This window comes from Streptomyces sp. NBC_01320 (assembly GCF_035974375.1).
GTDB classification, from domain to species: Bacteria; Actinomycetota; Actinomycetes; order Streptomycetales; family Streptomycetaceae; genus Streptomyces; species Streptomyces yanii.
This window is the reverse complement of record NZ_CP108390.1, coordinates 9,852,475-9,967,220: the sequence shown is the minus strand read 5'-3', so window position 1 is coordinate 9,967,220 and position 114,746 is coordinate 9,852,475. Positions and strand designations below refer to the sequence as shown.

100 protein-coding genes, 7 pseudogenes and 1 riboswitch (2 of these 108 only partly in view) are annotated in these 114,746 nt (G+C 70.5%); of the genes and pseudogenes, 49 read left to right on the top strand and 58 right to left on the bottom strand.

Going from position 1 to position 114,746, the window contains the following annotated elements:
* The 4 genes from OG395_RS45260 to OG395_RS45245 all read left to right on the top strand — a co-directional run.
* On the top strand, positions 1-2,787 hold the 3' portion of the coding sequence (locus OG395_RS45260) for a S8 family serine peptidase (RefSeq protein ID WP_327248113.1). The gene continues 915 nt to the left of window position 1, outside the view; 2,787 of the gene's 3,702 nt are visible here — the last part of the coding sequence; its start codon lies off the left edge, out of view; it ends in the stop codon at positions 2,785-2,787.
* 548 nt (positions 2,788-3,335) lie between these two features.
* Positions 3,336-7,004, top strand: a complete 3,669-nt coding sequence (locus OG395_RS45255) for a S8 family peptidase (protein WP_327248112.1) — start codon at positions 3,336-3,338, stop codon at positions 7,002-7,004.
* Positions 7,004-7,642: a hypothetical protein gene (locus OG395_RS45250; RefSeq protein ID WP_327248111.1), complete on the top strand. Its 639-nt coding sequence runs from the start codon at positions 7,004-7,006 to the stop codon at positions 7,640-7,642. Before OG395_RS45255 ends, OG395_RS45250 begins: the two co-directional genes overlap by 1 nt.
* A gap of 101 nt (positions 7,643-7,743) precedes the next feature.
* Positions 7,744-8,742: a helix-turn-helix domain-containing protein gene (locus tag OG395_RS45245; RefSeq protein ID WP_327248110.1), complete on the top strand. Its 999-nt coding sequence runs from the start codon at positions 7,744-7,746 to the stop codon at positions 8,740-8,742.
* Positions 8,743-8,940: 198 nt separating this feature from the next.
* Here OG395_RS45245 and OG395_RS45240 read toward each other — a convergent pair.
* The 3 genes and pseudogenes from OG395_RS45240 to OG395_RS45230 all read right to left on the bottom strand — a co-directional run bounded on the left by OG395_RS45240 (position 8,941) and on the right by OG395_RS45230 (position 10,633).
* A pseudogene (locus OG395_RS45240) lies at positions 8,941-9,737 on the bottom strand (inositol monophosphatase family protein).
* 90 nt (positions 9,738-9,827) lie between these two features.
* Positions 9,828-10,463: a DUF1345 domain-containing protein gene (locus tag OG395_RS45235; protein ID WP_327248109.1), complete on the bottom strand. Its 636-nt coding sequence runs from the start codon at positions 10,461-10,463 to the stop codon at positions 9,828-9,830.
* Between the two features lie 41 nt (positions 10,464-10,504).
* Complete coding sequence (locus OG395_RS45230; RefSeq protein WP_327249665.1) at positions 10,505-10,633, bottom strand: hypothetical protein; 129 nt, start codon at positions 10,631-10,633, stop codon at positions 10,505-10,507.
* Positions 10,634-11,295: 662 nt separating this feature from the next.
* Here OG395_RS45230 and OG395_RS45225 point away from each other — a divergent pair.
* On the top strand, positions 11,296-13,629 hold the full coding sequence (locus OG395_RS45225) for an FdhF/YdeP family oxidoreductase (RefSeq protein ID WP_327248108.1): 2,334 nt from the start codon (positions 11,296-11,298) through the stop codon (positions 13,627-13,629).
* Between the two features lie 36 nt (positions 13,630-13,665).
* On the opposite strand, the gene OG395_RS45220 is transcribed toward OG395_RS45225, so the two are convergent.
* Positions 13,666-15,444 (bottom strand): FUSC family protein, encoded by a 1,779-nt coding sequence (locus tag OG395_RS45220; protein WP_327248107.1) that lies wholly within the window; start codon positions 15,442-15,444, stop codon positions 13,666-13,668.
* Between the two features lie 462 nt (positions 15,445-15,906).
* Between OG395_RS45220 and dhaK the strand changes: the two genes are divergently transcribed.
* The 3 genes from dhaK to OG395_RS45205 are packed head-to-tail and all read left to right on the top strand — an operon-like array spanning position 15,907 to position 17,969.
* Entirely contained in the window at positions 15,907-16,899 is a 993-nt protein-coding gene (dhaK, locus tag OG395_RS45215) for a dihydroxyacetone kinase subunit DhaK (protein ID WP_327248106.1), read from the top strand.
* Between the two features lie 48 nt (positions 16,900-16,947).
* Positions 16,948-17,562, top strand: coding sequence for a dihydroxyacetone kinase subunit DhaL (gene dhaL, locus OG395_RS45210; protein ID WP_327248105.1), 615 nt, complete (start codon positions 16,948-16,950; stop codon positions 17,560-17,562).
* Positions 17,559-17,969 (top strand): PTS-dependent dihydroxyacetone kinase phosphotransferase subunit DhaM, encoded by a 411-nt coding sequence (locus OG395_RS45205; protein ID WP_327248104.1) that lies wholly within the window; start codon positions 17,559-17,561, stop codon positions 17,967-17,969. Before dhaL ends, OG395_RS45205 begins: the two co-directional genes overlap by 4 nt.
* 74 nt (positions 17,970-18,043) lie before the next feature.
* Here the strand turns inward: OG395_RS45205 and OG395_RS45200 are convergent, their stop codons facing one another.
* Complete coding sequence (locus OG395_RS45200; protein ID WP_327248103.1) at positions 18,044-21,472, bottom strand: phosphodiester glycosidase family protein; 3,429 nt, start codon at positions 21,470-21,472, stop codon at positions 18,044-18,046.
* Positions 21,473-21,693: 221 nt separating this feature from the next.
* Here OG395_RS45200 and OG395_RS45195 point away from each other — a divergent pair, with 221 nt between their 5' ends.
* The 3 genes from OG395_RS45195 (at position 21,694) to OG395_RS45185 (ending at position 24,083) form a co-directional block, all read left to right on the top strand.
* Positions 21,694-22,191, top strand: a complete 498-nt coding sequence (locus OG395_RS45195) for an NUDIX domain-containing protein (protein ID WP_327248102.1) — start codon at positions 21,694-21,696, stop codon at positions 22,189-22,191.
* A 316-nt stretch (positions 22,192-22,507) separates the two neighbouring features.
* Entirely contained in the window at positions 22,508-23,791 is a 1,284-nt protein-coding gene (locus OG395_RS45190) for an MFS transporter (protein ID WP_327248101.1), read from the top strand.
* 133 nt (positions 23,792-23,924) lie between these two features.
* Positions 23,925-24,083: a hypothetical protein gene (locus OG395_RS45185; protein WP_327248100.1), complete on the top strand. Its 159-nt coding sequence runs from the start codon at positions 23,925-23,927 to the stop codon at positions 24,081-24,083.
* Positions 24,084-24,194: 111 nt separating this feature from the next.
* Here the strand turns inward: OG395_RS45185 and OG395_RS45180 are convergent, their stop codons facing one another.
* Together OG395_RS45180 and OG395_RS45175 are read right to left on the bottom strand one after the other, a co-directional pair.
* Positions 24,195-25,136, bottom strand: a complete 942-nt coding sequence (locus tag OG395_RS45180; protein ID WP_327248099.1) for a M48 family metalloprotease — start codon at positions 25,134-25,136, stop codon at positions 24,195-24,197.
* Entirely contained in the window at positions 25,133-25,522 is a 390-nt protein-coding gene (locus tag OG395_RS45175) for a BlaI/MecI/CopY family transcriptional regulator (RefSeq protein WP_327249664.1), read from the bottom strand. The genes OG395_RS45180 and OG395_RS45175 overlap by 4 nt, the downstream gene beginning before the upstream one ends.
* Before the next feature lie 239 nt (positions 25,523-25,761).
* On the opposite strand from OG395_RS45175, the gene OG395_RS45170 reads away from it, so the two are divergent.
* The 4 genes from OG395_RS45170 to OG395_RS45155 are packed head-to-tail and all read left to right on the top strand — an operon-like array spanning position 25,762 to position 28,861.
* Positions 25,762-26,406, top strand: coding sequence for a DedA family protein (locus OG395_RS45170; RefSeq protein WP_327248098.1), 645 nt, complete (start codon positions 25,762-25,764; stop codon positions 26,404-26,406).
* The gene (locus tag OG395_RS45165; protein ID WP_327248097.1) at positions 26,406-27,008 is read left to right on the top strand and encodes a phosphatase PAP2 family protein; all 603 of its coding nucleotides are present in this window, start codon (positions 26,406-26,408) and stop codon (positions 27,006-27,008) included. Before OG395_RS45170 ends, OG395_RS45165 begins: the two co-directional genes overlap by 1 nt.
* Positions 27,005-27,700, top strand: a complete 696-nt coding sequence (locus tag OG395_RS45160) for a phosphatase PAP2 family protein (protein WP_327248096.1) — start codon at positions 27,005-27,007, stop codon at positions 27,698-27,700. Before OG395_RS45165 ends, OG395_RS45160 begins: the two co-directional genes overlap by 4 nt.
* 39 nt (positions 27,701-27,739) lie before the next feature.
* On the top strand, positions 27,740-28,861 hold the full coding sequence (locus OG395_RS45155) for a bile acid:sodium symporter family protein (RefSeq protein ID WP_327248095.1): 1,122 nt from the start codon (positions 27,740-27,742) through the stop codon (positions 28,859-28,861).
* A gap of 78 nt (positions 28,862-28,939) precedes the next feature.
* On the opposite strand, the gene OG395_RS45150 is transcribed toward OG395_RS45155, so the two are convergent.
* The 13 genes and pseudogenes from OG395_RS45150 to OG395_RS45090 form a co-directional block, all read right to left on the bottom strand.
* Positions 28,940-29,446, bottom strand: coding sequence for a mycothiol transferase (locus tag OG395_RS45150; protein ID WP_327248094.1), 507 nt, complete (start codon positions 29,444-29,446; stop codon positions 28,940-28,942).
* The gene (locus OG395_RS45145) at positions 29,443-29,643 is read right to left on the bottom strand and encodes a VOC family protein (protein WP_327248093.1); all 201 of its coding nucleotides are present in this window, start codon (positions 29,641-29,643) and stop codon (positions 29,443-29,445) included. The genes OG395_RS45150 and OG395_RS45145 overlap by 4 nt, the downstream gene beginning before the upstream one ends.
* A 136-nt stretch (positions 29,644-29,779) precedes the next feature.
* Complete coding sequence (locus tag OG395_RS45140; RefSeq protein WP_327248092.1) at positions 29,780-30,523, bottom strand: class I SAM-dependent DNA methyltransferase; 744 nt, start codon at positions 30,521-30,523, stop codon at positions 29,780-29,782.
* A 114-nt stretch (positions 30,524-30,637) separates the two neighbouring features.
* Positions 30,638-32,104, bottom strand: a complete 1,467-nt coding sequence (locus OG395_RS45135) for an FG-GAP-like repeat-containing protein (RefSeq protein WP_327248091.1) — start codon at positions 32,102-32,104, stop codon at positions 30,638-30,640.
* A 57-nt stretch (positions 32,105-32,161) separates the two neighbouring features.
* Positions 32,162-32,290 carry a hypothetical protein gene (locus OG395_RS45130; RefSeq protein ID WP_327248090.1) on the bottom strand — a complete coding sequence of 43 codons (129 nt, stop codon included), beginning with the start codon at positions 32,288-32,290 and terminating at the stop codon, positions 32,162-32,164.
* A gap of 284 nt (positions 32,291-32,574) precedes the next feature.
* A pseudogene (locus OG395_RS45125) lies at positions 32,575-32,724 on the bottom strand (IS5/IS1182 family transposase); the annotation flags it as partial.
* Positions 32,725-32,815: 91 nt separating this feature from the next.
* A complete protein-coding gene (locus OG395_RS45120) occupies positions 32,816-33,157 on the bottom strand; it encodes a DUF6191 domain-containing protein (protein WP_327248089.1) in 342 nt (113 codons plus the stop codon).
* A 109-nt stretch (positions 33,158-33,266) separates the two neighbouring features.
* A complete protein-coding gene (locus OG395_RS45115) occupies positions 33,267-34,307 on the bottom strand; it encodes an NAD(P)-dependent alcohol dehydrogenase (RefSeq protein WP_327248088.1) in 1,041 nt (346 codons plus the stop codon).
* Positions 34,308-34,364: 57 nt separating this feature from the next.
* On the bottom strand, positions 34,365-35,138 hold the full coding sequence (locus tag OG395_RS45110) for an SDR family NAD(P)-dependent oxidoreductase (protein ID WP_327248087.1): 774 nt from the start codon (positions 35,136-35,138) through the stop codon (positions 34,365-34,367).
* Complete coding sequence (locus OG395_RS45105; RefSeq protein ID WP_327248086.1) at positions 35,135-35,806, bottom strand: TetR family transcriptional regulator; 672 nt, start codon at positions 35,804-35,806, stop codon at positions 35,135-35,137. Before OG395_RS45105 ends, OG395_RS45110 begins: the two co-directional genes overlap by 4 nt.
* An 80-nt stretch (positions 35,807-35,886) precedes the next feature.
* On the bottom strand, positions 35,887-37,089 hold the full coding sequence (locus tag OG395_RS45100) for a PP2C family protein-serine/threonine phosphatase (protein ID WP_442818674.1): 1,203 nt from the start codon (positions 37,087-37,089) through the stop codon (positions 35,887-35,889).
* 223 nt (positions 37,090-37,312) lie between these two features.
* Entirely contained in the window at positions 37,313-38,077 is a 765-nt protein-coding gene (locus tag OG395_RS45095) for a GNAT family N-acetyltransferase (RefSeq protein ID WP_327248085.1), read from the bottom strand.
* The gene (locus OG395_RS45090) at positions 38,074-38,997 is read right to left on the bottom strand and encodes an NADP-dependent oxidoreductase (protein WP_327248084.1); all 924 of its coding nucleotides are present in this window, start codon (positions 38,995-38,997) and stop codon (positions 38,074-38,076) included. Before OG395_RS45090 ends, OG395_RS45095 begins: the two co-directional genes overlap by 4 nt.
* A gap of 308 nt (positions 38,998-39,305) precedes the next feature.
* On the opposite strand from OG395_RS45090, the gene OG395_RS45085 reads away from it, so the two are divergent.
* The 8 genes from OG395_RS45085 (at position 39,306) to OG395_RS45055 (ending at position 46,853) form a co-directional block, all read left to right on the top strand.
* Positions 39,306-39,845, top strand: coding sequence for a cupin domain-containing protein (locus OG395_RS45085; protein ID WP_327248083.1), 540 nt, complete (start codon positions 39,306-39,308; stop codon positions 39,843-39,845).
* 207 nt (positions 39,846-40,052) lie between these two features.
* Positions 40,053-40,934, top strand: a complete 882-nt coding sequence (locus OG395_RS45080; RefSeq protein ID WP_327248082.1) for an RNA polymerase sigma factor SigF — start codon at positions 40,053-40,055, stop codon at positions 40,932-40,934.
* A gap of 82 nt (positions 40,935-41,016) precedes the next feature.
* Positions 41,017-41,328: a putative leader peptide gene (locus tag OG395_RS58610; protein WP_442818673.1), complete on the top strand. Its 312-nt coding sequence runs from the start codon at positions 41,017-41,019 to the stop codon at positions 41,326-41,328.
* A gap of 97 nt (positions 41,329-41,425) precedes the next feature.
* Complete coding sequence (locus OG395_RS45075) at positions 41,426-42,385, top strand: TauD/TfdA dioxygenase family protein (protein WP_327248081.1); 960 nt, start codon at positions 41,426-41,428, stop codon at positions 42,383-42,385.
* A 33-nt stretch (positions 42,386-42,418) separates the two neighbouring features.
* The gene (locus OG395_RS45070; protein WP_327248080.1) at positions 42,419-43,786 is read left to right on the top strand and encodes a bifunctional o-acetylhomoserine/o-acetylserine sulfhydrylase; all 1,368 of its coding nucleotides are present in this window, start codon (positions 42,419-42,421) and stop codon (positions 43,784-43,786) included.
* Entirely contained in the window at positions 43,783-44,970 is a 1,188-nt protein-coding gene (gene metX / locus OG395_RS45065) for a homoserine O-acetyltransferase MetX (protein WP_327249662.1), read from the top strand. The genes OG395_RS45070 and metX overlap by 4 nt, the downstream gene beginning before the upstream one ends.
* Before the next feature lie 36 nt (positions 44,971-45,006).
* The gene (locus tag OG395_RS45060) at positions 45,007-46,260 is read left to right on the top strand and encodes a sulfite oxidase (RefSeq protein WP_327248079.1); all 1,254 of its coding nucleotides are present in this window, start codon (positions 45,007-45,009) and stop codon (positions 46,258-46,260) included.
* Positions 46,261-46,325: 65 nt separating this feature from the next.
* Entirely contained in the window at positions 46,326-46,853 is a 528-nt protein-coding gene (locus OG395_RS45055) for a nuclear transport factor 2 family protein (protein ID WP_327248078.1), read from the top strand.
* On the opposite strand, the gene OG395_RS45050 is transcribed toward OG395_RS45055, so the two are convergent.
* The 3 genes from OG395_RS45050 to OG395_RS45040 all read right to left on the bottom strand — a co-directional run bounded on the left by OG395_RS45050 (position 46,817) and on the right by OG395_RS45040 (position 50,142).
* Positions 46,817-47,725 carry an NAD(P)-dependent oxidoreductase gene (locus OG395_RS45050; protein ID WP_327248077.1) on the bottom strand — a complete coding sequence of 303 codons (909 nt, stop codon included), beginning with the start codon at positions 47,723-47,725 and terminating at the stop codon, positions 46,817-46,819. The genes OG395_RS45055 and OG395_RS45050 overlap by 37 nt on opposite strands.
* A gap of 41 nt (positions 47,726-47,766) precedes the next feature.
* Positions 47,767-48,492 carry an adenosylcobinamide amidohydrolase gene (locus OG395_RS45045; protein WP_327248076.1) on the bottom strand — a complete coding sequence of 242 codons (726 nt, stop codon included), beginning with the start codon at positions 48,490-48,492 and terminating at the stop codon, positions 47,767-47,769.
* Between the two features lie 414 nt (positions 48,493-48,906).
* Positions 48,907-50,142: a cytochrome P450 family protein gene (locus OG395_RS45040; RefSeq protein ID WP_327249661.1), complete on the bottom strand. Its 1,236-nt coding sequence runs from the start codon at positions 50,140-50,142 to the stop codon at positions 48,907-48,909.
* 276 nt (positions 50,143-50,418) lie between these two features.
* Here OG395_RS45040 and OG395_RS45035 point away from each other — a divergent pair, with 276 nt between their 5' ends.
* Positions 50,419-50,712 carry a hypothetical protein gene (locus OG395_RS45035; RefSeq protein WP_327248075.1) on the top strand — a complete coding sequence of 98 codons (294 nt, stop codon included), beginning with the start codon at positions 50,419-50,421 and terminating at the stop codon, positions 50,710-50,712.
* On the opposite strand, the gene OG395_RS45030 is transcribed toward OG395_RS45035, so the two are convergent.
* From OG395_RS45030 to OG395_RS45020, 3 genes and pseudogenes are all read right to left on the bottom strand, one after another.
* Positions 50,693-51,484 (bottom strand): ABC transporter permease, encoded by a 792-nt coding sequence (locus OG395_RS45030; protein WP_327248074.1) that lies wholly within the window; start codon positions 51,482-51,484, stop codon positions 50,693-50,695. The genes OG395_RS45035 and OG395_RS45030 overlap by 20 nt on opposite strands.
* Positions 51,481-52,461 (bottom strand): annotated as a pseudogene (locus tag OG395_RS45025) (ATP-binding cassette domain-containing protein). Before OG395_RS45025 ends, OG395_RS45030 begins: the two are co-directional and overlap by 4 nt.
* A 13-nt stretch (positions 52,462-52,474) precedes the next feature.
* Positions 52,475-53,140, bottom strand: a complete 666-nt coding sequence (locus OG395_RS45020) for a DUF4097 family beta strand repeat-containing protein (protein WP_327248073.1) — start codon at positions 53,138-53,140, stop codon at positions 52,475-52,477.
* A 197-nt stretch (positions 53,141-53,337) separates the two neighbouring features.
* On the opposite strand from OG395_RS45020, the pseudogene OG395_RS45015 reads away from it, so the two are divergent.
* Positions 53,338-53,622: pseudogene (locus tag OG395_RS45015) on the top strand (helix-turn-helix domain-containing protein); the annotation flags it as partial.
* A 288-nt stretch (positions 53,623-53,910) separates the two neighbouring features.
* Positions 53,911-54,231 (top strand): annotated as a pseudogene (locus OG395_RS45010) (PRC-barrel domain-containing protein); the annotation flags it as partial.
* Between the two features lie 111 nt (positions 54,232-54,342).
* Here OG395_RS45010 and OG395_RS45005 read toward each other — a convergent pair.
* From OG395_RS45005 to OG395_RS44975, 7 genes and pseudogenes are all read right to left on the bottom strand, one after another.
* Positions 54,343-55,137, bottom strand: a complete 795-nt coding sequence (locus OG395_RS45005) for an ABC transporter ATP-binding protein (RefSeq protein ID WP_327248072.1) — start codon at positions 55,135-55,137, stop codon at positions 54,343-54,345.
* The gene (locus OG395_RS45000) at positions 55,134-56,228 is read right to left on the bottom strand and encodes a FecCD family ABC transporter permease (protein ID WP_442818672.1); all 1,095 of its coding nucleotides are present in this window, start codon (positions 56,226-56,228) and stop codon (positions 55,134-55,136) included. The genes OG395_RS45005 and OG395_RS45000 overlap by 4 nt, the downstream gene beginning before the upstream one ends.
* Positions 56,225-57,292, bottom strand: a complete 1,068-nt coding sequence (locus tag OG395_RS44995; RefSeq protein WP_327248071.1) for an ABC transporter substrate-binding protein — start codon at positions 57,290-57,292, stop codon at positions 56,225-56,227. The genes OG395_RS45000 and OG395_RS44995 overlap by 4 nt, the downstream gene beginning before the upstream one ends.
* Positions 57,293-57,328: 36 nt before the next feature.
* Positions 57,329-57,516, bottom strand: a riboswitch (cobalamin riboswitch).
* An 81-nt stretch (positions 57,517-57,597) separates the two neighbouring features.
* On the bottom strand, positions 57,598-58,821 hold the full coding sequence (locus OG395_RS44990; protein ID WP_327248070.1) for a beta-ketoacyl-[acyl-carrier-protein] synthase family protein: 1,224 nt from the start codon (positions 58,819-58,821) through the stop codon (positions 57,598-57,600).
* Entirely contained in the window at positions 58,818-59,078 is a 261-nt protein-coding gene (locus tag OG395_RS44985; RefSeq protein ID WP_266989202.1) for an acyl carrier protein, read from the bottom strand. Before OG395_RS44985 ends, OG395_RS44990 begins: the two co-directional genes overlap by 4 nt.
* Before the next feature lie 115 nt (positions 59,079-59,193).
* Positions 59,194-61,226: pseudogene (locus OG395_RS44980) on the bottom strand (acyl-CoA dehydrogenase family protein).
* Between the two features lie 89 nt (positions 61,227-61,315).
* Positions 61,316-62,545, bottom strand: a complete 1,230-nt coding sequence (locus tag OG395_RS44975) for a beta-ketoacyl-[acyl-carrier-protein] synthase family protein (protein ID WP_327248068.1) — start codon at positions 62,543-62,545, stop codon at positions 61,316-61,318.
* Positions 62,546-62,912: 367 nt separating this feature from the next.
* On the opposite strand from OG395_RS44975, the gene OG395_RS44970 reads away from it, so the two are divergent.
* Complete coding sequence (locus OG395_RS44970) at positions 62,913-64,214, top strand: hypothetical protein (RefSeq protein ID WP_327248067.1); 1,302 nt, start codon at positions 62,913-62,915, stop codon at positions 64,212-64,214.
* A gap of 66 nt (positions 64,215-64,280) precedes the next feature.
* On the opposite strand, the gene OG395_RS44965 is transcribed toward OG395_RS44970, so the two are convergent.
* From OG395_RS44965 to OG395_RS44950, 4 genes are all read right to left on the bottom strand, one after another.
* Positions 64,281-65,243, bottom strand: a complete 963-nt coding sequence (locus OG395_RS44965) for a carbohydrate kinase family protein (protein WP_327248066.1) — start codon at positions 65,241-65,243, stop codon at positions 64,281-64,283.
* Between the two features lie 14 nt (positions 65,244-65,257).
* On the bottom strand, positions 65,258-65,611 hold the full coding sequence (locus OG395_RS44960) for a family 16 glycoside hydrolase (protein ID WP_327249659.1): 354 nt from the start codon (positions 65,609-65,611) through the stop codon (positions 65,258-65,260).
* Between the two features lie 5 nt (positions 65,612-65,616).
* Positions 65,617-66,156: a hypothetical protein gene (locus OG395_RS44955; RefSeq protein WP_327248065.1), complete on the bottom strand. Its 540-nt coding sequence runs from the start codon at positions 66,154-66,156 to the stop codon at positions 65,617-65,619.
* Between the two features lie 348 nt (positions 66,157-66,504).
* Positions 66,505-66,768 carry a type B 50S ribosomal protein L31 gene (locus OG395_RS44950; protein ID WP_327248064.1) on the bottom strand — a complete coding sequence of 88 codons (264 nt, stop codon included), beginning with the start codon at positions 66,766-66,768 and terminating at the stop codon, positions 66,505-66,507.
* A gap of 223 nt (positions 66,769-66,991) precedes the next feature.
* Between OG395_RS44950 and OG395_RS44945 the strand changes: the two genes are divergently transcribed.
* The 3 genes from OG395_RS44945 to OG395_RS44935 all read left to right on the top strand — a co-directional run bounded on the left by OG395_RS44945 (position 66,992) and on the right by OG395_RS44935 (position 69,373).
* Complete coding sequence (locus tag OG395_RS44945; protein ID WP_327248063.1) at positions 66,992-67,570, top strand: IS607 family transposase; 579 nt, start codon at positions 66,992-66,994, stop codon at positions 67,568-67,570.
* Positions 67,567-69,027 (top strand): IS607 family element RNA-guided endonuclease TnpB, encoded by a 1,461-nt coding sequence (gene tnpB, locus OG395_RS44940; protein WP_327248062.1) that lies wholly within the window; start codon positions 67,567-67,569, stop codon positions 69,025-69,027. Before OG395_RS44945 ends, tnpB begins: the two co-directional genes overlap by 4 nt.
* 157 nt (positions 69,028-69,184) lie before the next feature.
* Entirely contained in the window at positions 69,185-69,373 is a 189-nt protein-coding gene (locus OG395_RS44935; RefSeq protein ID WP_327248061.1) for a hypothetical protein, read from the top strand.
* A 142-nt stretch (positions 69,374-69,515) separates the two neighbouring features.
* Here the strand turns inward: OG395_RS44935 and OG395_RS44930 are convergent, their stop codons facing one another.
* From OG395_RS44930 to OG395_RS44915, 4 genes are all read right to left on the bottom strand, one after another.
* Positions 69,516-70,433, bottom strand: coding sequence for a hypothetical protein (locus OG395_RS44930; RefSeq protein WP_327248060.1), 918 nt, complete (start codon positions 70,431-70,433; stop codon positions 69,516-69,518).
* Positions 70,434-70,512: 79 nt separating this feature from the next.
* Positions 70,513-71,397, bottom strand: coding sequence for an ABC transporter substrate-binding protein (locus OG395_RS44925; protein WP_327248059.1), 885 nt, complete (start codon positions 71,395-71,397; stop codon positions 70,513-70,515).
* A gap of 319 nt (positions 71,398-71,716) precedes the next feature.
* Positions 71,717-71,953, bottom strand: a complete 237-nt coding sequence (locus OG395_RS44920; RefSeq protein WP_442818671.1) for a GNAT family N-acetyltransferase — start codon at positions 71,951-71,953, stop codon at positions 71,717-71,719.
* A 95-nt stretch (positions 71,954-72,048) separates the two neighbouring features.
* Complete coding sequence (locus OG395_RS44915) at positions 72,049-72,702, bottom strand: hypothetical protein (protein WP_327248058.1); 654 nt, start codon at positions 72,700-72,702, stop codon at positions 72,049-72,051.
* Between the two features lie 207 nt (positions 72,703-72,909).
* On the opposite strand from OG395_RS44915, the gene OG395_RS44910 reads away from it, so the two are divergent.
* A complete protein-coding gene (locus OG395_RS44910) occupies positions 72,910-73,266 on the top strand; it encodes a YciI family protein (RefSeq protein ID WP_327248057.1) in 357 nt (118 codons plus the stop codon).
* Positions 73,266-74,534, top strand: coding sequence for an RNA polymerase sigma factor (locus OG395_RS44905; protein ID WP_327248056.1), 1,269 nt, complete (start codon positions 73,266-73,268; stop codon positions 74,532-74,534). The genes OG395_RS44910 and OG395_RS44905 overlap by 1 nt, the downstream gene beginning before the upstream one ends.
* A gap of 108 nt (positions 74,535-74,642) precedes the next feature.
* On the opposite strand, the gene OG395_RS44900 is transcribed toward OG395_RS44905, so the two are convergent.
* Positions 74,643-75,539, bottom strand: coding sequence for a LysR family transcriptional regulator (locus OG395_RS44900; RefSeq protein ID WP_327248055.1), 897 nt, complete (start codon positions 75,537-75,539; stop codon positions 74,643-74,645).
* An 80-nt stretch (positions 75,540-75,619) separates the two neighbouring features.
* Here OG395_RS44900 and OG395_RS44895 point away from each other — a divergent pair, with 80 nt between their 5' ends.
* Entirely contained in the window at positions 75,620-76,858 is a 1,239-nt protein-coding gene (locus OG395_RS44895; RefSeq protein WP_327248054.1) for an MFS transporter, read from the top strand.
* 2 nt (positions 76,859-76,860) lie between these two features.
* Here OG395_RS44895 and OG395_RS44890 read toward each other — a convergent pair whose 3' ends face one another.
* From OG395_RS44890 to OG395_RS44860, 7 genes are all read right to left on the bottom strand, one after another.
* Positions 76,861-77,178 (bottom strand): cupin, encoded by a 318-nt coding sequence (locus OG395_RS44890; protein WP_327248053.1) that lies wholly within the window; start codon positions 77,176-77,178, stop codon positions 76,861-76,863.
* Positions 77,179-77,229: 51 nt separating this feature from the next.
* Positions 77,230-78,852 carry a glycoside hydrolase family 13 protein gene (locus OG395_RS44885; protein WP_327248052.1) on the bottom strand — a complete coding sequence of 541 codons (1,623 nt, stop codon included), beginning with the start codon at positions 78,850-78,852 and terminating at the stop codon, positions 77,230-77,232.
* 116 nt (positions 78,853-78,968) lie between these two features.
* A complete protein-coding gene (locus OG395_RS44880; RefSeq protein ID WP_327248051.1) occupies positions 78,969-79,919 on the bottom strand; it encodes a carbohydrate ABC transporter permease in 951 nt (316 codons plus the stop codon).
* Between the two features lie 14 nt (positions 79,920-79,933).
* Positions 79,934-80,893 (bottom strand): carbohydrate ABC transporter permease, encoded by a 960-nt coding sequence (locus tag OG395_RS44875; RefSeq protein WP_327248050.1) that lies wholly within the window; start codon positions 80,891-80,893, stop codon positions 79,934-79,936.
* Positions 80,894-80,982: 89 nt separating this feature from the next.
* Positions 80,983-82,407 carry an extracellular solute-binding protein gene (locus tag OG395_RS44870; RefSeq protein WP_327248049.1) on the bottom strand — a complete coding sequence of 475 codons (1,425 nt, stop codon included), beginning with the start codon at positions 82,405-82,407 and terminating at the stop codon, positions 80,983-80,985.
* A gap of 406 nt (positions 82,408-82,813) precedes the next feature.
* Entirely contained in the window at positions 82,814-84,010 is a 1,197-nt protein-coding gene (locus OG395_RS44865; RefSeq protein ID WP_327248048.1) for a S8 family peptidase, read from the bottom strand.
* Between the two features lie 163 nt (positions 84,011-84,173).
* Positions 84,174-84,656, bottom strand: coding sequence for a GNAT family N-acetyltransferase (locus OG395_RS44860; protein ID WP_327248047.1), 483 nt, complete (start codon positions 84,654-84,656; stop codon positions 84,174-84,176).
* A 174-nt stretch (positions 84,657-84,830) separates the two neighbouring features.
* Between OG395_RS44860 and OG395_RS44855 the strand changes: the two genes are divergently transcribed.
* On the top strand, positions 84,831-85,565 hold the full coding sequence (locus OG395_RS44855) for a 4'-phosphopantetheinyl transferase family protein (RefSeq protein ID WP_327248046.1): 735 nt from the start codon (positions 84,831-84,833) through the stop codon (positions 85,563-85,565).
* A 47-nt stretch (positions 85,566-85,612) separates the two neighbouring features.
* Positions 85,613-87,253 (top strand): phosphoglucomutase (alpha-D-glucose-1,6-bisphosphate-dependent), encoded by a 1,641-nt coding sequence (gene pgm, locus OG395_RS44850; RefSeq protein WP_327248045.1) that lies wholly within the window; start codon positions 85,613-85,615, stop codon positions 87,251-87,253.
* Between the two features lie 60 nt (positions 87,254-87,313).
* On the opposite strand, the gene OG395_RS44845 is transcribed toward pgm, so the two are convergent.
* Positions 87,314-88,975: a PHP domain-containing protein gene (locus OG395_RS44845; protein WP_327248044.1), complete on the bottom strand. Its 1,662-nt coding sequence runs from the start codon at positions 88,973-88,975 to the stop codon at positions 87,314-87,316.
* 342 nt (positions 88,976-89,317) lie between these two features.
* Between OG395_RS44845 and OG395_RS44840 the strand changes: the two genes are divergently transcribed.
* The 6 genes from OG395_RS44840 to OG395_RS44815 all read left to right on the top strand — a co-directional run bounded on the left by OG395_RS44840 (position 89,318) and on the right by OG395_RS44815 (position 96,166).
* Positions 89,318-90,160 carry a class I SAM-dependent methyltransferase gene (locus tag OG395_RS44840; protein ID WP_327248043.1) on the top strand — a complete coding sequence of 281 codons (843 nt, stop codon included), beginning with the start codon at positions 89,318-89,320 and terminating at the stop codon, positions 90,158-90,160.
* Between the two features lie 121 nt (positions 90,161-90,281).
* Positions 90,282-90,635: an ArsR/SmtB family transcription factor gene (locus tag OG395_RS44835; RefSeq protein ID WP_327248042.1), complete on the top strand. Its 354-nt coding sequence runs from the start codon at positions 90,282-90,284 to the stop codon at positions 90,633-90,635.
* Positions 90,628-91,260, top strand: coding sequence for an SRPBCC family protein (locus tag OG395_RS44830; protein ID WP_327248041.1), 633 nt, complete (start codon positions 90,628-90,630; stop codon positions 91,258-91,260). The genes OG395_RS44835 and OG395_RS44830 overlap by 8 nt, the downstream gene beginning before the upstream one ends.
* Before the next feature lie 785 nt (positions 91,261-92,045).
* The gene (locus OG395_RS44825) at positions 92,046-94,400 is read left to right on the top strand and encodes an FHA domain-containing protein (protein WP_327248040.1); all 2,355 of its coding nucleotides are present in this window, start codon (positions 92,046-92,048) and stop codon (positions 94,398-94,400) included.
* Between the two features lie 15 nt (positions 94,401-94,415).
* A complete protein-coding gene (locus OG395_RS44820) occupies positions 94,416-95,105 on the top strand; it encodes a hypothetical protein (protein WP_327248039.1) in 690 nt (229 codons plus the stop codon).
* Positions 95,102-96,166, top strand: a complete 1,065-nt coding sequence (locus OG395_RS44815; RefSeq protein WP_327248038.1) for a serine/threonine-protein kinase — start codon at positions 95,102-95,104, stop codon at positions 96,164-96,166. The genes OG395_RS44820 and OG395_RS44815 overlap by 4 nt, the downstream gene beginning before the upstream one ends.
* Positions 96,167-96,171: 5 nt before the next feature.
* On the opposite strand, the gene OG395_RS44810 is transcribed toward OG395_RS44815, so the two are convergent.
* On the bottom strand, positions 96,172-97,452 hold the full coding sequence (locus OG395_RS44810) for a streptophobe family protein (RefSeq protein WP_327248037.1): 1,281 nt from the start codon (positions 97,450-97,452) through the stop codon (positions 96,172-96,174).
* Positions 97,453-97,596: 144 nt separating this feature from the next.
* On the opposite strand from OG395_RS44810, the gene OG395_RS44805 reads away from it, so the two are divergent.
* Positions 97,597-98,841, top strand: a complete 1,245-nt coding sequence (locus tag OG395_RS44805) for a DUF6777 domain-containing protein (protein ID WP_327248036.1) — start codon at positions 97,597-97,599, stop codon at positions 98,839-98,841.
* Between the two features lie 470 nt (positions 98,842-99,311).
* Here OG395_RS44805 and OG395_RS44800 read toward each other — a convergent pair whose 3' ends face one another.
* Complete coding sequence (locus OG395_RS44800; protein ID WP_327248035.1) at positions 99,312-100,664, bottom strand: tetratricopeptide repeat protein; 1,353 nt, start codon at positions 100,662-100,664, stop codon at positions 99,312-99,314.
* Between the two features lie 313 nt (positions 100,665-100,977).
* On the opposite strand from OG395_RS44800, the gene OG395_RS44795 reads away from it, so the two are divergent.
* The 3 genes from OG395_RS44795 (at position 100,978) to OG395_RS44785 (ending at position 105,450) form a co-directional block, all read left to right on the top strand.
* On the top strand, positions 100,978-103,077 hold the full coding sequence (locus tag OG395_RS44795; protein ID WP_327248034.1) for a DUF4139 domain-containing protein: 2,100 nt from the start codon (positions 100,978-100,980) through the stop codon (positions 103,075-103,077).
* A gap of 8 nt (positions 103,078-103,085) precedes the next feature.
* A complete protein-coding gene (locus OG395_RS44790; protein WP_327248033.1) occupies positions 103,086-104,648 on the top strand; it encodes a mucoidy inhibitor MuiA family protein in 1,563 nt (520 codons plus the stop codon).
* Between the two features lie 148 nt (positions 104,649-104,796).
* The gene (locus OG395_RS44785; protein WP_327248032.1) at positions 104,797-105,450 is read left to right on the top strand and encodes a hypothetical protein; all 654 of its coding nucleotides are present in this window, start codon (positions 104,797-104,799) and stop codon (positions 105,448-105,450) included.
* A gap of 62 nt (positions 105,451-105,512) precedes the next feature.
* Here OG395_RS44785 and OG395_RS44780 read toward each other — a convergent pair whose 3' ends face one another.
* Both OG395_RS44780 and OG395_RS44775 read right to left on the bottom strand, forming a co-directional pair.
* Complete coding sequence (locus tag OG395_RS44780) at positions 105,513-105,929, bottom strand: hypothetical protein (protein ID WP_327248031.1); 417 nt, start codon at positions 105,927-105,929, stop codon at positions 105,513-105,515.
* 4 nt (positions 105,930-105,933) lie between these two features.
* Positions 105,934-106,404, bottom strand: a complete 471-nt coding sequence (locus tag OG395_RS44775) for a transposase (RefSeq protein WP_442818670.1) — start codon at positions 106,402-106,404, stop codon at positions 105,934-105,936.
* A gap of 86 nt (positions 106,405-106,490) precedes the next feature.
* Here OG395_RS44775 and OG395_RS44770 point away from each other — a divergent pair, with 86 nt between their 5' ends.
* Positions 106,491-108,569: a SpoIIE family protein phosphatase gene (locus OG395_RS44770; protein ID WP_442818669.1), complete on the top strand. Its 2,079-nt coding sequence runs from the start codon at positions 106,491-106,493 to the stop codon at positions 108,567-108,569.
* Positions 108,570-108,969: 400 nt separating this feature from the next.
* Here the strand turns inward: OG395_RS44770 and OG395_RS44765 are convergent, their stop codons facing one another.
* Positions 108,970-109,491 carry a lamin tail domain-containing protein gene (locus tag OG395_RS44765; protein ID WP_327248030.1) on the bottom strand — a complete coding sequence of 174 codons (522 nt, stop codon included), beginning with the start codon at positions 109,489-109,491 and terminating at the stop codon, positions 108,970-108,972.
* Between the two features lie 460 nt (positions 109,492-109,951).
* Here OG395_RS44765 and OG395_RS44760 point away from each other — a divergent pair, with 460 nt between their 5' ends.
* From OG395_RS44760 to OG395_RS44750, 3 genes and pseudogenes are all read left to right on the top strand, one after another.
* Positions 109,952-110,563, top strand: coding sequence for a TetR/AcrR family transcriptional regulator (locus OG395_RS44760; RefSeq protein WP_327248029.1), 612 nt, complete (start codon positions 109,952-109,954; stop codon positions 110,561-110,563).
* An 81-nt stretch (positions 110,564-110,644) separates the two neighbouring features.
* Positions 110,645-112,345: an acyl-CoA dehydrogenase family protein gene (locus OG395_RS44755; protein WP_327248028.1), complete on the top strand. Its 1,701-nt coding sequence runs from the start codon at positions 110,645-110,647 to the stop codon at positions 112,343-112,345.
* A gap of 53 nt (positions 112,346-112,398) precedes the next feature.
* Positions 112,399-112,548, top strand: a pseudogene (locus OG395_RS44750) (pectate lyase); the annotation flags it as partial.
* 141 nt (positions 112,549-112,689) lie between these two features.
* Here OG395_RS44750 and OG395_RS44745 read toward each other — a convergent pair.
* The 3 genes in view from OG395_RS44745 to OG395_RS44735 are tightly spaced (at most 10 nt apart) and all read right to left on the bottom strand, a layout consistent with a single transcriptional unit that may run on beyond the window.
* Complete coding sequence (locus tag OG395_RS44745) at positions 112,690-113,316, bottom strand: SRPBCC family protein (protein WP_327248027.1); 627 nt, start codon at positions 113,314-113,316, stop codon at positions 112,690-112,692.
* A gap of 10 nt (positions 113,317-113,326) precedes the next feature.
* Entirely contained in the window at positions 113,327-114,439 is a 1,113-nt protein-coding gene (locus OG395_RS44740; RefSeq protein WP_327248026.1) for an XdhC/CoxI family protein, read from the bottom strand.
* Positions 114,432-114,746, bottom strand: the 3' portion of a protein-coding gene (locus OG395_RS44735; protein ID WP_327248025.1) for a VWA domain-containing protein. 90 nt of this gene lie beyond the right edge of the window; the window shows 315 of its 405 coding nt (coding positions 91-405); its start codon lies beyond the right edge, outside the window — the gene reads right to left on this strand; it ends in the stop codon at positions 114,432-114,434. Before OG395_RS44735 ends, OG395_RS44740 begins: the two co-directional genes overlap by 8 nt.

Genomic DNA, 114,746 nt, shown 5'->3' with positions numbered 1-114,746 from the left:
GTCATCGCCGGCATGGAGTGGGCGGTGGCCGAAGGTGCGGACGTCGTCAGCATGAGCCTGGGTTCGCCGGTCGCCAGTGACGGCACCGACCCGCTGAGCCAGGCCGTCAACGAGCTCACCGCGTCCTCCGGCGCGCTGTTCGTCATTGCGTCCGGCAACGAGGGCTCGGACAAGTCGACCGTGGGTTCGCCGGGTGCCGCCGACGCCGCACTGACCGTCGGCGCGGTGTCCAAGTCGGAGCTGCTCGCGGGCTTCTCCAGCCGCGGCCCGCGCAAGGGCGACTTCGCGGTCAAGCCGGAGATCACCGCACCGGGCGTGGGCATCGTCGCCGCGCGTGCCGCCGGCACCTCGATGGGTCGCCCGGTCGACGCCAACTACACCTCGGCCAACGGCACCTCGATGGCCACCCCGCACGTGGCCGGCGCCGCGGCGATCCTCGCCCAGCGCCACCCGGACTGGACCGCCGAGCGGCTCAAGCAGGTGCTGGTCAGCACCGCCAAGCAGGGCTCGTACACCGCCTACCAGCAGGGCGGCGGCCGGGTCGACGTGCCCAAGGCGATCGACGCCACCGTCTACTCCAGCCCCGCTGTCGTCAGCATGGGTAAGTCGACGGCCGAGAGCGCGCCGGTCACCAAGACGGTCAGTTACGTCAACACGTCCAGCGCGGACAAGACGCTGTCGCTCCGCCTGGCCGCCTCCGGGGAGACCGGGCCCGCACCGGACGGCACGTTCACGCTTAGCGCCACCAGCGTGACGGTCCCGGCGAACTCCACCGCGAGCGTGACGGTGACCTACCACCCCGAACTCTGCGTCCTGGGTGACTACACGGGTGTCGTCACCGCCACCGCGCCCGACGGCTCCGCGATCCACACCACCGTCGGCGCGACGAAGGGGGTGCCCACCGTCGACCTCACCGTCAACGCGATCGACCGGAACGGAAACCCGGCGCAGGGCACCGACGTGACCGTGTTCGACCTGGACGAGGACGAGGTCATCCAGCCCTACCTCCGGGACGGAACGGCGACTGTCGCAGTGCCGCTGGGACGCTACTCGGTCATGGGTGTCGTCTACACGCGGGACAAGGCCGGAGTCGAGATCCTGGACGGTACCCTCGCCGGCGACCCCATGGTGGAACTGAAGGCGGACAAGACGATCACGCTGGATGCCCGGCTGGGCAAGGAGGTCAAGGTCGCAACGCCCAGGAAGTCCGAGCCGAACGGCTACAGAATCGGGTACCGCCAGCAACTCCCCGGCAAGTACGGGATTGACTTCATGAAGATCATGTCGAGCGCGATCTGGGATCATGCCTACGCGGTGCCCACCGCGCCGGTGACGAACGGCACCTTCGAGTTCAACTTCCAGCAGCGCAGGTACGCCCCAGTGATCCGGGCGTCCATTGCCGGGCAGGCCGGCGCGCTCCCGCTTGAGCCAGTGTTCAATGCGGCCCGGCTGGACGGCCCCAGCACGCTCCGGGCAGTCAACGTCGGCAAGGGAGGGCCCGAGGACCTGGCCGGCAAGAACCTCGGTGGCAAGCTCGCGGTCGTCACCAGCGATGCCACCCGGCAGACTGCCGACCAGATCGCCGCCGTGGCCGATGCCGGGGCGAAGGCAGTGATCATCGTCGGCGACCAGCCGGGCTCCTTCTACGCCAGCGTGCCGCTCGTCGCCCGCACCGCCATCCCGGCCTGGACCCTCACCCGGGACGAAGGCGCGGTGCTCTTTGCCCGGATGGCCGACGGTCCCACATTGATCAACCTGCACGGCATCGCCAAGAGCCCGTATGTGTACAACATCGCTCTCATGGTTCCCGGTGGAATCCCCGCCGACCCCGTCGACGCGGTCACCGCGGAGAACTCGGCCGTGGTGAAGTCCCACTACCGCGGCTCCAAGGGCACCAAACTTGGCGAGACCGACTCGGTGGTCCGCCCGGGAGAGCGCCTCATCGTCCAGGTGGTGGAGTTCATCGATGGGCCGCTGGACCGGGAGGAGTGGTCCTCCACCGGCAGCAGGTGGCCGACCCTGAAGGACATGCGATGGTCCCACGCGGTCTTCCCGGACCCCACCAACATCGCCCGCCGCATGAATGACGTGCTCCGCACCTATCGCCCGGGCGAACAGCGCGAGGAGACCTGGCTGGGCGCGGCGAACGGCCCGGCCGGACCGGCGAACACCCGCGCGGTCCGCGAGGGCGACGACATGACCCTCATCGTGCCGGAGATGGGTGACAGCGAACCGGAGCATTTCGGCTGGTTCGGCGCGGCGTCCGACAAGGCGATGGTGCGGGTGTACCAGGACGAGAAGCTCCTCACCGAGACGACGCGCGCGATGATGATGCTGCCGGTCAGCCCTGACCCGGCGGCCTACCGGATCACCATGGACACGTCGCACCCGGCGTGGTTCCCGCTGTCCACCGAGACCAGCACCGCGTGGACGTTCAAGTCCGCCCGGCCGGTGAGCGGGGAGGAGAACCTGGCGCTGCTCTGGCCGAAGTACGGCTTCGGCCTGGATGCGGAGAACACCGCCAAGGGTGGCAACATCTACGACTTCGACCTGGCGTTCGCGCTCCAGACCGGCGCCACCCCGGACATCGACGGGGTCGAGGTGGAGACGTCCACCGACGACGGTGCCACCTGGAGCCCCGCGACGGTGAAGACCAAGAGCGACGGCCACTACAAGGTGTCCGTCCACAACCCGGCAAAGGGCTATGTGTCGCTGCGCGTCAAGGCGCAGGACACCAACGGCAGCAAGATCGAGCAGACCCTGATCAAGGCCTACGCCGTGCGCTGACGCTCACGGCAGACCTTTTCCGACCGCACCCCTGGCGCAAGGCACGCCCTCGCGCCAGGGGCGCACCCCATTGTACTGGCAATCAAATACCTTGCCGGGACTCCGTATTGCCGAAAAAAATCAGCAAAGTCCTTGAAAGTGCCGGACATGTTCGAGAGTTCTCGACGTCCGTAGCCGCTTGCTTGACACACCGCATCATCGGCGCAGCTCCACATTTTTGAACGCGGCGCCGGCGGCATTTTCCTGTCCATGAATTCTTCGGGTTGGATCACCGGGCGTATGTCTCGACGTGGTACTCCGGCGCGCCCGACCAGCATCAGCAAGGCGGCGTGGCGTTCCTCGCCGATTTCTCGGCCAATTGCTGTGGCGGGTTTGTGACATGGAAGATATCCGCCACGCTCAATCAGTTGCCTCGGTCGGTGCTGAGCTCGAAAGTATCTGCTGGTACGGCAAGGACTTCTTTGCCGCGATGAGCAGGAGGCACTCATGCATCCACCTCGCCATATTCACGGCGAAACCGATAAATTGGTATCTCAGGAGGCCTGGCGATGAGGCGTTTTGGGCGCCGACTGGCCGCCTCGGTCGTCGGCATCACCGCCATCGGGATGGTCATATCGACCCCTTCGGCGATTGCCGTCAGCCCAACCCCCGCCCCTTCTACCCCTGCAGCCCTCAACCAGATCCAGCCCGCTTCGGTCGACGGCGACCTTCTCCGCGCTGCCGCCGGAACTCGGGCAAAGCTGTCACTGACGCTGGTGACCGGCGACAAGGTGCAGATCGGTGTCACCGCGGACGGGAAGCCGGTCGTCCACGAGATCGAGCCGGCGACGCGGCCCGGCAACGAGTCGGTACTCTTCCAGACCATCACCAGGAACGGCCAGCTCTACGTCGTCCCGGACGACGTGTTGCCGCTGCTCCGTGCCGACCTGCTGGACTGGGAGCTCTTCAACCTCGCCAAGCTGGCCGCTTGGGCGGCCAAGGGTACGACCGGTGAGGTCCCGGTGATCGCCGCGTACTCCGAAAAGTTCGGCGCTCGGACGGCGCCGACCGCCGCCGGTACCAAGGCCAAGAGCGTCCTGAAGAGCATCAACGCCCGCTCGATAACCATCAAGGGCAACGGCCAGTGGTGGCGAGAGGTACGGGAGAAGAACGCCGGCAAGTCCGCCTCCGCCGCTCGGGCCGCCGGCCCGCTGGCCGGAGTGAAAAAGGTGTGGCTGAACGAGCTGACGAAGATTCAGCTCGACAAGTCCGTACCGCAGATCGGCGCGCCCGCCGCCTGGAGCCGCGGCTATGACGGTTCGAACGTGAAGGTTGCGGTGCTGGACAGTGGCATCGATGCCACCCACCCCGATCTTGCCGACCGGATCGCCGAGGCGGTTGACTTCACCAACAGCCCGAAGGGTCCGGTGGACGAACACGGACACGGTACCCATGTGGCGTCCACGATCGCCGGCACCGGAAAGGCCTCCGACGGGCTGCGTCGCGGTGTGGCGCCCGGTGCGAAGCTGCTCATCGGCAGAGTCTGCGGTCCGGACGGCTCGTGCGCCGGCGACGCGGTCATCGCCGGCATGGAGTGGGCCGCCAAGTCCGGTGCCGATGTGGTGAACATGAGCCTCGGTGGCCCGCCCTCCGACGGAACGGACGCGCTGAGCCAGTCGGTCAACAAGCTCAGCAAGGACTACGGCACCCTGTTCGTCATCGCCGCGGGCAACAACGGCCCCGGCGCCAAGACGGTCGGGTCGCCAGGTTCTGCCGACGAGGCGCTGACGGTCGCGGCCGTGGACAAGAGCGACCAGATGGCCCCCTTCTCCAGCCGCGGGCCTCGGATCGGGGACGGCGGGGCCAAGCCGGACATCGCGGCTCCGGGCGTCGCCATCACCGCAGCCCGGGCCAAGGGCACCGCGATGGGCAAGCCCGTGGACGACTACTACACGACCGCCAGTGGCACTTCCATGGCCACCCCCCATATGGCCGGTGCCGCGGCGATCATCGCCCAGCAGCACCCGGACTTCACCGGGCGGCAGATCAAGGCGCTGCTGATGGCCACCGCCAAGGACCTCGGGCACGACGTGTACGCGCAGGGCGCCGGCCGGGTGGACGTGGCCCGTGCGATCGATCCGAAGATCATCCCGGACGGGAACCTGAGCTTCGGCCGACTCGAATACCCGCACTCGTCGGCGTCCAGGACGGTCACCTACACCAACTGGACCGACGAGCCGATCACGCTCACGCTTTCCGCCTCGGCCTCCTCCTCGGGCAAGCCCGCGCCGGCGGGGCTGCTCACGCTCAGCGCCAACCAGGTGACCGTGCCCGCCAAGGGGTCGGCCGACGTGACGGTGACCCTGGACGGCAAGGGGGTGGACGATGCCGGGCAGTACGGCGGATACACAGGCGCCCTGACCGCCAAGGACAGCACGGGGACGACGCTGGGAACGTCGCGGCTCTCGGCGTTCCTGGAGCCGATCCGTCACGACCTGACCATCAAGGTCATTCCTCCGGCCGGCGCCACCGACATCCGGTACGGCAACGCGCTGATCGTCCCGATGAACGAGGACAAGCTGGGCCTTTACGAGGACCCGCTGGTGGCACCGGGTGGTGAGACGGCCAAGGCCAGGGTCTTCGCCGGCACTGTCGCGGCGGCCCTCACGATGTCGTGGCGGGACGCGGCCGGTGAGCTGCACCGGGCCGCACCGATGGCACCGCAGGTGCAGGTCGCCGGGGCGACCACGGTGGAGCTGGACTTGCGGAAGGCCAAGCCGGTCAGGGTGAACGCCCCGGAGCCGACGGAGACATACCGTGCGGCCTTCAAATTCCAGCGGACCTCTGTGGACAGCAATTGGGGGCTTACCGGATCGCTGGGCACCGAATACGGTCCCGGCGAACCGAACTGGTGGGTACTGCCGACCAGCGAGGTGAGCGTCGGCACGCTCGCCTTCAGGAGCGCACATGTCCTGGTACCGCCGTCAGTAACGATGAAGGTCACGGGAAACGGTGACTCCTTTGACCTGGACGCCCGCTACGCGACGCCGGACAACTCCATTTCCGGCGGGACTCAGAATTGGAGGGAAAACGGGAGGAACCAGGTCCGCGTCGTGCGGTTGACGATCCCCCGACTGCCCACCAACGGGCAGAAGCCCATCGTCTACGCGGGCACCGGTACGGCCGAGGAGCTCGCCAAGGTCGACGCGAAGGGTGCGCTGGTGCTGGTGCGGCCGACCGACATCTGCACGACGACCTGCAACTTCACCGCACTCCGTGAGCGAGTGGCGGCGGCTGCCGCGGCGGGTGCGGTCGGGGTGCTGGTGGCCGGCGGGACCGAGCGGGTCACCCTGGAGTCATACGGGCGCCGGAACTACAACTGCGAGAACGGTCCGGACAGCTGCCCGCCGGTCGAGCCGTACGCAGCGTTGCCGATCGTGACCGTACCCCCGGCCGAGGCCGCCACGCTGATCCGGCGGATCGGGGGCGGGGCGATGCCCGGCGTCCAGGTCGAACTCGGCGGTAACAGCGAGGTGTCGAAGAGCTACGCGCTGACGTTCAGCACCAGCGGTCGGATCCCCGCCAGCCTGCCGCACCAGGTCCTGCCCGAGGAGCTCGACCGTGTCGACCACCGTATCCACGCTGACCGGCCCGGGGTGACTACCTACTTCGGCTGGAGCCGGACCACCGACGCCGGCCCGGTTGTAGCGGAGATGGACCTGCCCAAGCCGGCCAGCCAACGGCAGCTCACCACGTGGGTCACGCGGGACGACAACGCGGTCGACACATTTGAGCTGGCCACCAGGCATTACATCGCGCCGTCCGTGCTGAGTGGAACGGGCGCAGGCGAAACTCAGGACCTGGCGCTCGACAGGAAGAACACGATCGGCTGGAGCACGGGTCCGTCCCTGCCCGGTGCGGTGCCCCAGGTCCGCACCAAGTCGGGCTTCACCAGCAGCGCCGGCCTGCCGTGCGCCGGCTGCCGGGAGGCCGACCGGTTCTGGCCGACCATGTACCTGACCGGCAGCGGAGGCGCTCGCCAGGCCGTGATCGGCATGGCCAACGAAACGCCATTGTTCCCGCTCCTCTATGGGATGCAAACCTGTACCACCTGCGACGTCAGCCTCTCCAACCAGGCCGGCGACGAACTCGAGCAACGGCTCGTCCCGCTCGAGTTCGCCTTCCAGCTCGGCGAGCCCGGCAACGCGCCGGACCTGGTGTCGGGGAGCAAGCGGTGATGACCGAAGCGAGAAAGGAGACCGGTCCGATGAACGCGACCGCGCCATCGAGGTGGCGCCGGACAGTGAACCTGGCGGCGCTGACAGCCGTAGCGGTGCTTGCGGTGGCGGGTTGCGGTAGTGCTGACGTCATCACGTATGACCTGCCTGCGCAATCAGCCCGATACTCGTTCGAGGCGGAAACCAACGGGGTCAAGACCGTGTGGGAGTACATGTCCGACCGGCCGACCAAGCCTGACGCGCCGACGTCGCAGCCGTGCATCGCGGACGCCATCGTCAAGGATCCAGGTATGTGCCGTCCGGAGCCGTTGATCTTCCTGCGGTACAACCTGGGCCTGGATCTGGACAACACCGCCAAGGCCGACGGCACCCACCGCGTCACCGTCACCGGCTACTACCAGGATCGGCTCAGCAAGCCACCGACCGTGACCGAGCTGCGGGTCGAGGCCAGCGTCGACGGTGGCAAGACCTGGCAGCCGGCAATGACCAAGGCCGACGGGCAGAACACGTTCACCGCGCAAATCAAGCACCCGAAGCGTGACGAGGCTCCCGGAGGAGTCGGACTGCGGATCACCGCGACCGACAGTGCGGGGGACACCGTCAAGCAGACGATTCCCAAGGCGTACCAACTGCGCTGAGGTGAACCGCTGAAGCGGTGAACCAACCCGGAGAAGGTCACGGCCGGGGCGAGACGTGAGTTTCGCCCCGGCCGTCTCTCGCGATTTCGTGGAGGAGCATCATGCTGTCAGACGTGCTGGGGCTGACCCCCGAAGAGGCAGAGAACTACCACACCCTGATCTCGGTAGCCTCCGCCACTCCCGCCGAACTCGCCGAACTCGTCGGCTGCGACGCCCGCCAGGTGGTGCGCGTCCTCGGCATCCTCGAAGACCGTGGGCTCGCCGCGCGCAGCCTCGGGGACACCACCCGGTTCGTGGCCTCCCCGCCGGCGGCGGCACTACGGGCCGTCCTGGTCCAGCGACAGAACGAGCTCAAGCTGGCGGAACTCGAACTCGACTCCCTCGACGAGATCTATCGCGCGGCCACCCTCGGGCGCGGCGTCGCGGACGTCGTCGACGTGATCCACGGCAGCGAGGCCATCCGCGAGCGCGTCGGACGCATACAACTCGGCGCACGGAAAGAGGTCATGAACTTCGTCAAGGCGCCGTTCTTTTCGCCCGGCAACATGACCGACGACGCAGTCATCGCGCGTGGCGTCCGATACCGCGTGATACTCGAACGCGCGATGCTCGACGAGGGAGCCCCGTCGTTCGGCGAGATCGCCCAGGCGCAGGCCGCAGGAGAGGAGGTCCGGGCCGCCGACACAGTGCCACTGAAACTCTTCATCGTGGACCGCGAGTTCGCCATTGTTCCGCTCATCGGTTCAGCCAATGCCGCAAAGTCGGGAGCCCTGGTCGTACACGAGAGCAGCCTGCTCGACGCGCTGATAGCACTGTTCGAGTCCGAATGGGAGAAGGCGACGCAATTTGTCACCAGTGCAGGTACGTTGGGGAACGCGCCCGCCATCGATGACCTGGATGCACAAATCCTCAGCCTGTCGCTGACCGGCCTCACCGACCAAGCGATCGCCACCCAACTGCGCACCTCCCTGCGGACGGTGCAGCGCCGGATCCGGCACTTGATGGACGCTGCGAAAGTGCAGAATCGCCTGCAGCTGGGCTTCCATGCCGCACGGCTGGGCTGGCTCGAAGCCGAGCAGGACGGCAATACCAGGGTGTGAATCCGAGGCGGTCGAGCATGAGGTGCGCGGGGGTGTCCAATCAACGGCGGATCTGCTGATCAAGGGAGAGACGCCAAGTGAGCGAGACAACGATCGAGCATGAGGCCGTCGGGGACTCGGCCGGCGGTGTGGTGCCGTCGGCCGCATCGAACGAAGGGGGGTGTCCCGCCAGGGACTACGGGACACCCCTTTAACCCCTTAGCTGCGGCTGCGCATCATCGACATCAGCAGCCCGTGAGTTTCGGCGTCAGCGGCTACCACAAGTCCGCGGCCGGCCGGGCCGATCGGGGCGCCGTCGATCCCGGTGACTACACAGCCTGCGGCCCGGCACACAGCGATGCCAGCGGCGAAATGCACGCTCCCGAACAGGTCACCGCCATCAGTGACGTACGCGGCGCGCTTGCCGGCCGCGACCCAGGCCAACGCCAGCGTCGTGGGCACGACACGCGGCCGGAACGGCTCGACGAACTCGGGGTGGGCCAGCAGGTCCACGGCCCGGAAGCCGGGCGCGCTCGGGAACGGCGGATCCAGGTTGACGTCCACCAGCCGGGTAGCGGGCGTGGGCGCCAACTGCGCATCGGCCCCGTCGTGGCGCACCCAGGCGGTCTCACCGTCGGTGAAGAAGACCTCGCCGCTGAACGGGTCGACGACCGCCGCCGCCCCGTTGCGCAGCCTCACGTTGACGGCCACCAACGTGTTGTCCACGGCGTAGTTCAGCATGCCGCACAAGGGATCCACCACCACCTGCGCACGGCGTCGGCAGCACCGTGCTGCCCGCCTTCCTCGCCGAGTACCGCATCATCGGGCCGAGCGGCACGGATGATGCCAAGGATCGTCTTCTCAGCCTCTACATCGGCGGCAGTGGCAAAGTCCCCAGCACCCTTGTCGATGCGGGTGAGCCGCTGTCCGTACATGGTGCGCACCACATCCGCGCCGGCACGTGCGCCAGCTATCGCCACTCCGGCATCGTCAAAGCTCGCGTATGAGTTGATCAAGCTGTGCAGAATAGCGAGACGGAGCCACCGACTTGGCGAAACCATGCGGTCACGGCACTGGACCGTTGACCGTACGGGACCGCCCTCGTGTCAGCCCGTGACGATTCCGGCGACGAGGTTGATGGTGGTGGCCAGGATGCTCGCGCCGAAGACATAGGAGAGCAGGCAGTGCCGGAGGGCGACCGCGCGGATCGTGGGGCTGGAGACGTCGGTGTCGGAAACCTGGTAGGTCATGCCGAGGTTGTAGCTGAAGTAGAGGAAGTCGCTGTACCGCGGCAGGTCGTCGGTGTTGAAGTCGATCCCGCCCTCGGGTGGCAGGTAATAGATGTACGCGTAGCGGGCGGCGTACATCAGGTGGAGTGCCGCCCAGGCCATGAACACGCCGCAGAGCGCCGTCGCGGCCGCGGCGTGGCTCAGGCCCGAGTGGCCGACCAGGAGCAGCGCCACGATGCTGACCAATCCGCACACGGCGGCCGCGACGACGGCGAGTTCCTCGACGACGGGCCGGAACTCCTCGCGCCGGACGTTGCGATGGGTGGTGGCGGCGTCCATGGGCCACAAGGCGATCCACCCAGTCACAACGAAGAACGTCTCCGCCGCGGCGATCCCGGCGAGGATTCCCAGGGGTGGGTGGGTCAGGACGCCGACGACCGCGCCGACGACCACTCCGACAACCGCCGCGCCCGCAAGTCGGGGAACGGCGGGAAGCATCAGCCAGTGGTTCATGGGGCCTCGAGAGTCATGCCTCGGCAGCTCGGTCAAGGGTCTCAGGCTTCCAGTACGACGAAAGTCTCGTCCGTGTAGGTCAGAAACATCAGCGTCTCATGGACGTACAGATCGATACCGCTCGCGTCGTGCCCGGTGCGGCCGATCGCCACATCCGCCAAAAGGCGCAGTTCGAAGTGGCCTCCGGGGGCGGACAGGACGAAGGCATCGCTGAGGGCCGGCGCTCAGACCGGGGCGTCGTCCGGCATCCGGTCCAGGTGAGCCGCGATCGGACAGCCGTGGCCGGAAGTCTCGCTGACCGCACGGTACTCGTCGGTGCCGAGCGGGAGCATGTATGGGCCATGGATGCCTGGCCAGTCGCAGCGATGTCAGAGCCCGGCTGACCGCGTCGGGACAGTCGCGCGGCTCGGCAGGCAGACTCAGCAGCGGGTTCGACGACCGTGCGCGCAGTCCGTCGACGGCGACGAGCCCCGGGCCGTCCGGGTCGAACGGAACGCCACGGAACGGGTCGGACCCGCCAGATCCTGGAGCCCCTCGCACACGATGGCCTCACCACCGGGGGCCATGATGGCCACCGGGAGGACCGCTGCCCTGGAGGGACGCGTGACGTCGGGCTGGGACACGGCCATGACACTCCCGACGACGGACAATAAGGCGCAAAAGAAATAAAAGGGGAACAGCGTCAGAGTAGCCGCGCATGGACCGGGGTGCAGCGCGGCGGCACACCCCCGCGGAATAGCCGGGACCGCCCTGTCCCTCAAAAGTCGAATGGCGAGAGGTTGCCAGCGGCCATAGCCTGCCCGAAAGTGCCGTTTTATCCACTCATGCCCGCATGGTGGAAGGGTTGAGAGTCTTGAGCGCCAACACTGACGAGCAGGAACCGCTGGAACCTCGCGTGGGGCCTACCCCCGAGGAGGATCCGGAGTTCCACCCCTACCACCACCCCGCCGCAGGCTGGGGCGCGGCCAAGAGCGTGACCCGTTTCCTGGTGCGCGAGGGGGCGCTGGTGGACGGGCCGCGGGCGATCATGCGGATGAACCACGAGAACACCGGGTTCGACTGTCCGGGCTGCGCGTGGCCGGACGACACCAAGGGTCTGCACCTGGACATCTGCGAGAACGGGATCAAGCACGTCACCTGGGAGATGACCCGCAAGCGGGTCGGGCGCGAGTTCTTCACCGCGCACTCGGTGACGGAGCTGGCCCGGTGGAGCGACTACGACCTGGAGAACCAGGGGCGGTTGACCGAACCGATGGTCTACGACCCCGATACGGACCACTACGTCCCGATCAGCTGGAAGGACGCGTTCGAGGTGGTCGGCCGTGCCCTGCGCGGCCTCGACAACCCCAATCAGGCGTCGTACTACACCTCCGGCCGGCTCGGCAACGAGGCCACTTTTCTCTACCAGTTGATGGCCCGTGAACTGGGGACCAACAACCTGCCGGACTGCTCCAACATGTGCCACGAGGCCAGCGGCCGCGCCCTCCAGGCGTCCCTGGGCACCGGGAAGGGGACCGTCGACCTGAAGGACTGGGAGGCGGCCGACGCGCTGTTCATCCTTGGAGTCAACGCCGCCTCCAACGCGCCCCGGATGCTCACCGCCCTCGCCGAGGCCTACCACCGCGGCGCCCAGATCGTACACATCAATCCGCTCGTCGAGGCGGCGGCCACACGCACCATCATCCCGCACGACTTCACGGACATGGCCCTCTCCAAGGCGACACGGACCAGCACCCTGAACCTGCAGCCGCGCATCGGCGGCGACATGGCTCTGCTGCGTGGCATGGCCAAGGCGATCCTGGAGCAGTCCGAATCCGACCCCAGGGCACTGGACCGGGAGTTCATCGACCGCCATACCGCCGGCTTCGAGGAATACCGTGCGCTGTGCGAGGCCACGCCGTGGGAGGAGATCGAGAATCAGTCCGGGCTGAGCCGCGCCGACGTCCTCAAAGCGGCGCGCGTGTACGGCGAAGCCGACCGCAGCATCGTCAGCTGGTGCCTGGGCATCAGCCAGCACGAGCACGGCGTCGACACCGTCCGGGAGATCGTCAACCTGCTCCTGCTCCGTGGCAATCTGGGACGCGAAGGAGCGGGCCCCTCCCCCGTACGAGGGCACAGCAACGTTCAGGGCAACCGCACCTGCGGCATCGACCACCGCCCCACCGACGAGTTCCTGGACCGCCTCGCCGAGGTCTGCGATATCGAGCCGCCCCGTGAGCACGGCCTGGACACCGTCCACACGATCAAGGCAATGCACAGCGGCGATGTGAAGGTGTTCGTCGGCATGGGCGGCAACTTCGCCCACGCGGCGCCGGACACCCCGTACACCCACGCGGCGCTGCGCAACTGCGACCTCACCGTCCAGGTGAGCACCAAGCTGAACCGCAGCCACGTCGTCCACGGCCGCCGGGCCCTGATCCTGCCGTGCCTCGGCCGTACCGAGAAGGACCATCAGCGCAAGGGCATCCAGAGCATGTCCGTCGAGGACTCGATGAGCATGGTCCACCTCTCGATCGGGATGAAGCGGCCCGCCTCCTCGAACCTGCTGTCCGAGCCGGCCATCATCGCCGGCATGGCCCGGGCCGCCCTGCCCGACAGCGCCACTCCCTGGGAGTGGTACATCGAGGACTACGACCGCATCCGCGACACCATGGCCAAGGTCCTCGACGGCTTCGAGGACTTCAACCGCCGCGTGCGCCTGCCCCTCGGCTTCCGCATCAAGCAGCCCGCACGCGAACTGGTCTTCCTCACCCCGTCCGGACGCGCCGAATTCTCCACCGCCGAACTGCCCGACGTCGTACCGGCTCCCGGCACCCTGGCGCTGGGCACCATGCGGTCCCACGACCAGTGGAACACCACCATCTACTCCGACAACGATCGCTACCGAGGCATCAAGAACCTGCGCACGCTCGTCTTCATGAACCGGGCCGACATGCGCGAACGCGGTATCGCCGACCTCGGCCCGGTCGACATCACGAGCACCGCCAAGGACGGGAGTCAGCGGTCTCTCAGGGGCTACCTCGCCATCCCCTACAACATCCCGCGCGGCTGCGCGGCCGGCTACATGCCCGAGATGAACGTGCTGTGCGCGCTCGGCGACTACAGCACCCAGAGCGACCAGCCGATCATGAAGCACGTCAAGGTCACCATCAGCCCCGCCGCCTGAATCAGGGAGCGCGCACGGGCCGCACTCCGCGTGGCATTACCCCCGGACGAGCCGCTCCAGGAGCAGGTAGGCACGCTGCTCCGCGGCGGCTAGTTCGGTGGGATCGATCTCCGCCGGCCATAGCTCGCCCGCCGCGGCGTCGTCGGCCTCCCGCAACTCCACCGCAGCTGCCGCCAGGTGAGTCTGGACGATCGGGTACGCCGGCTCCGAGCGGTCGTCCAGCACCTGCTCGGCACGCTCGGACGCCTCCATGCACGCGGCCAGCGCGCGCTCCGCTCGGACCGCCGCGTGGTCGTGGACCACCAACAGCGCGCACGCCAGTGCGATGGCGATCCCGAGGAGGCTGCTCAGCGCCCGGTCCTCGACGAGGGCTCCGGCAGGCGAGGGAGAGGCCAGGTCGGACAGCAGCAGAGCCAGTGGCGTGAGGAAGACGACGCCGAGCCCGTAGTTGCGCGCCACTACGTACTCCAGCAGGAACTCCAGGAGCACGATCACCAGGACGAGCGCCACAGGGGCGGGGCGCGCGGACAGCACGCCGAGCGCGAGCATCAGTCCGGCGACCGTTCCCAAAGTGCGCTGGACGGCGCGCTGTGCCGCCGTGCGGACGTTGATCGAATGCAGCACCGCGGCGGCGGAGATCGCCGCCCAGTAGCCGTGACCGAGGCCCAGAAGAAGGGCCGTCCATCCAGCAAGACCGGTGCCGATGACCATCCGCAGGGCGGGAACGATCAGCACCGACACGTGGCCGGGGCCGCCGGGGCGCCGCCCCGTCACCAGTTCCGCGGCGCGCAGTTCGGCGGCGCGCAGTTCGGCGGCGCGCGGGGCCGTCGGATCGGCTGGAACCGGCTCGGAGACCGTGCCGGCCTGGGCGACCGAGGACGGGAGCGACAGCTCGGGCAGTAGTCGCGGAACCCGGTGGCGACGGCTCACAACCAGGCGGACCTGGCGGCGCAGGTCCCGCGCCAGGCGGGTGGGGGCGTCCGGCGGCCGGCGGGCGGCACCGATCAGCAGCGACCAGGAGAGGTCGGTCAGACGGACGCACGTGCCGCCCCGGCCGCCCTGCTCGGCGGCTGTCGGAGGCAGGAGACCCAGAGTCCGATACGCCTGTAGAACAGCGGCGGTCGCCCGGTGCCGGACGAGCTTGCTTCCGTTCCCCGCACCGGTTGCCTCCACCAGGTCCGCGAGCTCGCGCAGAGCCGCAGCCACCGCGAGACGCTGTGGGCGATCCGGGTGCACGAACCAGCCCGACACGGCCAGTACCCAGGCCACCGCCGCACCCAAAGCGGCCAGGGCGGTATGGGGAAGGACGTCCGCCGGGGCCGGCGAACCATTGGCCGCCACGGCGAAGGAGAAGAGCAGCAGCACTGCGCCCAACCCGCTCAGGCGCGCCGCGTCACAGGCGAGTTTCGCGATCCCGGCCACCGCGGCCATGGCCGCGACCACCACGGCGGCGGCTCCCCCGTCCCGTGGATGGGCCCACGCGGCGAGAGCCGAACCACAGCCCACGCACGCCGTCATGGCCGCCGCGACCAGCGCGAGCACACGGGCACGGCGCGCGTAGGGCAGGTTGCGGCCGAACGTGGTGGTGAAGGAGCCCAGCATGGCGTAGACGGCCTGGTCGGCCCGCCCGGCCAGTGCCATGGGCAGCGCGGGCAGCGCCATCGCCAGCGCGGCACGCAGGGCGAAGGACAGGGCACCGTCCACGCTCTGCAGGGCGAGCGCGCCGCGCGGGGAGAGCGCGCGCCCCACACGGGCTGCCGAACGCCTCGGGCTACTCCCGATCACAGCAGTGAACAGAAGATGCAAACGGGGCATAAGCGGTGTATATCACCTGCGTCCGGTGCCGGGCGGGTCATGGAGCGCTGAAGGCATGGGTGCCGGGGGTCCGCGCCGGCGACCACGTGGAGTTCATCGATGAAGAGGATGAAGCCGCCGCCCGGACGTCCTCGATGGCCTTCTTCAGGCGTTCCACTCGGAGTGTGGCGCACTTTCCTCGCCTTGCCGCCGGAACCGCCGCGGCACCCGCCCGGGAACCCACCGCTCCGTCACCCGTGCGCGCCCGCGACCTCGTGTCGATAATTGCGGCATGATGCGCACCCGCAGAACTCGGCGAATCCATGAATACCTGACGCATCGCCAGAAGAATCAGCATTGAGTCAGCATCGGCACCGCACGGAACCGCCCCGCACCACCGAGTTCAACAATTCCCAGAATGTGGCTCTGACCTGCAAGAAACCTGCTGAACGATTCGCCTGTCAATCTCACCGGGAGATACCCATGAGGATGCTGATCAACGTCCCCGAGACCGTCGTGGCGGACGCCCTGCGCGGCATCGCCGCCGCCCATCCCGAGCTGACCGTGGATGTGGACAACCGTGTCGTCGTACGGCGTGACGCGCCCGTCGCCGGAAAGGTGGGGCTCGTCTCCGGGGGCGGGTCCGGGCATGAGCCGTTGCATGCCGGGTTCGTCGGGCCCGGGATGCTGTCCGCCGCCTGCCCCGGGGAAGTGTTCACGTCACCCGTTCCGGACCAGATGGTGCGCGCCGCAGCCGCCGTCGACAGTGGCGCGGGGGTGCTCTTCGTCGTCAAGAACTACACCGGCGATGTGCTGAACTTCGAGATGGCCGCCGAGCTCGCCGAGGACGAGGGTGTGCAGATCGCGAAGGTGCTCGTCAACGATGACGTGGCCGTGACGGACAGTCTGTTCACGGCCGGGCGGCGGGGCACGGGGGCGACCCTGTTCGTCGAGAAGATCGCCGGGGCGGCGGCCGAGGAGGGTGCGCCGCTGGAGCGGGTGCAGGCCATCGGCCGGCGGGTGAACGAGGCGTCGCGGAGTTTCGGGGTGGCGCTGAGCTCCGTCACCACCCCGGCCAAGGGCTCCCCCACTTTCGATCTGCCGCCGGGCGAGCTCGAACTGGGCATCGGCATCCACGGCGAGCCGGGGCGCGAGCGGCGTCCGATGATGACCTCGGGGGAGATCGCGGACTTCGCAGTGGACGCGATTCTGGAGGATCTGCGGCCGGACAATCCGGTGCTCCTGCTGGTCAACGGGATGGGGGCGACGCCGTTGCTGGAGCTGTACGGGTTCAATGCCGAGGTGCAACGGGTGCTGTCCGAGCGGCATGTCGTCGTGGCTCGTACGCTCGTCGGGAACTATGTGACCTCGCTCGACATGGCGGGCTGTTCGGTGACGCTCTGCCAGGTGGACGAGGAGCTGCTGCGGCTCTGGGACGCGCCGGTCGAGACGCCCGCGCTCCGCTGGGGCCGTTGAGCAGCGGTCGTGCGCCCATGACGTTGTTCCAGGGACAAGGAGATCCATGTGCTCGACGTTGACTTCTTCCGCCGGTGGATGGCCGCCGCCGCGGCCGCTGTGGACCGTGAGGCGGACCGTCTCACCGAGCTCGACTCTGCGATCGGGGACGCCGATCACGGCAGCAATATGCAGCGCGGATTCGCCGCGGTGACCGCGGTACTGGAGAAGGAGGACCCGCGGACGCCGGGGGCCGTACTGATGCTTGCGGGGCGGCAGTTGATCTCGACGGTCGGCGGGGCGTCGGGGCCGTTGTACGGGACGCTGCTGCGGCGTACGGGGAAGGCGCTGGGCGATGTGCCCGCCGTGACGGATCAACAGCTGGCCGAGGCATTCACCGAGGGTGTCGCCGCGGTGGGACAGCTGGGCGGTGCGCAGGCCGGGGACAAGACGATGCTCGACGCGCTGCTGCCGGGCGTGGAAGCGCTCGGTACGTCGTACGCCGCTGCCCGGGAGGCGGCCGAGGCGGGTGCGACCGCGACCGTGCCGATGCAGGCGCGCAAGGGCAGGGCCAGCTATCTGGGTGAGCGGAGCATCGGGCATCAGGATCCGGGGGCGACGTCGTCCGCGCTGCTCATCGCCACGCTGGCGGAGTCGTACGAACGCGGTGGAGGCGGTTCGTGAGTGAGGAGAAGCAGGTAGGAATCGTGCTGGTGTCGCACAGCGGACCGGTGGCCGAGGCGGTGGCCGAGTTGGCCAAGGGGCTGGCAGCCGGTGGTGCGACGGCGCCCGTGGCCGCGGCCGGCGGTACGCCGTCGGGTGGGCTCGGAACCAGTGCGGAGCTCATCGCCGAGGCGGCCCGGAAGGTCGACGGCGGCGTGGGCATCGCGGTGCTGGTCGACCTGGGCAGTGCGGTGCTCACGGTCAAGGCGATGCTGGCCGAGGCAGACGAACTGCCGGACGGGGCACGGCTGGTGGACGCGCCGTTCGTCGAGGGCGCGGTCGCCGCACTGGTCACGGCGTCGGCGGGCGGTGATCTTGCCGCGGTGGAGGCCGCGGCGACCGAGGCGTACGGCTACCGCAAGGTGTGAGGGACCGGAAGTACGGGATCCCGCACCCGGTCGTGGAACCGGGTGCGGGACCACCGTGGGGTGTGCGTGTCGCGTCAGGCTGCCGAGGCGGTGGAGGCCGCGGCGATCCGGATCCGGGTCAGCTGCGTCGTGCCGTTGACCGTCACCGCGAGCGTGATCGTGCCCGGCCGAAGCGCCGTGAGGGTGCCGGTGGACGGGTCGAAGACCGCTGTGTGCCGGTGGCGGGCGCTGTCCCGGTCGCCGATGTGGACGTTCGGTGACCCGGTCCAGTCGGCGGCCAGCGGGAACGCGACCGGGACGCTGCGGGCGCCCTGGGTGACGGTCGCCGTGATCTTCGCGGTGTGCCCCGCGCCGAGCGCGGACGGGGCGTCCAGGGTCAGCGCGTCGACATGCGCCCGGGTCTGCACCGAGACCCAGTCGGGTGCGCCCCGCCACGGCTTCTCCCGCGCGGCGGCCTGTTCGTCGGGCGAGACGTGGTCCGCGCCGACGAGGGACCAGCCGGTGAAGCCTCCCTGGTCCGCCGGTCCGGCCGGTGCCTTCCCGGAGTTGCCGTTGATCAGGTACGGCACGCCGTCGACGTGCGAGGCGTGGAAGACCCCGACGTGGCTGCCGATGAATGCGGCGCCCTTGCCCGTCGTACGGCGGAAGTCGGCGAGCCACTGTTCGACCAGGGCCGCCTCCTTGCGGTCCCCGAGCTGGCTGCCCTTCTGAACCGTCGGGTCGCGCGGCGGAACGTGCTCGATCAGCATCACCGAGTCGACGTCAGGGTCCTTCGCAGCCGCGTCGAGCTGGGCGCGCACCTCCTTGATCTGGGCGAAGCCCCCGCCGCGGAGGGTAAGGCTGGAGGTGTCGAGCGTGATGATCCGGGTGCCCTTGTGGTCGAACGTCCGCTGCGCGGGGCCGAATTGGGTGATGAAGTTGTCGATCTTCCCGCCCATCACTTCGTGGTTGCCGGGCACGTAGTACCAGGGCAGGGAGTCGCCGAGTTCCTCGGTCAGGATCTGGCGCGCGAAGGCGAGGTCCGCCGGTGATCCCTCGTCGACGAGGTCTCCGTTGATGACCAGGAAGTCGGGCCGTGCCGCTTTGATCTCGCGCAGGGTGCGCCGCGCCTGGGTGACGATGGCGCTGTCGGGGTCGCGGGCGACGAACTGGGCGTCCGACATCACCGCGAACTGCCAGTCCCGGGCTTCGGTGACCGCGGCCGGATCGACCGACGGATCAATGGTCACGGCCTGTTCGGGCAGGTCGACGGTGGGCGGCACCTGGGCGGTGAGGTCGTCGATGACGATCTCACCGGTGTACTGCTGGGCGGCCGCCGTCTCGGCGAGGTAGAAGCGGTACACGCTGAGCGGCATGGCCGCGCCCGTCGGCACGGCGAAGGTGACCTGCCGCCAGCCGGTCCAGGTGACGTACGGTCCGCGAAGCAACTGGTCGGAGCCCGCGGCGTCCTTGAGGTGCAGCGTCGGCCAGGCGCCCTTGCCGTCGCCCTTGATCCAGAGCTTGAACGACTGGGGCTGTCCCAGCACGGTGACCGGCTGGGGCGGGGCGGCGTACGCGGCGCGCGTCGCGGTCGACCGGGTGAAGTCGTACGTGAGTCCGAGTCCGGTGCCGGTGTGGCCGTCGGGGGTGGCGAAGAGGGATCCGCTCGCCCGGGCCTGACTGAACTTCCAGGACCCGGCGTCATCGAATTCGGAGACCGCCTGCTCGGCGAGGCCGACGCTGACGGCGAGGACGGCGGTGGCGCCCGCGACGGTCGCCCTGATCTGTCCGGCGCCGCCGCCGGTGAGTGAGGCGACGGTGAAGTTGCCCTTGCCGTCATCGCGGATGTCGAACAGCGCGTGGTCGTAGTCGAGGGTGACGTCACGGGGTTCGACGGGGGCGCTGGTGCCGTGCGCGTCGAGTCCGACGATGCCGAAGGTACCGGTGGCTTCGGCGTTCGCGAGGCCCACCCGCTGTGTGGTCGGTTCGATTCGGGACAGCCTGTCGAGGACGGTCAGCGCGGTGCTGCCGCGGGCGGATCCCAGTTCGGCGCGCGCCTCCGTGGTGCCGCTGTGGCGTGCGGTGAAGAGCCCGTTGCCGTCGACCGTACCGACGTTGTTGCGGGCGGTGTGCCAGTGCGGGATACCGGTGGCCGGGCCGTACGTCTCGTCGTATCCGGTCGCGGTAAGGCTGCGGGTGAGTCCGGGGAAGACCCGCTCGGGGTGGCCGCCCTTGACGGGGTCGACGCCCGGTGCGGTACCGGCCGGGGTGCGGGTCTCGACCCAGAAGCCCTTGAGGCGGCCGCTGCCGTCGGGGGCGGTGAGGGCGAGGCCGTTGGGGACGGTGCGCTCGGTGCCGTCGGACGGGCTGTTCTCCACCTGCAGCGCGTCGCTGCCGGGCACACGCGCGACGAGGGTCGAGGAGCCGCCGCCGTCCAGGTTGAGTGCGCTGTACGAGCCTGCCCGCCGCATCATCTGGCCGAGTTCGGTGAGTGTGACGCCGCCGCTGTCGGCCTGCCGGCCGTCGATGGTGAGGATCTGCATCGTGCTGCCGTCCTGGGAGAAGCCGACGGCGGTGCGCGGGGCGGCGGTGTTGTTGCCCTCTCCGTCGTGGTTCTGTGCGACGCCGTCGACGACGAGGAGTTCCCGGCCGCCGACGGCGGTGCGGGGTACGTCGCCGCTGTCGGTGCGTGCCCGGTAGGTCAGCGACACGGGGTCGCCCGGCCGGAGCGACGTGAGTGCGGCGGCTCCGGCCTCGCGTCCGACGAGGACCGTGGTGTCGTCGGGAACGGCGCCGGAGCCGGGGGTGTCCGACACGGAGACGACCTTGCCGTCGCGTACGACCGCTGCGGCGACGGGAGTCGCCTTGTCGACAGTGAGTGCACGGTCCGCGGTTCCCCAGGCCGGGGTGTAGGCGCCCACTCCCCCGCTCGGCACATTGGCGGCGTTGTAGGCGGTGAGCGGCCGCTGTCCGGAGGGCAGGGTGAGTGTGCCCTCGAAGTACAGGTTCAGGATGCGGCCCGCGCTGCCGGGGCCGATGCCGACCCTCCGGTTGACTCCGGGGGCGGGTGACTGGACTGGCACGCCGTCCTTGATTCCGACGCCTTCGGGCGCACCGGTCTGGTTGATGTCGAAGAAGTCGGCGTTGATCGCGGCGACGGTCCGGCGGCCGGCGCCCGCGTCGTGTCCGGCGGCGAGTTGCGAGACGGTGCGCCGGTCGGAGACCTTGCCGGTGGAGAGGTAGTCGGCCTGTACGCCACTGCCGTCGAGGTCGACGGAGAGGGAGTCGACGCGCAGCCACTTGTCGGATTCGAGCCGGTCGTACGAGCTGAGACGGACTCCGGGGGCGATCGGGCGCGAGGTGCGGGCGGTCTCGATGCCGTCGCCGTCCACGACGGATCGGGAGTCGCCTTGCGCACGGCTCGCTGCCGGCGGGGCGACGGGTCTGAGGACTTCGACGGAGTTGCGGGGACGGGGGTCGGGGGTCGAATCGGCGACGGCAGGGGCAATGGCTCCCACCGTCATCGCGGACACCGTCGCAAGGAGCACGAGCGGACGCGTTGCTTTGCCGACTGTGCCAGGACCCACAAATCCTCCTGGAATGGTGATGTTGCGCGGGCAGTAAGCGCTGTCGGCGGACAGCATGGCCGCGCGTACCGCCACGCACCAGGGGGCCTCGGGAACCTCGGGGGAAACAAGGTGCGGCGAGTCGATGACACCCGTGATCATTCGGAAGAATTGACGGCATGTCGTCTCAGAAGCACAGTGCGGGTCTTCTCCTGTTCCGGTCGACGGACGGGGGCGCCGGGTTCGAGGTGTTCCTCGGGCACATGGGCGGCCCCTTCTGGGCGGGCCGCGAGGCTGCCTCGTGGTCCGTCCCCAAGGGTGAGTACGGGCCCGGAGAGGAACCCGAGGCCGCTGCCCGCCGTGAGTTCGAGGAGGAGTTCGGCCATCCGGCGCCGGACGGGGAGTGGGTGCCACTCGGTGAGTCCCGCCAGGCCGGAGGCAAGACGGTGGTGGTGTGGGCCCTGGAGGGTGATGCCGATCCGGCCCGGGCCGAGCCGGGTACGTTCACCATGGAGTGGCCCCGGGGGTCGGGCGTGCAGCGGGAGTTCCCGGAGATCGACCGGTTCGCCTGGTGGACACCGCAGGAGGCGGCGGAGCGTCTCGTCGCGGGCCAACGGGTCTTCGTCGACCGGCTGCGGGACCATGTGCGCGGCGGGCAGACGCCGGACGGGCCCTGAGCCGCTACGCGCGGGCCGCCCCGGTCGCGGAACGGCGATACGGAAACACCGTAGCCGAAGGGACGTTGGGACTCGCGGGTCGCTTCCGTTGTTCACCGGCCGTGGTGGCGGGCAGTGTGCGCCTCGCGCTCTGCCCCGGGTCGGCGGTCGAGGATCCGCCGTTCAACCGGGGAAGGTCCCGGCTGCGGTCCGGCACAGCCCTCGGCCGAAGTGGCGAGAAAGCACAGCCGCGCGCCACCTCACACCCTCACAGAACAACGTGTTGACCTGCAGAAATCGGGTGTGCGTCGCACAAGTCCCTCATACGCTCCTCGATATGTCCGAACCCGCCGCCAACGGCCCTTCATCGCAAGGGTCACGCCCGCTGTGGCGTGACCGCAACTTCGGCATCTTCTGGGCGGCGCAGACCCTCTCGGTCGTCGGGGACTCGTTCGCCCTGATTGCGCTGCCGCTGTTGGTGCTACACGCGACGGGATCCGTGGCGCAGATGGGCCTGCTCACCGCCGTAGCCGGTGTGGCCTCGCTCCTCGCAGGGGTTTTCGCCGGGGTCGTGGTGGACCGGGTGGACCGCAGGAAGCTGCTGATCGCCTGCGATGTCGTCCGCATGGCGCTGTACGCACTGATACCGCTGGTATGGACGTTGGGCCCGCAGACCTGGCTGCTCTACGTGGTGCTGCCTCTGGGTGAGGCTGTCGGGATGCTGTTCTCCGTCACGTACGTCACCGTCGTCCGGAGCCTGGTGGGTGGCCGGCGGATCACGGAGGCCAACGGAAGACTCAATGCGACGGCCGCAGCGGCTGGGGTGATCGGCCCGCTGTGCGCGGGCGTGGTGGCTGGTTGGTTCGGCCCGGCAGCGGCTGTCGGCGTGGATGCGGCGAGCTTTGGTGTGTCGGCGGCCTGTGTGAGCTTCGTACGGTTCCCGGGCGGCACGCGCGCGGCTCGGACCAGCGCGGCGCCGGAGGCCGGAGCGACTCGGCCGAGGCTGTGGGACGACCTGCTGGCCGGGGTGACCTTCCTGCGCCGACACCCCGTGCTGCGAGCGTTGACCCTCCTTCTGACCGTCTTCAGTTTCCTGACTCTCGGCCTGAACGACCTGCTCATCTACCACCTCAAGCACGACCTCGGCCAGAGCGACAGCGCGGTCGGAACCGTCTTCGCAGCCGGAGCGATGGGCACGATCACCGGAGCCCTCCTCGTGGCCCCGGTCCGCCGCAGGCTCGGCTTCGGCGCAACATGGATCGGCACCGTTGCGGTCTGCGGACTCGCCGTGGCGGGCATCGGCCGGGCCGACAGCGTGGCCGGCACTGCCGTCTTGACCGCGACATTCCTGGGCTGCACCAGCATCGCGGGCACGTGCTCGATGTCCTTACGCCAGGAAGTGACGCCTGAGCACTTGCTGGGGCGGGTGACCTCGGCGTTCTGGACCATCCATTATTCGGCAGCCCCGATCGGCGCGGCCGTTCTCACCTGGGCCGCACAGCGCCATGGAACGGCACCGGTGGGTCTGGCCGCCGGCGTCTGCTGCCTGCTCATCGCGGCGGCGGCTCTGCTTTCCCCGGTCCGCCGGCCCCGTCCGGAGGGGGCACCTGGCCACCCGTGACCGGCATCGCGCACGGCCTGGAGCACCTCGGATGGCGTGCCCATACGGCCGGACGTCCCGCGGATCGACAGATCCGACAACACTCGCTCGGTCTCAGGCCGTGCGCACCGCCGGCGCACCGAACCCGTGCGCGATGAAAGCACTCGACTTCGGCCTGGCCGACGCACCGGCCGGGCCGGGCGTCGTGGCCGCCGATGCCGCGGGCGACGGCGTCGACCACACCTGGTACTCGGCCGTGTCGGATGCCCCGTCCGCCGAGCAGATGGCGCAGTCCCGGCCCGGGATCTTGTAGAGGGTGAGCACGGGCACCGCGTGCCGCCGTGTCGCGTCGCCCACGACGGCTGCCGACTTCTGAGGCGGATGGGAGAACGTGCGCCACGCACGCCGCAGGCGCCTCGCCGGGTCAGTGCTGCGGGACCTCGCCCTGGGCGACCTCGATGCTGCTGTGCAGATCGTTCGTCGCTTCGAGTGCGGCGGCCCCTGACAGGATCAGGCAGGCCAGCAGCGCGGCCGCCGCGGCGCGGCCGACGCCCGGCCGGTGGGTGGCCCGGCCGAGCAGCGCCGCGACCCGGCGCGGAACGGGTCCCGCCGCCGCGGCGAGCGCCACGCGGGGGCGCGCCCGCACCCCTTCCGCCGCCCGCGCGGCGAGCGCCGCGCGGCCGATCGCGCGCGCGGCGACCCGCCGGTCGCCGACAGCGACGGCCGCGGCCTCGTCGGCGCAGCGCTCCAGTGCGTAGCCCATGGGCGCGCGCAGCGAGCGCAGAGCGGGATGGCAGAGGGCGGCGAGCTCGGCGGCGGCGAGGAAGAGGTGGTGGCGGCCCGCGAGATGGGCACGCTCGTGCGCGAGCAGGGCGTGCCGTTCGGCGGGGTCCAGGGCACGCAGCATACCGGTGGTGACGACGATCCGGCCGGGACTGCCCGGGAGCGCGGGCAGCGCATAGGCGTCGGGGCGGCTGTCGCGCAGGACGGCCAGTTCACCGCCGGAGCACTCGGCCGACTGCCTGGCGCGCTGGAGCTCCACCCAGTGGCGGCGGGCGGTACGCACCACCGCGGCGGTGCCGCCGGACAGCAGGGCCAGGGCGGCGAGGGCGAGCGGGACGGCCACGGCGGCGGGCGCGGCTGCGAGCGGCTTGACGAGTTCACCGACCGCGGCAACAGCGGACAGCTGGGTCGCGCCGGGCACCACCAGCAGCACCAGGGCGAGCGTGCTGCACAGGGCGAGACCCACGGTCGTCGAGGCGAGCAGCCGAACGGCGCGCAGGGGCGCCAGGGCATCCGCCAGACGGCGCGCGGCCGGAACCGCGACGAACGGCATGAGCAGGGGAACCCATACGGCGTAGATCATCGGGCGTCTCCGTCGAGCAGTTCGCGGAGCAGCTGCTCGTCCTCGTCGGTGAGCTGCGAGACGAATCGGGCCAGCACGGTGCTGCGGTCCTCTTCCTTCTGCAGTTCGCTGTGCATCCGGCGGGCGGTGAGGCCGGGCGCATCCTCGGTGGGGGTGTAGGCGAAGCCGCGCCCGGCGCGGGTGCGGGTGACCATGCCCTTCTCGTACAGCCGGGTCAGGATCGTGGTGACGGTGGTGCGGGCGAGTGGCGCGCCGAGGGCGCCCTGCACCTGAACGGGGGTGAGTGGGGAGTCGGCCGCCCACAGAGCCGCGAGAACGGTGGATTCCAGCTCGCCGGCCGGTCGCCGTTCCGGCGCCGAGGAGGGCTCCGGTGCCGGTCCGGGCACCGAAGCGAAGGCCTGAACCGACTCGGCGCCCGCCCCAGGGATCGGCCGGCCGCCCGCGCGAGGGTTCGGATCCTCGCTGGATATCCCCTGCACCTGAGCCATGGGAACTCTCCTCCCGCTCCGAGCGTCTACAGTGAAGTAGACCGTCTACAGCACTGTAGTCAGTCGGGCGTCCCGTCGGTGCGCCCACTCACCATTATGGGAGGCCGTCCACCGTGTCCGTATCCTCAGTGGCAGCCATGCCGCAGGCAGTGAACCTGTTGGACGCAGGATCGCTGCTCGCCACGTTCGGCGCGCTCGGCATCGCGGTCGTGCTGTTCGCGGAGACGGGGCTGCTCGTCGGCTTCTTCCTCCCCGGCGACTCCCTGCTCTTCACGGCGGGGCTGCTGAGCGTGCCCGGTACCCACGGCGCGGTCCACCTCTCCTTGTCACAGGTGCTCATCGCTGCCGTGGTCGGCGCACTCCTCGGCGCCCAGACCGGATACTGGATCGGGCGCCGCGGCGGCCGCGCCCTGCTGGCCCGGAGCCGGGCCAAGCAACTGCATGCGGGTGCCGCCCGCGCCGAGGAACTCCTCGAGCGGTACGGACACGCGCGCGCGATCGTGCTGGCGCGCTTCGTCCCTGTGGTGCGCACGGTACTCAACCCGCTGGCCGGGGCGCTCAACGTACCGGCCCGGCTCTTCACGATCTGGCAGATCGTCGGCGGACTGGTGTGGACCGTCGCACTGGTGCTCGCCGGCTACGGACTGGGGTCGTCGGTGCCCAATGTCGACCGCTACCTGCTGCCGATCGTCGCCGTTGTGGTCATTGTCTCCCTGATCCCCCTCGCCGCCGAGCTGATGCGCTCGCGCGGCCGCCGCACCGCTGAAGGAGACCACAGCTGATGCTGCTCGCCTCTGCCGCCACCTCCCTCGACGGTGGCCTCTACACCTGGATCACCGAGCTCGCCCAGCGGTCCCCCACCGCTCTGGACTCCACGATCCGACTCTGGTCCGACTTCGGTCTCGCGCTCTTCGCCCTGCTGATGCTCGCGGCCTGGTGGCGGTCCCGCTCCGACGCCCCCGCCCGCCTGGCGACGGCACTCTGTGCGCCCCTGGTCGTGGTGGCCGCCTATGTGGCAAACGACCTGCTGAAATTGGCTGTCCATGAACAGCGGCCCTGCCAGACCCTGCATGCGGTCACGGTGGAGGCGTGCCCTCCGCTCGGCGACTGGTCCTTCCCCAGTAATCACGCCGCCATCGCCGCAGCCGCGGCGGTCGCGATCCTGCTGACCGACCGCCGACTCGGCGCCATCGCTGTCCCAGCGGCGCTGCTGATGGCCGCGTCCCGGGTCTGGATCGGTGTGCACTATCCGCACGACGTGCTGATCGGGCTGGTCACCGGCGCGCTCGTGGCCTGGCCGCTGACCGTCGCCAGCCGGCGCTGCGCCCCGGTCGTGGTGCGGCTGCGCGAGACCAGGCTGCGCCCACTGGTGGCGGCGCGGTGACCAAGGACGCGGAGGCCGGGCGCCGGGCCGTCGCGGGCCCGGTCGATCCCTGTATCCGTACGGCGCTCGGGGCCGTACTGATCGGGTTCGTCGGTCTCCTCGGCCTGACGGTGGTGGTCCTCACGGCCCGGCACGGGGACGTGCTGCCCGTCGATCGGGCTGCGCACGCATGGTCCCTGCACCATCGGCCCTCCGCCCTGGTCACAGTGGCCAGGGCGGTCACGGCGACGGGTACGGGCGTGTTCCCGTACGCCGCCGCGGTGGCAGCCGGACTGATCGCGGGCCGGAACCCGCGTCGCCGTCTGGGGTACGCGGCAGGCGCCCTGGCCTTCCTGTTGCTGGGGCAGGCGCTGCGCTACGGGCTGATGGAAGCGATCAACCGGTCCCGCCCGCCGGTGGGCGACTGGGCGACGCATGCCTCCGGGTTCGCCTTCCCGTCCGGGCACGCGACGACGTCCGCGCTCATGGCGGGACTGCTGGTGGCGGCGATCGGCCACCGGGCGTACGGGAGCCGGGCCGGCCGCGTCGCCGCCGTCCTGGTCGGCTGCTGGGCCGCGGCCGTCGGGCTGAGCCGGGTTCTGCTCGGGGTGCACTGGGTGACTGATGTGGTGGCCGGCTGGCTGTTCGCCGCGTTCTGGCTGGGGCTCGGGGCCGCGCTGATACGGACGGCACTGCCCGCACACCGCAGGTGACCCGCCGGTCCCGGTCCACCCTCACAGAGGTCCAGTGCGATGCCCCGTCCACCGGTCGTGCCCCTCGTCCGAACCCGCCACGTCACGCGTCCGCCCGCGCTCACGCGTGCACTCGCGCTCCTCCAGCACCGGCTGACCTGGGCGATAGTGGCCGCCTACGCCGCCGCAGCCCTCTTACCGCAGGCCGGTCTCGCCATGCGGCAGCTGGATCTCGGCGCGGTGTCCGCACCCGGCGGGGCCCGTACGCCTCTCACGCTGCCGTCGCTCCTCCTCGCCTGGCTGCTCTTCACCGCCGCATTACGGGTGCCCGCCCGGGATCTGCCGCGACTCCTGCGCCGACCGCTGCCACTTCTGGTCGGAACTTTCGCCAATACGCTGATCCCGCTCGCACTGCTGCCATGCATGGCGGTGGCGCTCGGGCGGCTCCCCGACACGGACGGCTGCAGCGGGCTCCTCACGGGACTGGCCCTGGTGGGCGCCATGCCGGTTGCGGGCGGCGCCACGGTCTGGGGAAGCCGGGCCGGCGGCAACCAGTCGCTGATCGTCGGTATCGTCCTGACCTCCACGCTCCTGAGCCCGTTCACCATCCCGCTGACGCTCTCGGCCGCCTCGATGGTGACAGTCGGCCACTACGCACAGGACCTGTCGAGACTGGCCGCGGTGAACGGCGGGGCTTTCGCGGTGATCAGCGTGATCGTGCCGTGTGTCGCCGGGCTCCTCGTCCAGCAGGTGCTGCCCGCCGGGGCGCTCGCCCGGCATCTGCCGTGGATCGGACTGCTCGGGCTGGTCGACGCACTGCTGCTCACCTACAGCAATGCGTCGGGCGCACTGGGCGGGTTCCTGCTGAACCCACGGCCCGCGCTGCTGGTGGCGTCGGTGGTCGTGGCGGCTGTCCTGTGTGCGGCTTCGTTCGCGATCGGCTGGTGCCTGGCCCGTACGGTAGGGGCCGACCCGGCCGACACCGTGGCGATCACGCTCACCTGCGGGATGAACAACAGCAGCGCCGGTGCGGTGCTGGCTGCGACGAACCTTTCCGGCAGCCCTCACGTGCTGCTGCCGGTCCTCGCGTACAGCCTGCTCCAGAAATGCGGTGCCGGTCTGGCCGACTCGATGCTGCGCCGCAGGGCCGCCGCGCTCGAAGTCATAGAGGCTGTCCCGTAGTTCTCCTTACCCCTTCCGGGTCTCGAGAGGTCCCGGGAGGTGAAGGGGTGGCCGACTTTCCACGTCAGGAGCAGCCGGCTATGTGAGGACCATCCAACGTCGTCCGTCGATGAGCTCTCGTGCCGCGTCGAGGTGGCCCGCATGGCACGCGGTCTCGGTGATGACATGGAGCAGGACGTCCCGAAGGGTGTGCAGGTGCGGTTCGCCGAAGAGGTGGTGGGGCCACCAGGCCAACGCGGCGTCCGCCGCCGCGGCGGTGACGACGGCGTCTGCAAGTTCTGTCTCCGTGCGGTACTGATTGAGGATGTTTTCGGCCGGAGCGTCGGATGCCACCTGCCAGGCATCCTCCATGTCGTCCAGAGTGTCGATGACGTTCTTGTCGCCGACGAAAACGGCTCGGAACCAGAACCGCTCGACATCGAGTGCCAGGTGCTGGACAAGTCCCAGACAGCTCCACCCGGACGGCAACACGGGCCTGTGCAGCGCATCGGCTTCAAGCCCGTCGAGGATCCCCAGCACATGGCGGCGCTGCCCGTTCAGGAAGGACAAGAGCGTCCGGATCTCCGTATCCGGCGCCGCGGTCACGGGGCGATCTCCCGGATGTGACAGCCGGGGTCACGAAACCCCGCAGTGCGTAGCCCCCACGGTTGGTCCGTCGGGCCGTTCAGCAGTGTCACGCCGCGGGCGGACAACTCCCTGCCCATCGCGTCCACGTGGTCCACGGACAGGGCGATGGCACTGACGTCCCTGGGCCGCGCGGGATTGTTCGTCTTGTCGGTCACGGCTACAGAGGATCTCCGAATCGGTGCTGCCGTGTACAGGAGGGTGTCCGGGTTTTCCCACGAGGGGCCGGGCCTGTCCGGTCAGGGCGGGGTTGCGAGCTGCTGTCGGTTTACTGAGCCGAAGTGAGTGGCGAAGCTACCGGTTCGGCGGGATCCGGTAGACGGAAACGTGAGAACGCGACTCGGCAGTGAACGCGGCGCCGGCCCAGTCCGCGTGCCTGGTCTCCAGCTCGAATCCGGCCAGCTGAGCCATCAGGTCGAGTTCGGCAGGCCAGATGTAGCGGTGCGGGCTGCGGAACAGCTGAGCCTGCTTCGTGTCGTCGAACGAGAAGTGGTGCGATACGACGCGCTGGCGCAGAACGTCGTAGGTGTCCAAACCGATGTAGCCGGGCTCGGAATCCCAGACGGTGGCGGTCTGGCCCGGTGGGAGCTTGCGCAGCTCGGGCACCCAGAGCTCGATCACGAACCGACCACCGGGCGTGAGGTGGCGGGCAGCGTTGCGGAAGCACTCGACCTGCTCGGCTTGGGTGAGCAGATTGGAAATGGTGTTGTAGACGAGGTAGACAAGTGTGTACTTCCCAGGGGCCACGGAAGTCGCCATGTCACCGACGATCACGGGGATGGTCGCTTCGTCCGCCTTGGTTCTCAGTTGATGGATCATCGGAAGCGACAACTCGATGCCGGTGACGGGGACTCCTCGCTCGACGAGCGGTACGGCCACCCGGCCGGTCCCGATGGCGAGCTCAAGCGCTGCTCCGCCGCCTGCGAGTTCAGCGAGGCGGTTCACGGTCGGCCCCAGGATCTCGGGGGCGAACATGCCTGTGCCGGGCGTGTCATAGCGCTGGGCAGCATCGCCGTCCCAGATCCCCTCCTGCTCCATGCCGCCAATGTTCGTCGCCCGGCCTGTGCGATGTCCAGTGATTTTGTGGCGTTGCCGGCGTAGGGCCCGGACCGGCTGGGCGACCTTGGGCGGCAGTGGAAGCAGTTCCAGGACCTAGTTGAACGTCGAGCCGAGCTGCGCGCGCGTCGAGACCGTGCCGAGCGTGCCCGCGCCGAAGGTGAACGAACCGGTTGGCGTCACCCCGGAGGAAGTGGACTTGAACACCCACACCGAGCCGGCGTCGGCGTTCTCGCCGGGCGCGCCGACGATCAGCTCGGCGCGACCGTCGGCGTTGGTGTCGACCAGTTTGGCGGCCGCGCCAAAGCGGTCGTTGTTCTCCGCGATGCCGGGTACCCCCGTGGTGTCCTGCGAGTAGCTCTTGGCTCCCGTGCCGGTGAGACCGAAGGCCGTACCGCGCAGCGTGACGACCGAGCCTGCCTGGCTCCTGCCGTCGAAGTCCTCACCCGGAACGCCGATCGACACGTCCTCATAGCCGTCGCCGTCGATGTCGGCGACCTGGACGGATTCACCGAATGCGTCGTTGTTCTCGGCGACACCCGGGATGCCGGCACTGTCCTGGTTGAAGACCTTCGCCCGAGTACCGACCGGGCCCGATCTGCTGCCCGGGACGTAGGTGATCATCCCGCCGTTGGCGGTCGGTATCTCCACGTCGCTGTCGTAGCCGTCGACCGCCCGCCCCACGACGATGTCCGCGATGCCGTCGTTGTTCACATCGCCGATGTCGAGGCTCTCGCCGCCCTGGAGCCAGCGGCCGTTCGCGGCTTTGACCGAATCGGGTCCGGTCAGTCCCGCTTTCGTGCCCGTCCAGTAGCGGATGTGCCGCCAGTCGTACTCGTCGACGGAGTTGACCACCGCGGCAAGGTCGGTCACCCCGTCACCGTTGATGTCGCCCGTGGCGAGATCCAGGAGTCGCATGTCGTCCGTGTCGATGATCCGGGCCGTGCTCCGCGCGGAGCCGTCGCGGCCGAACGGCCCGGACAACACACGCAGATTCAGGTAGTTCTCGACGCCGACGACGTCCAGGTCGCCGTCCCCGTCGAAGTCCCCGGCCCTGACCGTGCGCCCGAGTCTGTCGTAGGCCCCGTCGCCGAGAGCCAGTGTCACGGAACCGGAACCCGACAGCCCCTTGGCCCCGCCCCAGATCACCGCGAGCGAGCCCGAGTCGGTGACGGTACCGACATCCTCACCGGAGGCGCCGACGACCAGATCGGCGTACCCGTCGCCGTCCAGATCACCGGTGGTGACCGAACTTCCGTACGCGTCGCCGGCCTCGGCAACGCCGGGGATGCCGGCGCTGTCCTGGTGGAACACCTGCTTGGTCGAGGTCTTCAGGCCCGTCGACGAGCCGTACATCACGGCCACATATCCGGCCTTCGCCTTGCCGCCGACGGTCGCCGAGGGCACGGGGACCGCCACATCGGAGTATCCGTCGCCGTTGAAGTCGTACGGGAGTTCCGCGACGGGGCGGCCCGGCCGATCGCGATCCCCTGCGCGTGCGCGATCACAGGGGCGGTCATGGCGCTGCTCACCGCGAGCGCGGTGGCGAGTCCGAGGTTCCATCGCAGTGCACGTCTGTTCATGTCACTCCCAGTGCTCTGTCGCTGTGCTGCGTCGGGGTCAGTGGGTAAAGGACGCGCCGAAGCGGGCCAGGGCCGTGCTCATGTCGACCGTGCCGCCGGCGAGCGAGAAGGAGCGTGCGGTGATGCCGGAGGCGGTGGAGCGACATTCCCGGACTGCAGCAAACAAGACCGGCAGCATGGGCAAACGGTTGTACGCCCCCGTCACCTGACATGCGGCCACCGCCGCCCCGCAGCCGGGCTTCCCCACGGCCGTGGTCCCTGACAGGCGCGGCGCTGAAGGGGAGCGTGCCCCGAACACGCCTGCCCGGCGCGCGGGCCCTGACGGCGCAGGGCCTCCTGCGGCTCGGTGCAGATGTCGCCATCCACACCGACCCCAGAACGCCCTCATCTGTTCAAGCACCGAGGAGGAGCATGTCGCGCGTCACCGACGTCCCGGGACAGCACACCTGGGCGGCTGTTCGCGTCGATCACGACCTGCAGATTCGTCGGGTGCAGATGGTTCTTGCTGGCGGCGGCGATGCTGCGGTCACGGGTCGATACCAGGGCGCCGTCCACGATCAGCACCGTGTCTTCGCCTGGCCGGCGGGCCGGTGAGATCGCCGACCGCGTTGTCAGGTCCACTCCACTTCGGATCATCCGCTGAGATCCCCCCGCCCCGTCCCCCAGCGGCCACACCCGTAGGGGACAGCCTTCAGAGCGTGCCGGAGCCCTGCGAGGGGGTGGCCGCTGCGGGACGGATGACGGCGCGGCCGCCGTCGAGGTCGACGGTGGAACGGTTCGGCGGGGCGCCGTCCTCCTCGTCGTCACGGAGCAGCAGGGCGCTCTGGCGCTCCTTGAGTTCGCTCTGCTTGCCCGGCGAGAAGGTCGCGTGCAGCTGCTCGAATCCGGTCGCCGACACCTGGCCACGGCGCGCGCCGTTGCGCCACGGCAGCATCCCCGCCCGCCCGGCTCGCAGCATCAGCTGGTCGACGAACGCGACCAGAGTCAGCCCGATCACCAGTCCGGGCAGCGTCATCAGTGCCACGAATTCCATTGGTCGATTATCGCCGAAGCACCGGGCGTACGCATCGCTCCGGAGCACGAGCGTGCGGGCCGTCGCCCATCGGCGACGGCCCGCACTGCCTCCTGTACCTCTGGAGAAGTCAGCCGTTGGGGAGGAGGACCGCGCGGCCGTTGATCTTGCCGTGGTGCAGCCGCTCGTACGCCAGCGGCGCCTCGTCCAGGGTGTACGTCTCGACGTGGACCTCGACCGATCCCGCGCGGGCCAGGTCGAGGACCTCGGCGAGCTCGGAGCGCGATCCCCAGTACGGAGAGGTCACTGTCGTCCCGTAGGGCAGGGAGCCGAAGCCGACCGGGAGGGCGCCGCCGCCGATGCCGACGATGGTGACATCGGCGTCGATCGCGGCTGCCGCACCCGCCGTGGTGACCGTGGGAGGTGCCCCCACGAAGTCGAGGACGACCTGCGCGCCGACACCGCCGGTCAGTTCGCGGACCTTGGCCGCGGCGTGTTCGTCGGAGAGGACGGTCTCGTGGGCGCCGACGGTGCGGGCGAGGGCAAGCTTCTCCTCCGTGACGTCGAGGGCGATGACGCGGACGGCCGTCATGGCGCGCAGCAGCTGGATCGCCACGTGGCCGAGACCACCGGTGCCGATGACGACGGCGGTGGCGCCGGGCACCAGTTTGGGGAGGGACCGCTTGATCGCGTGATAGGGGGTGAGCCCCGCGTCGGTGAGCGGCACCGCCTGCACGGGGTCGAGTCCGCCGAGCGGCACCAGGTGACGCGGATCATCGACGATCATGTACTCGGCCATGGCGCCGGGCGAACCGAGCCCGGGCGGCGTGATGCCGAGCTCCTTCGCGCGCAGGCAGTAGTTCTCCTTGCCCTCGGCGCACTTGACGCACGTGCCGCAGCCCCAGGGGCCGTAGACCGCGACGGACTCGCCGACCGAGAGACCGGTGACGCCGTCGCCGAGGGCGGCGACGGTGCCGACGCCCTCGTGGCCGAGGGTGAGCGGCAACGGGAAGGGGATCTGGTCGGCGGGCCAGCTCATCACCGCGATGTCGGAGTGGCAGACGCCTGCGGCGGTGACCTTCAGCAGGACCTGGCCGGGTCCGGGCTCCGGGTCGGGCACGGTGACGACCTCGGGGGCGGCGCCGACGGTGCGGTACTGGACGGCTTTCATGGGGTTCTCCTCGCTCTCACTTCAATGTTTCCGGCTCCCGTGTCCCCCGTCCGCGATTCAGGACGCGGAGTAGCCGCCGTCCACCAGGTGGTAGCTGCCGTGGATGAAGGAGGCGCGGTCGGAGAGCAGGAAGGCGGCGAGTTCGGCGACCTCCTCCGCGGCGCCGAGGCGTCCGGCCGGGTGCAGCGAGATGAGGTGGTCGCGGGCCGGGCCTTCGGTGTTGCGCAGCAGGGGCGTGTCGATGAAGCCGGGGCCGACGGCGTTGATCCGGACGTTCTGTGCCGCGTATTCGAGGGCCGCCGTCTTGGTGAGACCGACGACGCCGTGCTTGGCGGCGACATAGGCGGGGGATCCGGCGAAGCCGTTGGTACCGAGGATCGACGACATGTTGACGACGGCGCCGCCGCCCGCGGCGACGATGGCGGGGAGTTCGTACCGCAGGGAGTAGAACACTCCGCTGAGGTTGGTGGCGACGACCCGGTTCCAGTCCTCGACGGCGTAATCACCGGTCGGGGCGCTCGGGCCGCCGATGCCCGCGTTGTTGACGGCGAGGTGCAGGGCTCCGAACGCGTCGACGGCGAATTGCACGCCCGCTTCCACGGAGGAGGGGTCGGTCACGTCCATGGCGACGGCGGCTGCCTTCGCGCCGGCGCCTTCGAGCTCGGCGACGGCCTTGCGGGCGTTCTCCTCGTCGTAGTCGGCGACGACGACGGCCGCGCCGCCCGCGGCCAGCCGGTGGGCCAGCGCCAGTCCGATTCCGGAGGCGCCGCCGGTGATGAGGGCGGTCCGGCCGGCGAACTCCTGGTCGGCGGGGGTGAGAGAGAGGCTCATGATGGTGCGTTTCCTTCCGTGGTGCTGTGCGGCGCCGGCCCGGCGGGACGCTGCGCGAGCAGTTCTCCGCAGAGGGCGTCGAAGGCCTGCCCGACCAGTCGGGGCAGGGCGTCCGGCTGTCCGCCGCGGACCCAGGCGGCCTGGGCTGCGAGGAGTGCCCCTGCGCCTGCGGCGACTGTGACGGCGGGACGGATGTCCAGCCGTGGGTCGACGCCGAGCCGCTCCGCGACGATGGCGACCGAGTCCTCCTGGGCATCCACCCGGATGTGGTGGAACGCCGCGTAGAGGGTCGGCTCCTCCTCGGCGACGACCAGCAGGTCGAAGATCCGGGGGCGCCGGTGCCAGGCCTGTGCCTCGGGGTCTTCGAGCCAGTCGAGGACGGCGCGGCGGTAGGCGGTGAGCGGGGGCTCGTCGGCGGGGCGGGCGCGCAGGGCGTCATTGATCCGGTCGCCGTCGCCCCGGAGCGGGTCCAGGACTGCGGCTTCCTTGCTCGTGAAGTACCGGCTGAAGGTGCGCCGGTCGACGTCCGCGTGTTCCGCGATCTCCTCGACCGTCACGTTCCTCAGACCGCGGTCGAGTACGAGCTCGAAGGCGGCCTGCGCCAGTGAGTCCCTGGTGCGACGAGCCTTGCGGCTCCGCCTCTCCGGGGTCTTCCGTTCCGGATTCATGGCTGCACGATACACCTACAAATGTCCCGGCGCGACATGAGTCTCGCCGGGACACTTAAATATCGGGTCTCGCCTGTCCGTCACCACTCGCTGAAGGTCTGTGCGGCCCTCCGGGCGCCCTGACCGGACATCACCACGGACTGTCGGCGACGGTTGCCGGTCGGCGCCTTGCGCAGGGCGAGCATCGCGATGTCATCGCGTCGTACGCCGCCGGAGAAGGCCTCCAGGTCCGCATGGAGCGCGTCCAGCACTTCACTCGGTCCGTACCCGGCCCAGCGGCCGAGCCGGGTGTCCAGCGGGTAGAAGGCGCCGGAGGCGTCGCGAGCCTCGGTCACTCCGTCGGTGAATGCCAGAAGCGTCGCACCGGCCGGGAAGTCGAACTGCTCCGCGCCGCGCGCCTCGCTGCTGAGCTCCACCATGCCCAGCGGTACGGAGGTCAGGCGCAGCGGGACCGCTGCTGCCCCGCCGTCGTGCAGCAGGTGGGGCGGCAGATGACCGCAGTTGACAGCCTCCACCCGGTCCTCGCCCTCGAAGCCGAGGACCAGGGCCGTGACGAAGCGTTCGACCTCGCCGGTCTGGGCGGAGAAGGTGTTGTGCCGGGCAACCGCGTCCTCCAGAGCGTCCACCACTCCGGTCAGGGTGGGCTCGCGGATGGCCGCCTCCCGGAACGCGCCGAGCGCGGCGAACCCCGCACCGATGGCGGCGATCCCCTTGCCCTGCACATCGCCGATGATCACCCGGGTTCCGTATGGGGATTCGACGACCTCGTAGATGTCGCCGCCGACCAGTCGGTCCTCCTCGATCGGCGCATAGACCCCGTGGGCGACGACCTGGTCGGTCAGGACGGGCAGCGGCCGCAGGATCTGCCGCTGGAGTGCGACGGCCGCGGAGCGCAGCCGGGCGATCTCGGTGGCATGGCGGATCCGCAGCAAACAGGAGCCGACTCCCAGGACACAGGCCAGGACCGTGAAACCGACGCCGACGACGACGTCCCAGAACGTTCCCCCGGACACCAGTCGGGAGGTGACGACCACCGCCATGATCCAGGCGGCGGTGTACCCCGTCTGCCGGACGGTGCCGACGACCGAGACGAGGGCGGGCACGACGACGAGCAGCGGCACGACCTGCAGATCCTCGCCGGTACGCACGTCGAGGAGCACGATCACGGCGGTCAGCAGAAGCAGGCCGCCGTACAGCATGGCGTCGCCAACCCGGGGTGCGGAGACCGCCGCCTCCCCCGGATCGGTTCCCGCCACCGCCGCACGATGGTCCCCGATCGTCACGCCACTGCCTCCTCGTACCGGTGCCGGCCTGTTCCCGGCCTTCGTATCCAGTCCACCCGGATCGGACGGCGGGCACACGGGGCCAACGGCCTCAGAGGCAGGGCCGAAGGTCCTCGGTCGGGGTCTGCCGGTGGGGTGCGGTCCGGAAGTCCCGGGCCGAAGGTCCCGTGGCTCCGGCCGCAGGACCTCCGTCACCCGGCAGGGAGGAGAGAGGGCTCACCCGTCAGTACAGGGCTGCCACCTGCCCACCACTCGTACCACCGGTGCGGCCGGACTCCGGCAGCTGCCGCGGCACGACGGCGGAGAGGAACGACGTTCGGCGGCGGAGCCGGAAGCCCAGGGACTCGTAGAGCCTGATCGCGTTCGTGTTGGTCGCGGAGGCATGCAGGAACGGGATGTCGCCGCGCTCCCTGATCTCGTGCGCGACGGCGAGGACGAGTCGGCCCGCGAGTCCCTGGCCTCGTGCGGGCTCGTCGGTGCAGACACCGCTGATCTCGCTGTAGCCGGTCGGGTGCAGCCGCTCCCCGGCCATCGCGACGAGTGCCCCTTCGCGCCGGATGCCGAGGTAGGTGCCGAGCTCGACGGTGCGCGGCAGGAACGGTCCGGGGCGGGTGCGTTCGACCAGGGCGAGCATCTCCGGCACATCGGCCGGACCCAGGCGGACGGCCTCCGGATCCGGGGCTGCTGCCAGTCCGGCGTCGACCAGCTGGACGCCCTCGGCGTGAAAGGTGATCTCCCAGTCGCCGGGCGGCGGTTCGCGCAGGGCGGTGAGGGTGAGCGATGCGCCGGGCCCGGCGAGGGCGGCCGCGTCGGCCCAGTCGTCGGCATCCGGGGTGTCCGGAAGCGCGAGCCAGGGCGCCACATCGGTGGGGTAGCGCAGGACGCGGCCCCGGCGTTCGGCGAAGTGGGCGTGCGGTCCGGTCAGCGAGGCGCGGGCCGGGTTGTCCAGCGGGTGCCCGGACACGGTGGTGGGGTGCGGATCGCTCATGCGGCAGCCACCTCGATCACGATCTTGCCACGGGTGTGTCCGCTCTCCACCGCACGCAGCGCTGCGGCCGCCTCGCCGAGCGGGAAGGTCTGTGTCACGTAGGTCGTGAACGCTCCGTCGACGACGAGGCGTGCCACCTCGTCGAGTACGGCTGCGGTACGGGCGCGGGCGACGGCTGCCCCGCCGAGTTCGACGGCCAGCGGTTTGCCTCCGGCGCTGATCAGCCGCTTCCGGTCCGTGACCAGTTCGGCCACGGCCCGCAGGTCGTCGCCGCCGACGAGGTCGTAGACGGCGTCGATGCCGTCCGGTGCTGCTGCCCGTACGCGTTCGGCGACGCCGGGGCCGGACGGGACGTGCACGGCGCCGAGCGATTCGACGAAGTCCTTCTTGGCCTCGCTCGACGTGCCGACGACCCGCAGGCCGAAGTGGCGTGCGAGCTGGACGGCGACCACGCCGACGCCGCCTCCGGCACCGGTGATCAGCAGTGTCGAGCCCGGCTCGAGGTCCAGCTGGCGGAGGCCGTCGTACGCGGTGGCGGCCGCGACCGGCAGGACGGCCGCCTCCGTGAACGGCAGGCTGTCGGGCTTGTGGGCGGTCACCGCGACGGGCAGCAGTGCGTACTCGGCGTACCCACCGCTCAGCGGGTTGCCGAAGACGGCGTCCCCGACCTCGAACCCCTCGACTCCGGGGCCGACCCGCTCGACGGTCCCGGCCACCTCGCTGCCGAACACGGCGGGGAACTCCGGCGCCGTGCTGCCGGGCCGGAGATACCCGTCGCGGAGCTTCCAGTCGACGGGGTTCACTCCGGCCGCCCGGACCGCGACCAGGAGCTCCCCGGGCCCAGGGGTCGGTGCCTCCTGCTCGACGAAGGCTTCCACCTCGGGTCCGCCGTTGCGGGTGAATACGTACGCCTTGGGCATGAGCTCCCTCGCTCCGGTTCGTGGCATCGGCTGTCGGCACCGCCACCGTGGGCTACAGCAACGAGAAGTCCATTCGACATGCACGTATTCCCGGGGTGCCGGAGTGTTCACAGGGCCGCAATGATTCCGGATCGAGCGACATAGGAGCAGGTCGGAGCCGTCCAGCGGGCCGGACGGGCGGCACCGGGGGCGTCCGGATGCCGTGGACCCGCCGGAGCGGTCGTCCCGGATCTCGACGCGCCGATCAACATCCGCCATGCGAGGGGGCCGAGTACATCGAGCGGGTTCCGGAACCGGTAGGCCGGCCGTTGCCCAGCCACCGGCCCTCGATCGACGAAGCCAATCCGACCGTCGATGTGCTGGTGCGGATCGCCGATGTGCTGGACACCAGTTGCACGGATCTCCTGCGTCAGCCCCTGCTCCGGCCGGAGATCATCCGCGCCTCGTCGCTGGACGAACCGGACGACGAGACCTCGGTCAATCTGCTGTTCGCCGGCCACGAGCTGGGCCGTATCGAGATCTACCGGACTCGTCTGCACCCGCATGCACAGAGCCAGTTCAGCTCGCACGGCGCGGACTCCGTGGAGTACGTGCTGGTGATGTCCGGCCAGGTGACACTGGTGGTGGACGACATCCCGCATCTGCTGGAGACGGGGGACACGGCGCGCTTCTCAGGGCTCAGCAGCCACTACTACACGACGCAGGACTCCCCCGCCGTCACCCACACCATCGTGGGACACCCGCGCGACTGGCCCACCCCGCTGCCCGGTCCGGAATCGATTTCGACTCAACTGCCCATCGATACGGACCGGTCGGGCCACATTGGGCGGACGCCTGTGGCAGTCTGATAGTGACCGTCCCACCGGGCTCCCCCGTACCGGTGGGGCGGTTCTGTGTTCTTCCGCTCCTCACCTGCACGGATGTGACACCGGACCACGAACATTCCCGGCCGTTCACGCCGATTGGCCGGATCGACTCGCTCTTTCACGCATGTATGCCCCTGCCGGGGGCAGGCGCATACACCTCATGGCCTACGACCAGGGGAGCGTGACGAGATGACGGCGCACAGAGCGCGGACGGCCGGTGCGGACGCCCCGGGCATGACCGGCTCGGCGGGCGAACTTCCGTGGATCGAGGATGCCGGGAAGGTCGCCCCGAAGGACGCACGGGTCCTGTCCCGCCTGTTCTTCGACCGCCTCCAACTCCTCGAGGAAGGCACCCCCGCCCATCAGTACGCGCGCAACACGCTCATCGAGATGAACCTCTCGCTCGTCCGGTTCGCCGCGGGCCGGTTCCGGAACCGCGGCAGCGGCGACATGGAGGACATCGTCCAGGTCGGCACGATCGGGCTGATCAAGGCCATCGACCGGTTCGACCTGTCCCGCGAGGTGGAGTTCACCTCCTTCGCGGTGCCGTACATCGTCGGGGAGATCAAGCGGTTCTTCCGCGACACGAGCTGGGCAGTCCACGTGCCGCGCCGGATGCAGGAGTTGCGGGTCGACATCGCCAAGGCCAAGGAGTCACTGGCTACGGAGTTCGACCGCGACCCCACCGTGCCGGAGCTCGCCGAGCAGCTCGGGATCGGCGAGGACGAGGTCGCCGAAGGCATCGTCGCCGCCAACGGGTACACCGCGGGATCGCTGGACATGCCGTCCGATCCGGCCGGCGCGGGACGGCTCCACCCACCGGGGCGCACGCTCGCCGACGCCCTCGGCTCCCCGGACCCCGGCATGGAGACGGTCGAGAATCTGCACACCCTCGCCCCGCTGCTGGGCCACCTCGACGCGCGCGAGCGTCGCATCATCGACATGCGCTTCGGTCAGGAGATGACGCAGTCGCAGATCGGCGCGGTGCTCGGCATCTCCCAGATGCATGTGTCGCGACTGCTGAGCCGGATCCTGCAAAAGCTCCGCAGCGGCATGTTCGTCGAGGAGTGAGAGACGACGAGTTGGGTGCCAGGAGTGAGGCGCCACGAGTGAGCGGCTCGATGTCGTCGGGCCGCTCGGACATTACGTCCGAATGAAATCGACCGCGGACCGGGCAGCTGCTGCCGCCCGTCAGGACCGGTCTCCGTTCACCTGCCTGTATCGGAACAACAGCCCAGGTCAGACGCCACACGTAACGGGGGCGGACGGCTCCGGGCCGGGTGCCGGAGCGGGCCCCTGCGCGCTGATCGCCGCGCGTCCAGGCGTGTTGACGCCCCACGGAGCCACTGCCACGCTTCGCGGCATGTTCGCGACTCCGACTCTCGTCTCGCGGCGCCATGTCGATCTGGGACGCGTGGCGTCCGCGGTCTGTTGCCGTGGTCTCCGCTGCGACCGGCTCCGCTGAACTTCACCCTCACGTACGGACGTTGCCGCAGCGAAGACTCCCGGCACAGCCATGCCCCTGCTCCCCCTCGCTCCGGACGCTACGGAAAGGCTCCGTCATGACCTCCGCACCCGTCGTGAACACCTCCGACGCCCCCAGCACCTCCGTCACCGTCCGGAAGCTCGGCGGCCGTATCGGCGCCGTCGTCTCGGGTGTACGCCTCGGCGGCGATCTCGAGCCCGACGTCGTGGCAGCCGTCCGCGCCGCGGCCGTGGAACACAAGGTGATCTTCTTCCGCGGCCAGGACCACCTCGACGGCGAAAGCCACGAGGCGTTCGGCCGGCTGCTCGGCACCCCGGTCGCCCACCCCACCGTCCCGTCCGAGGACGGCCGTTACGCGCTCGGTATCGATTCCGACCACGGCGGCCGGGCCAACCAGTGGCACACCGATGTCACGTTCGTGCCCGCCTACCCGGCGTTCTCCATCCTCCGCGCCGTGACCATTCCCCCGTACGGCGGAAACACCCTGTGGTCCAACACGGCTGCCGCCTACGCCGAACTTCCCGCGCAGCTCCGCGCACTTGCGGACAGTCTCCGGGCGATCCACTCCAACGACTACGACTACGCGGCGTTGCGTCCCGACGCCGGCCCCGAGGCGTTCGCCAAGTACCGCGACGTGTTCACCTCGACCACGTTCCGCACCGAGCACCCGTTGGTGCGCGTCCACCCGGAGAGCGGCGAACGGGTGCTGCTTCTCGGCAACTTCGTCCAGCGGATCGCCGGACTCACCGGCCGGGACTCCCGAGCTCTGATCGACCTGTTCCAATCCCACATCGAGCGGCCGGAGAACACCGTGCGCTGGCAGTGGCGGACCGGTGACGTCGCCATCTGGGACAACCGGGCCACCCAGCACTACGGCGTCGACGACTCCGACGCCCACGACCGCAAGCTGCGCCGCGTCACCGTCGACGGCGACATCCCGGTCGGCCCGGACGGCCGCCCGTCCCTCCTGATCAGCCCGGAGACCGTGCCCGCCCCGGCGTTCGGGATCCCGTCGGGCGCGTCCACGGCCGCCTGATCCACCTACCGGAACCACTGTGCGAGGAACGTCATGAGCCAGCCCGTCGACTCCGTCACCGCAGGCCACACCCCCGAGGACCACGAGCACCAGGACGCGTCCGCGGGGCCCGCCTGGTCCTTCGAGACCAAGCAGATCCACTCCGGCGCCGTCCCCGACCCGACGACCGGCGCCCGTGCGGTGCCGATCTACCAGACGACGTCGTTCGTCTTCCGCGACACCCAGCACGCGGCAGATCTGTTCTCGCTCGCCGAACCCGGCAACATCTACACCCGCATCCACAATCCCACCCAGGACGTCCTGGAAGCGCGGATCGCCGCCCTGGAAGGCGGAGTCGCCGCCGTCGCGCTCGCCTCCGGGCAGGCCGCGGAGACCCTCGCCATCCTGACGCTGGCCGGCACCGGGGATCACATCGTCTCCTCCACATCCCTCTACGGGGGTACGTACAACCTGTTGCGCCACACGCTTCCCCGGTTCGGCATCGAGGTGTCGTTCGTCGACGACCCCGACGACATCGACGCGTGGACAGCAGCGATCCGCCCGAACACCAAGGCGCTGTTCGCGGAGACGCTGGGCAATCCGCGTGGTGACGTCCTCGACATCCGGGCGGTGGCCGACGCCGCACACGCCGCCGGGGTTCCGCTGATCGTCGACAACACCGTGCCGACCCCGTATTTGCTGCGCCCGATCGAGCACGGCGCGGATGTCGTGATCCACTCGGCGACGAAGTTCCTCGGCGGGCACGGCACCACCATCGGCGGTGTGGTGGTGGACGGCGGCACATTCGACTTCGGTGCGCACGCCGACCGCTTCCCCGACTTCGACTCCCCCGACCCCAGCTACCACGGGCTGCGGTACTGGCCCGATCTCGGCCCTGGCGCCTTCGCGGTGAAGCTCCGGGTCCAGTTGCTGCGCGACCTCGGTCCCGCGCTCTCCCCGCACTCGGCGTTCCTGCTGCTCCAGGGCGTGGAGACGCTCAGTCTGCGGCTGGAGCGGCACACGTCCAACGCCCTGGCGCTGGCCACATGGCTCCAGCAGCGCGACGAGGTGTCGGCGGTGCACTACGCGGGACTGGAGTCGAGCCGGTGGTATGAGGCGGGGCGTCGCTATCTGCCGCGCGGCGCCGGGGCGGTGCTCGCCTTCGAGCTGCGGGACGGAGTGGAGGCGGGCAAGCGGTTCGTGGACGCGGTCCAGCTGTTCAGCCATCTCGCCAACATCGGAGACGTACGGAGCCTGATCATCCATCCGGCGTCCACCACGCACAGCCAGCTGACCGAGGACCAGCTCGTGGCCACCGGGGCCACCGCCGGGCTGGTGCGGCTCTCGGTGGGGCTGGAGAACGTGGACGATCTCAAGGCCGATCTGGAGGCGGGGTTCCGCGCCGCGAAGGCGGCGTCCTGAACCGGACGGACGCCGCGCCCCTCGCACTCCCCCTCCCGCCGGCCACCGGAGGCTGGCAGGAGGGGGATCCACCGGGCCGCCGCCGCTGGGTGACGCTGCGGCGGCCGCTGCGGCTGGAGTCCGGTGGCACGCTGCCGGGCGTGCGCATGGCGTACGAGACGTGGGGACGCCGGGCGGTGGACGGTTCCAACGCGGTGCTGGTGCTGCACGCCTTGACCGGTGACAGCCACGTGGCCGGGCACGCGGGTGCCGGGCATCCGAGCGCCGGCTGGTGGGATGCTCTGATCGGCCCCGGAAAAGCCCTTGATACCGATCGCTGGTTCGTCGTCGCTCCGAATGTGCTGGGTGGCTGCCAGGGCAGCACCGGGCCCTCGTCGCGACGTCCGGACCGCAAAGACGACGTCCGCTGGGGCGGCGACTTCCCCCGCGTGACAGTCCGTGATCAGGTAGCTGCCGAGGCGGAATTGGCCGATACTCTCGGGGTCGGGCGCTGGGCTGCGGTCGTCGGAGGGTCCATGGGGGGCATGCGGGCGCTCGAATGGGCTGTGGGCCGGCCGGAACGTACCGGATCGCTGCTCGTCCTCGCCGCCCCCGCGGCCGCATCGGCGGAGCAGATCGCCTGGGGTTCCCTACAGATCTCCGCCGTCCGCAGCGACCCCGGGTGGCGAGGCGGGCACTACCACGGGGTGGCACCGGGCAGCGGTCCGCACCGTGGGCTGGGGCTGGCGCGACGGATCGCCCATGTCACGTACCGCAGCGAACCGGAGCTCGCTTCGCGGTTCGGCAGGCAGGCGCAGCCGGGCGAACACCCCGCACAGGGAGGCCGCTACCAGGTGGAGTCGTATCTCGACCACCACGCCGCCAAACTCGTGCACCGTTTCGACGCGGGCAGCTACGTCACGCTCACCGAAGCGATGAACGGGCACGACATCGGCCGGCACCGCGGCGGCATCGCGCAGGCGCTGCACCGTGCGCGTATGCCCGCGCTCGTCGCGGGCATCGACTCCGACCGCCTCTATCCGCTGCATCAGCAGGCGGAGTTGGCCGATCTGCTGCCCGGCGCGAACCGCCTGCGGGTCCTCCAATCGCCTTACGGACATGACGGCTTCCTGATCGAGACGGCCCAGGTCGGCTCTCTGGTGAAGGAGTTGCTCTCCGGTTTCACCGACCGTCCACCCCTCTGACCTGTTGTCCGTCCACTCACCATCCCTGGAGTGTTGATGAGATCCGTTCCGCTGTCCGAGGCCGTATACGACCGGATGCGACTGGGCCAGTGGTCGCGCGGTGTCGCGCGGTCCGCCGGGATCGGCCGCCGCGATCTGCTGAAGTTCGTGGCGGCCGCGTCGGTGGCCGGAGCCGCCGCGGCCGCCCCCGCACAGGCGGCCGTCGCGCCGGCTCCCGGCATCGTGAAGCCGCTGCCGCCCGAGCTCTTCACCGTGCGCGGCACCAATGCCGAAACCAATTTCGCGGCACTGCGGTCCACGGGGCTGCTCACTCCCGCCGATCGCTTCTTCGTACGCAATCACACCGTGACGCCGAGGATCGACGCGGCGGACTGGCGGCTCTCCGTATGGGGCAGTGGGCTGACCGGCCCGGCCGTGGACTTCACCTACACGGAGCTGCGCGCCCTGCCGTCTGTCACCCGCACGGCTTTTGTCGAGTGCGCCGGGAACGCCCGCAGCTTCTATGCGACGCAGCAGAACCAGCAGGTCAGCGGCACCGCCTGGACCTTGGGTGCGATCGGTACGGCTCGCTGGCGCGGGGTACGGCTCGCCGATGTGCTGCGGCGGGCGGGGATCGGCAGGGACGCGGTGGACGTGCTGCCGCGCGGGCTCGACAACGAGGTCATCAGCGACGGGACGAACCTGGGGCGGGTGCGGCGTCCGCTGCCGGTGTCGAAGGCGCTGGACGATGTGCTGCTCGCGTACGAGATGAACGGCGAGCCGCTGCCGCCCGACCATGGTTACCCCGTGCGGCTCATCGTGCCGTCCTGGGTCGGCATCGCGAACATCAAGTGGGTCGGCGACATCGAGGTGAGTGCGGAGCCCCTGCTCTCACCGTGGAACACCGGTCTCTACCGGCTGTTCGGCCCGGCGTATCCGCCGGAGGGCAGCGCACCGCTGACCCGGCAGACCCTGAAGAGCGCGTTCGAGCTGGCGCCCGGTGCGTCGGTTCCCGTGCACCGGCGCCAGGTGCTGACGGGACGGTCCTGGTCGGGAGGGGTGCCGGTGCGTACCGTCGAGATCAGCACCGACGGCGGCACCCGGTGGCGACGCGCCCGGCTCCGTGACGAGCCCCGGAGCGGGAGCTGGGTCCGCTGGTCGGCCGACTGGCTGCCGAAGGAGCGCGGTTCTGCGGTCCTGCTGGCACGGGCGACGGACCGAACGGGCCGTACCCAGCCCGATGTGGCGGTCCACAACACGCAGGGATATCTCTTCGACGCGGTCGTACGGCACGAGGTGCGCGTGGTCTGACGGAGCGAGGTGCGGTCGGCAGAAATGACCTGGCGTCTCCCGGACCCGGCTGATAAGAACTCGGTATGCCGATCAACTCCCCCGCGCCCCTTGATCCGTTGGAACTGCTGCTGGCCGAGCGGGCGTGCGGACGTCTCGTCATCGAGTTCGTCCGCCGGCTCGATCTCGGCGAACCGGGCACGGTCTCCGAGCTGTTCACCCCCGACGGCACCTGGGAGTGGCCGGTCGGTGGGCGGCGGGTCGAGGGTCGCGAGGCGTTGCGTGCGTACTTCGACGGCCGCCCGGCGGACCGGCTGTCCCGGCGGATGTGTACGAACATCCTGGTCACCGTGGATTCGGCGACGTCCGCTTCGTCGACGACGTACTTCGCGACCTATCGGGTCGACGGCAGGGGCGACGGTCTGCCGTTGCCCCGCCTGCCCGCCAATGTCGGGCACTACGAGGACACGTTCCGCAAGGTCGACGGGGTCTGGCTGATCGCCTCGCGCACCACGTTCCTGGCGTTCGGCGTGGCCACGGAACGCGTGGCCCCGGCGCCCGCCGCGACCGGGGACGGTCAGTCGTCGTCCTTCTCGGCGGGGCGGCCCGCGTAGTAGGTGGCGATCATGTCCTCGCCGCCGTGTCCCGCCTCCTCCGCGCGCGTGAACCGGTCCGCCGACGCGGCGACGAGATCCAACGTCACCCCGGCCCGTTCGGCGGCTGCGAGAATGAGGCGGGTGTCCTTGAGCGCGGTGGACAGGGCGAAGCTCGGGGTGAGGTCGCCGGAGAGGACCGCGGCGGACTTGCCCTGGAGATACGCCGAGTCCAGCGGGCCGCCCTTCATCACGTCGAGGAACGACTGCGGGTCGACGCCCAGCCCCTCCGCGAGGTTCAGGCACTCGGCGATGCTGCCCACCATGTTGATCACCCAGGTGTTGACCACGAGCTTCAGCCGCGAGGCGGCGCCGGGTGTTTCGCCGACCCAGACCGTGCGCTGTCCGATCGCGTTCAGCACAGGGTTCACCAACGGGCGGACGGCGGACGGACCGGAGACAAAGACCGTCAACGCACCCTGCTCCGCGGGCTGCTTGGTACCCGCAACCGGGGCGTCGAGATAGACGAGCCCCAAGTCCGCCGCTCTCTGGGCGAGTTCGGCGGTTGCGTCGATCCCGACGGTGGAGCTCTGCAGCAGGACCTGGCCGCGTTGCACCCCGGGCGCCGCAGCGGTGAGCGCGGCGGCCACGGACAGTCCGTCATTCAGCGTCGTCACGATGACGTCGGCGCCGCGTACGGCTTCCTCCGCCGTTTCGGTGACCGTGGCGCCGTCGGCGGTGAGGGGGGCCGCCTTGGCCTGCGTACGGTTCCAGGCGCGGACATCGAGTCCGGCGCGGAGCAGGCTCCGGGCCATCCCGGATCCCATGATCCCGGTGCCGAGGACGGCCACGGTCGGCCGCTCGGGGATGGCGTTGACAGGGGTGGACGTCATGAGAGCAAGGGTCCCTTCGTCGGCGCGTGGGTGGTGCGAGGTCAAGGGTGCCGCAGTGCGCCCTCCCGTACGGCGGTGTGCACGGCTCGGGCGAGTCGCGACCCCCAGGTCGAGCGCGGGCCCGCGAAGGGTTCACCGGCCGCGCCGGGTCCAGGCTCCGGCGAGGCGATGCAGACCGCGTCCGTGGGGGTGCCGGAGCAGTCGAGTCCGGCGTCCAGGAGCGCCTGGACCTTCGCCTCGGTGGCGGTCGCGACGCCATTGACCAGGGCGGCGTCGGAGAGGGCCACGGGGACGGTCACGACGATATTCACCGTGCCCGGCGCCAGCGGCCCGGAGTGTCCCGCGGCCGAGTCTGCGGCCCAGCCCCGTACGCCCAGACCGGTGGTGGCGGTGGCGGTCACGCCCTCGTCGTCGGCGACGGTGTACGCGGTGACATCGGCCGCGGTCATCAGTCCGGCACCGGGACCGGTGAGCGCTTCGGCAGCGGCGATCTCGGCGAGGTGCCGGTCGGGGTCGAGGCGCGGATAACCGCCGGGCACCTGGGCGTTGAGGATCCACTCGCGCATCCCGATGCCGCCGCCGAGTACGGCGCTGCTGCACACCCGCCAGCCGGGTCCGAGCCTCCAGACGAGGTGGTGCAGGGCGAGACCGTCCTCCTGCCGGGTCAGCAGCTCGCCCCGTTGTCCGGGTGGGCGGACGCGTACGGAACGGATGGTGCACTCCCGGTGGCACGGCAGGACGACGGTCGGAAACGGTATGTCGATCATATGCGGCAGGTGCGGCACCGCTCCGTGCGGTGCCGCACCTGCTCCGGGCCGTCGGAGGGTCGGCCGGGATCGTGCGGATGCGCCGGGTCGGCCGCCGAGTGCGGCGGTGATCTCCGACGCACCGGCGCGCGCCAGCGTCACGAGGGACTCCGTGGCCCAGTCCACCCGGTGGGACACCGAACATCTGCCGGATCTCGCGTTCGGGGTGGTACGGGAAGATGGTGTGCCCGCAGGCGCCGGCGTGGCCGGGCATGACCGCGCCGATGATCGCCGTGTAGCGGACAGGGCCCGTGCCGTCGTCGAGGCTCCATGGGTGCGGACGACGGACGAAGGCGCGCGGACGCGGACGTGGCAGTGGCTCGGCAGCTCGGCTGCCGGGCCACTGTGGTGTGTCGTGCGGTGCGGTGCCGGGCCTCAGCCCGCGGCGGAGTCCGTGTCGGGCCGGAGCCGCACCCGCAGGGTCCGTACGCCGTTGCCGACGAAGCTGGCGTGGCGGGGCAGCTCCGCGTCGGGGGCGGTGACCTCAAGTGCCGGGAAGCGGCGGAACAGCTGTTCCAGCGCGATCGTCGCCTCCATCCGCGCGAGCGGCGCTCCCAGGCAGTAGTGCGGCCCGTGCCCGAGGGAGAGGTGACGTGCCGCCGAGGTCCTGGCCGGCCGAGTGACGTCGAAGCGGTCGGCGTCCGGGCCGTGCGCCGAGGTGTCGCGTCCGGCGGCCGAGTATCCGGCGAGTACGGGGGTGCCCTTCGGGATGACGGTCCCGTCGAGTGTCAGGTCACGGGTCGGGTAGCGGAACGGGAAGTAGCTGACCGGGCTGTCCCAGCGCAGTGTCTCCTCCACCACGTCCGGCCACCCCGCCCGGCCCGAGGTGACCAGGCCGAGCTGGTCCCGGTGGGTGCACAGGGCGCGCACGGCGTTGGCGATCAGGTTCAGCGTGGTCTCGTGACCGGCGATGATCATCAGCAGCAGGGTGCCGATGAGTTCCTGCTGGCTGAGCCGGTCACCACCCTCGTCGCGGGCCGCGATCAGCGCGCTGACCAGGTCGTCGCCGGGCTGCTCGGCCCGGGCGGCGGCAACGGTGCTCAGCAGTTCCACCAGCTCCCGGTTGGCGGCCATGGCCTCCGCGGGTCCGATGTCGGTGGAGACGATCTGGTTCGACAGATGGTGCAGTCGGTCCTGGTGCCGCTCGTCCACCCCGAGGAGCTCGCAGATGACACCCAGCGGCAGCGGCAGCGCGAACCCCGCGCGCAGGTCCACCGTCCCGTCCCCCTCGGCGGCCATGACGTCGACACGGTCGAGCAGTTCGGTGGTGAGGACTTCGATGCGCGGCCGGAGCTGTTCCACCCGCCGTGCGGTGAACGCCGTACTGACCAGCGAGCGCAGCCGCCGGTGGTCCTCGTCGTCTGCGGTGGTCATGCCCTGCACGGTGGCAAAGGTCCGCAATGGCCAGCCGTCGGGGATCCGCCCTTCGGCCGGCGCGGCAAAGTGGGCTGCGCCCTTGGCGACATCGGGGTGGGCGAGGAACTCCTTGAGTGCGTCGTGCCCGAGCACCGCCATCCCCGGCACCCCGCCGGGGAGCACGACGGACGCCACGGCGCCCCGGGCGAGCAGCCGCGCGTTGTCGGCGTGCGGGCACCCTCCGGCCGGGTCCATGTGGTGCGCGGTGGCCTGATCACGTATCGGCGCGGTGTTCAACGGGCCTCTCCTGTACGGTCGTCGGCTCCGGACCGGCGGCGGCCGGGGCAAGGAGGCAGATCCTACGGCGGACGCGATGAATACGAAGTGCGGTCGGGCGGTGGGGTGGTAGCAGGTCAGCGGGTATGGCGAGCCCCGTACGGATCAGTTCGTCGAACCGTCCGTCGGGACTGAACGCGCGCAGGACGTTCCGCAGGTGCCTCTCGAAGGCCGTTCTCCTGTGACCGAGTTAGAGTGCTCGGCTCGGCCGGAACCTCCTGGAAGGGTACGGCGCCGCTGCACGGGCTCGCCGTGGCGGGCCTTGCCGGCGGCGACCCTTCCGCGGTGCGGTTGCTCGCGCCGGCCGAACAGCGCGGGGTGGTAGGGGAGTTCCAGCCGACGATGTCGGTGGAGCGGGCCCTGCGGATGGCCGAGAACGCCGACGGGGCGGCGCACGCCGACGCGGTGTCGGACTACGCCGGCCTGGGGCGGGACGAGTTGCGGGAGGCGGCCCGCAATGTCACGGCGGTTACTTCGGGTCGCGGTTGAACTTCGAGGTCGACCAGAAGTAGCCGAGCACCGCGAGACCCAGGCACCAGACGATGGCGAGCCACCCGTTGTGGCCGATCTCGCTGCCGAGCAGCAGACCGCGCAGGGTTTCGATGGCGGGCGTGAACGGCTGGTACTCGGCGATCGGCTGGAACCAGCCGGGCATGGAGTCGACCGGGGTGAAGGCGCTGGAGAGGAGCGGCAGCAGGATCAGCGGCATCGCGTTGTTGCTGGCGGCCTCGGCGTTCGGGCTGATCAGGCCCATGCCGACCGCGATCCAGGTGAGCGCCAGGGCGAAGAGCGCGAGCAGCCCGAACGCCGCCAGCCACTCCAGGGCCGTGGCGTCCGTGGACCGGAAGCCGATGGCCACGGCGACGGCGCCCACGAGGACCACGCTCGTGATCGACTGCAGCACGCTGCCGACGACGTGCCCGACGAGCACCGAAGGGCGGTGGATCGCCATCGTGCGGAAGCGGGCGATGATGCCCTCGGTCATGTCGTTGGAGACGGACACCGCGGTTCCGACCACGGTGCTGCCGATGGTCATCAGCAGCAGGCCCGGGACGACATACGCGATGTATGCGGAGCGGTCCGGACCGCCGCCGCCGATGCCCGAGCTCATCACGTCGCCGAAGATGTAGACGAAGAGCAACAGCAGCATGATCGGGGTGAGCAGCAGGTTCAAGGTGAGGGACGGGTAGCGTCGCGCGTGCAGGAGGTTGCGGCGCAGCATCGTGGACGAGTCGCGTACGGCGAGGGAGAGGGAGCTCATCGGACAGCCTCCTTGGGCTGGCTGGGCAGGCTGGACCGGCCGGGCTGCGGGGCGGTGCCGGTCAGGGCGAAGAAGACGTCGTCGAGGTCGGGGGTGTGCACGGTCAGTTCGTCGGCCTCGATGCCGGCGGAGTCCAGCCAGTCGAGGATGGAGCGCAGCTCGCGCTGGCTGCCGTCGCTGGGGATCTGCAGCGCCAATGCCTCGTCGTCGCGGGTGACCTCGCGCAGCGCGACGGCGGCGCTCTGGTACGCGGCCGGGTCGGCGAAGCGCAGCCGCACGTGCCCGCCGGGGATGAGCCGCTTCAACTCCTCCGCGGTGCCCTGGGCGGCGATCTTGCCGTCGTTGAGGACGGCGATGCGGTCGGCGAGCTCGTCGGCCTCCTCCAGGTACTGGGTGGTGAGGAAGACGGTGACGCCGCCCGTGACGAGCTCGCGGATGATCTACCACATGTTGTGGCGGGAGCGCGGGTCGAGACCGGTGGTCGGCTCGTCGAGGAAGATGATCCGCGGGTTGCCGACCAGGGTCATGGCGATGTCCAGGCGACGCTTCATGCCGCCGGAGTAGGTGGAGGCGGGCTTCTTCGCCGCCTCGACCAGATCGAACCGCTCCAGCAGCTCGGCGGCGGCGCGCCGCCCTTCGCTGCGGGAGAGGTGGTGCAGGTCCGCCATGAGGAGCATGTTCTCCTCGCCGGTGATCAGGCCGTCGACGGCGGAGAACTGTCCGGTGACACCGATCGCGGCCCGCACCGCCTGGGGGTCGGTGGCCAGGTTGTGGCCGCCGATGTGGATGTCGCCGGTGCCCGGGTCGGCGGAGATGAGGGTGGAGAGGATCTTCACGGCGGTGGTCTTGCCGGCGCCGTTCGGGCCCAGCAAGGAGAAGATCGTTCCCTCGGGGGCGGCCAGGTCGACGCCGTCGAGCACGACCGTGTCGCCGTAGGACTTGCGCAGCCCGTTCGCCGCGATGGCCAGGTTGGTCATGATGGGTGCTCCTTCAGAGGCTGCGGGCGGCGATGTCGCCGTAGGCGGTGGTCGCGTGGATGTTCAGGCCGGCGGCGCCGTCGGTGTTCTTGAGCGCGTTGTGGATCCGGCCGTAGGTGGTGCCGGCGTCCAGGGAGGCGGAGACTCCGCGGGCGGCGCCGACCGAGATCTCGCCCGCCTCGGTGCGCAGTTCGACCGTGCCGCGCACGGCCTCGGCGATCCGGATGTCGCCCTTTTGGGTGCTGATCTCCGCGGGGCCGCCCAGGCGGCCGACCGAGACGTCGCCGGCGAGAAGGGTGAGGCGGGCACTCGCGGCCTCGTCGAGCTTGACCGAGCCCTGCGCGCCCTCGAAGGCGACGTCGCCGAGCCGTCCGACGCCCCGGAACTCGGCGTCGGCCGCCTTCGCCTCGATGCGGGAGCCGGCGGGCAGCTGGACGGTCACCTCGATGGATCCGGAGCTGCCGAGGATCCGGTTCTTCGCCGAGGCCTCGATCCGCAGGACGCCGTCGCTGTATTCAACCGTGGTCTGCTCCGCCGCCTTCACGTCGCGGCCGTGCGAAGCGTCCGCGGGCAGGACCTCGACCGCGGTGTCGGCCCGGTCGGCGGCGATGAACCGGACGCGCCCCGCGGGGATGTCGAGGACGGCGGAGATCGGGGCGGGGGTGTCGAACTTCTGCATGGTGCTCTCCTGTCGACTCATTGTTTCTGACATCGGAAACGCTACGTTGCATTCATGAATCCATCAATACACTCGTTGCGAACTAGCAACATAGATGCAGGTGAGGCTCAATAATCGTTGCAATGGTTTTGAATCTAATGCAATGATGGCCAAGCAGCGCATTGCAATGGATTGACAATGAACGCAATGCCGGAGGCGTGAGGAAGCGCCGGCAGATCGCGCTGGGGCCGGCCGACGGCCTCCCCTACGCGGAGATCGCCAGACGTCTCGACCGCCCCACCTCGACCATCACGCGTGAGGTGATGCGGAACGGCGGCCCCACCGCCTACCGCGCCGACCTGGCCTACCGCGCCGACCTGGCCCACCGCGCCGACCTGGCCCACCGCGCCACCGAACGCCGCGCTCACCGGCGCAGGCAGGCCGCGCCCCGGGGACCGGAGGCGCCCACGCAGTCCCACGGAGGCGACGCCGAGGCCAGGCGGCCTCGTTCATGCCGACCGGTGCGGTCGGCGCGCCGTTCGGCCGGGCCGCCCGGGTGCCCGTCCACAGTCCCACGTACGCCTTTTGTCATGGCCTCACTCGAATGGTCCAACGCCGGGCTGTTCCCCCAACACCACCGGCATCGCACGCTGACGTCCCGGATGCGACGGGCCACGGTTCCGGGCCGGGAAGTTGCATCGCCCATCCGGGTGAGGCGCGATGGAAGCCGGACGTGCCGTCCTCGGTGGAGCCGACCACAGAACGCGCGCCCGGGCGAGGAGGAACCGGTCATGGGAGCCGCTGACGGTTTCACGGATTCCAAGGAGCTCGACGGCCTGACGGTGTACGACCCCAGGGGCGAGAAGGTCGGCACCGTGGGGCGGGTGTATCTCGACGACGCCACCGGCAGACCGGACTGGATCACGGTGAAGACCGGCCTGTTCGGCATGAAGGAGAGTTTCGTGCCCCTGGAGGGCGCTCGCCGGGTCGGCTCCGATCTGCACATCCCTCATCCGAAGGACCGCGTGAAAGGCGCCCCGAGAGTGGACGCGGATGCGCATCTCTCCGTCTCCGAGGAGGAGGAGCTCTACCGTCACTACGACCTCACCAGGTGAGTTCCACGGCCGGTCCCGGCGCCCCGGGCAGGCGCGGCTCCCGGGAGCGGACAGGCCAGGGGCGGGCCCGCACCGTGCCGGGGTCCGCCTCCAGTTCCGTACGTGCGGCTACTCCGCCCGTCCGGGCAGAAATCGCACCGAGGGCCGCCCGTCCGGGCCGTCCTGGGTGACCACCGCCCGTACCCGGTACACGTCCGCGATGAGTTGCTCGGTGATCACCTCCGCCGGGGTACCGGCGGCCACCACCCGCCCCTCCTTCATGACGACGATCCGGTCGCAGAACATCGCGGCCAGATTGAGGTCGTGCAGGGCGATGACGCCGGTGACGGGCAGCGAGGTGACCAGGGACAGCAGCTCCAGCTGGTGCTGGATGTCGAGATGGTTCGTCGGCTCGTCCAGCAGCAGTTCACGTGGCTGCTGCGCCAGTGCGCGGGCGATCTGGACACGCTGGCGCTCGCCCCCGGAGAGCGTGTGCCAGGACTGGTCGCTGCGTTCGGCGAGTCCGGTGCGTTCCAGCGCCTCGCGTACCGCTTCGTCGTCCGCGCGGCTGGGCGCCGACCAGGCGCGGCGGTGCGGAATGCGGCCGAGCCCGACGACGTCCCGGACGCGCAGCTCGACCTGGGTGTCGGCGTGCTGGTCGACCACGGCGACCCGCTGCGCGACGGTGCGCCGGCCGATCGCGGCGAGCGGTTCGCCGTCGAGCGTCACCACGCCCGCCGACGGCGCGAGGACCCCCGCGAGCACCCGCAGCAGCGTGGACTTGCCCGACCCGTTGGGGCCGAGGAGTCCGACGGTCGCGCCGGGCGGGGGGACGAGGCAGACCCCGTCGAGGACGAGACGACCGCCCGCCTCCCGGGAGACCCGCTGGGCGCGCAGACCTGCGGCGGTGCCGGTGGATGTCATGTGGTCCTCCGGGTGCGGTACAGGACCGATACGAACGCGGGTACGCCGATGAGGGCGGTGACGACGCCCACCGGCACCTCCTGCGGGTCGAGGACGGTCCGGGCGAGCGTGTCGACCCAGACCAGGAACACCGCCCCGGCCAGCGCGGTGACCGGTAGCAGCCGCCGGTGCCCGGAGCCGGTGAGCGCCCGGGCGGCATGGGGCAGCACCAGTCCGACGAAGCCGATGGCGCCCGCCGAGCTGACGAGCGCGGCGGTCAGCAGCGCGGTCGTGCAGAGCAGCACGATCCGGGTGCGGCCGACGTTGACTCCCAGTGCGGCGGCCGCGTCCTGACCGAAGGCGAAGGCGTCGAGCGTACGGGCGTGGCCCAGACAGATCAGCAGGGTCACGACGAGCACGGTGAAGCAGACCCACACATCGGTCCAGCCGACCCCGCTGAGCGAGCCGAGCAACCAGAACAGCACACCTCGGGTCTGCTCGGCGTCGGCCGAGGTCATCACCACGAAGGAGGTCAGCGCGGAGAACAGCTGCATCGCGGCGACGCCGGAGAGGACCACCCGGTCCGTCGTACCGCCGAGGGTGTGGCTGAGCAGCAGCACCAGGGCGAACGAGCAGAGCGCCCCGAAGAATGCCCCGGTCGAGATCGACACCGCTCCCCCGCCCACCCCGAGTACGACGACCACGACCGCGCCCGTCGATGCCCCGGAGGAGACGCCGAGGACGAACGGGTCGGCGAGCGGGTTGCGGAGCAGGGACTGCATGACCGTGCCGCACACCGCGAGCCCGGCGCCGCACACGGCGGCGAGCAGAGTACGGGGCATGCGCAGGTTCCAGATGATGCCGTCCCGGATCGGGGTGAGCCGCGAGTCGCCCACCCCGAGATGGGCGGCCACCGCGGACCAGACGTCGGCGACGGAGATCCGGGCGGGGCCGATGGTGACGGCGACGGCAACGGACAGCGCGAGCAGGGTGACGCCCGCGGCCCACAGCACGCCGTCGCGCAGCCCCCGCGTGCCACCGGGCCTACGGTGCGTATCGGTTCCGGGTGCCTGCTCCGTACGTACCGCTGCGACCCGTTCGGTGTCCGTCACCCGGCGAGCCCGAACGTCCGCAGCCCGGCGGCGACCTGTTCCAGACCCTCGACCGTCCGGATGGACGGGTTCATGGCCTGGCCGCTGAGGAGCACGTACCGCTTGTGCCTGACGGCGTCCATGTTCTTCGTCGCGGGATTGGACTCCAGGAACTCGATCTTCTTCGCGGCGCTCTCGGCGGTCTGTGCCTTGCGCGTCAGATCGCCGATGACCAGGACGTCGGGGTTGCGGTCGGCGACGGTCTCCCAGCTGATCTGCGGCCATTCCTCATGGGTGTCGTCGAAGACGTTCTTCGCTCCGAGCTCCTTGGTGATGACGCCGGGTGCGCCGCAGCAGCCCGCCAGGTACGGGGCCTTGGAGTCGGAGAACCAGTAGAGGAGGGTGGCGTCGGAGACGTCGATGCCGTCGGTGGCCTTCTTCACCCGCTCCCGCAGCCGGGCGACGAGCTCGTCTCCGCGCTGCTGGACACCGAACACCGCGGCCAGGTCGCGCACTTCGCCGTAGACGCTGTCCATGGTCAGTGCTTCGGTACGCGCTCCGTCGCCGCCGCCGCTGTTGTCCTTGCCGGTGCAGTCGGCGGGCGACACGTAGGTGGGGACACCGAGCTCCTCGAACTGTTCTCGGGGGGCGACGCCGCCCTTGGCGAGGGTCGATTCGAACGAGGCGCTGACGAAGTCGGGTTCCTGGTCGAGGACCTTCTCCGACGACGGCCGGTTCTCCGAGAGACGTGGCACCTTCGCGTTGGCCTTCTCCAGCCCCTTCATCACCGGGTCGGTCCAGGTGGCTGTGGCCGCCAGCCGGTCGGCGAGGCCGAGGGAGAGCAGGATCTCCGTCGATCCCTGGTCGACGGAGACGGCGTGGTGCGGTGCGGCTGCGACGGTGACGGTGCGGCCGCAGTTCCTGAGCGTCACCGGATAGCCTTTTCCACCAGCTGACTTGGCTGTGGAGTCGTCGGTCCCTCCGCCGCACGCGGTCAGCAGGAGGAGTGCCGCCGCGAGCAGGGCGGCGGCGCGGACAGGGCTGGCTATGGACGGCACGGAGTCCCTCTGCGTCTCAGGGCCCATGCGCGGAGCCCGGTGTACGGAGTGCTGCCGCCCGGTACCGGGCGGCAGGTGCCAGCAGGTCTTCGGACTCGGGTTCCTTCGGACGGGACGCCTTCCCAGGACATCCGTGGATGTCCCAGTGGCCGTGGCCCCGCCCGTCCCCCTCACCGCTGCGCGTCAGCTCCGGATTCGCACCGGATTCCCTGACCCCTACGTGGAGTTTGACTGGCTTTGGCAAGCTATCACGCTGCCCCGCGCGGCTGGTCGGCGGTGTGGTGGGGCCGCAGGCGCCCCGGCCGTCCCGCCCCGGCCCGCTCCCCCCATGCCTACGGGCGCTGGAGGGCGACCACGGCGTTGTGGCCTCCGAACCCGAAGGAGTGGCTCACGGCGCGCCGGACGGGCCGGTGGCGAGGCTGTTCGGTGACGCAGTCGATGTCGAACTCGGGCGCCGGGGCTTCCAGGTTGGCGATCGGCGGTACGACGCCGCGCTGCAGCGTGAGGATCGTCAGCCCCGCCTCGATGGCTCCGGCAGCCCCCATGCAGTGGCCCAGTACCCCCTTGGGGGCGGTGACGGGTGGCCGGTGCGGGTAGGCCCGGCTGATGAGAGCGGCTTCCGTGGCGTCGCCCAACGGTGTCGACGTGCCGTGCGCGTTGACGTGTTCCACGTCCTCGGCCCCCCAGTCCGCGTCGCGCAGCGCGGCCTCGACCGCGGCCCGGGCGACGGCGCCGGACGGATGCGGACTGGTGGGATGGTGGGCGTCGGTCGTGGCGCCCGTCCCGGCGAGCAGCGCCCGCGGGACCGCTGCCCGGGCCCGTGCGTCGTCCGCCCGTTCCAGCACCATGACGGCGGCGCCCTCGCCCATGACGAGACCGGCGCGGTCGGCCGCGAAGGGCCGGCAGAGGCGGGCCAGGTCGCCGTCCCTCGTCGCGGCGGCACCGGACCGGGCGAATCCGGTCATGGCGACCGGGAAGACGATCGACTCGGTGGCTCCGGCGATCGCGAGGTCGCACTGCCCGGTGACCAGCAGGTCCCGGGCGACGGAGAGCGCGGTGACCCCGGACGAACAGGCGGTGCACGGCGCCAGGCTGGGACCGGTCGCCCCCATCCGGATGGCGATCTCCGCAGCGGGCATGTTCGGAATGGTGAGGAGAATCCCCGCCGGTGAAGTGGCCCCCGGTCCGCGCCGGTCGAGGGCGACGGCCTGTTCGGTCAGGCCCGCGGAGCCTCCGCTGCTGGTGCCGACGACCACGGCGACCCGGCTGCCGTCCCAGTCGGCCGGGTCCAGTCCGGCGTCCGCGACCGCTTCCCGCGCGGCGAGGACGGCGAACTTGACGTACCTCCCCATCCGGAAGGCCGCACGGCCGCCGACCGCCTCGTCCAGATCGATGCCGGAGACCGTGCAGGCGAAGTCGATCGCGCAGCCTTCGAGCTCGGGGACGGTGCGGGCCGGTGAGACCCCGGCGCACACCCCGTCCCAGGTGGTGTCGGTGTCGTTGCCGACCGGGGTGATCATCCCCAGGCCGGTGACGGCGACGGCAGGCCTGTTCATCGGGCGTTGCTCATCGCGGGGTCGCCGCTCACCGCAGCATCGATGAACGTCGTGATGTCGGCGAGGGTGGCGTCCTTGTAGAGCTTGTCGGAGTCGGCCTCGACCCCCAGCGTCTCCTTGATGATGACGGCGAACTCGGCGACGGCGAGGGAGTCCATCTCCAGGCTGTCCATCGTGGAACCGGGAAGGATCTCGGCGGCGGGCACCTTGAAGGTGTTCGTGAGTACGTCGGTGATCTTGGGGTGAATCGCGCTCATGATCTTCCTCTTCGCTAGGTCGTACAGTTCGCGCACGTCATGCAGGTTCCGGCGATGCCCGGGACGGCGGCACGCACGGTCCCGACGCCGATGTAACTGACTCCCGATCTGCCGGTTACGCCTTGCGGCGAACCGATTCGCCAACGATCATCCGCCGCTTCGTACAGCACCGGGAGAGGACGGATACGGTGCCCCAGTACGCCAGCAGAACGGCCCGGACTCCGAGGGACCCGACCGCGTCCCGTACCCGGCACAGGTGCCCGGCAGTTCGCTCGGCCGAGGCCTTCACCGCTCCCCCTGCGCCCCGGTGGTGTGCCAGGACGCCTCCGGATCGTCGTACGCATCGACGTAGTCGGCGCCTGCGATGGGCCAGTCCGCGAGCACCTCGTCCGGCAGCGCGAAGGACTCGATCAGGGTGGGCAGATGCCCGGCGACGGTGGCGATGAGCTGCTCGACGGCCTCCGGTAGCGTAGTTACCTGATCAACCGTCAGATGGCCGGCGGCGAGCAGATCGCCACTGTTGCGGGCCACCCACTGAAGGGCGAACAGCCGCTCCAGCTCGGCCAGCCTCTCGCGGCCAGGACCTTCGGGCATTTCCGCGACCGCCTCCGCGTACGCCTCGGCCGCCTGTCGGCGGGCGTGCGCCTCGACGCCCCGCAGGGCGGGCCCGGACGCCGCGTTCCACCGCGCCAGCGGATCACCGTGCGGTGCGCTGCTCATCCGCTCCCTGGCGCGGGCGAACCAGATGACCTCCACCTGCGCATGCAGCCACCCCAGGAACCGGGGGTCGGCGAGCTCTCCGGTCGCTCGGCCCGAGGTGCCACCGTCCGCGGCCGGTGAGGCGGCGAAGAGCATTTCCGCGGCGGCCTTGGCGTGGATGGCCAGATTGTCGCCCTCAGCGGTGATCACCGCCTCCGCGCCGGTGATCAGCTCGGTCATGCCGTTGTTCTCCAAGAGTGCCTGCGCTCCGCACCGTTCGCGGCATTCGACGACAACGGCACGGGCCTGCCAGGTGATCCACCCCTTCGCAACGGCGACGAGCCGCTCCGCCTCGGCCCGTCCCGTCTCCGTGCCGGTCCCGAGCTGCTCCTCCCAGCGGTCGAGGGCCCTGCGGTGCAGCAGGCTCATCGCGAACACCGTGGCCATGGCCTCGGCGAGCGGGCCGTGATGGCTGCGGTGGGCGATCACCCGCACCCGTTCCGTCGCGCGTGGCCCGGAGATGTACCGATGGCCTCCGTAGCGCACGGCGACGGCGAGCGTCGCGCGCGCGGAGCCGACCGCACAGGCGCTCATGGAAATCTTCCCGACCGTGACGCGTGCGATCGAGGTGAGGAAGCGGCGCCTGCGGTTGGGCAGAACGCTGCTGAACTCCCCGTCGTCGCCGATCCGTCCGTGCTCACCGCCGAGCAGTGCGTCACGCCCCACGAAGACCCGGTCGAAGGAGGTCAGACAGTGGTCGACGGGGCTGCCCAGGCGTGCCGGAAGCCTGCGGACGCGTACCCCCGGGAGAGGGTCCGTGTCGTCGGTGAGCGGCACCAGGAAGAGAAAGACCCCGTGGTCGGCGCCGTCGGCGAGCAGGCGCGCCGCGACCAGTCCTGACTTGGGGCCGCCGGCCGGGCTGGTGTTGGGCATGAACTTCTGTGCCCCGGAGTGCGGGGTGTGCAGCACGAACCCGTCGCGTACGCGGTCGTACGTCGCCGTGGTCTCGACGGCCGCCGCGTCATTGCCGTGCGCCACCTCCGTACAGAGGAAGGTCCCGATGCGCCGCAACCTGAGGAAGTCCGACAGGTCACGGCGGCTCTCGCCGGCGTGGTCGAGGAGGCTGCCGAGGAAGAGGTTGTAGTGGATGCCCGCAACGGTGGTGAGCGCCGGATCGACCGGGCCGAGCCACTCATGCAGGGCGGCGAGGGCGCGTGGGTCGGCAGCGGGCCCGGCTGCGCTGTCGAGCGCGCTGTTGAGGATCCTCAGCCGTTCGTACGTCAGGGCGAGACGCTCGTCGGGACCGCCACCGACCGGGCGGCGGAACGGTTGCGTTGAGATCAGCCGCCGCCAGGAGCCGTGCTCCTGAAGGAAGTTGCTGCCGAAGATGACGCCTCTCAACACGTCAGCAGGGGTGTGGCCGGTGGTGCTGTCGATCGTTGCGGTCATGAACTGGAGAACGATGCAGGAGCGGCGAGGACACACCCTCGCCGCTCCCACCGGGACCTGTGTGCGCCTCGACTGTGCGCTTCGACCGGTCAGACGCGCTGGAAGGCGAGAGCGACGTTGTGTCCGCCGAAGCCGAAGGAGTGGCTGACGGCGCGCTCGACGGACTGCCGGCGCGGCTCCTTGGTCACGCAGTCGAGCGCGAACCCGTCCGGCAGCGCATCCAGGTTGGCGATCGGCGGCACGACGCCCTGCTCCAGGGTCAGTACGGTCGCCACCGCCTCGATCGCCCCGGAGGCGGCGAGGGTGTGTCCGACCACGCCCTTCGGGGCGGTGACCGAGGGCCGGTGCGGGAAGAGCCGGGAGATGAGCGCGGTCTCCATCGCGTCGTTCAACGGAGTGGACGTGCCGTGTGCGTTGATGTGGTCGACCTCGCGGGGCGCCCAGCCCGCCTCGCGCAGCGCCGCCTCCACCGCGCGCTGCGCACCGCGCCCGTCGGGTGTCGGGGCAGTGGGGTGGTGGGCATCCGTACTGGAACCCACGCCGGTCAGCAGCGCCCGCGGACGTCCGCCGCGGGCGCACGCGTCAGCGGTCCGCTCCAGCACGAGCACGGCGGCACCCTCCCCGATGACGAACCCGTCCCGGTCCGTGGCGAACGGCCTCGACGCGCCCGCCGGATCACCGGTACGGGTGGAGAGCGCCCCCATCTTCGCAAAGGCCGCCACCACGAGCGGGGTCAGCGCGGACTCCGAACCTCCCGCCACGACCACATCGCATCGGTCCCTCGTCAGCAGGTCACGGGCGACCGCGATCGCGGTCGCCCCGGACGCGCAGGCGGTGGCGGGCGCCAGACTGGGGCCCTGGGCGCGCAGCTCGATGGCGAGCTCCCCGGCCGCCGCGTTCGGAATCATCATCGGCACCAGGAGCGGGGAGACGGCCCCAGGCCCTGCGCCGTCGAGCTTGCGAAGGTTGTCGACGAGGACGGACACACCGCCCACACCGACGCCGAGCACCACGCCGACCCTGCTCCCGTCCCAGTCCCCCGGCGAGAGCCCGGCGTCCGCGACGGCCTGCCGGGCGGCGATCAGGGCCAGCTTCACGAACCGTGCCATCCGCCACAACGAGCGTCCGCCCACCGCCGCGTCCAGGTCGAGTCCGTCGACCGGGCAGGCGAAGTCGACCGACAGCCCGGCCAGTTCGTCACAGCGCCGCGCCACGGAGTGTCCCGCGCACAGCCCCGCCCAGAAGGCGTGTTCATCGGCGCCCGCGGGGGTCACCAGCCCCACTCCCGTCACCGCGACCCCGGTGTCAGCCTGCGTCATGTGCCTTCCTTCCGTCGCCCTCTGTGCGTGGTCCGTACGGGCTCCCGGCCGGCGAAGTACGACGGAACCCCAAGGTCGGACCACCCCCGGAGGCGGTGAGTCCGCGTACCGCTACCCGCCCCCCGTATCCGGCTGCACCCCGGCGTCGAGTACGCATCCCCTCGTCACTCGCTGCTCCGACTCCCCGCAACCGATCCGGCCCGCCGGCTGGCGAACGGCCGTCACCCCGGTGAGGATGCGTTCACTGGGCCGAATGGGGGCGCGAGGAGCACGGGAGCACCACCGGCTCACGCCTGGCGAGCCCCCTGCTCCCCCGTACGGAGCAACTCGCCGTGCTGCCCGCACGCACAGGGCGTCCCCTTGAGACATGGCATCAGCGGACCACGACGAGTCACAGCACCCCTCGGACGACGCCGAACTGGACGCGCTGCGTGCGCGGGTGACGCAGCTGGAGGCGCGTACGCCCGTGCGGTCCCGGCCCCGGATCCGTTCGTTCTTCGCTGTGCTGCTGATCCTCGTCGCGGCCGTCCTCACGCCGCTGAGCGCCGTTGCCGCCTGGGCCAAGAACGACGTCGGCGACACCGACCGCTATGTGGCGATGATGAAGCCGCTGGCGTCGGACCCCGATGTGCAGGCAGCTCTGGCGAACCGGGTCACCGGTGCCGTCATGACACATCTGGACGTCCATGCGCTGCTCGACGAAGTGGCCCCGGCGGACCGGCCGGTCCTCGACAAGGCGCTGGGACGGCTGAGCGCCCCGCTCACCACGGGCCTCACGAACTTCGTGCACGGGACCGTGGAGAAGTTCGTGGCCTCGGACGCCTTCGAGAAGGTGTGGATCGGCCTCAACCGCGACGCCCACGCGGCGGCCGTCAAGGCGCTTACCGGCAGTGGGGGCGGGGCCGTGAAACTCACCGACGACACGGTTGTCATCGATCTCGCTCCGGTGATCGACCGGGTGAAGCAGCTCCTGGTCGATCACGGGCTGACGATCGCCGCGAAGATCCCCGAGATCCACACCGACTTCACCGTGCTGACGTCCGCCGCGGTCGGCAAGGCCCAGAAGGGGTTCCGGCTGCTGCAACTGGCCGGGTTCTGGCTGCCGGTGGTGACGCTGGTACTCGCCGCCGGCGGGGTGCTGCTCGCCTTGCGCCGACGGCGCGCACTGGTCACGGCGGCCCTCGCGATCGCGGTGGGCGGTGCAGTGCTGGGCCTGGCGCTGTGGGTGTTCCGCGCCTTCTATCTGGACAGCCTTCCGGCGTCGGTGTCGCAGCCGGCGGCCGCCGCCGTCTTCGACGCCCTGGTCATCTATCTGCGCGCCGTGGTCCGGCTGGTGGTCACGCTCGGCGTGGTCGTGGCGCTCGCGGCCTGGCTCTCCGGAGAGGGTCGCGCCGCCACCCGGGTCAAGGCCATGTGGAACGGCGGCATCGGCGCCGTACGCGACGCGGCCGGTTTCACCGGCGGTCCGGTCGGCGCCTGGGTGCACCGGGCGAAGCCGTGGCTCAACTGGACGGTCGTCGTGGTCGCCGCCGCGGTCCTGCTCGTGTGGGACCGGCCGACGGGGCTCGTCACGGTATGGATCGCCCTGGCCGCGCTGTTCGCCCTGGCGGTCGTGGAGTTCCTCGACGACGACAGCACACCGCACATGCTCCCCGAGCCGCACGCGTGACCGCGGGCCCCGGTGTGCCACCGCCTGCCCGGCAGAGTTCCGTGGCGGGCGGTGGCACAGCCGGGTTCAGGCGCGGCTCAGCGCGGCGCGCAGCTCCGGTTCGTCGGGCGGGTTGGCCCCGGCGCGTGCGACGGTGAGCGCCGCGGAGGCAGCCGCGTGGTGCAGCACATCGGTGACGGTCTCCGGGTCGATGGCACGCAGTCCGTCCCGTCCTGCGGCACCGAGCAGCCCGTGCGCGGCGAGGGCGTGCAGCGTGCCCGACATGAACGCGTCGCCCGCCCCCACCGTGTCGACCACCTCGGTGCGGGGCGCGTCGACCGTGGCCCGCCCGCCGGGAGTGACAGCAAGTGCGCCGGCTGCCCCCCGGGTGACCAGGACGAGGGCGGGGCCGCCCGTGCCGAGCCAGCGCGCGGCCACGGACTCCGGGGACTGCCCCGGGTACAGCCACGCCAGATCCTCGTCGCTGGCCTTGACCACATCGCCCAGTGCAACACAGCGCTCCGCCCGGCGGACGGCCGCGTCGTGGTCGCCCATCAGGGCCGCCCGCACATTGGGGTCGTAGCTGACGGTCGCGGTGGTACGCAGCGACTCGACGGCGGCCAGGACGGTGGCCGCGCCGGGCTCCATGACCGTCGCGATCGAGCCGGTGTGCACATGGTGCGGCGGGCGCTCGGGTTCCACCGGGGAGAGCGTCCACGTGATGGCGAAGGTGTACGCGGCCTGGCCGGCCGCGTCCAGCGCCACCGAGGCGGACGGGGTGGGCCCGGTGGAGCCATCGGTAAGCACCACGACTCCGGCGGACGCCAGATGGTCCGCGATCAGACGGCCCTCGGCGTCCGGGCCGAGCTGGGTGAGCAGGGTGCTGGACCGGCCGAGTCTGGCGAGTCCGTACGCGACGTTGGCCGGGCTGCCGCCGGGGTGGACCCGGTCGGCCTCGCCCGGCAGCCGGACGATGTCGGCGACGCATTCGCCGATGACCAGAAAGCCGGGCGAGCCGGGTGAGCCGAGGGTGTCGACCGTTTCGGGCATGGGTGGGATCTCTCCTAGAGTGCGCGTACGTACGTGTCCTGGTAGGCCGCGCGGCCACCGAACACATTGAGTCCGATCCTGCCCCGCGCATGCCGGGGGTCGGTCACGTCGATGGTCGGCAGACCGTCGACGAAGACCTCGATCCGGCTTCCCCGGGCGCGGATCCGCAAGGGCAGTGTCGTCCCGGCCCGGACCAGCAACGGCACGTCGGCCAGTGCGGTCGTCGCACCGCCGTCCTTGCGGAAGAGCCGGACGGTCCGCAGGTTCGGGTCGAGGTTCACGGCGTAACCGTCCGCGGTGTCGGCCGACGCCCGCAACAGGACGGACCCTGCGCCGCTGGTCCCGTCGGGGCCGCCGAACCGTACCAGCGTGGTCAGTTCCAGGTCGCCGTACTCGGTACGGGAGACCGCGGTGGAGTCGCGGTCGAAGACTCCGGTGCGGCCGGCGCCGGTGGTGGTCCAGTGCCCGGCGTGGCCCAGCCGGTCGCGGTGGTGGTGACCGAGCGCAGTCCGGGCGGCCCGAAGACGACGGTGCCGTTGTAGGCGTGCAGCCCGGCGGCGCCTTCCTCGTACCTGGTGTCCCGTGCGGCGAGAACCTGCTCGCCGTCCAGCGAGACGACCAAATCCGCACCGTCCTCGGTCATTTCGAGAAGGAAGGTGGTTCCGGGTGCGGCTGTGACGGGAGCCGGGGGCACGAGGTCCCGGCCGGTGGCAAGGTCGTGGAGCCGCACCCGGTGCAGGTTGGGGTCGAGGCTCGCCGCGTAGCCGGCCGCGCCGTCCTCGGTGGCGCGCACCTCCAACGAGCCGACGGCATGGGGAGATTGCGGGTCGATGGTGATGTGCGCCGCGTATCCGGCCACGGCCCCGATGCGCTGCTCGGACAGGGCGACGGCACTGCGCCCGGATCCCGTCACGACCCGCCGACCGCCGTCGGTGGTGCGGGTCCAGGTGCCGGTGAGGCCGATCGGATCGGGAATCGCGGCAAGGTCGCCCGAGAGGGATCCGGAGCGGACCCCGGCCGGGGCCGATGGCGCGGCAGACGCCCGGCCGGCCCCCGTGAGGGGGGCCAGCAGCGTCAGACCGGCCGAGGAAGGGAGCCCGCCGGTGGCGGGCCGTGCTTCGGTTACGCGCTTTAGTAACGCGCGTTAGTGCGATGTTGCAGGCAAGTTACGAGGGGTTGACCGACGGTGTCACGAGGGGTGACGGCCGGAGCCTTCCGCCGCGCCCGCGGGCGTGACGGAAGGCTCCGGGGCAGTGCGGGGTCAGGGGGCTTCCGGGCGCTCTCCCTCCCCGTACCGGCGCTCGAACTTGGCGACCTGCCCCTCGGTGTCGACGACCCGGGCCTTGCCGGTGAAGAAGGGGTGGCTCTCGGCGGAGATCTCCACGTCGATGACGGGATAGGTCTCCCCGTCGTCCCACTGGATGGTCTGCTCGCTGGACGCGGTGGACCGGGTCAGGAAGGCGTAGCCCGCGGAGCGGTCGCGAAAGACGACGGGATGGTAGGAAGGGTGCTTGTCCTGCTGCATGCCTGCTCCTGGGGACGTACGTACGGACTCGGCTCAGCCCAGCCTCGCGAACGAAGCCGGTGTGCGCGATCGCAGGCGGTCCGTACGGGGGGCTGGGCCGTGCCACGGCTACGAACAGGTGCCTTCACGACTCCGGTCGAGTCACCGACTGCTTCACAGGGTGAACGACAGTTCCCATTTCTTTCAGTGGATATCCAATACTCTCAGTGAATATTCTGATGTTGTGAAGCTCTCGGAGTGGGCGGCACGCAACGGCGTGCACTACCAGACCGCGTGGACCTGGGCGAAAGAGGGCCGTATGCCGGTCCCGGTCGTCCAGACGCCGTCGGGTACATGGCTCGTGACTGAGCCCGCTCCGCAGGCTGCCGGGCGGGTCGTGGCGTACTGCCGTGTCTCGTCCGGTGACCAGAAAGCGGACCTGGAGCGCCAGGTCGCCCGGACCGTGCAGGGCGCAACGGGCCAGGGGCTCGCGGTTGCTGACGTGGTGACGGAGATCGGCTCCGGCTTGAACGGGCGCCGCCGCAGGCTGCACCGCCTGCTCGCCGACCCAGGTGTGGGGACGATCGTGGTCGAGCACCGCGACCGCCTCGCCCGGTTCGGCGTCGAGCACCTCGAAGCCGCCCTCTCGGCCACGGGACGGCGCCTGCTCGTCCTTGACCCGGCAGAGACCGCCGACGACCTCGTACGGGATATCAGCGAGGTCCTGACCTCGATGTGCGCCCGCCTGTACGGTCGGCGCTCCGCGAAGAACCGCGCGGCCCAGGCCGTCGCCGTCGCCACCGGCGAAGAGGTGGCCGGATGAAGAAGTTCAAGCCCCGGCCCGGTTTCACCGTCCTCGCGCACAAGCTCGCGCTGGACCCGAACGCCACGGCCAACCGCCACCTGCACTCGCACGCAGGTGCCGCGCGGGCCGCGTACAACTGGGCAGTCGCATACATCACTGCCGTGTGGTGGCAGCGCAAGGCCGAGCAGTCGTACGGCATCTGCGAGGAGGAGCTGACCGAGTGGCGGTCGTGGTCGCTTCCCTCGCTGCGGAAGGCGTTCAACGAGGACAAACGCACCAACCCACGTTTCGCCGACTGGTGGGAAGAGAACTCCAAGGAGGCGTACAACACCGGCCTGGCAGGCGCGTCGGCGGCGTTCGACAACTACGCGAAGTCGAAGAGCGGTAAGCGCAAGGGCCCAAAGATGGGCATCCCCCGCTTCAAGTCGAAGCGGAAAGCGCGCCTTGCCTGCCGGTTCACCACCGGAACGATCCGTATCGAGCCTGACGGACACCACGTCACCCTGCCCAGGATCGGCACCGTCCGCCTCCACGAGAACCGAGCTGACCTGCGGGCCCTGATCGACGCGGGGAACATGCGGATCCTGTCCGCGACCGCACGTCTGGATCGGGGCCGCTGGTTTGTGTCGTTCCAGGTCGAGGAGAAGCACCAGCTGGTGAAGGTCGCTCGCCCTAACGCCGCGGTCGGCATCGACCTCGGCATCAAGACGCTGGCCGTCCTCGCGGACAGCGACGGTGTCCTCGGCGAGGAACCCAACCCGCGCCACCTCGACCGCGCGCAGAAGCAGCTGCGCCGCGCCGGCCAGATCGTCTCGCGCCGGCGCGGCCCCGACCGGCGCACCGGGCAGCAGCCCTCCCGTCGCTGGGAGAAGGCCAACCAGGCGCGGAACAAGATCCATCACCGGGTCGCGAACCTCCGCGAGGACACCCTCCACAAGATGACGACCCGCCTCACCTCCGAGTACGGCACGATCGTTATCGAAGACCTGGGCGTCGCCGGCATGGGCCGCAACCGGCGCCTGTCCCGCCGGATCGCGGATGCCGCGTTCGGCGAGATCCGACGCCAGCTCATCTACAAGAGCCGCCAGCGCGGCACGCGACTCGTCGTCGCCGACCGCTGGTTCCCCTCCTCGAAGACCTGCTCGCGCTGCGGTGTGGTGAAAGCCAAGCTGCCCCTCAGCATGCGCGTCTTCGAGTGCGACGCCTGCGGGCTGGTCCTGGACCGGGACGCGAACGCCGGACATAACCTGGTCGCTCTCGCGGCCCGTATGACAGGTACCGGAGTGGCCGGAGACCTGGACAACGCCGTCGAGGCGGAGTCGAAGCCCCGTGGAGCCGACCGCAAGACCCGCACCACCCGCCCGCGCCGCAAGGCCGGGACGGAGCGGGCAGGTGGCACAATCCCCAGCCCCCGGGCCGGGAAGGAAACGGGAGACCGTCAACAGGACACCGGCGCGCAACTCGCGCTCCGGTGACACCGTTACGGACCATTCCGGCGGAAACGCCGGGATTACTGAGATCACTTGATGATCAAAGCAACGGGCACGCCCCTCAGGTTCGACCGTGAACGACCCAAGGGGCTGGCATACTGTTCCGTCGCAAGGGGCGGGCGGGAACCACGGGAGACGAAGCATGGCTGCGCTGGGCTTCGTCTTCATCTCATTGCCCGTTCTCGCCATCGTGAGCTTCACCTGCTTCGCCGCATGCCGTGCCCAGCAGGCAAGAGCGTTGAAGATCCTGTCAGTTGTGTTTCTGACGGCGGGGCTTCTCTGCCTCCTGACGCCCGTCGGTCTTGTGGGCTTCCTCTGGCTCACGCCGTAGGGAGCGGACCGGCCTTGTCGTCGCGGCCGTTGCCCCGGTCTGCGGCCCCATACCGGCAGCCCTACGGCTTGCGCGCACCGCGCGGTCCGGCGCTCGACGACGGCCCCTCGGAGCCGTCATGGGGCCCGCCACGCCGGACAGGTCACCGGCATCCCATGTCCGGGTTCACGGCAGGCCACGCCTCCACCCCGTCCGGGGTGCGGACATAGGCCCTGGACATGTCGTCGGTCAGCCACAGTTCCCAGTCGTCCAGGTGGTAGCCCGTGGACCGCGCACCGGCGGGCATCGTCACGTCCCCGTCGTACGCCGAGGTGAGCATGCCGGACGGGAGTACGCCCTTCGGGTCACGCGCATAGACCTTCCGATTGGCCGAACCTTCCCCCGAACCCGCGCCCCACTCAAGGAAGTTCGCCTCCTGCCAGTCGCAGTGCGCCGCGCCCGCCGAGCTGTTCAGCTCGGACACGGGCACCCGGTGGCCGTCCCTGTCGGTCCAGACCCGGTACGGCCGCTTGTCCGTGTAGCTCGACGGCAGCTCCGCCGGGTCGCACGAGGCGCCGGTCTCCGGACCCCAGCCCGGACTCCCCTTTCGGTCCTTGGCGACGACGACGGCGATCTTCGTCTTGCCCGCCACGTCGAACGAGTACAGGACCCGGTCCGCCTCCTTGTGTTCCACGCGATAGCCGTACTGCGGCAGATCGGGCTGCTCGATCTCGAAGTACAGCTTCAACCCTTCCTCGGGCGTCGCCCCGCCGTCGCCCTTGCTCCAGGGTCCACTGCCGCTGCCGCTGCCGCTGCCGCTGCCGCTGCCGCTGCCGCTGCCGGAGTAGATGTCCCCCGCGCACTCCAGAGCGCGGCCGGCGGCCCCCGATTTCGTCTTCATCGCCTGCGGGGTGTCGGCTTCGACGTTCGGATGCGGTATGTCGAGCGGGCCGCTGTAGGGTGCGGCCGGAGGGCTCCCCTCGATCACGAGATCCTCGGAGCCACCCCCGCCGCACGCCGACGCCGTCAGCGCGGTCACGAGGATCACCGCGACCGTTCCGCCCACCCTGCCTCTGTTCATGCCCCGCCCCTGTCCACCCTCGGTCCTTGCTGCTTGCCCGTCGGACGTGCCGGGCGGTGGGACGGTTCCGGCGCGCACGCTACCGGCCCTGCGCCGCCTCCACCGCGTCGGCCACGAGCGTCAGGAACCGTGCATGGGCCTGGGGGCTGCAGACCGGTTCCGGATTCCACGGCACCACCGCGGCCGCCCGCTCCAGCGCCGTCCAGCCGGCGTTCGACCGGAGCCGGTCCAGGGGTGTGGCATTGGACCGGATGTCGGTGAGCAGGATCCTGGGACGGAGGGCCGCCGCCTCCGCCCAGCCGACCGTGGACCAGTTGGCACCGGGCCCGGCGGCCGGTTCGAGGACGTCGACACCCAGCTCCGCCAGCACGCGCAACTCCGGCCACATGCGGGGACGCGCGAGATGCGCCTGGTCCTGCTCCGCCGGCGACAGGGCGAGCACCCGGGGCCGGAACGGACCGGCCGCGAGAGTGCGCAGCCGCTCCCGGGCTGCTTCCAGGTCGTGCGCCGCCGCGGACCCTCCCGCCTCGGCCCCGAGCGAGCGGGCCAGCTCGGCGAACCGGTCGCCGATGTCGCCGAGGGTGCGGGCCTGGCCCACGTCGATCACGACGACCGGCACGTGCTCCTCCAAGTGCTTGGCGGTCTCCGGGGCCAGCCCGTAGACACGCCCTCCCCCGTAGCTGACGGCCACCACGAGATCCGGCCCGCCCCGTAACAGGGTGTCCACGTCCAGGACGCTGCCCGCACCGAGATAGTCGACCTCGGTGAGCGGCAGCGACCCGGTCTTGGCCCGGTCGGGCGACTCGCCGTCGTGGTCCGATCCGAAGATCCCGCTCGGACGTATCCCGTGGTCCCACAGCGTGGCTCCGGCCTGGACATAGGCGAGCACACGCGACGGGCGCCGCCCGGCACTCGACAGTTGTCCACGGTCGTCGGAGAACTGCCACTCGGTCCGCTCGCTCACATCGCACACCTTTCTGCACCCGGCCCGGCCCCGGTCCGGCTCGTACACCACTACCTGCCCAGGTCCTTGCCGGGGCATCCCTCCGCGGGGCGCCGGTCCCGTACCGGCTGTACGAGCGGCTCGGCTTCACGCACACGCAACCGTGGGACGGGCGGGACCAGTTGATGCGCATAGGACGGACGCGATGAGCGCGACGCCAGCGCGTTCCGCGGAATCCCGCCCGGCCGGCGGATGGACGGCGGGACTCCGCGGACACGCCCTCGGGTCCGTCTTCCGGATCGGGCCGGGCACGATCCGGAAGGAAAGCCCTTGGAGGAGCTCACAGGTCCGGCGTGGTGCTCCGGCCCAGATACGTGACCGGTCCGGGATCGGGAACGTCGATCTCGGCGAATCCCAGCCGGTCGTAGAAGGCCCTGGCCGGAGTGTTCGCCGTGAGCATGGACAGGTGCACGGCCCCGACCCCCTTGGCTCGCAGGGCGGCCAGGAACGTGCGCATCAGCGCTCTGCCGTACCGTTCCTGGGCAGTGAGCAGGAGTGAGTCCTGGCTCACCGGCACGCCCCGAACGGTCTTGGGCGCACTGGTCCTCCGCTTTCGCGTCCCGGTCGGCGACGCATATCCCGTATGCGCTCCGTTCCAGGTGGGCGGAATCCCTACGACCTGGCCATATGGGTGTGGCCAGAGGCGACGGGGAGGCCCCGAACCATCTCGCTGGTGATACGGGGGCCCCGACTGCTGACGCCACACCCGGCGTCCCAGATCGCACCGAGAACGTTACGCACACCCCGCCGGGCATACCCACAGCTCATCGCGCCGTTCACCCAATCGTGCCCATGTTCGCCAAAACGATGTGCCGGCCCAACAGTTGTGAACCCCTTCCGCTGCCATGCGGGAAGCAGATCGATGTGCAAGTGGGCGGGGTGGTCGGCCACTTCGGGGACGATCATCCGTTCCGGGTTGTGCAGGAGGGCGATCATCTCCTCGCTGGGGGTACGCGGCGGGCCGTCCGGTTCCGGGAAGCGCTCCTCGACCAGGGTCAGCCACCGCTTCCGGAACGCCGTCACGAACTGCGCAGTGTCGGCGGTCCCCAGGATGTAGCCGACCGCCCGGCCCGTACCGTCGTCGATCACGAAGGCCAGATCGGGTTCGAGGTACGCGTAGGGCGTGGCGAAGATCGAGGGCATCAGTTCCGGATCCGGATACAGATACCGGGAGTCGCCACCGTTGTCGGCCGTCCGGACGCAGATGTCGGAAAGGGCCGCGTGGTCGTCGGGGTGGTAGGCCCGTGGGCCGGGAGGCTGGGTCATCGCTTCATCCTGCCGACACTGGGAGCGCTCCCACAAGTCCCCGTACGGGAAAACAGCAGAACGAGTGGGGAGCACCGGAATCACGCGGAGCTCCGGCAGAAAATTCTTCGGAACCCGACCGTGTTGCGTGTCGATCCGGGCAGCAGCCGTTCGTATAGAGGGTGAGACGCCGGCACGGTGCCGACGTCGCACCCCAGGAGGAACACCATGAAGCACTACCTGCTCAGCGTGATCACGCCGACCGGGGGCGAGATGCCCGCCCCCGAGGTGCTGGAAGGGATCATGCGAAACGTGGAGGTCTTCCACGAGGAGCTCCGGGAGGCCGGAGCCTGGGTGTTCGCCGGAGGACTGAACGCCCCGAGCACGGCCACCGTGGTTCAGGCGAAGGACGGTGACACACTGCTCACCGACGGCCCGTACGCCGAGGGCAAGGAGTACCTCGGCGGGCTGTGCATCATCAAGGCGCCCGATCTGGATGCCGCCCTCGACTGGGGCCGCAAGGCCGCGCGGGCGATCACCCTGCCCATCGAGGTCCGGCCGTTCGAGGGTGAAGTGGAGGACTGATGTCCGGCGCCGCCGAGCCGCACCGTCCCACCGGCGCGCCGGCCGTACTCACCGCCGACATCGAGCGTCTCTTCCGCGAGGAGTACGGCCGCTCGGTGGCCGTACTCGTGCGTTCCTTCGGCGACATCGACATCGCGGAGGAGGCGGTCCAGGAGGCGTTCGCCACCGCGTTGGACCGGTGGCCGTCGGCCGGGCCGCCGCCCGCACCGGCCGGCTGGATCATCGCCACGGCGCGGAACCGGGCGATCGACCGCCTGCGCCGGGAGGCCTCCCGCGCCGACCGCCAGGCCCGGGCGGCACTGGCGCAGTCCCTGGACGCCGGGCGCGAACCGGCTGAGGAGGGTCCCGTGCACGACGACCGGCTGCGGCTGATCTTCACCTGCTGCCACCCCGCGCTCTCCACCAGTGCGCAGGTCGCGCTGACGCTGCGACTGCTGGGCGGGCTGAGCACGGCAGAACTCGCGCACGCGTTCCTGGTGCCCGAACCGACCATGGCGCAGCGGCTGGTGCGCGCCAAGGGGAAGATCCGCGATGCCCGGATTCCCTACCGGGTACCGGCCGATGCCGATCTTCCGGACCGGGTCAGGTCCGTGCTCGCCGTCGTGTATCTGATCTTCAACGAAGGACATACGGCGAGCTCCGGCGACCGGTTGGTGCGCGAGGACCTCTGTGCGGAGGCCATCCGCCTCGGGCGGCTCCTGGCCGGTCTGATGCCGGACGAACCGGAGGTGCGAGGGCTGCTCGCGCTGATGTTGCTCACCGAGTCGCGCCGCACCGCCCGTACCGGCCCGGGCGGTGCGCTGGTGCCCCTCGCCGAGCAGGACCGTAGCCGGTGGGACCACGAGCTGATCACTGAGGGCCAGGCGCTCGTACGGCAGTGTCTGCGCCGCGACCGTCCCGGCCCGTACCAGATCCAGGCCGCGATCAACGCGGTGCACAGCGATGCGCCGACCGCGGCCGCCACCGACTGGGGGCAGATCCTGCGGCTGTACGACCAGCTGCTGGCGCAGGCGCCGACGCCGGTGGTGGCGCTCAACCGTGCCGTCGCGGTGGCCGAGGTCGAGGGACCGGACGCGGCGCTCGCGCTCGTGGAACAGCTCGCACTCGACCGCTACCACGTGTTCCACGCCGTACGGGCCGACCTGCTGCGACGCCTGGGCCGTACCGCCGAGGCGGCGACGGCGTACGACGCGGCGGTCGCCCGTACGCAGAACACCGCCGAGCAGGAGTTCCTTCGCCGTCGGCGCCGGGCTCTGCCCGCGGGCTGAACGAACCCGCCTGCGGGCGGGGCCGGCCACCGCTTCTCCCCGTGCAGGACCTCGTCGCGCGGGATCCGGTGGACACGAACCGTACGAGGCGTGGTCGAAAGTCTCCCCTCAGAGGGGCCCCGGAGAGAGTTCCTCGTCCCCGATTCCCAGACCCGCCAGGAATGCGGCAGCCGCCGGTGTGGGGCGGAACCGGCTCCATACCAGCCGTTCCGTCCGTGCGGGCGCATTGCGCACCGGAAGGACGGTGAGACCCGTCAGCTCCGCCGCGAACGCGGCGGGCAGCAGAGCGACCACCAGTCCGCTGCGCACCAACCGGACGATGAAGTCGGTTCCGCTGACCTCGAACGCCACTTCACGGGTGAGTCCGGACGCTTCGAAGGCCTCCTCCGACTGGGCGCGGGCCGCGGTGCCGGCGGGGTAGTCGACGAACGTCTCCCGCGCCAGCCGCTCCAGGTCCACCTGGGACTCATCGGCCAGCGGGTGGCCGGGCGCCACCACGGCGGCGAGTTCCCCGCGACCCAGTTCTCGGTCGCGCACCCCCTTCGGTCGGTAGCTCGGCAGTACACCGAGGAACGCCACGTCGAGCGTCCCGTCCTGCACTTCCTGGACAAGGTCCTTGCTCGCCCCTTCCCTCAGGTCGATACGGACCTTCGGGTGGCGGAGATGGAACTCCCGCAGTGCGGCCGGGATGTCGACCGCGGAGAGCGTCGGGATCGCCCCGATTCCGAGACGCCCGCTGATTTCCCCCGCCGCTGCCGTCACCTCGGCGCGGGCCCGCTCGGCCGCGTCCAGCGCCTGCCGGGCCGCGGGCAGGAACGCCTCACCGGCGGCGGTGAGCCGGACCTGTCGGCTCGTGCGATCGAACAGCCGGGCGCCGAGCTCCTTCTCCAGACGGGCGATCTGATGGCTCAGGGCCGACTGCACGACCAGGCATTTCTTCGCGGCGCGGGTGAAGTTTTCCAGCTCCGCCACCGCCACCACGTACCGCATCTGCTGAAGCTCCATACATCTATCGTGGATGACGATCGATCGAATGAAAAACATGTGTTGGACTCATGGATGTCCGGTCCCCGAGGCTGAGGGGCATGGCTCACTCCACACAGGCGCTACGGCGCACCACGGCTCTGCCGATCCCGCCCAAGGCGTCGCCCGTCCTCGGCCGCGGGCTCGTTCTCCTGATGGCCGTCGCGGCCGGACTCTCGGCCGCGGGCAACTACTTCGCGCAGCCGCTCCTCGACGTGATCGAGGCGAATCTGCACATCGGTGTCACGGCGGCGGGGCTGATCGTGACCGCCGCCCAGGGCGGCTACGCGCTGGGCCTGATCCTGCTGGTTCCGCTCGGGGACGTCATGGAGCGCCGAAAGCTGGCGGTGGGCCTGTTCGCGCTCACGGCGTTCTTCCTGCTGCTGACCGCCGGTGCACCCACCGGCCCCCTGCTGATCGCCGGAACGGCGCTCACGGCGCTCACCTCCGTCGGCGCCCAGGTCGTGGTGCCGTTCGCGGCGACTCTCGCGGCTCCGGCCGAACGCGGCAGGATCGTCGGCCTCGTCATGTCGGGAGTCCTGCTGGGCGGCCTGGTCGGGCGCCTGGCCTCCGGCGCACTGTCGGAACTCGGCGGGTGGCGGACTGCGTACTGGGTGAACGCCCTGCTCATGGCGGCCATGGCGGTGCTCCTGCACCGCCATCTGCCCCGGCTGCCCCGCTCGGACGACGCCGCCCCGACGGGTTACGCCGGGCTGTTGCGCTCCACCCTCTCCCTGCTGCGCACGGAGCCCCTGTTGCGCTGGCGGTCCGCCGTCGCCGCCCTCTCCATGGCCTCGTACAGCGTGCAGCTGACCGCGCTGACCTTCCTGCTGACCCGGCCGCCCTACAACTGGAACGCGGCCGCGATCGGGCTCTTCGGACTCGTGGGCGTCATCGGTGTGGCGGGCATGAACTTCGCGGCCCGGCTGAGCGACCGCGGCCGTGTGCAGGCGGTCTCCGGGGCCTCGGCCGCCCTGCTCGCCCTCTCCTGGCTGCTGCTTCTCGCCGGCGAGTCCTCGCTGCTGTGGCTCGCGCTCGGCGTGATCTCGCTGAACGTGGCCCAGCAGGCGGCACTCAACAGCAGTCAGAACGTGATCTACGCGCTCCGCCCCGAGGCCCGCAACCGGATCAACTCCGGGTTCATGACCCTCTTCTTCCTGGGCGGGGCCGCGGGAGCCGCACTCGCCTCGGTGGTCTGGTCGCGCGCGGGCTGGACCGGCATCTGCGTCCTGGGCGGTTCGCTGGCCACGGGCAGCTTCGTGCTCTGGGTGCTGGAGCGGGTACGGGTCCGGGTGCGGTGAGGTCAGTCGTTGACCGCGGTCAGCAACACCACCGCGTCCTGCAGCGCCAGCAGTCCGTGCCGCTCGTGCGGGATGGGCTGCAGCCCTCCGGCGGTCACTTCCACGTCGCCGGAGGCTGCGGTGAGGCGGACGGACCCCCGCAGGACCTGGAGCGAGGCGGCGGGCGGCGCGTTGTGCTCGTCGAGGGCCGAACCCGCGGTGAGCGCGATGACCGTCTGCCGCAGGGGCTCCTGCCGCAGCAGCAAATGAGCGCTGCGGCCGTGCGGGGACGTACGCGCGACGGCCAGATGCTCGTCGGCGAGGGCGTTGAGATCATCCATACGACCACTGTGCCGCAGCCCCGGAACCGCCGCGATCCGCCCGCACCGCAGTCAGCCCCGCAGCCAGGCCGCAGTGTCCTGCGGGAGCCTTCCTCCGTCGGCCAGCGGACCGCTGGTCAGCAGGACATCGGTGTGGTCGGGCAGTTCGACCGCCTCCCCGGTGAGGTTCACGACGCAGACGAGCCGGTCCGTACGGGTGAAGGCGAGCACCCCCGGCGCGGTCGGCAGCCACGTCAGCCGCTCCCCCGCTGTCCCCGGGCTCCCGAAGCCGGGTTCGGTCCGGCGGAGCCGCAGCGCCTCGCGGTAGAGGCTGAGCATCGAGTCGGGGTCGGCACCCTGGGCGTCGGCGGCGTAGGAGGACCAGCCGGCCGGCTGCGGCAGCCACGGTTCCACGGCGGATCCGAACCCGGCGTACGGTGCCTGCGCCGACCAGGGCAGCGGCACACGGCACCCGTCGCGTCCGGGGTCGGTCCCGCCGGAGCGGAAGTGCATCGGGTCCTGGATCCGGTCCCGCGGGATGTCCGCTTCCGGAAGGCCGAGCTCCTCCCCCTGGTAGAGGTAGGCGGCACCGGGCAGAGCCAGCGAGAGCAGCGCCGCGGCGCGAGCCCGGCGGGTGCCGAGTGCCAGGTCCGTGTGGGTGCCGAAGGTCTTCGCCGCGAAGTCGAAACCGGTGTCCTGGCGCCCGTACCGGGTGACGGTCCGGGTCACGTCGTGGTTGCACAGGACCCAGGTGGCGGGGGCGCCGACAAAAGCGTGCTCGGCGAGCGTGTCGTCGATCGCGGAGCGCAGCAGCCCGGCGTCCCAGGGGCAGGCCAGGAAGTTGAAGTTGAAGGCGGTGTGCAGCTCGTCGGGGCGCAGATAGCGGGCGAAGCGTTCGGCGTCGGGGAGCCACACCTCACCGACGAAGATGGCCCCGTACTCGTCGGCGATGGCGCGCCAGGAGCGGTAGATGTCGTGCAGTTCGTCCCGGTCGATGTACGGATGCGGGTCGCGGCCCTCGGTGAAGTCGGGCAGGGCGGGATCCTTGGCGGGCAGGGCCGCCGAGTCGATCCGTACGCCCGAGACACCGCGCTCGAACCAGAAGCGGAGCACGTCCTCGTGCTCCTGACGGACCGCCGGGTGCGCCCAGTTGAGGTCGGGCTGCTGGGTGGCGAACAGATGGAGGTACCACTCGCCGTCCGGGAGCCGGGTCCAGGGGGTGCCGCCGAACTCGGAGACCCAGTCGTTGGGCGGGACGGCGCCGTCCGGGCCGCGGCCGGGCCGGAAGTGGAAGAGGTCGCGCTCGGGGCTGCCGGGTCCCGCCGCCAGTGCCGCGGTGAACCAGGCATGCTGGTCGGACACATGGTTGGGGACGATGTCGATGATCGTGCGGATACCGAGCGCGCGGGCTTCGGCGATCAGTTTCTCGGCTTCGGCGAGGGTGCCGAAGGCAGGGTCGATGGTGCGGTAGTCGGCCACGTCGTATCCGCCGTCGGCGAGCGGCGAGAGGTACCAGGGGGTGAACCAGAGGGCGTCCACGCCCAGTTCGACGAGGTAGGGCAGCTTGGCCCGTACCCCCGCGAGATCACCGGTGCCGTCACCGTCGCCATCGGCGAAGCTGCGTACGTAGATCTGGTAGATGGCGGCGTCGCGCCACCAGTTCGCGGTGGCCTCGGACGGGCGGTTGGCTGCCACGTGGCGTTCCTTTCGGGCAGGTGGGACTCCGCCGCCGGCCCCGGACAGCGGGGGGCCGGACGGGAGAGCCGGCGGCGGAGTGCGGGGGATGGGCCGGTAGCGGGGGAACGGGAAGGTCAGCCCTTGAGGCCGCCGGCAGTGAGTCCGCTCATGATGTTGCGCTGGAAGACCAGGAAGACGATCAGCGTCGGGACGGACGCGATGGTGAGCGCGGCGATCAGGACGTTCTCGGGGACCCCGTTGGCCAGGGAGTAGATGCCCACATTGAGGGTCTGTCCGCCCGGGTCGGGCAGGGTGAGCATCGGCCAGAGGAAGTCCTTCCAGACGCCGACGACCGCGAAGATGGAGACGACACCGAGGATCGGCCGGGAGATCGGCAGGACCACGGAGCGCAGGGTGCGCAGCGCGGATGCCCCGTCGATGGCTGCGGCGTCCAGGAGTTCGCGCGGGATCGAGTCGAAGAACCGCTTCAGCAGGAAGATGTTGAAGGCGTTGGTGACGGACGGCAGCCAGATCACCCAGGGCGAGTCGATCAGGTTGCGCTGCACGATCGGCATGTCGAGGACCGTGAGGTACTGCGGTACGACGAGGACGGTGGCGGGGATCATCAGCGTGGCCAGCATCATGCCCAGGATGGCCTTGCCGAAGACGGGCCGCAGTCGGGAGAGCGAGTAGGCGGCGGTGACGTCGAAGAGCAGCTGGCAGGCGAGCGCGCCGAACGCGTAGTAGAGGGTGTTGAAGAGGAGCCGGGACAGGTCCATCACGGTCCATGCGCGGGAGTAGTTCTCCGTGTGGACGGAGGTGGGGAAGAGCGTGGGCGGGCTCTGGACGGCTTCCTGAGTGGTCTTGAGACCTCCGGTGACCATCCAGTACAGCGGCCCGAGGAAGGCCACCGTGAACAGGACGGTCACCAGGGCGAAGACGGTCCAGTACACGACTCTGCCGCGTGGCCGGGCGAGCTGGGCCGGTGAGATCAGGGTCCGCCGGTGTTCCGGCGCGGTGGCGCGACGCTCGGCCCTGCGCCGTCCGGGGGCGCGTCGCCGGGAGACAAAGGTGTTCGATGCCATGGTCGGTCCCCCGCCTAGTCTTCGCTGGTGCGGCTGAGTCGTACGTACACGGCGGAGAAGCCCGCGAGGACGACGAGCAGGACGAGTCCGAGCGCGGCCGCACTGCCGTAGTTGTTGAAGTTGAAGGCGTACTGGTAGATGAGGTAGACGACGGTCGTGGTGGAACCTTCGGGGCCGGCGCCGTTGGTCAGCAGGAACGGTTCCGTGAAGACCTGCATCGTCGCGATGATCTGCATCAGCAGGAGCAACGAGAGGATGAGCCGGGTCTGCGGGACGGTGACGTGCCAGACCTTGCGCAGCAGTCCGGCACCGTCGAGTTCGGCCGCTTCGTACAGTTCGCCGGGGATCGACTGGAGTGCGGCGAGGTAGATCAGGGTGGCGCCGCCCATGTTCATCCAGGTGGCTGCGATGACGACGGAGAGCATCGCGGTGTCCGTGGACTGGAGCCACTGCTGGGCGGGCAGGTGGAAGACCTCCAGGATGCGGTTGAAGAGTCCGTAGCCGGGGTCGTAGAAGTACTTGAAGAGGAGTACGGAGGCGACGGGCGGCAGCATGACCGGCAGGTAGACGAGCAGCCGCAGATAGCCCTGGCCGTGCCGGAATTCGTTGAGTACGACGGCGACGACGAAGGGGACGGCGAATCCGAGGAGCAGGGCGAGCCCGGTGAAGAGCAGGGTGTTGCGCCAGGCCTGCCAGAAGGCCGGGTCATTGACCACTCGGCTGAGATTGGACCAGCCGGCCCAGGTGGTCCTGCCGTTCTCGTTCTTCTGGAAGGCCAGGATGAACTCCCGGACCATCGGGTACCAGGAGAAGAACGAGAAACAGAGGACCGCTCCGATCAGGAAGCCGTGCGCGGAGAGGTTGCGGCGCAGGGCTCGTACGAACTCCTCACGGGCGGAGTCCGGGCGGACCGGGCGTGGTTGTCCGTGGCGTGGCCTGGTTGCCTTGCCGGTGGACAGAGTGGGGGCCGACATGGTTTCTCCTCGGTGCCGGTGTTCTTCAGCCGCGGATGGACGGGGCCTGGATGCGGGGCCGGATCCGCACGACCCGGCCCGCGCGCCCGTCACTGGTTCGCCAGCACCTGATCGACCTGCTTCTCGGCGTCCGAGAGGAGCTTGTCGATGTCCGCGTTCTTGTTGGTCAGGACACCGGACATGGCGTTGTCGAGAATCTTGTAGATCTCCTGGGCCTTCGGCGGCTCGGCCTTGCCCGTGACCGGGTTGTCCATGAAGGCCTTGAAGTTCTCGACCGGCATGGTGGCGTTGGCGACGCGCTCCGCGTCGTCCTTCGCTTTGGTGGCGCCGAGGAAGAAGTTCGGCTGCGGCAGTCCGACGGGCAGCTGGTCGGCCTTGGTGCGGGCCCAGTCGAACTGGCCCTTGCCCTGAGTGAGGTTCTTGAAGTTGAGCCAGGCGACGGCGGCCTTGATCCGATCCGGTGAACTTCCCTTCTTGATCATGTAGTTGTTGCCGCCGAAGAGGGTTCCCTGGGCGCCGGGGATCGGGCCCATACCGAAGTTCTCGTACCTGGCGCCGAGTTGCTGGACCATGTACGTGATGTCGTCGGGTGCGGCGAGGAACATGCCGAGCTTGTCGCTGGCTATCTGCTTCTGCAGATCCCCCCACTTCAGCAGCTGGGTCTGGCCCATGCTGTTGTCCTCCCAGCGCATGTCGTGCAGTTGTTGCAGGACCTGCTTGCCGGTGGCGTCGTTGAAGGCGGCCTTTTTGCCGGTGGAGTCGACCACGTCGCCACCGAGGGCGTACTGGGTGGCGGTGAAGTGCCAGCCGCCGGTGTTGCCCGCGCTGTACTCGCCGTAGCCGGCGATGCCCTTGCCGAGGGCGGCGATCTTCTTGGCGGCCGCCCTGACCTCGTCCCAGGTGGCCGGCGGCTTGTCCGGGTCGAGACCGGCCTGCGTGAACAGCTTCCGGTTGATCATCAGGCCCATGGTGTAGTTGCTGGTCGGCAGGGCGTACAGCTTGCCGTCCCTGCGTGCCACGTCGAGCACCTGCGGCTGGATGTCCTTGAGTGCGGGGACCGTCCTGTCGTTGACGTAGGCGGAGATGTCCGCTGCCCCGTCGTTGTCCAGCACCTGTTCCAGGTCGGTGAAGTACGCGTAGAAGACGTCGGGCTGTGACTTCGCCTTGAGCATGGCGGTGAAGCGCGGCGGCTCCAGGCACTGCCCGGGGGTGGACTTTCCGTGGATCGTGACGTTCGGGTACTTCTTGTTGAACGTCTTGATGTCCTCGTTCCACTCCCGAAGCTCCGCCGCTTTCGCGGCCGGTGGCATGCAGTCGATCGAGAGCGTCACCTTCGTCTTCGGGTCCAGGGGGGCCGACGGGTCGGACGAACCGCCTCCGGAACCACCGCCGTTGTTGTTGCCGCTGCTGCTCGTACCGCAGGAGGCGAGGGCGGTCAGGGTGAGGGCGGTGACGAGGGCGGCCGCGGAGGTGCGGCGTGTACGGCGATGACGGCGGAACCCAGCACTTCTCATCGTTGGTCCCCTTCGGGCAGGAGCACGGAAGGCCCGCGGCCGGCTCTCTGCCGGGGCGCGGCACACTCAACCACCGCCCTCATGGCAGCGCAATATCTCGCGCAGCTTTCGTAAAAGATTGACAGCAGTACGCACGTGACGTGCGCATCGATGGCTGTGCACAGCCCCGAGCGCCACCCTGCCCACCGAACGGGCGCCCCTCGCCCGCCAGGGGAGGCGCCTGCAGCCGCCGTACCCGGCAGACTCACAGCACGCCCGGCGCCGGAGCACACCACGCAGATCGACAAATGGCGTCGCACACGGCGCAATGGATGTGCGGGAGAGCGAAAGGGCTGCGCACCGCACAGCAGCAAGCGGGGCCCGCGGATGCGGACCCCGCCGGTCGGACGGCTTCAGCGGATCGGGATCAGAGCCCCGCGGTGTAGAGGAGCCGGTTCGGCGAACCCGCGCCCACGGACGACAGGACGTTCTTGGTCGACTGGTCGACGAGCCAGCGAGTGAGGTCGTCCGGCGTGGCGGCCGGCTTCCACTGCTTGTAGAGAGCGGCGACCCCGGCAACGTGGGGGCTGGCCATCGAGGTTCCGCTCATGGCCACGGAACCACCGCCGAGCTTGGCCGAGACGATCGCCGAGCCGGGGGCGTACATCGACACACAGCGGCCGTAGTTGCTGAAGCTGGTCTGCCGGTCCTGACTGTCGCTGGCCGCGACCGTGACCACGTGTGCCGCGCGGGCCGGGGAGATGGTGCAGGCGTCCAACGAACTGTTCCCCGCCGCGACGACGGGCACGGTCCCCCGGGCCGCAATGACGTTGACGGCGTCGTCGACCGCCGCGGACCCGGGGCCGCCGAGGGAGGCGTTCAGGACCGCGGGCTGCTTGGCATGCCCGGCCACCCAGTCGAATCCGGCCAGGATCCCGGCCGCGGTCCCACTCCCCTTGCAGTTGAGAACGCGCACGGCGACAAGGGACACCGATCGGGCGACTCCATAGGTGGCACCACCGATCGTGCCCGCCACATGCGTGCCGTGGCCATGGCAGTCCTGCCCGGCGTGACCATCGGCGACGGCATCGAATCCGACGACGGCACGTCCCCCGAACTCACTGTTCCGGGTGTCGATTCCGGTGTCGACGACGTACGCCGTGACGCCCCTGCCGGTGGCCGTCACCTTGTACGCGTGGTCGAGCGGAAGGTTCCGCTGATCGATCCGGTCCAGTCCCCAACTCGCCGCCGTGACCGCGGAGCGCGACGGCACGGCGGCGGACGCGGCGAGCGGCTCGCTCACGGTGACCACGGAGTTCTCCTCGACCGCCGCCACATCGGGTGACGAACGGACCGTGGCCAGCTGAGCGGGGCTGAGCACGGCGGCGAAACCGCGCAGCACACTGTTGTACGTGAAGAGAGGCTTCACACCGAACTGCTCCATGGCGGAGGTCGCCGAGTACTCGGACTGGAGGGTGACGATGTACTGCCCCGGAACGGCCCGCGCGGAACGTTCCACCACGACGCCGCCGTCACCCGGAACGGCGGCGACGGCGTAAGCACTGCTGATCAGCGGTACGAGCAGCAGCAGGGCGACCGACGCCCATCGTGTACGCAAACGCATGCATGACTCCTGGAATGCCTGGATCGAGCGCGAACATGAGCGGACACCTGTCCTTCGTCCGGGACCCACCGCCGCCTGAGCGTGATCATCCGGACAGCGCAACAGGTCGCACCCACACCCGTACGAGCCGGTGCATGCGGGACATGGCCGCCGGGCCGGTCGGTCAGCCCTGCGCGACCCACCGGTACTTGACGTCGGGTTCCTTCTCCTCGTTGCGGCTGCCGTCGTTGAAGTCGACGGCGGCGAACCGATGCCGCTCGTAGAAGGCCCGGGCCTCGGTGTTGCGCTGGAAGACGTACAGGGTGAGCTCCGCCGGGGAGATCTCGCGGGCCTTCGCCAGGAGCAGGGAGCCGATGCCGCGGCGCCGTACGTCGGGCCTCAGGTAGAGGTGTTCGAGCTCGGTGCCGTCGAGGGAGGCGAAGCCCAGCACCTCACCGCTCACCGCCTCGGCAACCCAGACCTCCGTGTCGGGCAGGACGACGTGCCTCATCCAGGCGAGTGTGTCCTCATCGCTGTGGACCTTCGGGAGATACGGCATGGACCGGGCGCGGGACGCGAGAAAGACCCCGGTGAGAGGGGCCGCGTCCTCGGCGGTGGCCCTCCGCAGCTGTACGGGGTCGACCGGCGCGCAATGGTTGGGTGTCATCTTGTTTCTCCCTGTCGCAACAGCGCTCGTCGCGCCTCCCCGGCGCGATGAGCCGCTCACATCGTGGACGAATCTATGCCGGGTCCTGTCGGGGTCTCCATAGAATTGGCGCTGCTCCCCGCGCCGATGACGCTCCCTCACGGCGTTCGCCAGTGATTGGAGATGATCCGACCGGTGCTTCAGCCCATCGAGTTCGACCCGGCGGACGACGCCCGGGGCATGCTGCCCTCCTGGCCTTCCGGCATACCTGCCCTGTGGATCGTGGACGCGGTGCGGCACGGTGATCCGGCCGAGCGGCTCGCGCCCGGAATTCTCGACGCCGGGGAGCTGCGGCGTGCCGGGAGATTCGTCGCTCCGGCCGACCGGCGCTGCTATGTCGCGGCCCATGTGGCGCTACGGATACTGCTCGGGGCCCGGCTGGGTGTCGAACCGCGCGAGGTGCGGCTGTTCCGTGAGCCGTGCCCGTCCTGTGGCGGTCCGCACGGCCGTCCGGCGACCGACGGCGGAGTGCATTTCTCCCTGTCGCACAGCCGGGACCTGTCGCTGCTGGCGTTCGCCGCCGCACCGGTCGGGGTGGACGTGGAGGTCGTACCGAACAGCAGGGCCGCTACGGACGTCGGGGCGATGCTGCATCCGGCGGAGGTACGGGAGCTGGCGGAACTCCGCGCGGAGGACAGGCCCGTCGCCTTCGCCCGGGCGTGGACCCGCAAAGAGGCGTATCTGAAGGGCGAAGGGATCGGGCTCGCACGCGAGCTCTCGCTGGACCATCTGGGCACCGGGCCCGTGCCGGAGCCCGGTCCCCCGGGATGGACCGTCACCGACGTGCGGGTCCCCGCCGGGTACGCCGCCGCCGTGGCGGTGCGTACGGCGGGGCACCCACCGGTCCACGTCGGCCACCGGGGAAACTGATCCGGCGGGCAGATCGCAACGACCGACCGATACGGAGGAGTGGGCAGATGCCGCACGAACGAGCCGGACAGCAGGCACGTCCGGAGGACCTGACCGATGTGGCCCGGCTGGTGACGGCGTATTACACGTTGCATCCCGATCCGGCCGAGCCGGACCAGCGGGTGGCGTTCGGCACCTCGGGTCACCGCGGGACGTCGACGGCCACGGCGTTCAACGAGGACCACATCGCCGCGACCAGTCAGGCCATCAGCGAGTACCGGGCGCAGCAGGGCACGGACGGGCCGCTGTTCCTCGGCTCCGACACCCATGCGCTGTCCGAGCCCGCACGGGCCACCGCGATCGAGGTGTTCGCCGCCAATGACGTGACTGTGCTGATCGACTCCGCCGACGGCTACACCCCCACCCCGGCGGTGTCGCACGCCATCCTCACCCACAACCGGGGCCGTACCTCGGGTCTTGCCGACGGCGTGGTGGTCACTCCGTCGCACAACCCGCCGGGCGACGGCGGATTCAAGTACAACCCACCGAACGGCGGCCCGGCCGGGTCCGAGGCGACCGGCTGGATCCAGGAGCGGGCCAACGAGATCATCGCGGCCGGCATGAAGGACGTACGGAGGTTGCCGTACGCCCGCGCGCTGGCGGCGCCCACCACCTCCACGTACGACTTCCTCGGCACTTATGTCGCGGACCTGCCGTCCGTGCTCGACCTCGATGCGATCCGCGCGGCCGGGGTGCGGATCGGCGCAGACCCGCTGGGCGGCGCGTCGGTCGCGTACTGGGGCCGTATCGCCGAGCAGCACCGGCTCGATCTGACCGTCGTCAATCCGCTGACCGACCCCACCTGGCGTTTCATGACGCTGGACTGGGACGGCAGGATCCGGATGGACTGCTCCTCGCCGTACGCGATGGCGTCGCTGATCGGTCAACGGGACCGGTATCGGATCGCGACGGGGAACGACGCCGATGCGGACCGGCACGGCATCGTGACCCCGGACGGCGGGCTGATGAACCCGAACCACTATCTGGCCGTCGCCATCAACTACCTGTACGCGCACCGTGATCAGTGGCCGGACGCGGCGGGCGTCGGCAAGACCCTGGTGTCGTCGGGGATGATCGACCGGGTCGCCGCCGATCTCGGACGGCAGCTGGTCGAGGTGCCGGTCGGCTTCAAGTGGTTCGTGGACGGTCTGGTCGACGGGTCCCTCGGATTCGGCGGTGAGGAGTCCGCCGGAGCGTCGTTCCTGCGCCGTGACGGATCGGTGTGGACGACCGACAAGGACGGCATCATTCTGGCGCTGCTCGCCTCGGAGATCCTCGCGGTGACCGGGAAGTCGCCGTCCGAGCACTACGCCGGGCTCACCGCCCGCTTCGGCGAGCCCGCTTACGCCCGCATCGATGCCCCCGCGAACCGTGAGCAGAAGGCGGTACTCGCCAAGCTCTCGCCGGAGCAGGTCACGGCCGACACGCTGGCCGGCGAACCGGTCACGGCGGTGCTCACCTCGGCTCCCGGCAACGGCGCACCGATCGGCGGCATCAAGGTGACCACGGAGAACGCCTGGTTCGCCGCCCGCCCCTCGGGCACCGAGGACGTCTACAAGATCTACGCGGAGTCGTTCCTCGGGTCCGATCACCTCGACCAGGTGCAGGACGAGGCCAAGGCCGTGGTCTCGGCGGCACTGGGCGCCTGAGCGGTCGGGAGGCCGCCTCCCGTGCGACGCCCGGGCGTCGCGCGGGAGGCGGCTTCGTGGTCAGCGGACGATGTCCACGAAGACCGGGTTGGTGTAGAACCACGTGTCGAGCCACGGGTTCCCCTGCCCCGGCTCGTGCGGCAGCGGACCGTGCGGGTCGACCGACGCGCCGAGGAACCCCGTCCCGTGGCGCTTGCCGTCACTGCCGCGCAACCGCAGGTAGAACGGTTCGTCCGCGCGTCCGACCGGGATGTTCAGGGTGTACGTGCCGCGGCGTCCTGAGACGTCGGCGGTGTGGGCGACCCCGGTGTCCGGAGCGTGCCAGTCGTCGCGGTCGGTGGCCGGGCCCCTGACCGCGCCGCGGATCACGTCGACGTGCTCCAGCTGCGGGAGCACCCCGTACGGGTTGCGGCGGGACGCCGCCGTCACCGTGACGGTCAGCGTGAGCCGCTCGCCGCGCCGGGCGCGCAACCGGCCGCCGAGCGTCGCGCTGTTGCCGTGCTCGCCGCGCACCTTGACGTCGATGCCGTCGAGAAGGTGCCCGTGGTCGACCCAGACCCGGCCGGCCCGCAGCCCCTCCATCACATGGCGGTAGCCGTACCGGGTGACGCCGACATGCGTACGGCTGAACTGACCCGGCCAGAAGTCGCCGCCGGGCTGCGGCTCCGTGGTGTCGTACGGGTCGGGAACATGCCCGGAGTTGTCGAAGTTCTCGCCGGGCGGCCAGGCGCCGTTGACCCAGGTGTCCTGGGCGACCCGGTGGACGTCGGAGTTCGAGGTGATCGTGAAGAGCTTGCCCTCGGCCAGCATCGCGTCCCAGAGGCCGCCGACCGTCGCGGTCGCCCAGTCGAAGCCGCCGTACGTGACGTATGCCTCGCGCGGGTAGCCGGGCCAGGAGTCGGCGGACGGCGCATTGGTGTACTCGCCGCGGATGTTGGTGTCCGGGTGCCAGCCCGGGATCGCGCCGGCCTGGGCGCCCGGGGCGCCCTCCATGCCGATCATGATGCCGGGTGCGGCGTCACGCCAGCCGCGCATCTCGTGGGGGGAGTCGATCCCCAGACGCATCGGATGGTTGGCGAGGACGAGTACGTCGTCGACGTATCCGGTACGGCGCTGCTCGGCCAGCCACCTGAGGGCCTTCACCGCGTGCGCCTCGTTCCGCGGCGTGTCGGGGTGGTCCGGGGCGCCGGCGGTGTAGCCGAGCAGCTTGCCGTCGAATGCCTTCTCGAACCTCGTGAGGAGCTCGACCTCGTGCTGTCCGGGCGGGGAGAAGACGGTGCAGTGTTCGGCGCCCGGGATGTACCACTCCAGCCCCTGGAAGATCAGCATGCGCTTGTTGTCGGCGCGTGCCCTGAGGATCTCCTGGTGCTCCAGCGCGGCACCGAACTCGACGTGGCCGATGTTGCTGTGCTCGGTGAAGACCATCCAGTCCAGACCGAACTTCTGCCCGGCGGTGGCAAGTTGGGAGAACGTGTACTTGGCGTCATGGCTGTACACAGAGTGGTTGTGGTGGTCGCCGACCAGATAGACCAGGTCGGGGGCGCGACCGTGCCCCTCGACGGCCGGGGTCGCGGCGCGGGCGGGCGACGCAAGCGACGCGGCGGCGAAAGCCGCACCGAACAGGCCCGCGCGGCGTATCAGACCGCGGCGACTGACCCCCTGGGCGTCGAGCGTCTCTGCGGGAACCTGGGGGTCGGCCCATGCGGGCACGGGGCGGTACATGCGGGGAGTTCTCCTTCGTCGTGGACAGCACCGGGCCGGGGCCCCAGGGCCGTCCCGGGCAGGATTGCCTGGTTCCGGAACCCGGCGGTGAACCCGGACTGAAGGACCGGGGTCGCCGCCATGACCCGTCGGCGGCGACGGATCCGGCCGCGTCTCCCCCTCTTCGCCGGCCTCGCCGTCAAGGTCCGGGGGCAGGACCATGCCCGCCGGCAGTTACGCCAGGAAGGCACGGAGCACCGCGGCCATAATGGAGGAGTGCCCGCGGCGGGCGATGACCGTCACCCGAGGGGCATCAGGCCGCTCGCGCGATGCCCTCCGAGGCAAAGAGGCGGTGACCCACGCATGTGCGCACGCGCGGGGCCCGGCGAACAGCCGCCGGGGTTGTCCACAGCGGACCGTTACGGCGAGGCAGTGTTCCGGCCCGATCAGGCCGGCGAGGACGACCGCATCGACCTCGGCGCACTCGCGTACGACGACATGACGATGGCCCGCCTGCGGAGCCTGGGGGTCGGGCCGGGCTGGAACTGCCTCGACGTAGGAGCCGGCACCGGCACCATCGCCCGGCGGCTGCTGCGCGAGGCGGGTGTCGCGACCGTGCTCGCCGTCGACCGCGACGTACGCTTCCTCACCGCCCGCCCCTTCCCCGGTCTCGGTGTCCTGGAGGCCGACATCAGCGCCCCGGGGTTCGACCCCGGCCGATTCCAGCTGGTACACGCCCGATTCGTCCTGATGCATCTGCCCTCGCGGCAGCGCCTGATCGCCGGCCTGGGCGAACTTCTGGTTCCCGGCGGGGTGCTCGTCCTCAGCGACGCCGTCGACCTGACCACCGCGACTGCGCCCACGACGCCGTACACCCGGGTCATGCAGGCGATGTGGCAGGGGCTGCGGGACACCATCGGCACCGACGTCTCCTGGGTCCCCGACTACCCAAATCTGCTGCGCGCCACTGGGCTTGTGTCCGTCGCCGCCGAGATCCAGGTACCGCCCCTGGTCCCCGGAAGCCCCATCAGCCACTTCTGGGCCGGGACATGGGACCGGGCGAGGGACGCGATCCTGGCCACCGGGCTGGTGGACGACGCGGCGGTCGACGCGGCGATCCGGTATCTCGACTCGCCCGAATGCGCTGCGCTGCCGCCGGGAATGATCACGGCCTGGGGATGGCGGTCGGAGGAGAACCAGCCATGACGGCCGCTGCCGGCCCCGCGGAGCTGGAGCGCGGCCGGGAGCTGCACACCCGGATGCGGGTAGACGTTGCGCCTTTATTAAGGGTTGACTTATATAAGCGAATGATGGCACAGTCGGGCGTGTGCATGCCTTCGATGTTCTCGGGGACCCGGTCAGGCGCCGAATATTGGAACTACTCACATCGGGCGAAACGGCATCGGGTGAGGTCAGTGCCGTGATCCGCGAGGAGTTCGGGATCTCGCAGCCGGCCGTGTCGCAGCATCTGCGGGTGCTGCGGGAGAGCGGGTTCGCGTCCGTGCGGGCAGAGGGGACTCGGCGGTTGTACGCCGTCGAGACCGGACCGCTGCGGGAGGTGGACGCATGGCTGGAGAGGTTCCGGGGGTTCTGGGAGCAGCGGCTCGACGCGCTGGGGACGGAGATCGCGCGGGGAAAGCGCGAGCGCAGGCTGAGCGAGGGAGCGAGCAGGGATGAGTGAGATCGTCGAGGAGATCAACAGGCTGCACCGGGAGGTCGGCGGGCGGCCGGTCGAGGCGGGTGAGGCTCGCACGGTGCTGTTGCGGCGCACCTACGACGCCGAGGTTGCCGATGTGTGGGACGCGGTGACGTCGCCCGAGCGGATCGGGCGGTGGTTCCTGCCGGTGAGCGGGGAGTTCAAGGTCGGCGGGCAGTACCAGCTGAAGGGGAACGCCGGGGGCGAGATCCTTGAGTGCGTCGCGCCGGAGCGGTTGCGTGTGACCTGGCTGTTCGGGCCGGATCCCGGGTTCAGCGAGGTCGAGGTGCGGCTCACGCCGGAAGGCGAGGGACGGACGGTGTTCGAGCTGGAGCATGTGGCCGTGGTGCCGGAGGAGTTCTGGGGGCAGTTCGGGCCGGGGGCGGTCGGGGTCGGCTGGGACCTGATGCTCCTGGGGCTCGGGAGGCACCTCGCGGGCGGCGAGATCAGCAAGGCGGACGCCGCGGCCTGGCAGACGTCGCCCGAGGCGAAGGAGTTCATGACGCGGTCGGGCAAGGAGTGGGGCGCCGCGTATGCCGCCTCGGGCGCGGACGCGGGGGTCGTGGCGGCCACGACGGCAGCGACGATCGGGTTCTACACGGGCGGGTAGGCGGGGCCACTCCCTCACACCTCGCGGTGCGATCTCGGTCGCAGCCCGTCTCCGCGCTCCCCTCCGGCTGTAGGCGGACAGCGGAGACCGCTTCCTCGATCAGGAGGGCGACGCGGTCTCCGCCGGGGGCAGAGCTCCCGGCACCATGACCAGGGTTTCGCCGTCCCTGCACTTCACCACCCCCAGTTCGGCGGCGGAGTCGCCGCCAGCGGGATCCGTCCGACAGGGCGGGCGTACCGCTGGGGGACCACGGGCCGTGGCACGGCTCGGCGGGCGAAGTCGCCGGTCGGATCAGGTGCCGCCACCAGCGAACCGGGGCCGGCCATCAGGTAACCCCCCGCAGCCGTAGAGGCCTCACCGGCTGCGCCACCCAGGCAGCACTGCTCCTCCCCGGCGACAGATGGCGTCACCGCGATGGATCGTCATGTACGTGTGCCATCAAGCCATTCTGTGCCCACGTGATCCGGCGGGGAACGACGCACCGGGGATCTGCTCCGGCGAAGACGAGGCGGGCACCATGAGGCGGGTCCGCTCCAGTGATCGTCACCCGGGTCGGCGACGGATCTCCCTCCCTGTCGGGTCGACGGCTTGTCCCGCGTCGGCTCTCCGAGCGAAAGCGTGCGCCGGACGCGTGACCGCTGGGCATCGCGCCACGACAGCCGGGAGATCGGGTCCGGTGAGGCCTGGGGCAATGCGCGTCGGCCCCGTGAGCCCGCCATGTTCCGACAGAGCGGCCCGGGGTGCACTCATGAGCAGACATCCCCACCAATAGATAGAATTCGACCATGTCAGAGAGGCCTGTCGCGTCGACTGCGCCCGAACTCATTCTCGAAACCGACGCAGGACCCACGGTGATGAGTCCGAGCCGGGACTACCACGTCGGCCGCGACCCGCTGAGCGACATCGTCATCGACGATGTCCGGGTCTCGTGGCACCATGCGGTGCTCCGGCCCGTGGCCGACCACTGGTCCCTGGAGGACGAGAACAGCACGAACGGTACGTACACCGGGGGCAAGCGCATCCATGAGTCGGGCGTGGGACCCGGCAGCGTCATCCGGTTCGGTCATCCCGCGGACGGGCCGTGCGCCGTTCTGGTCGGTCAGGAACCCCCGGCCCCCGCTGTGCATCCGGCGGACCGCCCGTCCACCGTCTCCATGCCCGCCGCCACCGTCACGTTCCGGCAGCCGACCACTGTGCGACCGCGGCCCGTCCATACCGTACGCATCGGCCGCAGCGCCGACAACGACCTCGTCGTCGACGACCTGACCGTCTCGCACCGGCACGCCGAGCTGCGGGCGCATCCGGACGGCACATACGAGATCGTCGACCTCGGCTCGCACAACGGGACGTATCTCAACGGCCAACTGGTCGGCCGCGCCCCGGTCGCCGCCGGTGACATCGTCGGTATCGGTCACTCCGAGTTCTCTCTGGTCGGCGACGTTCTGCAGGAGTTCGTCGACACCGGTGAGGTCTCACTCGATGTGCAGGACCTGGCGGTCACCGTGGACCGGGGCCGCAAGACGCTGCTCCACCAGGCCTCCTTCCCGGTGGGCGAGAAGTGCCTGCTCGGCGTGGTGGGTCCGAGCGGCTCAGGCAAGACCACCCTGCTCAACGCACTGACCGGCCTCCGCCCGGCCGACGAGGGCAGCGTCCTCTATGACGGCCGCGACCTCTACCACGACTACGCCGAGCTGCGCCATCGCATCGGGCTCGTCCCGCAGGACGACATCCTGCACTCCCAGCTGACCGTGCGCCGCGCCCTCGGGTATGCCGCCGAGCTCCGCTTCCCGCACGACACAGCCCCGTCCGAACGCCGGGCCAGGGTCACCGAAGTGATCCGTGAGCTGGGTCTGGAAAAGCGGGCGGAACAGTCGATCCACAGCCTCTCCGGCGGCCAGCGCAAGCGCGTCAGCGTCGCGCTGGAGCTGCTGACCAAGCCGTCGCTGCTCTTCCTCGACGAGCCGACCTCGGGGCTCGACCCCGGTATGGACCGATCGGTCATGCATATGCTCCGGGGGCTCGCCGACGACGGGCGTACGGTCATCGTCGTCACACACAGTGTGCTCAGCCTCGACGTCTGCGACCGGCTGCTGGTTCTCGCCCCGGGCGGGAGGACCGCCTACTTCGGGCCCCCTGAAAACGCACTCGCCTTCCTCGGGTTCGAGCACTGGCCGGAGGCGTTCGAGGCATTCGAGAACGACCGGGGCCGGGATTGGTCGGCGGAGTACCGCGCGTCCCCGTTCCACCGGCAGTACATCGCGAACTCCACCGCGCAGCCCCGGCTGCCGCACGCCGCGGTCCCCCCGGTCGCGCCACCGCCGAAGACCCGGAGCTGGGGCGCTCAGCTGTGGACGCTCGTGCGCCGGTACGCCGCCGCGCTGAGCGCCGACCGGACCTTCCTGGCCGTCATGATCGCTCTGCCGTTCGTGATGGGCGCGATGACCCGGGCCCTGGCCGGCAGCCGGCTGACCCAGGACACGGCGATCAACGCGCTGCTCATCCTCTGTGTGGGCGGCGTGCTGACCGGCGCCGCCAATGCCGTACGGGAACTGGTCAAGGAACGGGCGATCTACCAGCGGGAGCGGGCCGTCGGGCTGTCCAGATCGGCGTATCTGATGTCCAAAGTGGTTGTCCTGGGCACCATTACGGTGCTGCAGGCGGTGGTTCTGACCCTGGTCGGTCTGGTGGGCGTCGATCTGAACGCGCCGGGCGGCAAAGGCGTTCTCCTGCCGCCACTGGTCGAAGTCACGCTGGCCGTGGCCCTGTTGTCGTTCACGGCGATGATGCTCGGTCTGCTCGTCTCCGCGCTGGTACGCAAGGAGGAGGTCACCATGCCGCTGCTGGTGCTCCTCGCCATCGTCCAGGTCGTGTTCTGCGGTGCGCTGCTGAAACTGCACGGGGTGCCCGGGTTGGAGCAGCTGGCGTGGCTGGTGCCGTCCCGGTGGGCACTCGCGGCGATGGGCGGGACCATCGGGCTCGCCAGGATCGTGCCGGGAAGGGTGAGCGCGGATCCGCTGTTCGAGCACTCCGCGGCGGCGTGGCTGCTGAACATGGGGATGCTGGTGGTGCTGTCGGTCGTCTTCGGACTGGCGGTGGCGCGGCTGCTCCGCCGGCACGAGCCCGTCATCATGCGGAAGTAGCGGAGGCGGGAGCCCATGACGACACCGGAGTTCCGCCCCACACACGTGGTCCCCCCGGACGGGATGTCCGCCTGGGAAGCACCCGACGTGACCCGGCCCACCGAGCCGCTCGACCCGCTGCTTCCCGTCCAGCTGCTCGGTCGGCGGGGCGACTGGGGACAGATCCTCTGCGCCAACGGCTGGTCGGCATGGGTCGACGGCCGGCTGCTCGTCTCCGTCCCCCACGGCCCGCCGGAGTCCGGACAGCCGCTCGCTCGCACCGCGGACCCCCGGCCGCTGATGGCGCGGGTCCAGGAGTCGCTGACCCAGTACCGACGCGCCGCGGAGGAGCTGGCCGAGGGCCGGATCGACGGGGAGACCTTCCGCCGCCGGACCCAGGGGCTGCGGGTGGGCATGGTCGTCGACGGCGAGGCGATGTGGCTGTACGACGCCGAGCACGAGCGCTGGGTGTACTGCGACGGCACACAGCTGAGCACGTACGCGGCCTCGGGCGGTCCCGGTCGGCCGAGCAGTGCCCCCACGGACCGCGGAGCGGGCGAGGCGCACGCACGGGAGCCCGAGCCGACGCAGATCGTCGACCCCGCGCAGGTGGCCCCGTACCGCCCGGCGGATCCCGCCGATGCCGAGCCGACGCAGCTCCTGCGGCCCGTCGACCGGTCCGGAGCGGACACCGCGCATCCACCCACCCGGACGGGTGACGCATGATCTCCCCCGACCCCGCGCCGGGCGCCCCGCACTCCCCCGACCCCCGGCAGGACACGGCACTGCCCGTGGGCCGCCCGTCCGATCTGCTCGGCAGACGGATCGCCGGCTACCAGGTGGAGAGCGAGATCGGCCGCGGCGGCATGGCCGTCGTGTACCGGGCCAGGGATCTGCGACTGGACCGCACCGTCGCCCTCAAGCTGCTCGCCCCCGAACTCGCCCGCAACGACACCTTCCGCAAGCGGTTCACCCATGAGTCGCGGGTGGCCGCCGCGATCGATCACCCGCATATCGTGCCGGTCTTCGAGGCCGGGGAGACCGAGGGCATCCTCTACATCGCGATGCGTTACGTCGCCGGGCAGGACCTGCGCGCCCTCATCGACCGTCAGGGGCCGCTCCCGATCGCGGCGGCGGTCCGGATCGCCGCACAGGTGGCGTCCGCGCTCGATGCCGCCCACGACCACGATCTGGTGCACCGGGACGTCAAACCCGGCAACATACTGGTCGCGGCAGGCACGGACAGCGACCACCCGGAGCATGTGTACCTCACGGATTTCGGGCTGACGAAGAAGTCCTTGTCGCTGACCGGGTTCACCTCGGTGGGCCAGTTCGTCGGCACGCTCGACTACGTGGCGCCTGAACAGATCTCCGGCCGCCCGGTGGACGGCCGATGTGATGTCTACAGCCTGGCCTGTGTCGTGTACGAGACGATGGCCGGTGCGCCGCCCTTCCAGCGCGACGACGACATGGCGCTGCTGTGGGCCCATCAGTTCGACCCGCCGCCACCGCTGACCGGCCGGCGCCCCGATCTCCCGGCCACCGTCGACGAGGTACTGGCGAAGGCCCTGGCCAAGAGCCCGGACGACCGGTACGACTCGTGTCTGCACTTCGTGGCGGCACTGCGTGGTGCGGCCCGGGGCGCAGTGCAGGAGAACCATCCGCCGACGCAGGTGGATGTGCGGATCGGTGCCTGGGCCACGGGAGCGGGGACCGGACCGCCGCCCGCGCCGCCGCGGTGGGCACTGCCCGTGTTCCCGGACTGGTACGGGAGGCGAAGTCCGTAACCGCCTCAGCCGTCCGCCGGGACTTCTCCCCGCCGGTGGATCCTTGAGGCGAGCAGGCCGCCGAGGAAGCCGGTGACCAGCCCCCACGCGACGGCGACAACGAGCGCGGATCCCAGATGCGGGCGCAGCGTCACCTCGCCGCCGAGACCGCCGCCGAGGTCCCCGATGCCCAGCAGCGACAGGCCGTAGTGCACCGAGACCCCGGCGACGAGACAGATGGTCAGCACGGTGAGGAGGAGCGCCACCGCCATGTGTACGGCGTGCTGCCACGGCCGCATCCAGCTGGGCGAGCGGACCGCCATGAGAAAAGCGGCGGCCAGGGTCAGCACGGCGGCGACGACGACCAGCCACCAGGCCCGACCGTCGTGGTCGGCGAGCGTGGAGACGCTGAGGGTGGACAGGTCCGGCGTACGCAGAACCGAGTCCAGCTCCTGTGGCATGGGCAGCCCGAACGGCCCGTCCACCCTGCCCTCCCAGGACGCCCCGAGCCCGAGCGTGTACGCGAGCCAGACGAGGTTCGGCAGCCCCAGGAGGATCACGGCGAACGTCTCGGCCGGGTGGCCCCGGGTCACCACGACGACGAGTCCGACGATCACGCCCAGGACGACGTACGCGAGCAGCAGCGCGACCATTGCGTACGCGGCCGGGCGCACCGACTCCTGGAAGCGCAGCAGGCGGGCCGGGAGCGGGGCGCCGCGCGACACGACGAGAGCCAGGACGAGGACGCCCACCAGCCAGAGCAGACCGAGGAGCAGGGTGAGCGGGACGTCGGTCCTGAATCCGACCTTCGGCGAGGCGCCCAGCAGGCCACCGATGACGTCCCGGCTCAGATACTGGACAGGGACGTCGAAGCTCTGACGGGCCAGGAGCGACAGGCCGATCAGGACCAGCGCCCACAGCACCGCCACCCGGGCGGCCCAGCCGGCCAGTTCGCGTGCGCCCGCGACCGCCCGGTGGCGCAAGGGCCGCAGAAAGCCGACGGCGATGACCAGGGCCCCGGCCAGAGTCACGGACAGCGGAAGCACCGAGAATTCCGCATGGGTCCTGGCCAGTTCCCCGACATTTCCCGACAGGGAGACGGAGCCGCCCGCCGCCATCACCACGACGGCCGCGACGACACGCGCGAACGCGCCCGCGGGGAGACCGGTCGCACCTGCCGCCCAGAGGCCGAGGGCCGCGGTGGCGGCCATGACCACGAGTCCGGCGAGCACCGCCAGGAGAGCTTCACCCCAGCCGTGCGCGGCGCGCGGCGCTCCGCTTCGGTCGATGGTTCCCTGGTGGCTCACGCTGCCACGCTAGGCAGGAGCGCGGCCATCCGCCCCCTGGGAGGGCCCGACGGCGTCAGCTTGCGGGCCGCGCGAGTACCCGGCACACAATGGGCGGGTAACGGAAGAAACTGGGACTGATCCCTCCGTTGGGAAGAAGAGCCCGTGAGTGCCCAACCGCCGTCGTCCGGCCGCCCGACAGGCCCCCCTTCCGGCCCGCTCTCGGGCCCCTCGAAGCCGGGTTCCGTGCCGCCACCACCCGATGTGCCGTCGGGCGGTGGCGGTGGCCGTGGCGGCTCCACCGGTGGGCCACCCGTCCCGGGCGGACCCGGTGGTCCGGGCCGTCCCTGGTGGCGTTCCGTGCCGAAGATGGCGTCGATCGGCGCCGCCCTCGTGGCCGCGGTGATCCTGACCATCGTGCTCACCCGCCCCGAGGGCGGTTCGGTGGCGGCGGGTGAGGTGTTCCTGCAGCCGACGGGGTCGGCCGGGCAGGATCCGTTCACCGAATCGACGGCGCGCACCAGCGCCCCGGCGACGCCGACCCCGGTGCCCAACCCGTCGGAGACCCGGGCCAACGTCACGCAGGGCGTGGACGGGGCGACCCCCGGTCTGTACGGCGGCACCCGCAAGGTCTCCAGCTGCGACGTGGAGAAGCAGATCACCGCGTTGACAGCCGATCCGGGCAAGAACAAGGCCTTCGCCTCCGTCCTGGGCATCGATCCGTCCGGCGTCCCCAGCTACCTGCGGGCGCTGACCCCCGTCCAGCTGCGGATGGACACCCGGGTCACCAACCACGGGTACCGGAACGGCGCCCCCACCAGCTACCAGGCGGTGCTTCAGGCGGGCACGGCCGTCCTCGTCGACGACCACGGTGTACCGCGAGTGCGCTGCGCGTGCGGGAATCCGCTGCTCCCGCCGGTCGCGGTGAAGGGCACCACACGGCTGAAGGGCGACGCCTGGCCCGGATTCAGCTCCTCGCACGTCGTGGTGGTGACACCCGCGGCCCAGGTGGTGGACGAGTTCATCATGTTCGACCCGAAGTCCGGGGACTGGATCGCCCGTAAGGCGGGTGACACCGGTGGCAGCGACAAGAAGACCGAGCCGCCCGCCGAGCGCACACCGCGACCCTGCCCGTCCACCGGCCCCTGCCCGTCGGCTTCGGCGTCCTCGAAGTCGCCGGCGTCCGAGTCCCCGTCCTCGCACCCGCCCGCATCCGAGTCGCCGTCGACCGAGCCGTCGAGTTCGCCGTCCCCGCGTTCCCCGGCGCCGACGGCCTCCGCGCCACCGCCGGTCACCGAGTCGCCCGCGTCCCGGCCGGCCCCGGAGCCGGCGAACACGGAGTCCCTGACACCGCAGTCCTCCGCGGCGTCCTCCGCACCCGGTAAGGCGTCCGAGGTCGGCTCCGCCTGAGGGCGGATGCCCAGTCGCACCGGCGATCGGGGTACCGAACCTACTGCGGCGGAATCAACGTGTAGTTGGGCACCGGCCTCTCGCGCTGCGCGTCGTCCCAGCTCCAGATCCTCCCAGCCTGCGGCTCAGGGCAATTCCCAAGATGGATTCCTCGGAGGCACGCACTGCACCAGAGTGCGGCCATGACGCTCACAGAGGACGACTTCGGCATGGTGAAGACCATGTTGAGGTCAGCTCGTCCACACTCCGGGCACAGCTGCCCTGCCAACGTGGAATCGTCGATCCACGCCTCCTCGTAGATGTTGAGCCATCGCATGAAACTCACCGAACCACCCATCGACGCCGTCACGAGGGCCAGGAAGTCCGACCCACCCCCGCACTGGACATGCAATTACGAAGCCGCCCCGCATCGTCGTACCGCGCGGCCGCGAGTGTATGACCGTCCCGACGCATGATCGACCGGACAGCTCCTAGAAGGGCGGACAGTCGCTGTAGCCCGTCGGCTCCGGCAGTGGTACGGCGGGGCGTGGCGTCCGCAGCAGCGCCACGGCCTCCTCGACCCGGCCCAGCTCCACCAGCAGTGGGCCGAGAGTCCGTCGGTGGTCCAGGCGGTCCGCGTCCAGGAGGGCGACAGCCTCCTCCGGGCGTCCGGCGTCGGCCAACAGGCCGGCCAGGCTCTTCACCGCGTACGGACTCCCGCCCTCGGGGTGCGCCCGAGCCTCCTCCACCGCCTCGTCGAGCTGTCCGCAGGCGGCCAGGAGCGGGCCCCGCAGCCGGAACAGCTCCCACTCCTCCTTGCCCCGCCGGGCCTTGAGGGCGGCTAGGTGGGTGAGGCCCTCCTCGGCGCGGCCCTCGGCGGCGAACAGCCCGCACAGCAGGTCGACGACCCAGTCCTCGGCGCTGTCCAGCGCGCGCATCACCTCGATGGCCTCGGCGCCCCGCCCATGCCTGGCAAGCAGCTGCGCCAGCAGTGTCGGCGCGTGCCAGCCGTCGTGCTCCGCATGCCGCCGGTACACCTCGACCGCGTCCGCCACGTCGCCGCGGGCCTCCAGCAGCTCCGCCAGGTGGCGGACGGCTTCCGGCCGGTCCTCGTCGGCCGCGTAAGCGCGCAGCTCGTCGATCCGGCTGTGCCGTACCAGCAGTTCGGCCAGCGGGTCACGATTGTTGACCGGAGTGGAGCCGTACGTGCGCAGCACCTCGACCGCCTCATCCGTACGGCCCTGCCCCTCGCGAACGGATGCCAGCAGGTTCACCGCGTTGAACGGCTCCGGGTACCGCCCGCCGCACTCCGGGCTGCCGCACCGCACGCACGGGCGCCCCGGCGCGATCCGGGTCGTCAGCAGTGCCGCAACCTCCTCGCCCCGGCCCAGCCCGACACCCACCTCGACCAGGGCCTCGGCGAGGGACCAGTCCGCGACGTGCGGCAGGAGCAGCGCGTAAGCCTCCTCGCCCCGCCCGTGCCGGGCCAGCAGCAGGGCCAGGTCGTGCAGCGCGAACCGCTCCCCGTCCCGTGCGAATGGGCGGACGAGGAAAATGGCCTCCTCGCCCCGGCCCCCCGAGTCCAGCAGCCGGGCGGCCTCCGCGGTCGCCGTCCACCAGCCCGTCCCGACGTACGGGGCCAGTACCCTGAGGGCCTCCTCCAGCTCGCCCCGGCCGGCCAGCAGGCGCGCCCAGGCGCGGGCGCAGAACCAGTCACCGTCTTCCGCCAAGGCCTGGGTGCGCACCACGTCGGCGTGACCGAGGGCGAGGAGACGGTCAACGAGATCCGGCGGTATGCACTCGTCGTGCATGCGGGTCCGGCGGTCGAGTACGGCGGCGTCCATGGCCGCACCCTAACGGTCGGTTCACGCACCGCCTTTGTGCGCCCGTGCCGCACGCCTTCCCGCGCTCCCGACCGTCTGCTCGAACCACCATTGGACGAGGACATCTGCAGAGGTCGGTGAGTCAGCGTGTCTCTCTCGGGACGCATTCCTCAGCACCGCAATGCATGCCACCCGCCCCTGTGGGAGGCCGTGAAACGGCTGCTCAGCCAGCAGGGCGTGTGGTCCTGGACGCCGTCCTCCTGATTCGACGCGGACGCGCAGACCGTCCGGGCGTAGGCTTCGCTCGGCATGAACGCAGCGGGGGGCGGAGCGTATGACGGCTGAGTCGACACAGAGGTGGGGGTCGACCCTCGATTCGGTCGTGGTGTACGCGCGGGGCGCGGTCTGCCGACGCCTGGCTCGGGGCAGCGTGTCGCCGGACGGCCGGGTGCGGGTGACAGGGCTGCCCCGCTCGCTGGACCCGGGCTCGCTGCGGACCCGTGTCCTGGGCGCCCCCGGGGTGCGCGTCACCGAGGCCCGGGTGGAAGTCGAGGCCGAGCCGCTCGGCAGGGGCACGCCCGACGAGTTGGGGCGAGAGGTCGAGCGGCTGAGCGATGAGTACGCGGCGGCGCAGGGACGCCGGGACCGGCAGCTGAGCCTGATCGAGGAGGTCAGGGCCCTCCACCCGGTCCCACCCGCCCGCAGGCGCGAGGACCCGCACCGCCGCACCCCGGTCGACGCGTGGCTGGAGCTCGCCGGCTTCGTCGACGAGCGGCTGACGGGACTGCACAACCGCCTCGTCGAGCTGGAGGAGGCACTGCGCAACGTCGAGCACGAGCTCGCCGTCGCCGCCGACAGGCTCGCCCGCGCCTCCACCGACTCACCGTCAGCGCACGTGGAGACCACGGTCTGCGCGGTCCTGACCCTCGACGGCACCTGTGATGCCGAGGTGGAGCTGGAGCTGGAATACGGGGTGCCGGGCGCCGTCTGGGTGCCGGCCTACCGTCTCACTCACCGTCAGGGCGACGGCAGCGGCCGTCTGGTGCTGCGCGCCTCGGTCGCCCAGCGGACCGGCGAGGACTGGACCGGCGTGCGCATCGCCCTGGCCACCGCCGATCTTCGGCGCCGCACCGACCTGCCGAGGCTCGGCTCGATCCGGATCGGACGCAGCCAGCCCGCCCCCGCGGCTTCTGGCTGGCGCGAGCCCCCGGCCGGGCTCGTCGACCTGTTCTCCGGGTACGACGCGGCAGGCCCCGGCCCAGCCACGACCGCCGCACCCACGGCTGTCGGGGCCGGCCCCGCGCCCGTGGGTGCCGCGGGCGGCTCCGCGTCCGGTCCCGTTCCGCCACAGCCGCCTCCCCCGCCGCCGCAGAACTACGGCGGTCCGCCGGCCGCAGTCCCGGCGCCCGGCGGCGCAGACGGCGCTCCGCCGGACGTCCTCGCCGGCGGGATGCCCGCCCTCACGCAGCCGGCCGGGTCGCGACCGGGCGACAGGCCACGTACCGGCGGCAGATCCTTCACGGGTGCCCCCGCCGCCATGACACCCGCGGCTCCTGGCCGGGCCGCGCCGCCACCCCCTCCGGCACCGGTAACAGGTCCGCCGCAGCCGAGCGGCGCCGAGCTCGACTATGCCGCCCTTGTCCTGTGCGGCCCCGACGAGCCGGGCGGTCGCAGAGGCAGGCTGTTTCCCGACTCTCCCTTCGACCCGGTGGCGGCCGAGTACCGCCGCCGCGCCGAAGCGGTGGCCGCGCTGCCGTTGCCCGCACAGGCCGTGCAGCCCCGCGAGTCGGCGGGCTCCTTCGACCACCGCTTCGATGCCAGCGCCCGCGCCGACATTCCGTCGGACGGCACCTGGCACACCGTCACCGTCGGTGAGATCCCGGTCGGTCTGCGTACCGAGTACCTCTGCGTGCCGTCCGTGGAGCAGACCGTGTACGCGACGTTGGTGCTCTCCAACGCCACCGACCAGGCACTGCTGGCCGGCCCGGTCGAGGTCACCGTCGACGACGACTTCCTGCTGACCGCCGCGCTGCCCACGCTTGCCCCCGGTGGTGTGCGCCGGGTGGGGCTCGGGCCGGCCGAGGGCATCCGGGTCACCCGCCGCACGAACCTGCGCGAGTCGACCGCGGGCCTGCGCAACAACACCACCGTGCTCGACCACCGCGTCCACGTGGAGCTGGCCAACCGGCTCGCGAGGCCCGTCACCGTGGAAGTCCGCGAGCGGGTGCCGGTCACCTCCGAACCGGACGTCCGGATCGAGGAACGGGCCGACTGGACGGCACCCGAGGAAGGCACGGGGCCCGATCGACACGCGCCGGGCACCCGCGTCTGGCGAGTGGACCTGCCCGCGGGCGCCACTGCCGCCTTCGACGGCGGCTACGAGATCCGCATCCCGACCGGCAAGGCCCTGGTCGGCGGCAACCGCAGGAGCTGACACACGCCATGTCCACGGCCCCGAAGCCGATCGCCCTCCCCGTCACCGCCGTCACGTGCCTCGAGGATCGCGCCCACATCGAGCGCGCCGTCGTGCTCGACCTGGAGGCCGGGGTCCAGCGGCTGCGTCTCGGCCCGGTCAGTGCGCTGGCCGTCGACCGGACCCTCCATGCCGAGCTGACCGCCGATCACCCCGCTACCGTGCTCGACGTGCGGATCGTCCGCAGCTGGACGCCGCGCGGGCCGCTGCCGTCCACCGACGACGACTCCGCCCTGCGTCACCGCGTCCACGCCCTCGAGGAGGAGCGGCTGGCCCTGGGGCAGCGACGCGACCGGCTGCATGCCCGCATTGACCTGCTCGGCCGCCTCGCCGCCGATCTGCTGCGGGAGATCGGCGAAGGCGCCGGCTCCGGGAAGACCGAACTGCCCCGCTGGACCCACGAACTGGACCGGGTGGACGGGGAGCGCGATGCGCACGGCGAGCAACTCCGCACCGTGGAGGCCCGGCTGGCCGTCCTCGCTGTCGAACTCGGGGAAGCCCAGCGGGCCATGCATCTCTCCGAAGAGGAGCCCGCCGAGCTGGTCGGCCATATCGAGTTGACCGTGGAGACCGCGGTCGCCGGGCCGGTCGGGCTGCGCCTGAGCCACCTCACCCCGTGTGCGCTGTGGCGGCCCGCCTACCGGGCCGTGCTCGACGGGGACTCCCTGACACTGGAGACCGACGCGACGGTCTGGCAGCGCACCGGTGAGGACTGGTCGGACGTACGGCTGACATTGTCGACGGCCCGCTCGGCGCTGGCCACCGATCCGCCACGGCTGGGCGAGGACCGACTGACGCTCAAGGACCGCTCCGCAGCCGAGCGCCGCACGGTCGACGTCGAGCTGCGCGAGGAGGAGATCGGGGCCCTCGGTCCGGCCCCGATGCTCGGCCTGCCGGGGGTGGACGACGGCGGCGAGGCACGGGTGTTGAGACCTCCCGCGCTGGTCTCGGTGCCCGGTGACGGCCGCGCCCACCGAGTGCCGCTGTCCGCATTCACCACGGCCGCGCCCAGTGAGTACGTCTGCTCACCGGAGTTGTCCCCCCTGGTCACCCAGGTGGTGCGGTTCGACAACCTGTCCGGCCACGCGCTGCTCGCCGGGCCCGTGGACCTGGTCCGCGGCAGCGGATTCAGCGGCCGCGGCACGCTGGACTTCACTGCCCCCGGCGCCCCCGTCGAGCTGGCCTTCGGCAGCTGCGACGACTACAGGGTCGTCAGGCACGCCGAGGAGTCCCGCGACTCCGCCGGTATCACCCAGCGGACCGTGGTCACCCGCACGGTCCGGCTGCACCTGTCCCGGTTCTCCGCCCCCGGGGAGCACGGCGAGCGGGTGGTCGTCCTTCGGGAGCGGATCCCGGTCTCCGAGGTCTCGGCGGTGGAGATACGCCTGCACAAGGATTCATGCTCCCCAGCGCCCGACGTGGTCGACGCCGAGGGCATCGTCCGCTGGGACGTCACCCTCCCGCCCGGCAGCCGCCGCACGGTCACCCTGGTCTACGAGCTGTCGGCGAGCGCCAAAGTCACCGGGCTCTGACAGGACGTTCTGAGCCGGTATACCCGCTTCGGGTGCGGGCTTGAGTTGGCCACGGCTCGGAAGATCACGCGGTCCCTTCGGCAGCTTCTACAGTGTCCCGAGACGAAGGGGCCGGGGGCACGGCGATCAGAAGGGTTGACGCACCGACGTGGCACAGAACGAGCGGTTGGCTGACCTGAAGCCCGTTCGCCAGCGTCAGGCCGCCGCTCTGGCGCTGTGGCGGTGGCGTGCGCCGGTACTCGCGTTCGAAATGGATGCGGACTGGGGCGTCGACCCGCATGTGCTGGAGTCGCTGTTCCGACTGGCAACGGACCCTCCTGGGGAACAGTCGAACCACGCCTACGGCCAGGCATTCGCCGAGCTGTGCACGGCCCCGATCTTCGAGTCCGAAGTCGACCCGGACACGGTCCAGCTCTTCCAATTGGAAATCTTCGGGGGCTTGTGGTCCTTCGGCGAGCTGCTCGACAAGCCAGGCCTGGACGAGGCCGAACGAGTAGTCGAGTTGTCGTCCGGCCTGGCCGGCTACCTGGACAGTCTCGTCGAGGGCTCGTTCTACTCCCATCCCTCCGAGGAAGCGCACCACCAGTACGTCGCCAACCTGGCAGACCGGACGAGCGGCGAGGGCTACTTCACCTCACGCAACTTCGTTGTCGAGTCCGCCTGCCACGGCGCCCTCCGGACCTTTCCCGATTCCGATGGGCTGCTCGACTCTTCCGCGGGACGCGAGTTGCTCGCGCTTTGCGAGGACTTCGGCGAAGAGCTCGTCGCAACGCTGCGGTGGCTCCGCACGACGGGCCATTAGCGATCACGCCCCGAGCCCGGTGGCGGGCAGCCGTGGCGGGCTGGCGACTCGGCGGGGGGCAGCTACGGACGGCGCTGGGCGAACAAGCCGGCCTCGGTCTCGGCGAGGACGCCGAGACCAACCAGGCGCTTGAGCTTGTGCCGGGTGCTCTCGATGTTCTTCGGCGTGACGGCGAGATCGAGGCGCTCGCACAGGTCGCGGGCGCGCATCGGTCCGACGGCTTCGGCGAATGCGTCGAGGATCTGTTGGTAGGCCGGGTGAGCCGGCAGGACCGGCGGCGGATCGGTCGGTTCCGGAGGGGTCGGCGGTAGGGCAAGGAGCGTCTTGCGGGTCACCGCCAAGTTCCCCATCTCCTCGTCGAGTTCACGCAAACGCGCGGCGAGTGCGTCGATCTGCGCGCGGAGCTCTTCCGCGGCGGTGCTGATCTCCCGCTCGCGTGCGTCGATCCGCTCCAGGAGCGGGGTGACCTGGGCGTCCACACGCTCACCCGCGCCAGGTCGGCGTGGTCTGGCCGGTGAGCCGGCCCGCTATCACGTCGATCATGGCCCGGCGCACCCTGGACTCCGAGGACTTCGGCCTGCTCTCGTCGTCACGCACGAGCCGCCGGAACAGCATGAGGATGCCGAGCGTCTGCTCCACGATCCAGCGCTTGGCCTGCGGAACGAAGCCGGTGCCCTGGTCGGCGGGATTGCGTTCGACGATCTCGGCGTCGATACCGACCGTGGTGCCGTGCTCGACGACGGTCTTCTTGAAGCCCTGGTCAACCAGCGCCTTCTTGACAGTGCCGATGGGGGCGACCTGGCCGAGCAGCGCGATGCCGAACGCGTTGTCGTGGGCGCTTGCGGCCAGCACGGTCACGGCGATGACCAAGCCGAGGACATCGACCGCCAGTCCGCGCTTGCGACCCGCGGAGTGCCGACGACCCTGTTCCGCCTTCACCCGTCTGCCACACATCGGTGGCCAGGTGCGTGGGCGGCGCGGACGCTGATCCCGTACGTTCCGATTCACAGAGGTCACCAGAGCGCGATCGGGGTGCAACCGTGTCGGACGCAGGTCCCACCGTTCCCGCTTCGATGTCGCCCGACGCCATGGGGACCGCCCTCCTCGAAAGACTGTTCACCCAGTCGTCGGTGGGCCTCCATGTGCTCGACCCGCAACTGCGGCTGGTGCGGATCAACGCCCTGGCCGACCCTGCCCACGCCCAGCGGCTTGTCGGGCGTCCCTTCGCCGACGCGTACTGCCTCGAACAGCCCGACGAGACCAGGGCAGTGCTGCAACGAGTGCTGGAAACCGGCGCGCCCGTACGCGACCACCTCATCCGGGGCCGCCTCCAGGACACACCCGGTCCGGATCGCAGCCTCGTGGTCTCGGTCTACCGTCTCGACGACGTACAGGGGCAGCCACTCGGCCTGCTCGCGTCGGTCGTCGATGTCACCGAACGTGAGAAGGCGCGCGCGCGGTCCGTGACCCTGGCCGATGTGCGCAAGGGGGTGGGTCGGTCCCTCGATGTGGCCACCACCTGCGAGGCACTCGTCGACGCGGTCGTACCGGGGTTCGCCGACTTCGCCGTGGTCGAGGTGGTGGACGACGTGCTGCGCGGCGCGGATCCTCCAGTGGGCCCGTTGGGGCCCGAAGTACCGCTGCGGCGGGCAGCTCTGCGAGGTAGCGACAGCACCAGTCACCTGGACCGTCTCGTCGGCGACACACGCAGGCTGCCCGCCCGTACCCCGTTCGCACTGGCGGTGTCCGACCTGCGGCCCCGTCGCATCCAGCTCGACGCGGACACTCCGTGGCTGTCCGCGGACCCCGAGAGCGCCCGGCTGATCCAGGCGATCGGGGCCCATTCTCTGATCGTGGTCCCGCTGAAACAGCGTGGCACAATCCTCGGACTGGTGAGCCTGTACCGCGACCGGGGGTCGGAGCCGTACGACGACTACGACGTCACCCTCGCGCTGACCGCGGCCGCCCATGTCGCACTGAGCATCGACAACGCGCGCCGGTTCGAGCGCGACCATGTGATCGCGTCGACGGTGCAGCGCCGGCTGCTGCCGCAGCACGAGAGCAGCCATGTCGCCGTCGACACCGCGCATGTCCTCCTTCCCGGGCGCAACAGCGGCTGCTGGTTCGACACAATCAGCCTGTCCGGCGCCCGCACCGCCATGGTTGTCGGCAATGTCGCGGGGCACGGTCTCCAAACGGCCATCACCATGGGACAGTTGCGTACGGTCATCCATGCGCTGGCCGGCCTCGACCTGGAACCCGACGAGGTCCTGGCCCGGCTGAGCGACACGGCCGGGCGCCTGGCCCAGGAGCGTGCCGCACTGCCCCCCGGCGACTCCCTGCACCGGGAATCCCTGACGGCTACGTGTCTGTACGCGGTCTACGACCCGTTCACGCGCCGCTGCACGATCGCGTTGGCGGGGCATCCCGAGCCGATCGTCGTCGGCCCCGACGGCAGCACGCCCCCCTTCGACCTACCCGAGGGTCCCGCTTTCTTCTCCGCCGACAGCGCCCCGTTCGCCACTGCCACCCTTCAGCTGGAAGAGGGCAGCCTCCTGGCGCTCGGCACCCGCGCGCTGCTGCCCGACGCCGAAAGCGCCGCGCGGGTCCGGGAGGCCCTCGTGCACCCCGGACGCAGCCTGCAGGAGCTGTGCGACGACGTCGTCTACAACCTGCCGTCCGACGGCCTCCCCGACGGCGCCGCCCTGCTCCTCGCCCGGACCGGCTCCGTCCCACCCGACCACGTCGCCACGTGGGAGCTGGCCCACGACCGGACGACACCCGCGATCGCCCGTACGCTCGTGCGCGACCGGCTCGACGGCTGGGACCTCGACGACGAGACGGTCTACGCCACCGAACTGATCGTCAGCGAGCTGGTCACCAACGCCGTCCGCTACGGCACCCCGCCGCTGCATCTGCGGCTCATCCTGGAGCGCTCGCTGACCTGTGAGGTCCACGACAACAGTCCGGTGGCCCCGCACCTGCGCCACGCCCGCACCGTCGACGAAGGCGGACGCGGGCTCTTCATCGTCTCCCAGCTCGCCACCCACTGGGGCACCCGATACGGCCGGACCGGCAAGGCGCTCTGGGCCGAACAGGAGATCGCGCACCCCGAATGACGTGGGCACCCTCCGTTCGCCCCGGACCGCAGGGAGACGGAGCACAAGGGGATGGGCACCCACACGTCCCACGGAGAACCGCATGCGAGCCGCGCAGTGCCGAACCCGCTGCGGCCCCTGGCCTTCGTCGTCGCCCTGTGCACGCTGGTGACGGCCGTGACCGCCACGGCTCGCAGCACCGTGCTGCCCCCCGTCCGAGCTGCCCGCCGCTCTGGAGCCCGCATCGACACGGCGGTACCCGGCCCATGGACCGGTACCTCTGACTCAGGCGGCGCACCACGGCCGGGGGCCGGGGTGCGCCGCGGGCGGATGGGGCGGGGCCCCGCTCCCGGGCCAGGGAGCGGGGGTCAGAGGGTCAGGGAGCGGGGGTCAGAGGGTCAGGACAGGTGGGTGCAGGGGGTCAACGACGACCGCCGTAGCCCCAACCGTCGTGATCGCGGTTCTTGTGGTGGCGGTTCTTGTGGTGGCGGTTCTTGTGGTCGCAGTCCTTGTGGTCGCGGTTCTTGTGGTCGCGGTCCTTGTGGCCCCAACCGTCGTGGTCGCGGTCCTTGTGGCCCCAACCGTCGCGGTCGCGGTCCTTGTGGTCGCGGTCCTTGTGGTCGCGGTCCTTGTGATCGCGGTCCTTGTGATCGCGGTCCTTGTGATCGCGGTCCTTGTCGCCCCAACCATCGTGATCGCGATTCTCGTGACGGCGGTGGTCGTCGTCACCTCCGCGCCCCCACCACCCGTCGTAGCTGCGGTTGGTGCCGTTGTCGGATCCGGGCCTGTCGTACTGGATCTCGCCCAGGTCGATGCCGGAATGGGAGCTCGGCCGGCCATATCCGCGGCCGTTGTCGTCGGCGGCGGCCGGGAGAGCGGCGGCGCCCACCAGCGCGCCGGCAGCAATAACGGCAGCAGCGAACCGCCGTGCGGAACGGGACATGAAAACCCCTCAAGTGCAGGCCCGGACCGTGCGGCCCGAGCGTTGATCGGTCCCGGCGTGATACCGAGAGCGCACACTTTGGCCCGATCGCCCGATTTGCGGCAGACGCCTCATTACGTGTTACGAAACGCAGACATTTCTGTCACACACGCATGCAATTGGCACGCATTCAACTATCCGGGTACCTGTCAATCACTGACCGCTGCACCCACCCGTTCGATACCGGCACACCCGGCACAGCGCGCGCCACGTCAACGCGCGTACACCACGGCTCGCCCTTGCGAGACCGGCGCGGAATTCTGTAACAGCCGTTGCCTGCCCGACCTCGAACGGGCTTTCTGCTACCCGGAGAAAGGAGAAAGGGGGTTCTACCTCCCCGCCGACGGCCGCCGATCATTGCGTGGCGGACACAACGGTGGTTCAGTGGGAGCTGAAGTTATGAATCGAGGTTCAGAGCATCATGGCCTACCGCCCAACCGCCCGTACCGAGGCGACCCGGCTCGCGCATCGCCAGCGGCTGCTGGACGCCGCGCGGCAACTGCTGTCCGAGGGCGGATACGCCGCGGCCAGCATCTCCGCGCTCGCCGAGCGGGCCGGAGTCGCCACCGGCAGCGTCTACAACCACTTCGCCTCCAAGCAGGAGCTGCTCGCCGCGGTCTTCCGTCATGTCGCCGGTCATGAGCTCACCGCGGTGCAGCAGGCCGTGGGCGCCACAAGCGGGGCGGCGGAGCAGTTGCGCACCCTGGTCGAGGTCTTCGCGTTCCGGGCGCTGCGGACACCCCGCACGGCCTGGGCGCTGCTTGCCGAGCCGGTCGCTCCGCTGGTGGAGGCGGAGCGGCTGACCTATCGCCGCGGCTACCACACCCTCGCCGAGATGGTCATCGCCGCGGGGATCGAGGCCGGCGAGCTGCCCGTGCAGAACGTCCGGCTCTCGGCCGCCGCGGTGATCGGGGCGATCAGCGAGGCGCTGCTCGGTCCGCTCTCCCCGGTGGGCGAACGCACCGACCCGGAGCCGGTCGTGGCGGAGATCGCCACACTGTGCCTGAGAGCGGTGGGAGCGGGCGGCACCTGACCGCTCCCACCGCACCGCCGTACCAGCAGAGCAACCTCCCGGCCGAAACACCTAGCGCCGACGTCAGACAGGACCGCCGCCATGACCGTCACCGCCCACCCCACCGGCCTCCGGTCGGGGGCTCCCGCATCGCACCCCACCCACGAGGTCACCAATCAGGTGCCGCCCCGGACCGGCCTGGACGAGTACGGCACCAATCCGCCGCTCTCCGAGGCGGTACGGGCATTCGGCGCGGCCTGGCACGAGCCGGAGCTCCATGAGATCGGCAGCCTGGTCGGCTCGGAACCCTTCCAGAAAAATGCGGAGCTCGCGCACACGTCACCTCCCGTGCTCCGCACCCACGACCGGTACGGCAATCGCGTCGACGAAGTCGAGTTCCACCCCGCGTACCACGAGGTCATCGGCGCGGCAGTGGGCTACGGCACGCATACCGCGGCCTGGGCCGATCCGAAGCCGGGTGCCGCGGTCGCGCGGGCGGCGTCGTTCATGCTGTTCGCCCAGATCGAGCCGGGCCACGCCTGCCCGATGTCGATGTCGCACGCCGTGGTCCCCGTCCTGCAGCGCGACGGCGAGGTGGGCCGTGACTGGCTCCCGGGCCTGCTCAGCCGCTCGTACGACCCGCGGCTGATCGCTCCAGGCAGCAAGTCGGGGCTGACGTTCGGCATGGGCATGACGGAGAAGCAGGGGGGATCCGACGTTCGCGCCAACACCACCCGCGCGGTTCCGGTGGCCTCCGACCCCGACGGCCGGGCCCATCTGCTGACCGGCCACAAGTGGTTCTTCTCGGCCCCGCAGTCGGACGCCTTCCTCGTTCTGGCCCAGGCCCCGGCCGGGCTGACCTGCTTCCTCGTACCGCGTGTGCTGGCCGACGGCACCCGTAACACCGTCCGTATCCAGCGGTTGAAGGACAAGCTCGGCAACAAGTCGAACGCGTCGTCCGAGGTGGAGTTCGACGGAACCTGGGCGGTGCGGGTCGGCGAGCCCGGTCGCGGCGTTCCGACCATCATCGAAATGGTCAACCACACCCGTCTGGACTGTGTTCTCGGCACCACCGCGGGCATGCGCCAGTCGGTGTCCGAGGCGATCTGGCACGCGCAGCACCGCAGCGCCTTCGGCGCCAGGCTGGTCGAGCAGCCCGCCATGACAGCGGTCCTCGCCGACCTGGCCCTGGAGACGGAGGCAGCGACCTGGACCTCGCTACGCCTCGCCCGGGCCTACGAGACCGGCAGCAGCGAGTCCGAGACGATGTTCCGCCGACTGGCCACCGCGGTGTCCAAGTACTGGATCTGCAAGCGCGGTCCGCATCACGCGTACGAGGCCCTGGAGTGTCTTGGCGGCAATGGCTACACCGAGGACTGGCCGCTCGCCCGGCGCTACCGCGAGCAGCCGGTGATGGCGGTGTGGGAGGGCTCCGGCAATGTGATCGCGCTCGATGTGCTGCGTGGTATCGCCAGGACCCCACAGTCCCTGGATGCCTTCTGGGCCGAGCTGGAGACCACGGCCGCGGCCAGTGCCGTGTTGGACGCGCATGTGCGTCGGGTGCGTCAGGAGCTGGTCGCGGATCTGCGCGATCCGCTCGCCGCGGAGTTCCGTGCGCGGGCGACGGTCGAGGGCATGGCGCTCGCCCTGCAGTCCTCGCTGATGCTGCGGCACGCTCCGGCGCCCATGGCCGAGGCGTTCGTCGCCGCACGCCTCGGCGCGGACCGCGGTCACCAGTACGGCATCCTGCCGCGCGGCACCGACACCACGGCGATCGTGGAGCGGCACTTCGGCGCGCGTTAGCTCGGTGTGCATGAGGTCGAGATCCCGCACCCTGTGGCTACGGCCGGCACGCCCAACGGCAGAACATCTGGGTCACCTCGCCGGGAGAAACCCTCGTGGGCATCAACACCGACTACGGTGACACGGCTGAGTTCTCGGGCATCACGATCCACGACGATGCCGACGCCGATGCCGACATCTGCACCGAGTACAGGGGTGTGTGACGAGCGGCGAGCCCACCAGGATCGGTACCGGAGGATGGCAGCAACTTCATCTGCTCCCCCTCGGACATCAGCTACGTCGGCTGAGAACCGATCGGGACCACGACGGTCCGGCCGGCCCCGGCACCTGGGTCGGCCGGCCCCTCACCGGCACCGGCCGTGGCCGACCCGCCGGCGGCAGATCACACGCAGGAGAACCACGACCAGCGCGGCGAGGGCGGCTGCGCCGAGGACCGCCGCAGCGCGTTCGGCCACCGGCGCACCCGCCCTGCGCAGCAGATCGATCGGTTCCGCCTCGGATGCGCCTGTGCCGCCCGCGGCCGCTGCCGCCTCCGACAGCTGTGCGGCGAGGCAGCTGGCGAACTGCCCGATGAGTTCGTCGCTGACGTCGCTCATCACCCCGCGGCCGAACTGGGCCGGCCGTCCGGTGATCGTCAGGTCGGTGTCGACGGTGACGGTCGTGCCGCCGCCGCGCTCGACGAGCGTCCCGGTGACGGCGGCCGCGGCCATGCCCTGGCCCCGCACCTCCTTGCCTTTGGCGGCCAGCACGATCAGGTGTTCCGGTTCGTCCTTCTCCAGGAAGGTCGCCGTGCCGCGGTATGTCACGGCGATCGGCCCCACCTGCACCTCGGCGGAGCCCTTGATGGTCTCGCCGTCGAAGTCCTCCACGGTGGCGCCGGGCATGCAGTGCGACACCCGCTCGATGTCGAGCAGCGCCCGCCACGCCTCGTCGACCGGTACCGGAACGGTGAATGAGTTGTGCAGCTGCATGGTCTCCTCCTCACACGGACTTCGGTCGCGGCCGGTGGATCGCCCCGGCCGTGTCCGCCAGGGGGGCGCCGGTGCCGCCCCAGCGAAGCGCGACGATCTCCGCGGCGATCGAGACGGCCACCTCCTCGGGGGTACGGGCGCCGAGGTCGAGGCCGATGGGCGAGCGCAGTCTCGCGAGCTCCGCCTCGCCGAGTCCGGTCTCGCGCAGCCGGGCCAGACGATCCTCATGGGTGTGGCGGCTCCCCATCACCCCGATGTACGCGGCCGGGGAGCGCAGGGCCACTTCCAGCAGCGGGACGTCGAATTTCGGATCGTGGGTGAGTACGCACATCACGGTCCGCTCGTCGGTGTCGGTGCCGCGCAGGTAGCGGTGCGGCCAGTCGACGACCACCTCCGCCCCGGCCGGGAAGCGGCGGGCATCGGCGAAGGCCGGGCGGGCGTCGCACACCGTGACCCGATAGCCGAGGAACGCGCCGATGCGGGCCACGGCGGCGGCGAAGTCGATCGCACCGAAGACCAGCATGCGCGGCGGCGGCGCGAACGACTGCAGGAACACGGTGACGTCGTCCTCGCGGCGCCCGCCGCGCGGTCCGTAGTGGCGCAGGCCCGTTGCCCCTTGGGCCAGTTCGCCCCGGGCGTCGGCGGTGACGGCGACGTCGAGGCCGCTGGTGCCGAGGGAGCCGGACACCATGTCCGGCCATACGGCGAGCGCGGCGCCGCGCGGGGCGGGGCCGTCGGTCACGGTGGCGACCACCACCGGACGGTGTGCGGCGACCGACGCGGCGACCTCGCCGAACGCGGGGTCGGTGACGGCCGACACGGGACGTATCAGGAGGGTGATCTCGCCTCCGCAGGTGAGCCCTACGGCGAAGGCGTCCTCGTCGCTGTATCCGAAGGTGTGGAGCTGTGCCCGTCCGGTCTCCACGACCTCCTTGGCCAGGTCGAAGACGGCGCCTTCGACGCATCCGCCGGAGACGCTGCCCACGACTTCGTCTCCGGGCCCCACCGCCATCGCCGCCCCGGGGCCGCGGGGCGCGCTGCGGGTGACCGCGACGACCGTCGCAAGTCCGAACGGTTCACCGGAGGCGTACCAGTGGCTCAGCGCCGGGAGGATCTCACGCATGGCACTCTCCGCCTGCCGGTGCGACTCCACCGACGACGGCCGCCAACTGCTCCGGGGCCTGCAGGCTGTATTCGTCGACGAACGCGTCCACGCCGGGCAGCGCTGCTGCCATGACCGCTGCCCGTGGTTCGGAACCCGGTCCGGCCTGGCGCGGGTTGGACCGCACCACCCGGTGTGCCGGCCGGTGCAGCCGCCGCATCTGATCCGCGAGCAGCACGGGGCAGCCGCGCTCCCGGCTGTCGGAGAGCACGACGGCCGCGGTTCCACGTGCGGTGGCACGTCGGCCCCCTGTGTCGAGGACGGCACC

Coding starts and splice junctions, on each gene's coding strand:
- OG395_RS45255 (WP_327248112.1), top strand. CDS start 3,336: ATGAGGCGTTTTGGGCGCCGACTGGCCGCCTCGGTCGTCGGCATCACC.
- OG395_RS45250 (WP_327248111.1), top strand. CDS start 7,004: ATGACCGAAGCGAGAAAGGAGACCGGTCCGATGAACGCGACCGCGCCA.
- OG395_RS45245 (WP_327248110.1), top strand. CDS start 7,744: ATGCTGTCAGACGTGCTGGGGCTGACCCCCGAAGAGGCAGAGAACTAC.
- OG395_RS45235 (WP_327248109.1), bottom strand. CDS start 10,463: ATGAACCACTGGCTGATGCTTCCCGCCGTTCCCCGACTTGCGGGCGCG.
- OG395_RS45225 (WP_327248108.1), top strand. CDS start 11,296: ATGGTGGAAGGGTTGAGAGTCTTGAGCGCCAACACTGACGAGCAGGAA.
- OG395_RS45220 (WP_327248107.1), bottom strand. CDS start 15,444: ATGCCCCGTTTGCATCTTCTGTTCACTGCTGTGATCGGGAGTAGCCCG.
- dhaK (WP_327248106.1), top strand. CDS start 15,907: ATGAGGATGCTGATCAACGTCCCCGAGACCGTCGTGGCGGACGCCCTG.
- OG395_RS45200 (WP_327248103.1), bottom strand. CDS start 21,472: ATGACGGTGGGAGCCATTGCCCCTGCCGTCGCCGATTCGACCCCCGAC.
- OG395_RS45195 (WP_327248102.1), top strand. CDS start 21,694: ATGTCGTCTCAGAAGCACAGTGCGGGTCTTCTCCTGTTCCGGTCGACG.
- OG395_RS45190 (WP_327248101.1), top strand. CDS start 22,508: ATGTCCGAACCCGCCGCCAACGGCCCTTCATCGCAAGGGTCACGCCCG.
- OG395_RS45185 (WP_327248100.1), top strand. CDS start 23,925: ATGAAAGCACTCGACTTCGGCCTGGCCGACGCACCGGCCGGGCCGGGC.
- OG395_RS45180 (WP_327248099.1), bottom strand. CDS start 25,136: ATGATCTACGCCGTATGGGTTCCCCTGCTCATGCCGTTCGTCGCGGTT.
- OG395_RS45170 (WP_327248098.1), top strand. CDS start 25,762: ATGCCGCAGGCAGTGAACCTGTTGGACGCAGGATCGCTGCTCGCCACG.
- OG395_RS45165 (WP_327248097.1), top strand. CDS start 26,406: ATGCTGCTCGCCTCTGCCGCCACCTCCCTCGACGGTGGCCTCTACACC.
- OG395_RS45155 (WP_327248095.1), top strand. CDS start 27,740: ATGCCCCGTCCACCGGTCGTGCCCCTCGTCCGAACCCGCCACGTCACG.
- OG395_RS45140 (WP_327248092.1), bottom strand. CDS start 30,523: ATGGAGCAGGAGGGGATCTGGGACGGCGATGCTGCCCAGCGCTATGAC.
- OG395_RS45135 (WP_327248091.1), bottom strand. CDS start 32,104: ATGGAACCTCGGACTCGCCACCGCGCTCGCGGTGAGCAGCGCCATGAC.
- OG395_RS45120 (WP_327248089.1), bottom strand. CDS start 33,157: ATGGAATTCGTGGCACTGATGACGCTGCCCGGACTGGTGATCGGGCTG.
- OG395_RS45115 (WP_327248088.1), bottom strand. CDS start 34,307: ATGAAAGCCGTCCAGTACCGCACCGTCGGCGCCGCCCCCGAGGTCGTC.
- OG395_RS45110 (WP_327248087.1), bottom strand. CDS start 35,138: ATGAGCCTCTCTCTCACCCCCGCCGACCAGGAGTTCGCCGGCCGGACC.
- OG395_RS45105 (WP_327248086.1), bottom strand. CDS start 35,806: ATGAATCCGGAACGGAAGACCCCGGAGAGGCGGAGCCGCAAGGCTCGT.
- OG395_RS45095 (WP_327248085.1), bottom strand. CDS start 38,077: ATGAGCGATCCGCACCCCACCACCGTGTCCGGGCACCCGCTGGACAAC.
- OG395_RS45090 (WP_327248084.1), bottom strand. CDS start 38,997: ATGCCCAAGGCGTACGTATTCACCCGCAACGGCGGACCCGAGGTGGAA.
- OG395_RS45080 (WP_327248082.1), top strand. CDS start 40,053: ATGACGGCGCACAGAGCGCGGACGGCCGGTGCGGACGCCCCGGGCATG.
- OG395_RS58610 (WP_442818673.1), top strand. CDS start 41,017: ATGAAATCGACCGCGGACCGGGCAGCTGCTGCCGCCCGTCAGGACCGG.
- OG395_RS45075 (WP_327248081.1), top strand. CDS start 41,426: ATGACCTCCGCACCCGTCGTGAACACCTCCGACGCCCCCAGCACCTCC.
- OG395_RS45070 (WP_327248080.1), top strand. CDS start 42,419: ATGAGCCAGCCCGTCGACTCCGTCACCGCAGGCCACACCCCCGAGGAC.
- OG395_RS45060 (WP_327248079.1), top strand. CDS start 45,007: ATGAGATCCGTTCCGCTGTCCGAGGCCGTATACGACCGGATGCGACTG.
- OG395_RS45055 (WP_327248078.1), top strand. CDS start 46,326: ATGCCGATCAACTCCCCCGCGCCCCTTGATCCGTTGGAACTGCTGCTG.
- OG395_RS45050 (WP_327248077.1), bottom strand. CDS start 47,725: ATGACGTCCACCCCTGTCAACGCCATCCCCGAGCGGCCGACCGTGGCC.
- OG395_RS45045 (WP_327248076.1), bottom strand. CDS start 48,492: ATGATCGACATACCGTTTCCGACCGTCGTCCTGCCGTGCCACCGGGAG.
- OG395_RS45040 (WP_327249661.1), bottom strand. CDS start 50,142: ATGGACCCGGCCGGAGGGTGCCCGCACGCCGACAACGCGCGGCTGCTC.
- OG395_RS45030 (WP_327248074.1), bottom strand. CDS start 51,484: ATGAGCTCCCTCTCCCTCGCCGTACGCGACTCGTCCACGATGCTGCGC.
- OG395_RS45020 (WP_327248073.1), bottom strand. CDS start 53,140: ATGCAGAAGTTCGACACCCCCGCCCCGATCTCCGCCGTCCTCGACATC.
- OG395_RS45005 (WP_327248072.1), bottom strand. CDS start 55,137: ATGACATCCACCGGCACCGCCGCAGGTCTGCGCGCCCAGCGGGTCTCC.
- OG395_RS44995 (WP_327248071.1), bottom strand. CDS start 57,292: ATGGGCCCTGAGACGCAGAGGGACTCCGTGCCGTCCATAGCCAGCCCT.
- OG395_RS44990 (WP_327248070.1), bottom strand. CDS start 58,821: ATGAACAGGCCTGCCGTCGCCGTCACCGGCCTGGGGATGATCACCCCG.
- OG395_RS44985 (WP_266989202.1), bottom strand. CDS start 59,078: ATGAGCGCGATTCACCCCAAGATCACCGACGTACTCACGAACACCTTC.
- OG395_RS44975 (WP_327248068.1), bottom strand. CDS start 62,545: ATGACGCAGGCTGACACCGGGGTCGCGGTGACGGGAGTGGGGCTGGTG.
- OG395_RS44970 (WP_327248067.1), top strand. CDS start 62,913: ATGGCATCAGCGGACCACGACGAGTCACAGCACCCCTCGGACGACGCC.
- OG395_RS44965 (WP_327248066.1), bottom strand. CDS start 65,243: ATGCCCGAAACGGTCGACACCCTCGGCTCACCCGGCTCGCCCGGCTTT.
- OG395_RS44950 (WP_327248064.1), bottom strand. CDS start 66,768: ATGCAGCAGGACAAGCACCCTTCCTACCATCCCGTCGTCTTTCGCGAC.
- tnpB (WP_327248062.1), top strand. CDS start 67,567: ATGAAGAAGTTCAAGCCCCGGCCCGGTTTCACCGTCCTCGCGCACAAG.
- OG395_RS44935 (WP_327248061.1), top strand. CDS start 69,185: ATGGCTGCGCTGGGCTTCGTCTTCATCTCATTGCCCGTTCTCGCCATC.
- OG395_RS44930 (WP_327248060.1), bottom strand. CDS start 70,433: ATGAACAGAGGCAGGGTGGGCGGAACGGTCGCGGTGATCCTCGTGACC.
- OG395_RS44915 (WP_327248058.1), bottom strand. CDS start 72,702: ATGACCCAGCCTCCCGGCCCACGGGCCTACCACCCCGACGACCACGCG.
- OG395_RS44910 (WP_327248057.1), top strand. CDS start 72,910: ATGAAGCACTACCTGCTCAGCGTGATCACGCCGACCGGGGGCGAGATG.
- OG395_RS44905 (WP_327248056.1), top strand. CDS start 73,266: ATGTCCGGCGCCGCCGAGCCGCACCGTCCCACCGGCGCGCCGGCCGTA.
- OG395_RS44900 (WP_327248055.1), bottom strand. CDS start 75,539: ATGGAGCTTCAGCAGATGCGGTACGTGGTGGCGGTGGCGGAGCTGGAA.
- OG395_RS44895 (WP_327248054.1), top strand. CDS start 75,620: ATGGCTCACTCCACACAGGCGCTACGGCGCACCACGGCTCTGCCGATC.
- OG395_RS44890 (WP_327248053.1), bottom strand. CDS start 77,178: ATGGATGATCTCAACGCCCTCGCCGACGAGCATCTGGCCGTCGCGCGT.
- OG395_RS44880 (WP_327248051.1), bottom strand. CDS start 79,919: ATGGCATCGAACACCTTTGTCTCCCGGCGACGCGCCCCCGGACGGCGC.
- OG395_RS44875 (WP_327248050.1), bottom strand. CDS start 80,893: ATGTCGGCCCCCACTCTGTCCACCGGCAAGGCAACCAGGCCACGCCAC.
- OG395_RS44870 (WP_327248049.1), bottom strand. CDS start 82,407: ATGAGAAGTGCTGGGTTCCGCCGTCATCGCCGTACACGCCGCACCTCC.
- OG395_RS44865 (WP_327248048.1), bottom strand. CDS start 84,010: ATGCGTTTGCGTACACGATGGGCGTCGGTCGCCCTGCTGCTGCTCGTA.
- OG395_RS44860 (WP_327248047.1), bottom strand. CDS start 84,656: ATGACACCCAACCATTGCGCGCCGGTCGACCCCGTACAGCTGCGGAGG.
- pgm (WP_327248045.1), top strand. CDS start 85,613: ATGCCGCACGAACGAGCCGGACAGCAGGCACGTCCGGAGGACCTGACC.
- OG395_RS44845 (WP_327248044.1), bottom strand. CDS start 88,975: ATGTACCGCCCCGTGCCCGCATGGGCCGACCCCCAGGTTCCCGCAGAG.
- OG395_RS44840 (WP_327248043.1), top strand. CDS start 89,318: ATGTGCGCACGCGCGGGGCCCGGCGAACAGCCGCCGGGGTTGTCCACA.
- OG395_RS44830 (WP_327248041.1), top strand. CDS start 90,628: ATGAGTGAGATCGTCGAGGAGATCAACAGGCTGCACCGGGAGGTCGGC.
- OG395_RS44825 (WP_327248040.1), top strand. CDS start 92,046: ATGTCAGAGAGGCCTGTCGCGTCGACTGCGCCCGAACTCATTCTCGAA.
- OG395_RS44820 (WP_327248039.1), top strand. CDS start 94,416: ATGACGACACCGGAGTTCCGCCCCACACACGTGGTCCCCCCGGACGGG.
- OG395_RS44815 (WP_327248038.1), top strand. CDS start 95,102: ATGATCTCCCCCGACCCCGCGCCGGGCGCCCCGCACTCCCCCGACCCC.
- OG395_RS44800 (WP_327248035.1), bottom strand. CDS start 100,664: ATGGACGCCGCCGTACTCGACCGCCGGACCCGCATGCACGACGAGTGC.
- OG395_RS44795 (WP_327248034.1), top strand. CDS start 100,978: ATGACGGCTGAGTCGACACAGAGGTGGGGGTCGACCCTCGATTCGGTC.
- OG395_RS44790 (WP_327248033.1), top strand. CDS start 103,086: ATGTCCACGGCCCCGAAGCCGATCGCCCTCCCCGTCACCGCCGTCACG.
- OG395_RS44775 (WP_442818670.1), bottom strand. CDS start 106,404: ATGTGTGGCAGACGGGTGAAGGCGGAACAGGGTCGTCGGCACTCCGCG.
- OG395_RS44765 (WP_327248030.1), bottom strand. CDS start 109,491: ATGTCCCGTTCCGCACGGCGGTTCGCTGCTGCCGTTATTGCTGCCGGC.
- OG395_RS44760 (WP_327248029.1), top strand. CDS start 109,952: ATGGCCTACCGCCCAACCGCCCGTACCGAGGCGACCCGGCTCGCGCAT.
- OG395_RS44755 (WP_327248028.1), top strand. CDS start 110,645: ATGACCGTCACCGCCCACCCCACCGGCCTCCGGTCGGGGGCTCCCGCA.
- OG395_RS44745 (WP_327248027.1), bottom strand. CDS start 113,316: ATGCAGCTGCACAACTCATTCACCGTTCCGGTACCGGTCGACGAGGCG.
- OG395_RS44740 (WP_327248026.1), bottom strand. CDS start 114,439: ATGCGTGAGATCCTCCCGGCGCTGAGCCACTGGTACGCCTCCGGTGAA.